Genomic DNA, 111,813 nt, shown 5'->3' on the forward strand with positions numbered 1-111,813 from the left:
AGCGACGCCGGCGGCGAACTGCTCCAGTCGCTGGTGCACCAGCGCTACAAGCTTAAGCGCAGCATCGTGGTGACCTCCAACCGGGTGGTGCAGGACTGGGGGAAGTACCTCGGCGACAACACCATGGCGACCACCATCCTGGACCGTCTGATGCACCGCGCGCACCTGCTGGAGTTCGAGGGGAAGAGCTACCGCTTGAAGGAGGCCGCCAGCCGTCTGACCGGCTTGGTCAAGCAGGGCGAGTCAAAAAATGACCCGGCTGCGGTCGATTAAACTACAATCCGACTGTCCTGCCTGGGGGAATTTGACCCGGCCAAGGGTGGGGGAATTTGAAGTGGCCAACGGGGGACCGGCAAATTCTTGCTACCGACTTACAAGATTTTCCAGGTCAATACGACCTGGTCGACGGCTGCTTGCTGAATATCATGCAACGTGGTCATCGGCTTTTTATGCAGTTGGAAAATCAACCAGAAGCCGAGATTGTGGCGATCGGCGCTGCGGCATTCGTGGCTAAATCTGGGCAAGTAAGACTTGAATTCGCTCAGTACCCAAATGGAAACGTGTCAGCTGTGCGCGTGATTGATACCGCAGCTAAAGGGCAGCGTAGTTGCCAACGTCCTGCTCGGGACTTACGCAATGATTCTCACTTTGTACCGAATACCGTATCGGGTCCAAACGGAGTGTCTCCATCCAGAATTCAATAATGCCGTCCAGATCTGACTGGACTTTTGCTCATGCATTGGAAAGTCCGGTATTGGCAGCCGAAGCCGGTCAGACTCTCGGCTTTTTTGTGACGACGACAGCGAACGTAAATGCGGTCGCAATGCCTATTCCGATGCCGAGCGCAAATCCCAAAGTCGAACTGTGCAGGGCAACTGCGAGTGCCGTTCCTGCTCCCGCTCCAACCCCAGTACCAAGTAATAAGGGTAGTATCATTTTCGCCCCTGATTTAGAAATCATTGCGACTACAACTGCGGCTTTTGACCGTTAAACGTCAAGACAAGTAATCGACCTTGTCGTCAAGCTCAGCGTCCCTGAGACGTCATGGTGATAGGCTGCTTCTGGCCGAACTCCGTCAAATTCCGCCCAAATAGGCGGCAAGCAGACCATCTGAACTTTCAATTCCGAGAACGTCCATTATCGACTCCAGTTCGGTACCAAAATGTTCACGCGCTTCTGTATCCTCTTTCTCAACCAAGGCTAAAGACAGCTGAAACTCCGCCAGAACCCAAAGCTTTGTGGGGTTGGCTTGAACTCCACTTATCAATCGAAGTAGTAAGTCATTGAGAATCGTTGACAGACGTTTTTTTTCTTCTGCTGTGTTTTCGCCAGGCAGCGAGCCAAATTTTTCTACCGCTTTAAGGATGTGTAACTTCATGACTGTTGTGTCATCAACCTCGATTGGCTCATCAATAACTTCGGATAGTGGGTCATATTTCATATAGCAATTTCATTCTAGTTTTGGTGAGCCGCCGCTCTAGGCTGTGGATTCAATCATTCAACGCAGACAAGCATAGCATTTTTGCCATAGTGAAATTTCACATTTTGTCACAACAAGCGCTTTCCGAGATGAAGATCGGCAGATAAGGTGAAGTTATCCGGCGCAGCACGACGCTCACCGCTGAATCAAACATCTGCGGTGCGATAGTATAAAAAGGGAGGATTTTTGAATGCGCAAAAAAACAAAAAGCCGCTCATGGCGGCTTGATCATTACGCTTTGGCGTCCCCACGGGGATTCGAACCCCGGTACTCACCGTGAAAGGGTGATGTCCTAGGCCTCTAGACGATGGGGACCAAGGAACTTCTCAAGATGCATTCTACGCTGTTGGTGGAGGTAAGCGGGATCGAACCGCTGACCTCTTGCATGCCATGCAAGCGCTCTCCCAGCTGAGCTATACCCCCCGGGCGCAGAAAACATTTACTACTACCGACCAGCTCTGGCAAAGCTGGCGTCCCCACGGGGATTCGAACCCCGGTACTCACCGTGAAAGGGTGATGTCCTAGGCCTCTAGACGATGGGGACCTTGGAACTACCGTACTACTTTCTCTGCAAACTTGGTGGAGGTAAGCGGGATCGAACCGCTGACCTCTTGCATGCCATGCAAGCGCTCTCCCAGCTGAGCTATACCCCCGTTTGCGCGAGAGACAAGAGTATAGCAGAGGCGTCGTATTATGCAAATACCCTTTTGCAACTTTGCCCCTGCTTCAACGATTAAATCACAGGAACTTTGCCAGGCGCGCCACAACGGTGTCGCGGCCGAAGATTTCCAGCACCGCGTCAATCGCCGGTGTTTGCAGCTGGCCCGTAATGAACAGGCGCAGCGGCATGGCGATCTGCGGCATCTTCAAGCCATGTGCGGCCAGCACTTCTTTAATCATGGCGGCCAGCGCCGCCTTGTTCCACTCCACCGTTTTGCAACGCTCGGCAAAGTCGGCCAGCGCCGGCTTGACGGCATCGGTGACGTGCTGGGTCAGCAGCGCCGCGTCCGGTTGCGGCTCGCGGTAGAACAGCATGGCGGCGTCGGCCAGTTCGTTAACAGTATTGGTACGCTCTTTCAGCAGACCCAGTACGACTGGCAGCGCCGGTGCGCCTTCGAACACGGCGCCGCCGGCCAGCATGCGCGGCTTGGCCAGTTCAGCCAGACGCTCATTGTCGGCCTGCTTAATATAGTGGTTGTTCAGCCAGTTCAGTTTTTCGATGTTGAACTGTGCTGCCGAATTCGACAGGTGGGTGCCGTCGAACCACGCGCACACCTGCTCCATCGAGAACACTTCATCATCGCCGTGGCTCCAGCCCAGGCGCGCCAGGTAGTTCAGGATGGCTTCCGGCAGATAGCCTTCGGCCGGATATTGCATGACGTTGACGGCATCCTTGCGCTTGGACATTTTGGCGCCGTCCGAACCCAGGATCATCGGCAGGTGGCCGTACAGCGGCAGCGGTGCGCCAATCGCGCGCAGGATATTGATCTGGCGCGGCGTGTTGTTGACGTGGTCGTCGCCGCGCAGCACGTGGCTGATTTCCATATCCAGGTCGTCGATCGCCACGCAGAAGTTATAAGTTGGCGTGCCGTCCGGGCGCGCGATCACCAGATCGTCCAGCTCTTTATTACCGATGGTGATGGTGCCTTTGACGAAGTCGTCCCAGCTCACTTCGCCATCCAGTGGGTTCTTGAAGCGCACTACCGGCTTGCGGCCTTCCGGAATCGCCGGCAGTACCTTGCCTGGTTCTGGGCGCCAGGTGCCGTCGTAGCGTGGCTTTTCGCCAGCGGCCGTTGCGCGGTCGCGCATGGCTTGCACTTCTTCCTGCGACGAGTAGCAGTGGTAAGCAGTGCCCGCTTCCAGCATCTGGCCCACCACTTCACGGTAGCGGTCCATGCGCTGCATCTGATAGAACGGACCTTCGTCGTGGTTCAGGCCCAGCCATTCCATGCCTTCGATAATCGCCTGCACGGCTTCCGGCGTCGAACGTTCCAGGTCGGTATCTTCGATCCGCAGCACGAAGGTGCCGCCGAAGTGACGGGCGAAGGCCCACGAATACAGCGCCGTGCGGGCGCCGCCGAGGTGGAGGTAGCCGGTCGGGCTAGGGGCAAAACGGGTGCGGACTGGCTTGGCTGGTGCCGGTGTTGGTACGTTCGTCATCGAAGTAAAAAGCTGAGATATAAAAGCGCTATTTTACCGCGTCAGCGTGGGCTTGGCGCCAACAACCGCCGGATCACGCACCTTACCAGCCGCTAAAGCGCGGCCAGACCGGCCAGTCGCCGCCGTTTTGCGGGATCACGTGATACTGGCCGTGTTGCGCCGCCGTGGCGCAAGCGTGGTTCGGCAGGACGCGCAGGCTGCTGCCGACCGGGAAGCGCTGGGTGATGTCCGCACCCGTCTCGCCACGCCATTGCAGCACGCCGTGTTCCTGGTTGGCCTTGCCAAAACCAGCTCCTGCACCGGCCTCCCCTCGCTATCGCACACCAGGCCGTAGCCGTGATGGTTGTGGCCAAGGTCGCGGCTCATCGCCATCCAGCCACCGTCGGTGATGACCCAGCCTTGCGCGGGCTGGTGGCCGATCACGGTGCACAGCACGCTGATGGCAACATCGTCGGTGCTGCATACACCCACATCGACCATCACCATATCAAAGAACACGTAGACGCCCGCCCTCACCTCCGTCACGCCTTCCAGATGACGCGCGCTGAGCGCGGTCGGCGTCGAGCCGACGCTGACCACTTCGCAAGCATGGCCGCCATGACGCAGCAACTGCGCCGCCGCGACGCAGCGCGAACGCTCCTGCTCGGCCATGGCCGCCAGCGCTTCCGGCGTATTCAGGTCGTAGGATGCACCTGCATGGGTCATCACGCCCTTGAGCCGCGCTCCGCCCTGCAGCGCGGCGGCGATCGCCAGCAGCACAGGGTCGTCTGGTTTGACGCCGGAGCGATGGCCGTCCGTGTCTATCTCGATCATCACGTCGTAGCAAACGCCATGTTCCGTACCGTGCCGGGCCACCTGCTGCGCCATCGCCACAGACTCCAGCAGCAACGTCAGACGCAAGCCTTCGCGGATCAGCCTGAGGGCATGATCCAGCTTGTTGGGCACAATCGCCACCGCATACAGAATGTCGTTCACACCGGCGCGGAAAAATTCTTCCGCCTCTTTCAGCGTCGATACCGTGATCCCGCGCGCGCCCTCCGCCAGCTGGCGACGCGCCACCTCCAGGCACTTGCTGGTCTTTACGTGCGGACGAAACGCGACGCCCAACTGATCCATGCGCTGCTGCATGCGTTGAATATTGCGCTGCATGCGCGCCTCATCCAGCAACAACGCCGGCGTTTCCAGAACAGTTTGCATCCGTGACTCCTTAAAATTAAACATTTCATCCAATTTTAGATGAAATTCATAACCCTTGCTCGAGGTAGGCGCAGAACATATCTGCGATGGCGTCGCCATAGGTCCGGGCCTCGGCTGGCGTGCGCGCAGTATTGGACACATGCTTGCCCATGGTGCTGAGCGTGGTGAGGATCATGTCTCCCGCCATCGTACGCGCATCGGCGTTGGCCTTCGGCCAGACCTCCAGCATGAACTTGTCGATCGTCTCCTGTACCGCAGCGCGCGCTTCTTGCGCTTCCGGCGCATTGCGGTACAGCGGCGCCGCATCGTCCAGCGCACCGCGCATTTCCACTTCCTCGCACTCGGACTGCACAAAAACATGCACCAGATTGCGCAAGCGCTCAAGCGGCGGCTTGCCCGGCGCCTCCAGCGCGCCACGCATCATGTCCGTGGTCTGTTTCCACTCATCGGTTTGCAGCCGGAACAGGATAGACGCCTTGTTTGGAAAGTATTGATACACCGATCCAACGCTCACGCCAGCCTTCTCCGCCACCCTCGCGGTGGTGAAACGCTGTGCGCCCTCTTTGGCCAAAACCTGAATAGCGGCCTGCAATATGGCCGCCACCAGTTCGGCGGAACGGGCCTGTTTCGGCTGTTTTCTCGAGGAGATCTGCGGGCGCGGGCGGTCTGTCATGGCAGCGAAAAAGTGGGTTGAGGAATGCGAATAGAAAATGTGACGAATTCGTCGCATACTTCGATGTGACGAATTAGTCGCATTTTACGCCAGCGCGGCATCGCGCTCAACCTACAGGACACCATCATGACCACTATCGCCACACCACAATTCAATGCCTTGATTGACCAGCTGTTTGCCGAATCCAAGGCCGCCATGCCGGACCGCAGCCATCCGTTCTTCCAGCTCAGCGAAGCGGAACAGGACAAGCTGATGGCCAGCAAAACTGAATACCTCGACTTCTACCGCAGCCTGAAAGACATGCCGCTGGCCGTCTCGCGCGAGAGCGGCATGCTGCTGTATATGCTGGTGCGCGCCAACCAGGCGCTGTCGATCGTCGAATTCGGCACCTCATTCGGCGTGTCCGCCCTGTACCTGGCCGCCGCGCTGAAGGATAACGGTGGCGGCCACCTGCTCACCACCGAGTTTGAGCCATCCAAGGTGGAACGCGCCCGCGCCAACCTGGCCTCGGCTGGCCTGCTCGACCTGGTCGAAATCCGCCAGGGCGACGCCCTGCAAACCCTGGCCACCGACCTGCCAGACCGCATCGACCTACTGTTGCTGGACGGCGCCAAGGGCCTGTATCCAGAAGTGCTGCAGCTGGTCGAGCACCGTCTGGCGCGCGGCGCCCTCATCATTGCCGACGACGCGGCCTACAGCCCGGAATACCTGGACTACATCCGTTCGTCCACGCACAGCTATCTGTCGATGCCACTGGATGGCGGCATCGAACTTTCCCTCCGTCTCAAGTGAGCAAATCATGCAATCTACTTCTCCGGCGCCAGGCGGCGCCAATGTATTCCTGACGCTGGCGCCTATCACGCTGGCAGTATTTATCGCTTTTCTGACTATCGGCATCCAGCTGCCCGTGCTGCCGCTGCACCTGCACGACACACTGGGCATGGGGCCAGGTGTGGTGGGCCTGGTGGTCGGCGCGCAGTTTGCCGCCGCCCTGCTGTCGCGCGCCTGGGCCGGCAACTTTGCCGATATGCGCGGCGCCAAGCGTGCCGTCATCACCGGCGCACTGACGGCTTCCGCCTCCGGCCTGATCTACCTGGCCTCGCTGGCTTTTGTTGATGCTCCCGTGTCGTCGGTGTGGGTGCTGGTTGCAGGCCGCGTGCTGCTGGCATTGGGCGAAAGCCTGATCGTCACCGGCACCATGGGCTGGGGCATCGGCCTGGTCGGACCGCAGAACGGCGGCAAGGTCATGGCCTGGCTGGGCATTGCCATGTATGCCGCTTACGCACTCGGTGCGCCGGTAGGCGTGGCGTTCAACAGCGTTGCAGGCTTTAACGGCATCGCGATTGCCACCATCGTGACGCCACTGCTGGCCGCCATCATCGTACTGGGCGTACGCGCCACGCCGCCCAGCGCCACGCGCCGCACGCCGTTCTACAAGGTGCTGGGCGCAGTGTGGGCGCCGGGTGTGGGACTGGCTTTGTCCAGCGTCGGCTTTGGTGTCATCACGGCGTTCATTGCGCTGCTGTTTGCCGCCAAATCCTGGGGCAACTCGGCACTGGCCTTCTCCGCGTTTGGCGCAGCCTTCATCGGCGCCCGCCTGCTGTTCGGCCACCTGCCGGACAAACTGGGCGGCGCCCGCGTGGCGCTGGTGTGCGTGGTGATCGAAGCGATTGGCCAGTTGCTGATCTGGGGTGCGGATACAGCGCCGCTGGCGTATATGGGCGCCGCGCTGACCGGTTTCGGCTACTCGCTGGCCTTCCCTGGCTTTGGTGTGGAAGCCATGCGCCGCGCGCCGCCGCAAACGCGTGCACTCGCCATGGGCGCATATGTGGCTTTCCTCGACATCTCGCTCGGCATCACCAGCCCACTGGCCGGCATGCTGGCCGCGAACTGCGGCATCAGCGCGGTATATCTGGCGGGTGCGGCGTCGGTATCGCTGTCCTTCGTGGTCGCATTGATGCTGCTGGGACGCCAGTCGCAAGGAGTCCGCCATGCTTGAATTTCTGCGCCCCAAACGCCTGCAAGTCCACGCGCAGGTGCTGGCGACACGTCTGACGTCGCCGCACCTGCAGCGGATTACCTTCGGCGGGCCGGAACTGGCGGCCTTCCTGCAAACGGATGGCATCGACACGCCAGCCGCCTGGGTCAAGATCTTTCTGCGATCGGGTGAAAGCCGTGCCTACACCATCCGCAGTGTCGATCACAGCGCAGGCACGATGGACATTGAATTCGTGCTGCATACGGCGCATGGCGCATCCGGTCCCGCCGCAACCTGGGCTGCACAAGCCCAACCCGGCGAACAGGTCGTCATCGCCGGTCCGCGCGACGGCGGCTACGCGCTGCCGGATGGCGCAAACTGGTTGCTGCTGGCCGGCGACCTGACCGCGATGCCGGCCATCCAGCGCATCGCGGCGACGCTACCGCCAGGCCTGCCGGCCGAGATCCACGTCGAACTGGCATCGCCAGACGACCGCCAGGTCATCGACAGCACGGCCTCGCTGAATGTGCACTGGCTGCCCGCTGGCGCCATGCCAGGCAGCGCACTGTGCCTGTCGCTGCTGAATCGCCCGTTGCCGCCCGGTCCCGGCTATATCTGGATCGCCGGCGAATCGGCCAGCATCCGCAGCCTGCGCAACCGCTACCTGCAAACGCCGTGGCTGGACGCCAAACGCGTCAGCGCCAAAGGTTACTGGAAAGTCGGCGAAGCAGCGCACCGCGACGCAGCCTAAATTGTTGTTGACATCAGGATAATCCCCAAGCAGTATACTCTGCATTACAGAGTACTCTATGGATCATCATGAATCAGCAAATGGCGCGCGACATGCTCGCGGAGATTGAGCAAACCCAGCAACGTAGCGCGCAGTATCTCGGCTATTGGCGTCAAGGCCCCACGGTTCAGCTGTGGGGCCTGGTATGGATCATCGCCCATATCGCCGGCTACTTCCTGCCCGCCAGCGCCGGCCCGATCTGGCTGGTCTGCGACGCCATCGGCTTCGCCGGCACCGCCCTGCTCCGCCTGCGCCATAGCGCAGATGACAGCAGCCAGCGGCAGACCGACCGCCGCCTGATGTGGGCCGGCTGCATCCTGCTGGCGTTTGGCGCCATCGCGTCCATGCTGATCGGCCCTCGCGGCCGCGCGATTGAAGTATTCTGGACTTGCCTGTTCATGAGCGCGTACATGCTGCATGGCCTGTGGTTTGGCTTGCGCTGGACCGTGCTGGGCGCGCTGGTGATCGCCGTCAGCCTGCTGGCCTACTTCTCGCACAGCTCATGGTATGAACTCATCATGGCCGCTGCGGCCGGCGGCGGCCTGCTGCTGGGTGGCACCTGGATGCGCCACGCACGCTGAGGCCATCCACATGAACGGCCTCGATGAAGTGATCCACCAAAGCACACGCCTGCGCATGATGACGGCGCTGCACGCGCTCAAGAAAGATGAGTGGATAGAGTTCGTGCGCCTCAAATCGCTCATCAACGCCAGCGACGGCAACCTGGGCGCGCACCTGGAAACGCTGGCGCGCGCCGGCTATGTGGAAATCGACAAACAAATCGTCGGCAAAAAACCGCTGACCCGCATCCGCACCACCACCGCCGGCCGCGCCGCCTACCGCCACCACGTGGCGCAACTACGCTCGCTGCTGGACATGTAATCCGACCTGAAAGGAATACCATGCATCTGACTTTGATTGGCTGGCTGCACACGCTGGCTTGCTGTTACTCGCTCATCATCGGCGCCAAACTGCTGTGGGCAGCCAAGGGCGGCACGGCGCACCAGCGCGATGGCCGGCGCTACATTTATGCGATGGTGTTTGTGAATCTGAGCGCGCTGGGCATCTACCAGATCGGCGGCTTCAACATCTTCCACGTACTGGCGCTGTGCACGCTGGCCAGCCTGGCGATTGCGTTTGCCAGCGCGCGCTGGCAAACGCCGGGACGGCAGTGGCTGCGCGTCCACCTGACCGCCATCGTCTTCAGCTACTACCAGCTGATCGGCGGCCTGATTAACGAACTGTTCTCGCGCGTGCCATCACTGATTGGCCAGCAGGCCATGCTCGGCCTGTCGCAGGGTCTGACCATCGTGGTGTTCCTGATGATCCTCTCCTACTTCTGGGGCCGGACGGCGCGCGGCGCGGCGGCGGCCATCGCGCTGGCCGCATTGGCCACCACGGCGCAAGCCAGCACACTGACATTGGATCTCAAAGGCGTCATCCCTGGCAAAGGCAGTGTGGCCATTGTGGTGTACGACAGCAGCGAGAGTTTCCTGCACAAGGGCATGAAGAAAAAGATCGTCCCCGCCGGCGAGGCTGCCATGCAGGTAAAGCTGGAAGATCTGGCGCCTGGCGACTACGCTGTCGCGCTGTTTCAGGACGTGAACAACAACGGCAAGCTGGACACCATGATCTTCGGCATTCCCTCCGAACCCACGGGCTTCAGCAATGACGCAGAAGGCAGCTTCGGCCCGCCCAAATACGAAGCGGCCCGCTTCTCGCTGCCCGCCGATGGCAAGACCATCGGCATCACGCTGCACAAGTGATTACTTGACGGTGATTTTGATTTCCTTGTTCATGCCCGGGCCGTAGGCCTGGTGCAGGCCGTTGGCAAACTGCATGGTCAAGGTGTAGCTCCCCGGCGGCAGGGTCAGTTCCGTTTCGGTCTGGCCCTTGCCGAAGTGGATGTGCTTCTCGTCGGCAGGAATCACCTCGCCGGCCTTGACCGGCATGGCGTTGACCAGCAAATGATGGTGGCCGGTATTGGAGGTCATGTCGCCGGCCGGCTTGATGTCCATGCCGGCCACCGCAAACTTGACCTTGAACGGGCTGGTCACCGTCGCGCCGTTGGCCGGCTCGACAAACCATACCGATTGCTGCGCAAACGCGCCCGCGCTCAGGGTCAGCAGCGCTGCCGCCAATACCGCTTTCATCATGATGCTCTCCTGTTAGTCGTTCTTGACGACGATGGTAGGGAACTTGCTGGTCATGTCCTTGGCTTTTTCTGCCACCTGCACCGCTACTTTACGCGCGATTTCCTTATAGATGGAAGCAACTTTGCCATCCGGGTCCGCGACCACGGTCGGCTTGCCGGCATCCGCCTGCTCGCGGATCGCCATGGTCAGCGGCAGCGCGCCAAGGAAGTCCACGCCGAAGTCCTTGCACATCTTCTCGCCACCGCCGTGGCCGAAGATCTCTTCCGCGTGGCCGCAGTTGGTGCAGATGTGCACGCTCATGTTTTCCACCACGCCCAGGATCGGGATGCCGACTTTCTCGAACATCTTCAGGCCCTTGCGCGCGTCCAGCAGCGCGATGTCCTGCGGCGTGGTAACGATGACTGCGCCGGTGACCGGCACTTTTTGCGACAGCGTCAGCTGGATGTCGCCGGTACCTGGCGGCATGTCGACAATCAGATAGTCCAGGTCGCGCCAGTTGGTCTGTTCCAGCAGCTGCTGCAGCGCCTGCGTGACCATCGGGCCGCGCCACACCATCGGCTCATCCGGATCGATCAGGAAGCCGATTGACGACACTTGCACGCCATAATTCTCCAGCGGCTCCATCGACTTGCCATCCTTGGTCTGCGGACGGCCCGATACGCCCAGCATCATCGGCTGCGACGGGCCGTAGATGTCGGCATCCAGCAGGCCAACCGAAGCGCCTTCCGCGGCCAGCGCCAGCGCCAGGTTGACGGCGGTGGTCGACTTGCCCACGCCACCCTTGCCCGAGGCCACGGCAATGATGTTTTTCACATTAACCATCGGCTTCAGACCGCGCTGCACGGTGTGCGCAAGGATCTTGCTGGACACGCTCACGCTGATATTGCCCACGCCCGGCAGTGCCTTCAAACCGGCAATCACACTGCTGCGGATGGCGTCGATCTGGCTGTTGGCTGGATAGCCCAGTTCGATGTCGAGCGAAATATCGCTGCCATCGACCTTCAAATTCTTCACGGACTTGCCGCTGACGTAATCTTTCGTTGTATTTGGATCAACAATTTGGGACAGGGCGGCCTTGACGTCTTCTACTGCAATGCTCATGTAACTCTCCGTTAAATATGCTGCCATTCTAGCGCAACCTGCGCAAGCGCCGCATCCGCTGTTAAAATGCTCCTTTTCCACCCAAAAAGTGCATTAACCATGACTCGTAAGCTGTTTGTCACCACTGCCCTGCCCTACGCGAACGCCGCTTTCCATATTGGCCACATGATGGAGTACATCCAGGCTGACATCTGGGTCCGGTTCCAGCGAATGCAGCGTGACGGCGATGCACCGCGCGAGGTGCACTTTGTCGGCGCCGACGACACCCACGGCACGCCGATCATGATTGCGGCGGAAAAGGAAGGCATCACTCCCCAGGAGTTCGTTGCCAAGATCGCGGCTGGCCGCGCCCAGTACCTGGACGGCTTCCATATCGCGTTTGATAACTGGTACTCGACCGACTCACCGGAAAACGTCGAACTGTCGCAAGGCATCTACCGCAAGCTGCGCGATGCGGGCCTGATCCAGACCAAAACCGTGGACCGCTTCTTTGACCCGGTCAAAGGCATGTTCCTGGCCGACCGCAACATCAAGGGCGAATGCCCGAAATGCGGCGCCAAAGATCAATACGGCGACAACTGCGAAGTATGCGGCGCGGCTTACCAGCCGACCGACCTGGTGAACCCGTTCTCCGTGTTCACCAACGCCACGCCGGTGCTGAAACCATCGGAACAGTACTTCTTCAAACTGTCCGACAAGCGCTGCTACGAATTCCTGCGCGACTGGCTGAACACCCCTGGCCGCCTGCAGCCGGAGATGGTCAACAAGGTGTCCGAATGGCTGGGCGAAGCCGGTGAAAAACTGGCCGACTGGGATATCTCGCGCGATGCGCCTTACTTCGGCATCCCGATTCCTGACGCACCGGGCAAATACTTCTACGTCTGGCTGGACGCGCCAGTGGGCTACCTGGCTTCGCTGAAAAACTACTTCGGCAAGAAAGGCATCGACTACGACGCCTTCCTGCAAGACCCGAACGCGGAACAGATCCACTTCATCGGCAAGGACATCGTCTCCTTCCACCTGCTGTTCTGGCCAGCGATGCTGAAGTTTGCCGACCACCCGACCATCGACCGCATGCGCGTCGCGGTGCACGGCCACCTGACCGTCAACAACGAAAAAATGTCCAAGTCGCGCGGCACCGGCATCTCGCCGCTGCGCTACCTGAACCTGGGCATGAACCCGGAATGGCTGCGCTACTACATCGCCTTCAAGCTGAACTCCAAGGTCGAAGACCTGGACTTCACCGGCGACGACTTCGTGGCCCGCGTGAACTCGGACCTGATCGGCAAATACGTCAACATCGCGTCGCGCTGCGCCGGCTTCATCGCCAAGAAATTTGACGGTAAGCTGGCCACCAGCCTGTCCGCCAACGCGCAGGAGTGGATCAAGCGCGCACTGGTGACGCCGGAAGGCGTGGAACGCCAGGCCAGCATCGCTGCCAACTTCGAATCGCGCGAGTTCGGCAAAGCGCTGCGCGAGATCATGGAGATCGCCGACTTCGCCAACCAGTACGTGGACGAGAACAAGCCGTGGATCCTGGCCAAGGATGAAAGCAAGCTCGCCGAACTGCACGACGTCTGCACCACCGCGCTGATCCTGTTCCGCCAGCTGTCCATCCTGCTGTCGCCAGTGCTGCCAGGTGTGGCCGCCAATGTCGCCAAGTTCCTCAACGACGAGCAGTTCGACTGGACGCAAACCAATGTGGCCAGCGGCGTGGTCGCCAATGCCATGCTGGGCCGTACCATCGGCGCCTACACGCACCTGATGACCCGCGTTGATCCGAAGATGATCGAAGACCTGTTCGATGCGCCAGCCGCTGGCGCCGCACCAGCGGCCGCACCTGCCGCCAAGGCTGAGAAGCCAGCCAAAGCGAAGGCCGCCCCAGCGGTGGCCGTGACCGAGACTGGCATTGAAGTGATCGCACCGGAAATCTCGGTAGACGACTTCTTCAAGGTCGACCTGCGCATCGCCAGGATCGTCAACTGCGAACACGTGGAAGGCTCCGACAAGCTGCTGCGCCTGACGCTGGACGCTGGCGAAGGCCGTCACCGCAACGTCTTCTCCGGAATCAAATCGATGTACCAGCCGGAAGACCTGATCGGCAAGCTGACCGTGCTGGTGGCCAACCTGGCGCCGCGCAAGATGAAGTTTGGCGTGTCGGAAGGCATGGTCATGGCGGCATCGGCAGTCGACGAGAAAGCCAACCCAGGCATCTACATCCTGAACCCATGGCCGGGCGCTGAACCGGGCATGCGCATCAGCTAAGGAAGCCGGCATGAACCTTGTGGTGCGCGAAGCGACAAAGGAAGATGCCAAACTGATCGCCGAGCTCACGCGTGCAGCGTGGGCCGGCAAGGTCAGTGTTACCTCCAGCGGCCACCGCGAAACCGCCGTCCTCGTATCAGAACACCTGCGCGATGGCGGCGGTTTTGTTTTGGAGATCGATCAGCAACCGGTAGGCTCGGTACGCTGGCTGCCGCTGGATGCGGAGCAGGACGTGTGGGAAGTGTGCCGCATGGGCGTGCTACCGGAACATCGCGGCAGCAATCTGTCGCAGCATCTGCTGGAAGCCGTGATCCACCACGGCCTGGCCGTGGGCGTGGAAGAAGTACGCCTGGCGGTGCGCGCCGACCAGCCCAAACTCATCGACTTCTACACCGCGTATGAATTTGAGCTTGCGGAAGAGCTGGAATACTCGCACGCCAATCCACTGGAGCCCGCGCCGCTGGTGATGCGACGCTCGCTGCGGCACTGAATCGCTTGTCCGACGTAATCACGAGGGTGCGTCCTACCTGCTGTTGGGCGACAAGGTGAAAAAATAGCTGTTCACAGTTACCTCACCTGAGGACACATCATGAAGCTTGCCATCCCACTGCTGGCTATCTGCCTGAGTTCAGCAGCTTACGCCCAGCAAACCAATCCTGACCCGGCGGTTAAAACCGCCAACGGCAAGGCTGCGCATGCCAAATCGACCAGCCAATCGAAATGCGCCGGTATGCAAGGCGGCGTCGATGCCAGCGGAGGCGAAAGCGTCGAAATGCACGCCAAATCGGACAAAGCCACCGCCGCGAATAGCAAAGCATGCGGCAAAGATAATCGCAAAGCCGATTCTCCCAGCGCCGCGCCGACAACACCTAATCCAGAACAAAAAGATCCGGTACTTAAATAATTGCAGTACATGACAGGCGGCTTCCGCCCCAACGCAGACCTTCGAACTTATTATAGAAAATGATTCGAACTGCAGCCGAAGTTATAAAGCGAGTATTAAAATCGCGAGAAATGATTTACGCACTGTCGCATTCCTTCTCCCCTAACATCACTCTTTCGCCTGAGACTCAACATTTGGCAATACTGTAAAGCGAACCGCTTTTTTAAACCTCGCTGGCTCAAGAAAGAGTGCCTCGACGTTGGGCCCATGAATTTCAAAACTATCCTCATAACCGCAATCAGCAGCGACATTTGGCCTGTACGGCACATAATATTGTAAGTGTCGACTATCTTTAATATACAACCAACCCCAATGAAATAAAGCGCTATTTATACACTGGTCGGCATCAATGTTCAATTCGGGACAGGAGTAACCAGGATTTTTTTTATTTTTCATCAAACATGCTCTAGATTCCCGTTTAGCTTTTTCAAGCGTCTTACGGATAGAATCTGCCAGAAGATCACTTAATTTTTGCTCCGCCTCTCCAACGAACAGGTTCGCAATATTGATTTCTTTACCTGCTGCATAATCGTAGACAACACTATCAACGTTGATGAAATAGCCAACTCCTCGATATGTGCTCTGTGTTGTCAAAAAAAATAAAGTACCGAACCGCTTATCTAGACTGACAGTAGCAACTTCTGCGGCGATATCTTGCACTGCTTTGTCGGTTTTCAACATTGCAATCACTTGGCTGTCTTTGCTTTTTAGCACTTTCTCAGCAAGGACATCATCCTGTGGAAACAATCCGTGAATAGACGTTTCACGTAACCAAGAGTTGAATTGTTTTAGCCTCGACGATGTATTTCCAACAAAGTACGGGTATCGCCATTCTTTTTCCTCTCCTTGCTCCGTCGTAATTTTTGCTCCTGCTTCTTTCACAAAAATAGGCGTTAACTCTTTTTCAGCTAGAGTCAAATCATTCGATGGCGCGGCATAGCTCGCAATAGAAAACATTGCCGTTGACCAGACAAATACGCTTAGAATCTTCATGCTTCCCTTAGATTTTGGCAATCGAACGCAGGTTACAGAACGACTTGTCCGATCTTTAAAATGAGTGTCCGGAACTGGCCGAATCCGTACTATCTGCCGATTTGAGATTTAATAGCAGATTTCTTCCAGCGTGACATAAAAATAGCCGCTTCGCAATTTTTGAGTGAATAAAAATACCGCGTAGGGCTTAGCCCACCTTCCGGCCACTGGAAGACGATGCTGTAATGAATAGACACCTTGCCCAATTTCCGTGAGTATCGGAGAAGCCGACTGGGTGATTCCTATGCAGGTAGAAAGCCTCTGTCCCGCTGTAGCAGCACCAATGGAGCTTGCCAGCTTCTGCCGATTCCATTGTTTTCCTCTAGCATCTAGCCCGCCGAGCGCTGCGCCATAGTCGTTTTTTGCCAATGATTCGAAGAAATCTCTGGCAAATTCGATAAATGCCTTCGATGGGCTATAAGAAGTACCTGAAATCATAAAAGAAAATAATTCTGTATTTGAACGACTGCTGTTGGCCGTGGTCGGGCTATTCGTTTGGATAGAAAACAAGGATTCGAGAACTTCCCGAGGGCATCCTCACGCCGTTTACGACCAACGGGCCTCCGTCAGCAATCAGTGGCTGAAATTCTTGCTGCCCACTATCCCCGTAGATTGCCTCCTGCAGAAGTGACTTGGCAAAGTCATACATGGCCCTCCTGCTTGAAAAGTTCAAATTGATATCGCCATTATCGGCATCAATCTTTGCTACCAGGCGGTGACGGTCATCGCCTTGCACCTCGGCCGAACTAACATCATCTGCCGCAGCAATCGTAAAGTTACATTCCAAGTTTTCTCTCATAATTCTCTGTCTCTGCCCGTCGGCTCATGGCCGGATTAAGACATCTCAATGTTCATAGCGCGTCTCAACGCCACGCCAACCACACGCATCGAGAACAGCTCCGGCACAAGCCATCACTTCGCCCCAAGCCGGAGTAATCAAGAGTTTCTCCAGCGAGTCCGGCAGTGAAGCCACTCGCTCGTCGTAGAAGGCGTCAAACTTGACTAGCTGGACCATTTCATCGGCTGAGAACTCACGAGCAAACTGTGCATCAGTCGGATGATAAAAGTCATCGAACCACTGATTGACTAACTCGTTTGCCACGTTGACCGGAGCTGCCCTTTGGTACTCAATCTGGTCACAGCGAGAAGCAATCAAGTTCAGTAAATTAATGATGTTGACGCGATTTGGTTCCAAGAAGTCTCCGCTAATTCAACGATACATAGATGACCGTTTTTGGGCGTTATCGGCGAATCATGGTGCGTCGTTGAAGCCGTATCGAAGCTTTACCAGGACCATCAATCCAATCAGTATGGACGATACTGCTAACCCTACGAGCCCCCCACGTTGATAGTCTTCTTTGAGTAGCATGCCAAGCAGTTGCAATAAAAGTGCAAGCACCCTCAAGGTACAATAAAACTACAGTGGTTTTAACTAACGGTCCAGCGTAATCATATCCACAGCCCAGTTCTTTGCCACCTTGATTTATTGACGAACACCAATATGCCTCCGGAATACAGAGGCCGGCTATTAAAAGCAACAACGGCGCCCAAGCTAACACACTACGATACATGAACAAGTTCCATTCTTCTGAGCGACCGCAATTGGCCGATATCGGCGTGTCATGGTGCATCATTGAAGAAGTATCGAAGTTTTATTAGTACCATCAACTCAATCAGTATGGTCGATATAGCCAACCCGGTCAGACCCAATGCAGATAGCCTTCGTTGAGTAGCATGCCAAGCAGTTACAATGAAGGCGCAAGCACCGCAAAGCTGCAACAGAGCGAAAGTCGTTTTTACTTCAGTTCGGGCATAATCAAATCCGCACACTAGTTCCCGGCCTCCCTGATTAATCGAAGAGCACCAATATGACTCTGGGATACACAGGCCAGCAAATAACAGCACCAACGGTGCCCAAGCTAAAGCACTTCTATACATAATCAACTTCTCTTGTTCTCAGCGGCTGTTTCTGACTGGTAGCTGAATTTTTTCATTTAGTCCCACCACGCGCCGCAACTAAGTTCAACATCATCGGATTCGAACTTATCTGCGCCTAGTTGATGAAGGAACAAATTCCTGAGTTCGGAAATTAATGAATCACGGTCTTGCTCAGAAATACGAGTGCCACTGGGGCGAGATGGAGTGTCTTCAAGCTGATGCGTCCAATGTGCGAAGTCGACCATCAATAATGGTGAGCCCGCACGACCAAACCGCCAACCAGCGACGCGACCACGAAACTGATCAAGCGCACTGCAAATTGTCTTCGCATCAAATGCATCATGCGACGGAACAACCGAAATCACCAACTTAATCTCATCTGTCGTCAGTCGCTCGGTCAGAAAATCGAGTGAGCGAAATTTTGCATCATCATCTATTAAATCACCGTACCCAAGCCTAACGAATTGCTCCGCAACCTCTACACGGCCAATAATTGTTTTTTCCATTTTGATTTTTCACAACAGTTGCAAACACCAAACGGCTGCTATTGGCCGGTTGCAGTAGCGCCGACCTATCAATTAGCGCCGCTTGTCGTCCGTTATCTGGGCTAGTAACTCTGGGGGAATTTTTTGTCCATTTGAACTCAAATGACGTATCGTCTCATGCAGTAAGTTCATTCGGGTAGTTTTTACTACGGCCCAAGCAACAATTCCTACAATCGGCGTCAGAAGAGCAATTATCGGAATCAGCAGCGGCGATATATCGGTGAGAAAACTCATTTTTTTAATTATTAATAAATTTAATTTCAAAGATCGGTTTCACAGGAATGACGGTTCATGGCCGGTTGCGTCTAACTCTGCCCATACAAGCCCAGTCATTTTCCAAAAAATTTTCGAAGCCCCCACAACAAGACAGCAGAACAGATGATGCCAACCAAAGTGATACAAATGTAGCGTACGGTCAGCGAATCTATTCCATTGTCGGAAGCCCCAGAAACGTTTCCCGATAAACCAATGTTGGAAAAAGTTGAAGTGAAACAAACGGCCATTATTACGTACGCTGCGACCAAGCCTATCGAGGCAAACCACCATGGACTAGTTATCTTATCTCTCCAAAAGTACCAAAATCCTGCGACTTGAGCTACCGGGAGAAAGATACTTATGACCAATGCGTTGCCGAGTATAGAGCTCATCATATAAAACTTCTCCTTCTCAGTAACAGTCTAGCAACCAATGCCCGGAAAAGGCCGACCACTCCCTCCTAATCGGGTTCATCATTCCTTAACCACCTTTCCCAGCTTTAAGAAAACCCATGCAATCCCCAAAAGTGGCAATGTCATCGCCAGAGTAAGAAGTAATGCAGGAATCGGAGGCGCATGCATCCAAACTACCGCTCCGAAAAGGTAAACAACGGCGACGAGCGCAATCACCACGTTTAGCAAATGGCCGGCCAGCAACGATAGTTTTTTGGCGATTTTTTTCATAGTCCGTGGCTGCCTTGCCTACGCAAATAAGACCAATCAAAGGCGTGTGTCAGAGTCTGTTCTTGGCCGTTGGCAACCTAGAATAATTTCCAGCAAACTGGCCTGCTGCCGCCAATATTGGCGCCAGTCGAGGTAACGCGTGGCTCATGATCGACTAGAACCCCAACTAACGGCTTCTGCTGTTTAACGGACTCGCGTATGTCGCTCCATTCGATACCAGCAAGCGGTAACCTCAAGCGCTGAGCTAATGTTCCATCTCCTTCGGCCCACGAGAGGTATAAAAAACGCGCGGCAGGTGGGCCGTGAGCGAAAGAGCCGAGCAACACGGGCTCACCGGATTTCCCAGATTTTACTTGGAGAGATAGTTCAAATGTAGTTTCACCAGCGGCGCCAATAGTTCCGATTTGCAGGCGCCCGCCTTTGTCTTGCACACCGAAAGTTCCGGGTTTGCGCCCCCAAATTAACGGTCCTTTACCGTCATAGACTACTCTCAAGTGTACGAAATCCATTTTCGAAATCAATTCGTCATTTTTAGCCAACAGCCAGCCAATCACATTCAGGTACCCTCACAGTACACAAGACGATGGCAATTTACCATATAAGCCTTGCCGAAAATCTAGCGAAATGCCACTGAGGAAACTGCGATCGAAATAACTCTTTAAGGTAGATTGCCTTCCCTCGCTTTTCGACTAGGATGGAGCGGCACATCACCTAACTCGAAAGGACATGTCATGCAGATTGATCTGAAGGGTAAGACAGCTATCGTTACTGGTTCCACGCGTGGCATCGGTTACGCCATTGCACTGGGCCTGGCCGGCGCTGGAGCGACGGTTGTTATCACGGGCCGCAAGCAGACGGACGTAGATCAGGCGCTCAACAAGCTGCGCGATCAGGTGCAGGGAGCGCAGGTGCGCGGTGTGGCGGCGGATCTGGGGAATGCGGCAGGTTTCGCTATCCTGCAAAAGGCCGAGCCGGTGGCGGACATCCTGGTCAACAACCTCGGTATCTTCAATTTGCAGCCATTCGCCGAGATTCCCGATGAAGAGTGGATGCGCTTCTTTGAAATCAACATCATGTCGGGCGTGCGCGCCAGTCGCGCTTACCTGCCCGGCATGCAGCAGAAGAACTGGGGACGTATCGTGTTCATTTCGTCGGAATCGGGACTGAATATTCCAGCCGATATGATTCACTACGGGTTCACCAAGACCGGTTATCTGGCGATCTCGCGCGGCCTGGCCAAGAGTCTGGCCGGCACCGGCATCACGGTGAATGCGGTGCTGCCCGGACCTACGCTATCGGAGGGGGTGCAGCACCTGGTGGCGCCGGATGCCGACTATGCGGCTGCGGAGCGCGAGGCCAACGCCTTTGTGAAAGAGCATCGCAGCACCTCCATCATCCAGCGGGTGGCGACGCCGGAGGAAGTCGCCAACATGGTGGTCTATGTCTGCTCGCCACAGGCATCGGCCACCACCGGCGCGGCACTGCGCGTGGACGGCGGCGTGGTCGATACCATCAGCTGACGGCTATTTGTAGATACCGCAGCCGATCACCACATCGTCCACACGCTCAACGTAAGTGCGTTTGGCGTCAATGGTGCCAGTGCTCGGGTTAGGCCATTTGTAATCGACCCAGCCTTTGCCTTCTTTGCCCATGCCGACGGCGAGTATGTCCTTGATGAGGAACTTGCCGTCCGCATCCTTCATCTCCTTGACGTTTTTGCCGACCAGCTTCTGGTTGGCGCCATTGGACGTTTCGATGCCGTCGCCATTGGCGGAGAAGGTGAAAATATACAGGTCCTTCTGGATGAACTGTCCTTTCGGATTATTGAACTCGGCGTAGGCCTTTTCTTTGCCATTCTTCTTGAGGAAGTCGCCGGCTTTTTTCACCATGGCCACCGCTTCATCCGCCGTGCCCTTTTCTGCCGCGCCGGCGACACCCATCCACACCATCAACAGCACCATCAATATACGCTTGAACATAACCACTCCTTAAAAAATATGGCGGATGCCGAGGTTGAGCGCGCGGTTGCCGGTACCGCCTTCAATCGCGCTGCCGACCGTGTAGCCGGCGCCGTTCTTGTTGCGGATGTAACCGTACACGCCATATAGGTCGGTACGTTTGGACAGGTAGTAGCGATACCCCGCCGCAAACTGCTCCGCATCCTGATTGAAGCCGGTCTTGTCGTTCTTGCGAATGTAGGAGCCCAGCCAAGTGCCCAGGCCAGCAGGCACGGTCACGCCCAGCAGAATGACGTCGCTGTCGGTAGACGGTGTCGGCGCCACCGCCGCGCCAAACGGATTGGCCAGGTTGCGCGGCAAGGCGCTGTTGACGCCTTTGTCCACCCCATAGGCGAAATGCGCCTTGGCCACGCCGAAGTCGTACAGCGCTGTAATCACGGAGTTACGCGCACTGCTGACGTTCTTCACGGTGGCAGTTTCGTTGTTGCGATAGTGCGTGGAGAGCCGCAATGTCAACGGACCGCCGACGTATGCCAGGGTGCCGCCGAACTGGCGGCTGGCACTATTGTCACCAGCCACCTCGCCGGCGCCGTACACCACCTCCGTGCTGAAGCCATGCACCATCGGCGAGATGTATTTGACGGCATTGTCCATGCGGCTCGCACTATTGCCGGTCGATGCCATGAGGTTCTTGGTATCGCCCGCAGTACCGGAACCGAAGGGATCAACCGCCGCCACGGCCAGATACTGCGGCGTGTACTGGCGGCCTATCGCCACTGTACCGGCGCTGCCTTGCAGGCCGACGTAAGCCTGACGGCCGAACAGCAGACCGCCCTGCCCCATCGCGCCGGTATCGCCCTGGAAGCCGTTCTCCACCAGGAAGATCGCCGACATGCCGCCGCCCAGATCCTCCGTGCCTTTGAAACCGATGCGCGAGCCTGATTCCACACCGCTCGTCACCTTGGTGCTGGAAGCCGTGCCGCCACTCTCGTGCACCAGCGCCATGTCGAATATGCCGTACACGGTGACGTTGGACTGCGCCGCCGCCATGCCTGCCACTGCACTCAATGCGAGTGCCATCATTGTTTTTTTCATTGTCATCTCCCTTGTTTTAGTTAAGCGCCGAAGCCACCACCGCCCGGCGTTTCAATCGCAAACACATCGCCTGCCTGCATCTCCGCGGTATGGGTCGCACCAAATTCCTCGACCGTGCCATCGCCGCGCTCCACCCAGTTGCGTCCCAATGCGCCCGCCTCCGCGCCCTGCAGGCCAAACGGTGCGATGCGGCGGTGGCCGGCCAGGATGTTGGCGGTCATCGCTTCCAGGAAGCGGATGCGGCGCAGCGCACCATCACCGCCACGATGCAGCCCCGCGCCGCCGCTGCCGCGACGGATGGCATGCGTCTCTACCAGCACCGGGAAGCGCCACTCCAGCACTTCCGGATCGGTCATGCGCGAGTTGGTCATGTGGGTCTGCACAGCGGCTGTACCGTCAAATCCGGGACCGGCGCCAGAGCCGCCAGCAATCGTCTCGTAGTACTGGTGTTCGTCGTTACCGAAGGTGAAGTTGTTCATCGTGCCCTGCGAGGCGGACATCACGCCCAGCGCGCCATACAGGGCGTCCGTGACGTACTGCGATACTTCCACGTTCCCAGCGACCACCGCTGCCGGATAGCGCGGGTTCAGCATCGAGCCTTCCGGCACGATGAGGTGCAGTGGTTTGAGTACGCCTTCGTTCATCGGAATATCACTGTCGATCAACGTGCGGAATACGTACAGCACCGCCGCCTTGCACACCGACAGCGGCGCGTTGAAGTTGGTCGGACGCTGCTCGCTGGTGCCGGTGAAGTCAACGATGGCGCTGCCGCTATCACGGTCGATGGTCAGCTTCACCTGCAGCAGCGCGCCGTCATCCATTTCGTAAGCGAAGCTGGCATCGCGCAGCTGGCGGATGGCCTTGCGTACGGCCTGCTCGGCGTTGTCCTGCACGTGCTGCATGTAAGCCAGCACCACCTCGTCACCGTACGTCGCTACGGCCTTCAGCAATTCATTGGCGCCGGTTTCGCATGCTCCCAGTTGCGCGATGAGGTCAGCGATGTTCTGGTCGATGTTACGGCTCGGCCAGGGGCCGGCGGCAAACAGCGCCCGCACTTCCTGTTCGAGGAAGACACCACGGTCGACGATCTTCAGGTTATCCAGCAGGACACCCTCTTCCAGGATGCTGGTGCTATTCGGTGGCATGGAACCTGGCGTGATGCCGCCCACATCGCCATGGTGGCCGCGCGCGGCGACGTAGAACAGCGGCTGATCGGCATTGCCATACACCGGGCAAACCACGGTGATGTCCGGCAGGTGGGTGCCGCCGTTGTATGGCACGTTAAGCACATACGCATCGCCCGGCGCCATGGTGGCGGCATGCTGGCGGATGACGCACTGCACGCTGTCACTCATCGAGCCAAGGTGCACCGGAATGTGCGGCGCATTGGCGATCAGATTGCCATGGCGGTCGAACACGGCGCAGGAAAAGTCCAGGCGCTCCTTCATATTGACCGAATACGCGGTGTTCTCCAGGGTGGTGCCCATCTGGCGCGCGATCGCCATGAACAGGTTGTTGAAGATCTCCAGGTGAATCGGATGCACGGCAGTGGTCATCTTGTGCGCGGCGCCGGCGGCGACCACGCGCTCCAGCAGCAGCGTATGGTCCGGCAGCACGCGTGCGCTCCAGCCGGCATCCACCACCGTGGTGGCGATGGCTTCGCGGATCAACGCCGGGCCGGCGACGCGGCTACCCGCTGGCAGCTCGGCGCGTACATACAGCGGGATCGGCACCGTCTGGCCATCAACGTAGCTGTAGACGCGGCCATCCACCACATTCCCGCCGCCGGACGGCACGGAGATTTCAAAGTCGGCGCCATCGCCGGCGCCTATCGCCTCGGCGGACACGGACTCAATCACCAACGGCTGGCCTTCCATCACGAAGCCGAAGCGGCTGCGGTACAGCGTGGCGAAGGCTTCGGCCATGGCGACCTCGCTGTCCAACGCGACGACGAAAGCAGAGTCGCTGTCCTGATATTTCACCCGCGCGCACAGTTCAACGCTGATGTCGTCCAATGCGACCTGCTGCGCCAGCAGTTCGTCGGCCGCCTGCTGCGTCAACGTCGCCAGTTGCGGCGCCAGCGCGGCGAGCGTGGCGGCATTCAGCGGCTGCTCGACGGCGGCTTCGCGCATTGCACGAATGTCCGCCAGTCCCATGCCGAATGCCGACAACACGCCAGCAAACGGATGAATCGCGATCTTGCTCATGCCCAGGACATCGGCCACGCGGCAGGCGTGCTGACCACCGGCGCCGCCAAAGCAGCACATGGCGTAGCGGCTAACGTCATAGCCGCGCTCCACCGAAATCGATTTGATCGCCTGCGCCATATTGTCGACAGCGACCGCCAGGAAGCCATCCGCCACCGCCGATGGCGACAAGCGCGTACCGGTTTCGGCTTCGATCTGCTCGGCCAGTTTGCTGAAGCGGCGCACCACCACGTCACGGTCCAGCGGCTGGTCGCCGCTGGGGCCAAACACGTGCGGGAAGTGCTCGGGCTGAATCCGGCCCAGCATCACGTTGCAGTCGGTGACGGTCAGCGGCCCGCCTTTGCGGTAGCTGGCCGGCCCCGGATTGGCGCCCGCCGATTCCGGGCCAACCTTGAAGCGGCCATTCTCGAAGCTGCAAATCGAGCCGCCACCAGCTGCCACGGTGTGAATGTGCATCATCGGTGCGCGCACACGCACGCCAGCAACGACGGTCTCGAACACCCGCTCATAAGCGCCATCGTAATGCGCGACGTCGGTCGAGGTGCCGCCCATGTCAAAGCCGATCACCTGTTTCAGTCCGATCGCCTCACAGCTCTTGACCGCGCCGACGATGCCGCCAGCAGGCCCGGACAGAATCGCATCCTTGCCCTGGAAACGGCTGGCGTCCGTCAGGCCGCCATTGGATTGCATGAACATCAGGCGCACATCGCCGGTATCCGCCGAAACGCGCGACACATAATCGCGCAGCACAGGCGACAGGTAGGCATCCACCACCGTCGTATCGCCGCGGCCGACAATTTTCATCAGCGGGCTGACTTGATGGCTGACCGAGATTTGCCTGAAGCCTGCCTCTTCGGCCAGCACGCGCAGACGCCGTTCGTGCTGCGGGTAGCGGTATGCGTGCATGAGCACAATCGCAATCGCATCGATGCCGCGTTCGCGCAATGACTGGAACTGGCGCCGCAGCAGCGCTTCGTCCGGCGCTTGCAGCACTTCGCCACGTGCACCGATACGTTCATCAATCTCGATCACGTCTTCATAGAGCAGATCCGGCAGTGCGATGTGCATGGCGAAGATATCCGGACGGTCCTGGTAGCCGATGCGCAGCTGGTCGGCGAAGCCACGGGTAATCGCCAGTGCGGTACGCGCGCCTTTGCGCTCCAGCAGCGCATTGGTCGCCACCGTGGTGCCCATCTTGATGACCTCAATCTGCCCGGTTGGTAGTGGATCGCCAGCCTTCAGCCCCAGCATCTCGCGCATGCCCTGGGTAACGGCGTCGTCGTAGCGCTCCGGGCACTCCGACAGCAGCTTGTGCGTTACCAGCTTGCCGTCGGGACGGCGCGCGACGATGTCCGTGAAGGTGCCGCCACGGTCAACCCAGAATTGCCAGCGCAGTTGTTGAGCGGGGATGTCGTTTTTCATGATGATGCCTTTAAGTCTGTAATCAGGATTCGAGTTGTTTGCCGGCGGTTTCCGGCAGGGTCAGCGCCGCAAGGATCATGACGGCGTATGCCGTACCGGCGAAGATGCCGATGGCTTCACCCAGCGCCATCGACTGGCTGCTCATGCCGATCATGAGCGGAAACAGCGAACCGACTGCGCGGCCCATGTTGTAGCTGAAGCCCTGGCCCGAGCCACGGATGGCGGTCGGGAACAGCTCCGTCAAGAACGCGCCCATGCCGCTGAACACACCGGACACGCAGAAGCCCAGCGGGAAGCCGAGGAACAGCATCACGCCGTCGGTCACCGGCAAACGGGTGTAAGCCAGCGCGATGCACATTGAACCGGTAGCGAACAGGATGAAGTTCTTTTTGCGGCCCAGGTAATCGGTCAGGAAGGCGCTGACGATGTAGCCGACATAGGAGCCGACAATCACCATGGCCAGGTAGCCACCGGTGCCCAGCACCGTCAGATGACGCTCGGTCTTGAGGAAGGTGGGCAGCCAGGTGGTGATGGCGTAGTAGCCGCCCTGGGCGCCAGTGGTCAACAGCACGGCGCGCAGGGTTACACTCAACATCTTGGGCGAGAAGATCTGCCAGAACGATGGCTGGCCTTCGGCACGCGCCGCTTTCTTCTTCTCGGCCACAAACACTTCCGGCTCATCGACAAAGCGGCGAATGAAGATGACGAACAGCGCAGGCAAGATCCCCAGCAGGAATAGCGAGCGCCATGCCCATTCCGGCGGCAGCAGCGAGAACATCAGCGCATACAGCAGTGCGGATACGCCCCAGCCAATCGCCCATCCCGCCTGCACCATGCCGACCGCCTTGCCGCGATCCTTGGCGCGGATTACTTCGCCGATGAGAATGGCGCCTGCGGTCCATTCGCCGCCCATGCCAAAGCCCATCAGGCCGCGCGCCCACAACAGCTGCGTAAAGTTCTGTGCCAGGCCGCATAGCACGGTGAAGAAGGCAAACCACAGAATCGTGATTTGCAGCGCTTTCACGCGGCCGATGCGGTCCGACAGGATGCCGGCGATCCAGCCGCCCGCTGCGGACGTCAGCAGCGTCACCGTGCCGATCAAACCCGCGTCGCCCTTGGACAGGCCCCAGGTGGCGATCAGTGTTGGAATCACGAAGCTGAGGAACTGCGTGTCCATCGCATCCAGCGCGTAGCCGATTTTGCAGCTCCAGAAGGTACGCCGCTCCTTGCCCGTCAAGGCGAAGAACCAGGAAAAGAATCCTTCCCGCTGGTCCGTGCTGAGTGCTCGTGTATTCATGGTTGTCTCCCTTGTTGAAGGCGCAGCCGTCCCCGTTCGGGCCAGCGGTGCTGGCACGTTGTGGTACTGCGCGGTTTTTTTAGATTAAAAAGCTGCGAGTGAAGAATTGGGTATGTCGGTCACCAACATGTAGCCCGGCTGGTGGGTAATCACCAGCGGCAGGCGCGCGTGGCGTATGGCTTCCTGCGGCGTGACGCCGCAAGCCCAGAACACCGGGATTTCGTCAGGCATGATCTCGACCGCATCGCCGTAATCCGGCCGCATGATGTCGGCAATGCCGATCAAACCTGGGTCGCCCAGATGGACCGGCGCGCCGTGGACTGCGGGATAACGGCTGGTAATCTGAATCGCGCGGATGGCGTCGGCGGCTTTCATCGGCCGCATCGATACCACCATCTCGCCGCCAAACGGCCCGGCAGGCTGGTTACGGATATTGGTGCGGAACATGGCGACATTGCGGCGCTGCTCGACATGCCGCAGGCGAATGCCCGCTTCCTGCAGCATGTGCTCGAACGAGAACGAGCAGCCAATCGCAAACACCACCATGTCATTGCGCCAGACCTCGTGCAGCGTATAGGTTTGTTCGGCCAGTATGCCTTCGCGGTAGATGTTGTAACCCGGCGTGTCGCAGCGGATGTCGAGGTCCTCGCCCAGACGCGGCAGATGCCATTGACCCGGCTCCCCCACCGCCAGCAGCGGACATGCGCGCTGGTTGCGCTGGCTGAACAGCAGGAAGTCGTTGGCATGCTGCTGCGGCAGGATCACCAGGTTAGCCTGGGCGTATGGACCGCAATAACCTGCGGTGGGCTGGCGGAAGGCGCCACTACGGACCTGCTGGCGCAATTCAAGTGGTGTCATGGCTGGCTCGCTCAATCATATTAAAACTGCATGAGACAAGAATAATCTCGAATAACCACACAGGCTATCTAGTTATTGTTGATGTTGTTGTTTAGTTTTTCTTACCACTCTGCGCTATCCTGGTGCATGAGGTTAAGGTATTCTTGTTGCATGAATACCCGCTTTCTGGAGACTTTTGTCATCCTGGCCCAACTGCGCAGCTTTCGTGCTACCGCGCAGGCACTGCACGCCACGCCCGCTGCCATCTCCCTGCGTATCAAGACGCTGGAGGAGGAGCTGCAGACGGAACTCATCGACCGTAGCAGCAAGGACTTTCGCCTCACTGCCAATGCCGAATACCTGCTGGGCCACGCCAAGGCCGTGGTGGACGCGACACGGCGCCTGCAGGCTGCGGCGCACAAGGACAGCGCAGTGCGCGGCCGTTTGCGGGTCGGCGTGATTGAATCGGTGGTGCACAGCTGGCTGGCGCAGTACATCCGCGAACTGAATGCCGTGTATCCGGAGATGGAAGTCGATCTGGCGGTCGATATGAGCAATGTGCTGGAGCGCCGCCTGCGCGCGCGTGAGCTGGACCTGGTGATTCAGGTGGAAGGCGTGGAGAGCAGCGACATCGTTTCCGAAGCGCTGGCGGTCTATCCGCTGCACTGGATCGCCCGCAAAGGCCTGCTCGATCCGCGCAAGGAGGGCTTGAACCAGCGCCTGTTGCAACTGCCTATCCTCACCTTCGGGCGCGGCACGGCGCCGCACCGCATGCTGGAGGAAATCGTCAGCAAGATGGCGAATCTGGCCATGATGCCGCTGGAGCAGACGCGCATCACCTGCTCGCCGTCGGTGGCGGCGATTGTGCAGCTCATGAAAGACGGCTATGGCGTGGCGGCGATCCCCAGCCTGTTCGTCGCGGGTCTGCTCGACAGTGGCGAATTTGTCGAGCTGCCGGTGCAGCCCGAGCCGCCGTCGATTATCGTCTCCATGTGCTTCCACTCCAATGCCGAGATGCTGGTGCATGCGGCCGCCAACGCCGCGCGCCAGTCGTGCGCCAGCTATTGCGCGCAGGTCGATCCGCGCTACATCAAGTCACTGGGTTGACGTCCGACCGCCACGCAAGGCGTGCTCCTACGCGGCGCATGGACCGGTCATGAAAAAATGGCCCTACTTTAACCAGGAGACCGCCATGAATATCAAAGCCATTGCATGTATCGCAACGCTATGTCTGAGCAGCGCCGCCATCGCGCAGACGCAACCTTCCGGCACCAGCAATACCGGCACGCCAACCAAGGGCCAGAGTATGGCTAACAGCGGCGAGCAAAACGCCACCACCATGCAAAACAACAGCAATATGCAGAACACCGCGCCGGCCAAGAACGCGAAACACTCGAAGATGAAGAAGAGTGACCGCACCAAGATGGACTGCAACCAGGCCCATACCGATGGCAACTCGACCACGCCAGCCGACACGGTCCGGGCGGACTGCGATAACACCACCAAAACGCAGCGTTAAGCCTTACAGCGCCAGCGCAATCTCGCTGGCGCCTGCACGCGGGGCGGTAGAACACAGCAGTACCTGCCCTGCTGCCGGCTGAGAGCCGCAGGTGCGGGTGTAAGCCACATCGCCCGCTTCCAGTCCTACCGCGCACGAGCCGCACAAACCTGAGCGGCAGCCTGAGGGCGCGTCGACGCCATTGGCTTCGGCCAGTTCCAGCAGGCTGCCGTGCGAGCCATCCCATGTGGCCTCAATACCCGAACGCACGAAACGCACCGGCACCGGTCCGGTCGCCGTTGACACGGCCGGCGCATTGGCTGCACCGCTGCGGCGTACACTGGCCGGACCGAATGCTTCAAAGCGGATGCGCTCTTCGGCGACATTCAGCTGGCGTAGCCCCTGGTACATATCCTGCATGAATCCGGCCGGACCGCACAGGTAGAAATCGTAGTCATCAAATGGCAGCAGTTCCTTGAGCACCTTGATGTCGATGCGTTTCTGCTGCACGTGCACCGCCAGGTTGTTGTGCCCCGCCGCCAGCGTTTGCAGATGCACCGCAAACGGATGCGCAACCTCGCGCGCGCCGTGCACGAAATAGATCGGATGCTTGTGCCGCGTGCGGCTGCCGTTGACCAGCAAGCCGTTCAACATGGCGATCATGGGGGTGATGCCAATGCCGGCCGACAGCATCACCACGGGCCGTTGCGTGCCCTCCTCAAACGTAAAGTCACCGCCAGGTCCCATCAGTTCAATCTGCGCGCCAGGTTCGAGGTGTGCGTGCAGCCATGACGACACTACGCCCTGGCGCTTGACGCTGATGCGGTAACGGCGGCCATCAGGTGCATCGGAAATGGTATAGCTGCGTATCTGCGACGCCGCGCCATCGCCCGCCCAGTCGGGCACGCGCAGGGATACGAACTGTCCCGGCACATGGGCCGCAACGCCCAGTCCATCCGCTGGTTCAAAGTAGAAGGAGCGTACGTCGCTGCTTTCCTGAACCACGTCGACGACATTGAACGGCCGCCAGCTGGTGGTCAGGGAGGCGGCAGCCTGCGTGCGATCTGCTTCGCTCCAGTTGCCGGTGCGCGCCAGCTGCATGGCGGGTTGCGGATCGGTCCAGCGGAACGGCAACGCGCCGACATTGCGCACCACTTCGCGCACATGGAAGCGCAGCAGGCGCTCCGCACCGGCAAAGGCTTGCAGTTGTGGACCGTCCCAGATGATCTCGCCCTCCACGGCCAGATGCAGCATGTCGCCGCGTTTGAAGTCGATGAACAGCAGGCCCGCACGCGGATGCGCCAGCAGATTGCCCATGGTATTGAAGAAGAAGTTGCCGACAAATTCGGGCGCCGTCAACGTGTACTCGTCGTCCACGCGCACGAAGCCCGGACGGCCGCCGCGGTGCGATACATCCACGCCGCGCCCACGGCCCGCGTCGGCCGCCAGATTGGCGCTGGCGATGAAGAAGGTGTCGGCACGCGCGATCAGTTCGCGGTCCGCCGCCGTCAGCGATGCACTGCGCAATACCTGCACTGCATGCGTCCCCGGCGCAACCGGCGTGTGCTGGCGATGCTGGATGTACTGCGGACAGTTGCCGAAGCTCTGCGTAACGGCGATGTGCAGCTCACCGTCATGGGCCGCCACGATTTCACCGTTGACGCGGTTGCGACGGCGCGTGGTTGGGGCCAGTCCCAGGCCGCCCACGTGGTCGCCCGCATGCAGATGCCCCGTAAGCGGATCGCCCGGCAGCATACCGCTGCTGATGTACAGCGTGCGCGCATCTGGCGTCGAGACGAAGCCCGGATCGGCAGCCAGCATGGTCGCCCACGGCTGGCCCGACGCATCCAGCGCACCGAGGAAGAAGAACGGCAGCTCGGCGAAAAACTCGCGGTGCTGTTCCGGCATGTAATCCCGGATGAATGCCGCCGCACCCGCCATCTGTTCACGCACGCCTACGCGCTGCTGAATCTCCAGCTCCTGGGCATGGAATGGGGACACTACGGCGGCAGTCATGATTACACCTCTTCCGGTGCGAGTCCGGCCTGGCTGGCCGGCATGGCGACGAAGCCTGGCAGCGCGCGCACATGGTCCAGCCAGGCGCGGATGTTCGGGTACGGTTTCAGCGACACGCCACCTTCCGGTGCATGCGCGATGTAGCTATAGCCGGCGATATCGGCGATGCTGGCGTGATCGCCCACCAGCCAGCGGCGCCCTTGCAGCTCGCGCTCCATCACGTCGAACAGGTTGACGGCGATGGTCTTGGCAGCTTCATGGTCGCGCGGTGCGCCGAACACGGTCACCAGGCGCGCAGCGGCCGGGCCGTAGGCGACCTTGCCGGCGGCGATGGAGAGCCAGCGCTGCACATTGGCGGCAGCAACCGGATCACGCGGCAGCCAGCGGCCACTGTCATCGTATTTCGACGCCAGGTAGACCAGGATGGCGTTGGAATCGGCCAGCGTGACGTCGCCGTCCTGCAGCACCGGGATTTCGCCAAACGCGTTCATGTCCGTGAACGGTGCTTTTTTGTGTTCGCCATTGCGCAGGTCGACCGTCACGTAGTCATGTGGCAGGTTCAGCAGGTTCAGGAACAAATGGACGCGGTGGGTGTGGCCGGACAGTGGGATGCCATACAGTTTCATGATTACTCCTTGGTAAGTGAACGATGAAGCCAGTATAGGGAGCGCCGGTCGTGCTGATAAGCCGGACAAAACCGGAATCTCTGTCCACTATAAGTGTACAATCGCCGCATGATCGATCTCAGCACCATCAACCTCAACCGCCTGACCACCTTTGTTGCCGTGGTCGAGGCCGGCTCGCTGACCGCTGCCGCCGAGCGGCTGGGGCTCGCCAAATCCATGGTCAGCAAGCATATGCAGTTGCTGGAACAGGAAATTGGCGTGGGTCTGCTGGTGCGCTCCACGCGCAAGCTGAGCCTGACCGAAGCCGGCCGCAGCTTTTACGAATCCAGCCGCCAGCTATTGCAGGCAGCCGAGCAGGCCATCGAGCAGGCGCGCAGTGGCCGCGATACGCCGCAAGGCACGCTGCGCGTGGCCTCGCCCATCGACTACGGGATTATTGTGGTGTCGCCCGTGCTGGCGCAGCTGCGCGCGCGCTATCCGGCGCTGAAGATCGACCTGACCTGCCACGACCACATCATCGATCTGATCGCAGAAGGCATCGATGTTACCGTGCGGCTGGGCAAACTGGCGGACTCCGGCCATATGGCCACGCGGATCGACAAGCTCACGCGCTGGCTGGTGGCCAGCCCGGACTTCCTTGCGCGCCACGGCACGCCAGCCACACCGGACGATCTGCCGCAACTGCCTTATGTGTCGCTGTCCGTGCTGGCGCAGCCGAATCAGTTCACGCTGATCGGCAGCGACGGCAGCCAGACCGAGGTACGCATGCAGAACACCGTGTTCTCTTCCAACACGGCCTATGCCACGCGCGCAGCGGCGCTGGCAGGCGACGGCGTGCTGCGCGCGACCGTGTTCTCAGTCAGGGAGGATGTGGCGGCAGGACGGCTGGTGCGGGTATTGCCAGAGTGGACGCTGCCGGAAAGCGAGATTCACGCCGTCTATCCCGCCACCTCGCACCTGCCGCAGAAGGTGCGGGTCTTTATCGATGCGCTGAAAGCCGCGACCGGCGGCTAACCCCGGCGCGCGGATACCACGATTCCGCCCACAATCAGCGCAAATGCCGCCGCATGATAACCATGCGGCGCCTCGCCCAGAAACGCCGACGACAGCAGCGCAGTGAACAGCGGCGTCAGGTTCACAAAGAACGCGCCGACCGATGGCCCAGCCTCGCGCACGCCGGCGCCCCAGCAGCCGAAGGCGACAATCGCCGGGCCGGTGGCGACATACAGCAGCGCTGCGGCCAGCGGCCAACTCCATTGCACGGCAATCGCGCCCAGCGCCTGCTCACCGAGCGCAAAACCGCCCGACCAGACCACGCCAAACGCCACCTGCGCCAGCAGGAAACTGGCCCAGTTGGCGCGCACCGCCGCCGGCTCCTTCACGCGCAGCAGCAGCCAGCTGTACAGCGACCAGGCGATCGTCGCCAGTATCATGAACAGATCGCCCGCCACCAGCCGCAACTCCAGCACACGCTGCCATTCGCCGCGCGCCAGCACCAGCAGCACGCCGGCAATCGACAGCACGGCGCCCACCACCTGCTTGCGGCTGACGGGAACGTCAAAGAACAGCCAGCCGGTGAGCATCATCCACACCGGCATGCCAGAGGCGACCAGCGTGACGTTGATCGGCGTCGAGCTTTGCAGCGCCATGTATTGCAGCGCGTTGTACATGCCGATGCCCAGCAGGCCCAGCACGGCGTACGTCTTCCAATGGCGCCACAATCCAATTTCGCGCCGGAACACCGGCCCGGCCAGCGGCAGCAGAATGACAAAGGCGATCGACCAGCGTAGAAAATTCAGCAATACCGGCGGCAGCATGTCGTGCACCAGGCGGCCGACGATGGCATTCCCGGCCCACAGCAGCGGCGGCAAGGTCAGCAGGAAGATGGTCCGGGGAGTGAGGCGATGGTTCATTTTTAATATTCATGCAACATTATCCGCAAAAGCATACCCCATCCTTCCGCCCTACGAGCGATAGAAATAGCGTTGAAGCGCCGGGGCGCGGTAAAATAACCGCTGCTGATCCACCCTCTTAGATAATATGAAACTCTCTAAACAACATTCGATGTACGAATCCGACCACACCCTGTTCATCAAGGCGTTGAAGGAAAAGAATCCTGGCATCGAGGAAGGCCAGCAACAAGGCCGTGCTCTGCTGTGGGATCGTCCACCGGTCTCGCTGGATGAACAACAGCGTCAGCTGGAATCGGCCGTCAAGCAACAAGCTTACGTCTACCAGAACAAAGTTTAAGTACGCGGACGGCAAGGATGTTGCCAGACGAAACGGCTGACCAGCAGCCGCCGGTGCCGGAAGCCGAGCACGGCGCACCGGCAGCCGGTGCTGTGGTCACGACCGACGCGGTGGATGCGGTTGCCGCAGAAGCCGGCGAGGCAGCAAACGACGCCGCAGCGCAGGCTGCGGCGGACGAAGCCGCGGCGGTCACCGCCGAAGTCGGCTCCCTTGCCCGCCTGTACGGCGAGCCGCTGCTCAAGCTGCCGACTGACCTCTACATCCCGCCAGACGCGCTGGAAATCTTCCTCGATGCGTTTGAAGGTCCGCTGGACCTGCTGCTCTACCTGATCCGCAAGCAGAACTTCAACATCCTCGACATCCCGATGGCGCAGCTGACGCTGCAATACCTGAAGTATGTCGACCAGATCCGCCTGTCCAATCTGGAGCTGGCGGCCGAGTATCTGCTCATGGCGGCCATGCTGATCGAGATTAAATCACGCATGCTGCTGCCGCAGCGCCAGGTGGACCTGGATGTGGAAGCGGATGACCCGCGTGCCGAGCTGGTGCGCCGCCTGCTGGAATACGAGCAAATCAAGCTGGCCGCCTACGACCTCAACACGATCCCGCAACTGGACCGCGATTTCGTGCGTACCCAGATCTTCATCGAGCAAAGCCTGGTGCCAAGTTGGCCCGAGGTTGTCGCCAGCGACCTGCAGCAAGCCTGGCTGGACGTGATGAAGCGTGCCAAGCTGACCCAGCATCACAAAATCAGCCGCGAGGAGCTGTCGGTGCGCGAGCACATGACCGGCATCCTGCGCCGTCTGCAATCGACCCGCTTCGTGGAGTTTGCCGACCTGTTCGACGTCGCCGGCGGCGTGCCGGTAGTGGTCGTCAATTTTGTCGCGCTGCTGGAGCTGGCCAAAGAAACCCTGATTGAAATTACCCAGGCCGAGCCATTCGCACCTATTTACGTGCGGCTTGCCTACTCACCGGCGTAAGCCGGCAATAAGAATGAGCCTACACCATGAAAATCATCACCTCCATTGAAGAACTGCGCGACCAACTGAGCGGTCAGCTGCGTACCGCGTTTGTCCCGACCATGGGCAATCTGCACGAAGGCCACCTGTCGCTGATGCGCCTGGCGCGCAAGCATGGCGACCCGGTAGTGGCTTCGATCTTCGTCAACCGCCTGCAGTTCGGCCCCAACGAAGACTTCGACAAATATCCGCGCACCTTCCAGGCTGACGTCGAGAAGCTGGAAAAGGAAGGCGTCTACGTGCTGTTCGCGCCGACCGAGAAGGACCTGTATCCGGAACCGCAGGAATACCGCGTGCAGCCGCCTGACGGTTTGGGCAATACGCTGGAAGGCGAGTTCCGTCCGGGCTTCTTCAACGGCGTGTGCACCGTGGTGACCAAGCTGTTCTCGTGCGTGCAGCCGCGTGTGGCCGTGTTCGGCAAGAAGGATTACCAGCAGCTCATGATCATCCGTAACATGAGCCGCCAGTTTGCCATGCCGACCGAGATCATCGCAGCGGAAACCTGGCGTGCCGACGACGGCCTGGCGCTGTCGTCGCGCAATATGTATCTGTCGGCAAGCGAACGCGCGGAAGCGCCGGCGCTGTACCAGACGCTGAATGCCGTCGCCAATGAAGTGCGTTCCGGCCATCTGGATGTGTTCCAGCTCGAGCACAAGGCCATGGACGATCTGGCCCAGCGCGGCTGGAAGCCGGATTACATCTCCATCCGCAAACGCAACGATCTGCAACCACCGAACGCTGGCGATCTGGCGCAAGGCACGCCATTGGTCGTGCTGGCAGCCGCCAAGCTTGGCACTACCCGCCTGATCGACAATCTGGAAATTTAAGGTTTTCGTTCTCCCGCAGGCGCGGCCGGCAATACGGTCGCGCCTTGCGGTGTCAGCTGGATGATGACGGATGGCGTGCTGACGACTGGCACGGGCGCCACTGGTGCGGCCGCTGGCAGAGGCATCCGCAAAATAAGGTTCAGCGCAATGCTGACCAGTCCGACGGTAAGCGCAATCATCGTCACGAACAATCCGACAACCCACTTGATCACATCAGCAATGATTTTTGCCGCCATGGCTTCAAGCTTGGCGTCGGCCGCTTTGAAGCGCTCATCCATGGTGGTGCGCAAGGCGTCAAAGCGCTCGTTCATTGTGGTGCGCAAGTCGTCGAGGGAGGTGAGGATATCGCCCACCTTGTTGTCGATATACTCGCTGTCGGAATTCGCATTCATGCGGCCATGATGCGCCGCGCAATCGGGAGCGTCAACACGCACGCATATCGTGCTTGAGCAAGATCAAGCAGCGACGTTTTGTGCCCAGGCGAGTGCTGAGAGATGGGCCTGGTTGACTTCCAATGGCGTCAATTTCAGGCTCGCGGCCAGCGAGGCGACCAGGTCGGAATTCAGTTCGCAGGCCTCGGCCAGCGCCAGGTACGGTCCATATTTGCCGCTGCGGCTCAGCAGCGCAGCGACCACTTCTTCTGACAGCTGGATGTTGGCCAGCACCTCGGCCATCGGTATGCCCAGCAGGCGATCCAGCAGCGAGAACATGCCGGCCACGAACACATTCTCCGCCTCGCTCTTGCCCAGCGCCGATTGCCCCAGCAACTCGGCCAGGCGGCCACGTACTACGGCGGTCTCCAGCAGTACCGGCGAATAGCCCGACGTGCTGGCCGTGGCCAGCAGCAGGGTCAGCCAACGGTACAGCGGCGTGTAGCCCAGCAGCGTGAGCGCCTGGCGCAGTGACTGCACTTCCCTGCCCGCACCAAAGCCTGCCGAGTTGATGAAACGCAGCAGCTTGTATGACAGCGTCGCATCGCGCTTGAGCACGGCTTCCAGCTGGGCAATGTCGGCATTCTGCCGCACCATCTGCATCAGTTGCATGATGATGGTCTGGGCCGGATTGAGGCCCTTGCTATCGGTCGATGGGCGCGGCGTCAGGTGCAGCTTGCCGACGAAGGCATTCAGGCCCAGCGCCGCACAGGCGTCAAAATCGGCCCAGTTGCTGACCGGGCGCGCGATCATCCCTACCGTAGATTGTTTCAAGGCAGCGTAAGTGCGGGCCTGCGCGCCCACGTCGGCGCCGGAAAAACGCACTTCCACGTAAGAAGCCATGGTCGGCAAACGCGTGCCGATGCGGGTCAGGTCGGCTTCGCGCAACAGGACGCCGACGCCGCCTGCACGCAAGCCCTGAACCGCCCCCATGGTATCGGGATTGGCCAGCTCGGCAGCGCGGATCGACAGCACCGTGTGCTCCGGCGGCAGTTCGTGCAGCGCATCGGTCGACAGCATGGCGGGGACGGCTTCGAGGAAAAGGATCTTGTCGCGCAGGCGCCAGTCGCCGTCGTCATCAAGCACCTGGCCGGCGACAAAGCCGACCAGCGACTCCAGTGCGTCCAGCGTCGAGGTCGCGCCGCCGCTCTGCTGCTGCCAGCTCAGCTCGTAGCCGACCACCCGCTGCCTGGGGTCCAGCAAAGGCTCACGAACGAGATAATTAGTCTGGTGCATGGCTGTCGCATGAAAAAGGCCCGCACAAGCGGGCCGTAGGAATCAGAAACCCAGGCTGTCCAGCAAGTCGTCGACCTGCTCCTGGTCAGCCACCACGCCTTCGCGTCCGGCATCGATTTGCGGTCCGTTCAGCAAGCCGTTGTCACTGTCTTTCTTCAATTGTTCAGGCGCAAAATCAATCAGCATCTGTACCAGCTGCTGTTCCAGATTCTGGGCAATCGAGGTGACCCGTTTGATCACCTGGCCCGTCAGATCCTGGAAATCCTGCGCCATCATAATGTCCATCAGATGCGACTTGGTCTGCGAGGAACCGGCAGCGGCGCCATCCAGCGCGGCGACGGTTTGCTGCGCCAGGGCACGCCAGGACTCATCTGCGCCGCCTGCCGCCAACAGGCTGTTCCAGGAAGCACTGAGCTCCCGGGCGTCGCCGCTGATCTGGTCTTGCAAGGGACCGGCGGCGTCGGTGGCGTTTAACACTTTCTGGGCCGCGTCTTCGCTCAGACGCGCCACATAATCGAGGCGGTCGCGCGCGTCGGGGATGTCCGACGCGGCTTTTTCAATCAGTTTATCCAGGCCGAGACCGCGTAAGCTTTCATGCAAGGCCCGGGTCATGTGACCGATACGCGACAAAAACTCCTCACTCGGCTCCACCGCTGCTGCTGCGATGGCGCCGCTGTATTGCTCAGACATCATCAAGCTCCGAGTTTCTCGAAGATCTTGTTGAGTTTTTCATCCAGCGTGGCCGCGGTGAATGGCTTCACCACATAGCCGTTTGCGCCAGCCTGGGCTGCCGCAATGATGTTTTCCTTTTTCGCTTCAGCAGTGACCATCAACACTGGCAGTTTGGCCAGCGCCGGATCGGCACGGATGTTTTGCAGCATGGTCAGGCCGTCCATGTTCGGCATGTTCCAGTCGGACACGACGAAGTCGAACTGCTCAGCACGCAGCTTGGCCAGCGCCATCACGCCGTCTTCTGCCTCGTCGACATTGGCATAACCCAGTTCTTTTAACAGATTCCGGACGATGCGGCGCATCGTCGAAAAATCGTCAACAACTAAAAATTTCATCTTTGGATCAGCCATGAATTGCTCCGTTGTTTCTCTACGCGGTTGTTAATAGTGCCTACAATTGGCAGCAAGTTGTAGGATAGCATTTTCGTTGCTTTAAGGCGAACAAAGTCGCAGTAAAACGTCACAGTTGCACAATTAAACACGCAATGCGCGCATCCCGTGTTGCGCCAGATAACCCAGCACCATGCCCGGCAATGCCTGCAAGGCGCCCACTTCGTGCGCTGCCCCCACTGCGATCGCTTCACGCGGCATGCCGAATACCACGCAACTCGCCTCGTCCTGAGCAAAATTATACGCCCCGGCGTTGCGCATCTCCAGCATGCCCGCTGCACCATCTTTCCCCATGCCGGTCAGGATAACCCCAACCGCATTCTTACCCGCGCACTGTGCGGCGGAACGGAACAGCACATCGACCGACGGACGATGGCGGTTGACCGGCTCGGCCTGGTCAATGCGGGTCATGTAGTTGGCGCCGCTACGGGTCAGGTACAGGTGCGAGTGGCCAGGCGCGATGTAGGCGTGGCCCGGCAGTACACGTTCATTGCCCTGCGCTTCCTGCACCGAGATCTTGCACAGCGAGTCCAGGCGCTTGGCAAACGAGCGCGTGAAGCCTTCCGGCATGTGCTGGGTAATCAGGATGCCCGGGCAGTCGGACGGCATCTGCATCAGGAATTCGCGGATCGCTTCCGTGCCACCGGTGGAGGCGCCGACGATAATCAGTTTTTCCGACGACAGCAGCGGGTTGCGCAGCGCCGACAGCGGTGTTGCGGTGTGGCCCTCCGCGCCTGGCTGCGGCAGGCGGCGTGCCTGGATGCGGGCCTTGGAGGCGGCGCGGATCTTGTCGGTAATCAGCTCGGTATACTCGCGCATGCCGGCCTGGATCGAGATTTTCGGCTTGGTCACGAAATCGACCGCGCCCAGCTCCAGCGCGCGCATGGTGATTTCCGAACCGCGTTCGGTCAGCGAAGACACCATCACCACCGGCATCGGCCGCAGACGCATGAGTTTTTCCAGGAAGTCGAGGCCGTCCATTTTCGGCATCTCGACGTCCAGCGTCAGCACATCGGGATTGGTCTGCTTGATGAGTTCGCGCGCGACCAGCGGGTCGGGCGCCACGCCCACCACTTCCATATCCGGTTGGGAGTTGATGATCTCGCTCATGACGCTGCGGATCAGTGCGGAGTCGTCGCACACCAGGACTTTGATCTTCATATGTACTACCTTTTATTATTTAAAACAGGTCAATCTCACCACCCACCGGCGCCACTTTGAGGCGGCTGGCGTATTCGATTTCGCGTTTGACCAGTGTATCGTTATGGCTTTGCATCAGCTTCTTGACCAGCACCTTGCCGGTGCGCGGGAAGAAGTACACCTTGCGCGGATAAATGTCGTTGAGGTCTTCCGCCACCACGCGGATTTTTTCCACCTTGAGGAAATTCAGCACAAAAGCCGCATTGCGCTCGCCAACGTTGATGGCGGTGAAGCCCTTGAGCACGGCGCCGCCGCCAAACACCTTGGCCTCCATGTTCTCACGCTTGGCGCCCGCCTTGAGCAGATCGTTGATGAGAATTTCCATGGCATACGTGCCGTAGCGCGCCGAGGCCGAGACGGGGCTGCCGGCATCGCCGCCGCCGTCGGGCAGCATGAAGTGGTTCATGCCGCCCAGGCCGGTGGTCCGATCACGGATGCAGGCGGAGACGCAGGAGCCCAGCACCGTCACAATCAACATGTCCTTGTTGGTGTGGTAGTACTCGCCCGGCAGAATCTTGGCGGCCTGGCAGTCGAACGTCCTGTCGTAATACACGTTCGTGGCAAATTGTTCGAGGTCCATGTTTTATTCTCATGTGCGTTGCGGTGTTTTGCGGGCCGCAGCGTTGTCGTCCAATTCGTAGACGGTCTTGCCGCGCAGTTTCAACGACTCCGAGACATACAGGAAGTTCTCCGAATGGCCTGCAAACAGCAAGGCATCCGGTTTCATTAACGGCACAAAGCGCGCCAGGATCTTGCGCTGGGTCGCCTTGTCGAAGTAAATCATGACGTTCCGGCAAAAAATCGCGTCGAACTGGCCGCTGATCGGCCAACCGTCCGCCAGCAGATTCAACTGCTTGAACGTAATCATATTACGCAATTCCGGACGCACGCGCGCCATACCCTCGCGGTCGCCTTTACCTTTCAGGAAGAAGCGGCGCTGGCGTTCCGGCGCCATCTTGTCCAGCCGGTCCATGGTGTAGACGCCGTTGGCGGCATGGGCCAGCACATTGGTGTCAATGTCGGTGGCAACGATCTGGCAGTTCGGCGTCAGCGTGTTGAACGCTTCGCACACCGTCATGGCAATCGAATAGGGCTCCTCGCCGGTGGAACTGGCGGAACACCAGATGGTCAGCGGTTCGCGCTTGCCCTTGATGTGGTCGGCCAGCAGCGGGAAGTGGTGGGCTTCACGGAAGAAGGAGGTCAGGTTGGTGGTCAGCGCGTTGGTGAATGACTCCCACTCTTCCCCGAGCCGACCGGCTTCCAGGTCGTCGAGGTATTTGGCAAACGAGTCGATGCCGGTGGCGCGCAGGCGCCGTGCCAGGCGGCTGTAGACCATCTCCTGCTTGCTGTCGGCCAGCGAAATGCCGGCGCGCTTGTAAATCAGGCCGCGAACCCGCTCGAAATCGCGGGCGTTGAAGTCAAATTCTTTGACCGTATCTTTTGATTGCGGCATATGTTAAATCCTTTTTGGCTGTGCTAACTATGCCCCGTATCACGCCCGCTGGCGCGGGCGTGATACGCTAACTTAAAACTCTTCCCACTCGTCACCACCGGATGGCGCGGCAGGCGCCTTCTTCGGTGCGGCAGGCTTGGCGGCGGCCGGTTTCGGACGCGGTGCGGCAATTGCCGGCGCGCGTGCTGGCGCTGCGGCGGCCACCACGGGCGGCGGCGCCGGACGTGGCGCCGGACGGCGCACCGACTCGTCATGCGACAGCTTGAAGATGCTGACCGCCTGCGACAGCAGCTCGGCCTGCTCCTGCATGCTTTCCGCCGCTGCGGCGGCTTCTTCCACCAGCGCGGCATTCTGCTGCGTCATTTCGTCCATCTGCGAGATGGCCTGGTTGACTTCCTCGATGCCGTTGCTCTGTTCCTGGGTCGCGGCGGTGATCTCGCCCATGATGTCAGCCACCTGGCGGATCGAGGTCACGATCAGGTCCATGGTCTGGCCGGCTTCATCCACCAGCTTGCTGCCGGCGTCGACTTTTTCCACCGAGTCGCTGATGAGTTCCTTGATTTCCTTGGCGGCGCCAGCGGAACGCTGGGCCAGGTTACGCACTTCCGAGGCCACCACGGCAAAGCCGCGGCCCTGTTCACCGGCGCGCGCCGCTTCCACCGCCGCATTCAGCGCCAGGATGTTGGTCTGGAACGCGATGCCATCGATGACCGAAATAATGTCGGCAATCTTGCGCGAGGATTCGGTGATCGAGCCCATGGTCTGCACCACCTGCGACACCACGGTGCCGCCCTTCTCCGCCACCGACGACGCCGTCACTGCGAGCTGGTTCGCCTGGCGCGCGTTGTCGGCATTCTGCTTCACGGTGCTGGTCAGTTCTTCCATCGAGGACGCGGTTTCTTCCAGCGAGCTGGCCTGCGATTCGGTACGGGCCGACAGGTCGGCATTGCCGGAAGCGATTTCCTGCGACGCGGTCGAAATCAGCTCGGTACCGGTACGCACATCGCCCACGGTCTTGGCCAGGCTCTCGTTCATGTCCTTGAGCGCCTGCAGCAGTTCGCTGGTTTCGTCCTGGCCTTCCACATGCACATGCGAGGTCAGTTCGCCAGCAGCCACTTTCTGCGCCACGCCCACCGCGCCCGACAACGGACCGGTAATCGAACGGGTAATCACGGTGGCGCAGATCACGCCCAGCGCCACGGCGATACCGCCCAGCACGAACAGCACCACCATCAGGCCGCGGTCGGCGGTGACGGAACCGTCCATCACTTCCTTGGCGTTGGCCTGCTGCATGTCAACCAGCTTGTTGATCAGGGCCAGCGTCTGCGTGTTGAGCGGGTCGATGCGGCCCGAAATCACCTTGGCGCCGCCTTCGCTGTTAAACGCCAGGATCTGGCCGATGGCTTCCTTGAACGCCGCATCGGTGTCGGCATCCAGCGCGGCAAGCTCGCCCAGCACCTTCTTCTCGGCGTCATTCAGGCCCTGCGCCTTCAGTTCGTTGAGCGCCTTGTCATAGCGCGCACGCTGGTCCTTCACCTTCTGCTCTTCCTTCTGCATCAGGCTGACGTCGGACTGCAGGCCGATATTGCGCATGGCGATACCGGTTTCCAGCATCGCACTCTTCATGGTGCCGGCATCGAGATTCTTGGCCGTCGCGGTTTCCAACCCCTTGGTCAGCTTGCTCTTGTTGCTGTAATTAAGGTAATTGGTCATCAGGACGATCGCCACCAGGATCAGCAAAATAATGCCGAACCCGATCCGCAGCCGTGCGCCGATTTTGAAGTCGCGTAAATTCATTGTGATTCTCCCCTCATGTCTGTGCTCTATATGATGTGGCGGCGCGCTCTTCTTTTTGGAGTGCGTCCGTAGTCTTGCGTGGCCGGCGCGGGGCTGTGGCGCCGGCAGTCGGCCTGGATCAGGCCGCCAGTTGTTCCATCAAGCCCATTTCCGGGCTGGACATCAGCTTGTCGATGTTCACCAGGATCAGCATACGCTCATCAATGGTGCCCAGGCCGATCATGTAATCGCTGCTGAACGCGGTGCCCATTTCCGGCGCCGGTTTGACCTGCTCCGGACTCAGCGTGGTCACGTCCGATACCGAGTCCACCACCATGCCGACGATGCGGCCATTGATGTTGAGGATGATGACCACGGTGAACTGGTCGTACACCGGCTCGCCCAGGTTGAACTTGATGCGCATGTCCACCACCGGAATGATGATGCCGCGCAGATTGATCACGCCCTTGATGAACTCCGGTGCATTGGCAATCCGGGTCACGGCTTCGTAGCCACGGATTTCCTGCACTTTCAGAATGTCGATGCCGTACTCTTCCGAACCCAGCTTGAATGCCAGGTATTCGTGGCCGGCGATGTCGCTGGCATGTGCCGCGTTGGATTGAATCTCTGCCATGATGGCCCCCTATGAAGAAAAAATCGATTCGTCAGCAAGCTGACGCGACGAGCGTATCAGCGCGGCGACATCCAGAATCAGCGACACGCCGCCGTCGCCCAAAATCGTTGCGCCGGAAATGCCCGCCACCTTGCGGTAGTTGGACTCCAGGTTCTTGACCACCACCTGCTGCTGGCCCACCAGATCATCGACAAACAGGCCGGCCTTGCGGCCATCGGTTTCGACAATGATCACGATGCCCTTGCACGGGTCATTGAAGCGCGGCGTGATGTCGAACATCTGGTACAGCGGCACCAGCGGCAGGTACTCGCCGCGCACCTTGATGACGCGGCCCTTGCCACTGATTTCCTTGACGTCTTCCGGCACCGGCTGCAGCGACTCGATCACAAAGCCCAGCGGCAGGATGTAGATTTCCTCGCCGACGCGGATCGACATGCCATCCAGGATCGCCAGCGTCAGCGGCAGCGAAATCGAGATGGTGGTGCCAAAACCCTTGGCCGAACGGATGTCCACCACGCCGCCCATGGCCGTGATGTTACGCTTGACCACGTCCATGCCGACGCCGCGGCCGGACACGTCCGTCACGGTTTCGGCGGTGGAGAAGCCCGGCGCAAAGATCAGTTGCCAGACGTCCGCATCGCTCATGTTGTCGCTCAGCGGCAAGCCGTTCTGCTGGGCCTTGGCAAGAATCTTCTCACGATTCAGGCCGCCGCCGTCGTCCGACACCTCGATGATGATGTTGCCGCCCTGGTGCGAGGCCGACAGGAACAGGCGGCCGGCGTCGCTCTTGCCGGCGGCGCGGCGCACGTCCGGCATTTCAATGCCGTGGTCGATCGAATTGCGCACCAGGTGGGTCAGCGGATCAACGATGCGTTCGATGAGGCCCTTGTCCAGCTCGGTGGCTGCGCCATTCGTGATAAAGTCGACCTTCTTGCCCAGCTTGGTGGCGAGATCGCGCACCATGCGCGGGAAGCGCGAGAACACGAAGTCCATCGGCATCATGCGGATCGACATGACCGCTTCCTGCAAGTCACGCGTGTTGCGGGTCAGCTGGCTGACGCTGTTGAGCAGGCGCTGGTGCACCATCGGGTCCAGCGTATCGACGCGCTGCTCGATCATCGCTTGCGTGATGACCAGCTCGCCGACCAGGTTAATCAGCTGGTCAACCTTCTCAATCGATACCCGGATCGAGGAAGACTCGGCGCCCGGCGCCGGCGATTTTTCCTTTTCCTTCTCTTCTTTTTTGACGACTTTCTTTTCTTCCTCGGGCGGCGTCTCGATCACGATGCCGGCCGCCGCGCGGATCTGCTCCACCGGCTGGAAGAAGCCGTAACCCTGCGCATCCTCGCTGCCGGCGGCCGCATTGGCGCGGATCTCGTCGAGCGGCTGGAAGAAGCCATAGCCCTCGCCCGCGGCGGCGGCCGGTTTCAGTTCGGTGGTGTCGAAGAAGCCGTAGCCGAGGTCGTTCTCGACCTGGTCGCGCTCGGCTTTTTCCTTTTGCGCCTGGGCGTCGTCCAGCCTGGGCAGCTCGGTGACTTGCATCTCGTCCGGGTTCAGCACGAACGAGCAGATTGCAATGATGTCGTCCAGGCTTTCATGCGTGGTCATCACCATCGCATTGCGGTCCTTGTCCAGCGGCGTGATCGAGACGTGGCCCATCAGGCCCAGCTCGTCGCCGAGCGCCTGCACTTCACGGTGCGCCATGGCCGGCAATTCCAGCCGGTAGCGGCGGCCGCCGCTGTGATCGACCACCTTGGCTTCCGGCGCATTGAAGGCCGGCGCCACGGGCGCCAGCGCCACCACGGGCACATCCTGCGCCAGCGATTGCAGCATCATGCGCACGTCGGCGACGGCGTCCTGGTCCACTTCGCTGCCGTTGCGGTGGCCATCCAGTTGCATCTTGAGGATGTCCTTGGCGGCCAGGAAGGCATCGACGTGCTCGGAAGTCAGCGCCATCTCGCCCTTGCGGATGCGGTCCAGCAGGGTTTCCAGCACGTGCGTGACTTCGCTCATGTCGGTCACGCCGAACGTGGACGCGCCGCCCTTGACCGAGTGGGCGGTGCGGAAGATCGCATTCAGGTCTTCCGCATCAGGCGACTCCACATTGACGGCCAGCAGCAGCCGTTCCATTTCAGCCAGCAGTTCCTCGGCCTCATCGAAAAAGACCTGGTAGAACTGGCTTATATCGATGGTCATGGTGATACTCCGTTACGTTCGCTCAGCATCATTGCACGCCTTATCAGCCGATGACCTTTTTGACTACCTCGATAAGCCGCTGTGGATCGAAAGGCTTGACCAGCCAGCCATTGGCGCCGGCGGCGCGGCCCTTGGCTTTCATCTCGTCGGACGATTCGGTGGTCAGCATCAGGATAGGGGTCTTGGCGTAGCTGGGCAGCTCACGCAGCAGTTTGATGAGTTGCAGGCCGTCCATGCGCGGCATGTTCTGGTCGGTCAGCACCAGATCGACGTTCTGCAGCTTGGCTTTTTCCAGGCCGTCCTGGCCGTCCACGGCTTCCACCACCTGGTAGCCAGCCGCTTTCAGGCTGAACGCCACCATCTGGCGCAGGGAACTGGAATCATCAACCGCAAGTATAGTCTTAGCCATCTTTTTATCTCACTCAGTAAATCATTTATTAGTCGTTAGAACAGCTCGATGTCGCCGCTCTCCAGGTGTTGCTGACTGACCGCCTTGCGCAGCACGCTGCGCAGTTCCAGGCTTTGAATTGCCAGCGCCATGCTGACCTTGCCCAGCAGCTCGACGATCTGCTCGTTGTCGCTTTCCGGCAGCATCTCTGCGCCATGCGCGCCCAGTGTGCCGAGGAACTCGCGCAAACCGGTCACGCGTTTCAGCGTGCGATCCAGCAGCTGGCTGGTCATGTCCTGGAATTGCAGGCTGGTGATGGCAGCATTGACATAGCTGCCCACCTGGCCTTGCAGCGCCTCCAGCTGGGCGCGCTGCTCGGGCGTCACCGTCCCGCCGTCCAGCAGCAACTGGATGGTGGCCTGTTCGGCCTCCACCGTTTGATGGATGGCCATGAAGTTGAAGGACAGCTTTTCTATCGCTTCCTCCAGCAGCAGGCCGGTCTGGATCAGGTCAGTCTCGACTTCGGTCAAATGACGGCGACCGTGGTCAGACACGCCGGACAACAGGCGCTTGACGTGGGAACCCAGAATTTTTTTTCTCGTCATAACAGTCTCGTTCTTTACATCTCTTATTTGCGTACCGGCGGCCCCGACTTCGCGGGCGCGGGCGCGGCGCCGGCAGCCGCAGCCACACCGGCCGCCTCTTCCACGTCGCCCACTTCCAGTTTGCGGCCGTCGCGCAGCACGCTCTCTTCGGCGCGCTTGTTCATCACGACGATGCTGATGCGGCGGTTGATCGGGTTGAACGGGTCAGCCCGGTCCAAATTCACGGCCGACGCCAGGCCCACCACGCGCAGCACCTTGGCATCGTTCATGCCGCCGGCAATCAGTTCGCGGCGCGACGCGTTGGCGCGGTCGGCCGACAACTCCCAGTTGCTGTAGCCGGTTTCGCTCATGTACGGCGTCGAATCGGTGTGGCCGGACAGGCCGATGCGGTTCGGCACGTCATTGAGCACAAAGCCGATTTCATGCAGGATGTCCTTGGTATAGGACTGCAGCTCGGCCTTGGCCAGCGCGAACATCGGACGGTTCTGCTCGTCCACGATCTGGATCCGCAAGCCATCATTGGTGATGTCCAGCAGCAGCTGTTCCTTGTACTTTTTCAGCAGCGGATTGGCGTCGATCTTGTTCTCGATCTTTTCCTTGAGCGCTTTCAGGCGCTGGTTTTCCTCGGCCTCGAGCGCGGCCTTGGCGGCGGTCAGGTTAAAGGTCTTTTTCACGGCCGGGTCATCGCTGGCCTTGACCTGGCCTTCACTGCGGGTCAGGTCCTTGCCGCCGCCCTTGAGGATGGACGAGCTGTCGCCACTGCCAGAACCGCCTTCCATCGCCACCTTCAGCGGCGTCTTGAAGTATTCGGAAATCCCGTTGAGGTCGCCCTTGGTGGTGGAGCCCAGCAGCCACATCAGCAGGAAGAAGGCCATCATCGCGGTCACGAAGTCGGCGTACGCAATCTTCCAGGCGCCGCCGTGGTGACCACCGCCGCCCTTCTTGACGCGCTTGACGATAATAGGCCGTAAGCCCTCTTCAGCCATGATTCTTCCTTAACATATAAACAGTGACCAGCATGGCTTACTTCGACTTCGATTTCTTGATGTGATCTTCCAGCTCGTTGAAGGTCGGACGCTCGGTCGAGTACAGCACCTTGCGGCCAAATTCCACTGCCAGCGCCGGCGCATAGCCATTCAGGCTGGCCAGCAGCGTGACTTTGACGCACTGATACATCTTGGTTGATTCTTCCAGCTTCTGCTCCAGCAGGCTGGACAGCGGGCCAACGAAACCATAGGCCAGCAAAATACCGAGGAAGGTACCGACCAGCGCGTGCGCGATCAGGATGCCCAGCTCGGCCGGCGGCAGGCCCACCGATTCCATGGTGTGCACCACGCCCATCACCGCCGCCACGATACCGAAGGCCGGCATGCCGTCGCCGAGCTTGGCGATCGCGTGGGCCGGTGCGGCACCCTCGTGGTGGTGGGTTTCAATTTCGATGTCCATCAGGTTTTCGATCTGGAACGCATCCATATTGCCCGACACCATGAGGCGCAGGTAATCGGTCATGAATTCCACGATGTGGTGATCTTCCAGCACCGTCGGATACTTGCTGAACAGCGGGCTCTGCTCCGGGCTGTCGATATCGCCTTCAATCGACATCAGGCCTTCCTTACGCACCTTGGACAGCACGTCGAACAGCAGCGACATCATTTCCATGTACAGGTCTTTGGTGTAGCGCGAGCCTTTGAACAGGGTCGGCAGTGCGGCGATCGTGGCTTTGAGCGTCTTGGCGTTGTTGCCAACCAGGAAAGCACCCATCGCGCCGCCGCCGATCATGACCACCTCCAGCGGCTGCATCAGCGCGGCCAGATGCCCGCCGTTCATGGCAAAACCGCCGAACACGCCGACACAGACCACTACATATCCAATGATGACTAACAAGTGTCCAGACTCCCCAGAGCGAAAACCGGTTGAAATATGTCAAATCAATAGCCGATTTTCTATAAATTTACATGTAGAACTACAATAGCCTGAGTAGGGGTAGACGGGCAAGAGAATAACGTCAAATGATGCTTAAAAGTACCAAATGTAGAGTGAAGATCCTAGCTCTGTGGCAGGAATGACCTCATCCGGCGATCTTTCCAAAATAACAAATTCGTAGCTTGCAAGCATGGATCCGGGGCGCATTTCCGCCGCCGCCTTGCGCCACAATCCGGACATGGCGGCCGGCGACAGGTAGGCAAAGACCACGTCAAACTGACTGAAATCAAGTTTTTCGTAGTCGCCGAGCAGAAAACGGGCGCGGCTGCCGCCCAGTTTGGCGCGCAGCCAGCTATATAAGAAGGGAAACGGCGCCAGTTCAATCCCCACCACCTCGGCATCCGCCCTGACCCGGCTCATATACAGTACAAAGCCGCCCAGGCCACTGCCGATATCGATAATGCGCGGCGCCTGGCGATCAGACAGCTGCTGCCGCACCGCATCCCACACGGCCGCGCCGGACGGGTAGTACGGCACCTGGGTGCGGAATGTCGACCAGTACCAGCCCAGCAGCAGCAAAAACACCAGGCCAAACAGCCAGGACGGCAGCTGCAGCGCCAGCGCCGTCAGCACCGCCAGCGGAAACAGCAGCTGGATCGCGCGCCACCAGGCTGCCAACGCCAGCTTCCAGGTAATGCCGGCCGCAATCAGCCCCTGCACCACGGCCACAGTCAGATAATCAACGGAGAAATGAAAACTGGCCATCACATAAATGAGGGCCAGTGTCAGCGGCAAGGCGCCGGCTTGGATCAGCATGGCCCGCACGGCGGGCGCGCGAGCGATACGGTGGAGATAAGAGAGGGTCACGCGGGCATTATGCCGCCAATACTTCCACTTCGCGAATTTTCTTGGTCTTGCCGGCACGCGAAGGCATGTGGCACAGGCCGCAGACATAGCTGCCGTTCAGATCCATGGCGTTGACCACGTATTTGCCCTGGCATTTGGTGCAAGGGGCCGTCTCCAGCATTCTGCTGCTAAAGAAGCGCACCAGCGTCCAGGCGCGGGTCAGCGACAGCAGCGGCTCTTCGCCTGGTTCCGGCGGCATTTGTTCGAGGTACAGCTTGTAAGCTTTCATCACCGCTTCCACCCCGGTGGCGCCGGCGTGGGTCACCAGGAAGCCGTGGATGTTGATGAACAGCGAGGAGTGAATGTTCGGCTGCCAGGTCAGGAACCAGTCGGTCGAGAACGGCAGCATGCCTTTCGGTGGCGACACGCCCTTGAGCTCCTTGTACAGCTTGAGCAGGCGCTCACGCGACAGCGACACTTCCGATTCCAGCAGCTGCAGGCGGGCGCCCAGCTGGATCAATTCGATTGCCAGCTGAATTTCCTGGGCTTCCGACACTACGCTTTTCTTGGCGGCCATGATCTCTACTCCAACGACGCTGGTAAATTAAGCAATCTCTTCGACTGGCTGGCCGGCCATCAGGATGGCGGCGTGCGACTGGGCCAGTACGCGGTCTTTGTTGTAGTTGGTCAGCATCGACAGGATGGCGCTGTCGTCGAAGCGGAAACGGGCCAGCATCATATTGCCGCCTGCCAGTTTCAGGATTTGCGCATTGCTCATGCCTTCGATCAGGTCGGCAATGTCGGCGGAGATGCCGAGGCGGAAGATCGCGGTGACTTTGTCGGCGCGGATCATCTGCTGAGCCAGCATCAGGTAGCTCAGGTTGGCGTCGCGAATTTCAGCCATCATATCGTTTGCGGTCATTTTTCCACTCCTTGCAGTTTTCTCTCTGTCAGAACGCATTTGCGTTTCCGTTGAGATACATTCTGCTCGAGCAACAAATGGCCGAGAAGAGGTGACACTCCGTATTTTAGGTCGGGAAATGGCGGGCAGGACCTGTCGGTGTTTGTCTTACAAACACACGCAGATCACTCTGGAACCCGCTGTGGATGCGGGCTTGGGGAGGTGATGAATCTTCAAAAATATCCTGCTTTGAATCGAAAAATAAGACGATAAAACGACTCTTTTTTGCGACATCTAAACTGGTAACGGCAGGGTTTTGGAGAACTTTAGGGTTTTGACGAAAAATTTTTAAAATATTTTTCGCTTCTTTCAAAAGTCATCCAGTAACGGATTCCTGCGCATCCAAGAACGGTAACGGCAGCGGTTTAAGGAACTTTAGGGTTTTTTTGAAAAAAACCGAAAAATTTTTAAAAAAGCGTCCAAGTCCAGCATTCATGCGGGTTAGCGGGTGATCCTGCCAGTGAAAAAACGGCGTCGCACGCAATTTTTCAGGTTAAACTTACTACTTTAGACCTCAAGCAACGATCAAAATGACAACTCGCAACCACTGTCTGGAGCGCGACGCGCAAGATCCGCTCGCCGCTTTCCGCAGCCAGTTTGACCTCCCAGACGGCGTTATTTATCTGGATGGCAACTCTTTGGGCGCCCGTCCGAAGGCCTCCCTCTCCCGCGCCCAGCACGTGATTACCCAGGAATGGGGCCACGACCTGATCCGCAGCTGGAATACCGCCGGCTGGTTTGACCTGCCCAAGCATCTTGGCAATCGCCTGGCGCCGCTGATCGGTGGCGTGGATGGCGAAGTGGTTGTCACTGACACAACTTCGGTCAACCTGTTCAAGGCCCTGGCCGCTGCCCTGCAGATGCAAAGCTGCGATGCCGCCCGCCGCGTGATCGTTACCGAACGCTCCAACTTCCCGACCGACATCTATATGGCGGAAGGCCTGAGCAAATGGCTGGACCGTGGTTACAGCATCAAACTCATCGACAGCCCGGATGAACTGCCGGCCGCGATCGGCGCCGACACCGCCGTCGTCATGCTGACCCACGTGAACTACCGCAGCGGTTACCAGTACGATATGCAGGCCACCAGCGCCCTCGCCCATGCCGCCGGCGCCCTGATCCTCTGGGACCTGGCCCACTCGGCGGGCGCGGTGCCGGTCGACCTGCACGCCAACGGCGCCGACCTGGCCGTAGGCTGCACCTATAAATACCTGAATGGCGGACCGGGCGCGCCCGCCTTCATCTGGGTGCCGAAAAAACACCAGGGCCAATTCCAGCAGCCGCTGTCCGGCTGGTGGGGCCACGCCACGCCATTTGCGATGGCGCCGCACTTTGCGCCCGCCGACGGCATCGGCCGCGCCCTGTGCGGCACCCAGCCCATCGTCTCGCTGGCCATGGTCGAATGCGGCCTGGACGTGTTCGCCCAGACCAGCATGGCCGCGATCCGCGAAAAATCGCTGGCGCTGACCGATCTGTTCATCGAACTGGTGGAAGCGCGCTGCGGCGCGCATCCGCTGGGCCTGGTGACGCCGCGCGAACACCCACACCGTGGCAGCCATGTCAGCTTCACCCATCCGCACGGCTACGCCGTGATGCAAGCGCTGATCGCGCGCGGCGTGATTGGCGACTACCGCGAGCCGGCCATCATGCGTTTCGGCTTCACGCCGCTGTACACGAGTTATGCTGAGGTATGGGACGCCGTGGAAATCCTGCGCGACATCCTGGACCGCCAAGACTACAACGTTGACGCCAAGCGCGACGCCGTCACCTGAAAACGAGATAAACAATATGAGCGATAACAAATGTCCCATGCACGGCGCCAGCGCCGACGCGGCCCAGTGGCACGGCGCGCAAATGGACTTCAGCAATGACATGAGCTATGGCGACTACCTGGGCTTGGAAAAAATCCTGCACGCCCAGCACCCGCTGTCGCCCAACCATAACGAAATGTTGTTCATCATCCAGCACCAGACCAGCGAACTGTGGATGAAGCTGATGCTGCATGAAATGCGCGCCGTCCGCACGCATCTGCAGGCCGACGACCTGCCGCCGGCGTTCAAGATGCTGGCCCGTGTGGCCCGCATCATGGACCAGCTGGTACACGCCTGGGACGTGCTGGCCACCATGACGCCACCTGAATACACCGCCATCCGTCCCTACCTGGGCGCATCGTCGGGCTTCCAGTCCTACCAGTACCGCGAAATCGAATTCATCCTCGGCAACAAGAACGCCGCCCTGCTCAACGTCCACGCCACCACGCCGGAATTCCCGCTGCTGGAAGAGTCGCTGCGCACGCCATCGATCTACGACGAAGCGATCAAGCTGCTGGCGCGTAACGGCCTGCCGATTTCCGCCGAACGCCTGAATGCCGATCCGAGCCAGCCCACCGTGGCCGACGACTCGGTGCAGCAAGCCTGGCTGGAAGTCTACCGCGACCCGACCCGTTACTGGGCGCTGTACGAGCTGGCCGAAAAGCTGGTGGACATGGAAACTGCGTTCCGCTTCTGGCGCTTCCGTCACGTGACCACGGTCGAACGCATCATCGGCTTCAAGACCGGCACCGGCGGCACGGCCGGCGTCAGCTACCTGCGCAAGATGCTGGACGTGGTGCTGTTCCCCGAACTGTTCGCCCTGCGCACCGCATTGTAAAGAAGCCGGGAACTCCGGCGCCGATGCCCCCTCTAACTTATACGTCATAACAAGGAGGGATCACATCATGAAGCATATCCGCAATGCGGTGGCAGCAGCAGGCCTGCTGTTTGCCACCGTGGCGTCCGCCGCCACCTACACCACCATCCTGACCGGCCCGCAGGAATCGCCGGCCAATACTTCAGGCGGCATCGGCGCCGCCCTCGTCAAATTTGACGCCACTACGCATGTGCTGGACATCGGCGTCGCCTTCAGCGGGCTGCTCGGCGAAAGCACCGCCGCGCACATCCACTGCTGCACCACGACGGCAGGCAGCGGCACAGCGGGCGTCGCCACCGAACTGCCCTCTTTCACCAACTTCCCATTGGACCTGCATACCGGCGCCTATCAGCACACGTTTGACACCGCACTGGCCAGCAGCTGGAATCCGGCCTTCCTGAGCGCCAATGGCGGCACTGCCGCCGGCGCCGAGGCCGCGTTCCTGACCGGGCTTAACTCCGGCAGCGCCTACCTCAACATCCATAGCAGCGTTTATCCGAACGGTGAAATCCGCGGCTTCCTGGTCAATGTCTCGCCGGTGCCCGAGCCTGGCACTTACGCCATGTTCGGGCTGGGCCTGCCCGCAGTGCTGATGCTGGCAAGGCGCCGCCGCAGGTCTACCTGACCGTAGCGCTCACCAGCGGCAGCTCGATATAGCTGTCGTGATAAATGCGCTGGGTCGCCTTCTTGTAATCCGCCGGCTGCGCGTAGAAGATATTCTGCACAAAGGTCTGCGGATTACGGTCGTATAGCGGGAACCAGCTGGACTGGATCTGCACCATGATGCGGTGCCCCGGCAGGAACACATGGTTCGCCGTCGGCATCGCAAAGCGGTACGGCAGCGGCGTATTGGCAGCGATCGGCTTGGCCGTGGCAGCGCTTTCGCGATAACGGCCACGGAAGATATCGGCGGAAATCATCAGCTGATAACCGCCCATCTCCGGCTGCGACGCCACCTGGTCCGGGTAGACATCAATCAGCTTCACCACCCAGTCCGCATCCGTGCCGCTGGTGGCGGCCAGCAGGTGCGCGACCGGCTCGCCGCTGATCTTGACGGGCGCGGACAGCACACCCGTGGTGTACGTCAGCACGTCGGTGCGGCCCGACGCCTCGCGCTGGTCATCCACCAGCCAGCGCGGCCAGGTCTGGCCCTTGGCTTCATCGTAGCCATAAGGTGCGATGGGACGCTGGCGGTAAGGCACCGGCTTGGCCGGGTCGGAGACGTATTCATCGTACGCGTCTTTCTGCGCGGGCCTGGCCGGCGGCACCGGCGCCGTATTGGTCAGGTTCAGCCGCGCGCCGGCGGCCAGACGCAGCGTGGCAGGAGCGATTACACAAGCACTGACGCAGCCGGCAGGCCAGCTGTCCAGCGCCCGCCATTTATTGGTCCCCGTCTCAAACGCCGTGACGGGTGCGATCTTCGCTGCCAGCGCTTCCGGCGACGGGTCATCCTTCAGATAACGGTCAAGGAAAGGGCGCAATATCTCCTGGCGGAAGTACAGACCCGTGTCACTGTTGAATTTAATCGGCCCCAGCTTGCTGCCGTCGCCATCCTGTCCGCCGTGATTCCACGGCCCCAGCACCATGAACACCTGATTATCCTTATCGTTGGGCTTGATCGCCTTATAGACCGCGACCGCGCCATAAATATCCTCCGCATCCCACAAGCTGTGGACCAGCAGCGTCGGCACCGTCACCGGCTGCCTGGCGAGTATCCTGTCGACCGCCTGACTTTGCCAGAACTCGTCATACGACGGATGGGCGGCGATCTTACGCCAGAAACCGCTCTGCTCCACGCCGCGCTGCCGCGCCAGCGCACCAGCCGAGCCGGCGCGGATAAAGGTATCGTAGTCATCGTAATGGCTGGTGAACCAGTGCGCATCATTGCGGCGCGTAACCACCTGCTCCAGGATGTACGACATATTAATCTGGCGGAAAGCGCCGTGATGGAACCAGTCATCGCCGCGCCAGCCATCCACCATCGGATTCATCGGCACCGCCACCTTCAGCGCCGGATGCGGATTCACCAGCGCGATCAGCGGCAGAAAACCATCATATGAGCCGCCGATGATGCCTACTTTACCGTTCGACTCCGGCACATTTTTGGACAGCCACTCGATGGTATCCCAGGCATCGGTGGAATGATCGATCACGGTCGGATTGAACGGCGTGCCGGCCATCGGCCGCGTCATCACATAATCGCCTTCCGAGCCATACTTGCCGCGCACATCCTGCACCACCCGGATATAGCCGCCCTGGGTGATGACATCCGCCATATTGTCATAGCCCGTCAACACCGACTCCATCTGCGAATTTTCCGCATGATTGACCATGTCCGCCGCGTTATACGGCGTACGCGTGAGCAGCATCGGCGCACTGCGCGCCTTGCGTGGAATGACAATCACCGTGTTGAGTTTGACGCCGTCGCGCATCGGTATCATGACCGCGCGCTTGATGTAGTCGAAGCTATCGACAGGGGCTTTGAATTCGTCCGGCGTTTCGCTCGGCAAAGGATTCTGCGCATGCGCAGACAGCAGCACGCTGGCCAGAACAGCCAGCGCAAGAACAGATTTCTTCATGAGAACTCCGGGGTCAGGTCCGCCAATTCTACACGGCCTCAGCACTAAACGCGTTAGCGCAGAGCTCGTGTAGAAATGACGGACCTGACCCCGGAAGGCGTTTATTTCGCCAGCAGCAGTTCGTTGAGGCGTTTGACGAAGGTGGCGGGGTCGCTCAGCGCGCCGCCTTCGGCCAGCAGGGCCTGGTCGAACAGGAGGTGCGACCAGTCGCTAAACGAGCTGGCCACATTTTCGGCCTTCAAGCGCTGCACCAGCGGGTGCTCCGGATTGATTTCCAGGATAGGCTTGGACTCGGGCGCGGCCTGGCCAGCCGCTTTCAACATGCGCAGCAGATTGCCCGACAGTTCGTTCTCGTCCGCCACCAGGCAGGCCGGCGAATCGGTCAGACGGAAGGTCACGCGCACATCCTTGGCTTTGTCGGTCAGCGCTTCTTTCATCTTCTCGACCAGATCCTTGTAGGCGGTTTCGGTCTCTTCGTGTTCCTTCTTCTCGGCTTCGTCTTCCAGCGCGCCTAGATCCAGGCCGCCTTTCGCCACCGAGACCAGTTCCTTGCCTTCGAACTCGGTCAGGAAGGACAGCATCCACTCGTCCACGCGGTCGGTCAGCAGCAGCACTTCCACGCCTTTTTTGCGGAAGATTTCCAGGTGCGGGCTGTTTTTCGCAGCGATGTAGTTATCGGCCGTGACGTAGTAGATCTTGTCCTGACCTTCCTTGGCGCGTGCGATGTACTGCTCCAGCGACGTAATCTGTTCGTGGTTGTCGTTGGCGGTCGAGGCAAAACGCAGCAGCTTGGCCAGGCGGTCCTTGTTGGCCGCGTCTTCGCCGATGCCTTCTTTCAGCACCTGACCGAATTCGGTCCAGAAGGTCTGGTACTTGTCTTTCTTTTCCTGTTCGTCCGCATTCGCCAGCTCTTCGAGCATGCCGATCACGCGCTTGGTCGAACCGTCGCGGATCACTTTCACATCGCGCGACTCTTGCAGGATTTCGCGCGAGACGTTCAGCGGCAGGTCCGCCGAATCGATCACGCCTTTGACGAAGCGCAGATAGGTCGGCATCAGCTGTTCGGCATCGTCCATGATGAATACGCGCTTGACGTACAGCTTGATGCCGCCACGCTTGTTGCGGTCCCACAGGTCGAACGGCGCCTTGGCCGGGATGTACAGCAGCTGGGTGTATTCGCTGCGGCCTTCCACGCGGTTGTGGGTGTGGGTCAGCGGCGACTGGAAGTCGTGCGACACGTGCTTGTAGAATTCGTCGTACTGCTCCGGCGTGATGTCGGACTTGTTACGTGCCCACAGCGCGCTGGCCTGGTTGACGGTTTCCAGGTCGTCCTTGACGACGGTTTCCTTCTTCTCGTCGTCCCATTCCTCTTTCTGCATCACGATAGGCAGCGAGATATGGTCGGAGTATTTGCGGATGATGGATTTCAGCTTCCACGACGACAGTAGCTCGTCCTCGCCTTCGCGCAGATGCAGGATGATGTCGGTGCCGCGGCTGGTTTTCTCGATCTGCTCGACCGAGTAGTCGCCCTCGCCGCCCGATTCCCAGCGCACGCCTTCCGACGCCGGCAGGCCGGCACGGCGCGATTCCACGGTGATCTTGTCGGCGATGATGAAGCCCGAGTAGAAGCCCACGCCAAACTGGCCGATCAGCGCCGCGTCCTGCTGCTGGTCGCCCGACAGTTTGCCGAAGAATTCCTTGGTGCCCGATTTGGCGATGGTGCCGAGGTGCGAGATCGCCTCGTCACGGCTCATGCCGATGCCGTTGTCGGAAATGGTGATGGTGCGCGCCGCCTTGTCGAACGAGACCTTGATCTTGAGTTCGTGGTCGTTGCCGTACAGGGCGTCGTTGTTGATGGCTTCAAACCGCAGCTTGTCCGAGGCATCGGACGCGTTGGAGATCAGCTCGCGCAGGAAGATTTCTTTGTTCGAGTACAGGGAGTGAATCATCAGCTGCAGCAGCTGTTTCACTTCGGCCTGGAATCCAAGGGTCTGTTTTTCAGTAGTATCAGCCATTTTTGAATAGTCTTTTGGTTAAGATTTCCGGAAGGTGGGGATTATAAAAGGCTTTTCAAGAGCCGCCTAACTCTCGTTCAAGAAAACGCCACACGGCCGGCTCCTGCATCGCCGCCACGTTCAGGCGCATACGCGTGGAAGGCAGCTGCTTGGGCGAGAACAGGCTGCCCGGCGCCAGCAGCAGGTTGTGGGCCATAGCGCGCTCGGTCAGGGCATTGGTGTCGCAGCCGGCGTCGGCCCACACAAACATGCCGGCCAGCGGCGAACTTTCCACGCGCAGGCCGATGCGCTCCATCTGGCGCAGCGCCTTGGCGCGCACGCTGTCCAGCCGTCCGCGCAAACGGTCGGCATGCTTGCGGTAGGAGCCTTCGGACAGCACTTTGTAGACCACCCGCTCGCCGATATCGCTGGTGGTCAGCGTCGATAGCATTTTGCGATCCGCGAGCCGTTCGGCGCGTTCCATCGAAGTGGCGATAAAGCCCACGCGCAGGTTCGCCGCCATGGTCTTCGAAAAGCCGCCCAGATAAATCACCCGCTGCAGCTGGTCCAGTGCGGCCAGCCGGGTGGCCGGTTGCACCGCGCTGCCCGGATGCAGGTCGCAGTAGATGTCGTCTTCCACGATGAGGAAGCCATGCTCCTCCGACAGCCGCAGCACCTGAAACGCCTTGGCCGCCGACAGCGAGGTGGAACTCGGGTTGTGCAGCACGGAGTTGATGATGTACAGCTTGGGCTTGTGGATGGCCGCCAGCTCCGTGAGGCGGGCGATATCCGGGCCGTCGGCCAGGCGCGGAATGCCGATCACCTGCGCGCCCAGCGCCGCAAACGAACCAAACATCAGGAACCAGGCCGGATCATCGACAAAAATCACATCGCCGGGGCGCGTGAACTCGCGCGCCACCAGATCCAGCGCCTGCGTTACGCCTGCCGTGGTGACGAATTGTTCCGGCTCGGCGGCGATCTCCAGCTCGGCCAGTTTGTGCTGCAGCTGCTGGCGCAGCGGCAGGAAGCCTTGTGGCACGCCATAACTGAGCAGCAAATTGGGATTCTGGCGGCTGACGGCGCGCAGCGCATTGGCGATGGCCGGACCGTCCAGCCATTCGGACGGCAGCACGCCGGTGCCCGGCATCTGCTGGTGCGGCATCTGGCGGAACATATTCCGCACCAGCCAGACAATGTCGATCGGCTTGGATTCAAAGCCGGCGTGCTGACTGCGGACTGGCGAGAGCAATGGCGCGCTGTCGCCCGCGTGCACCGCCATGGCCGGCCGTTCGCGCACAAAGAAGCCGGCGCCGCGGCGCGATTCCAGATAACCGGTCGCCACCAGCTTGTCATACGCGGCCACCACGGTAAACGCCGATACGCCGTGCGAGGCCGCAAAGGCGCGGATGGACGGCATGCGGGCGCCGCCCCGCAGCAGGCGGTCATCAATGCGCGCCGCCACCGACCGCACGATCTGGTCGATCAGCGTCTCACCGGACTCGCGCGACAGCAAGCCCACCATCGGCCCGCTAGCGCCCCGCCCCGGCAGGCGGGTCGGCCGCCGCTGTGCGGCCGCGGTGGCCGACACCTGCACCGGCACCGACGTCACCGACGGTCCGGGCGCCGGCGCCGTCATGGCGCGGGCCTGCGCTGCGGCCAGCGCTTCGTTGACTGCCTGCGCCGCGGCAGCTGCGGCGGCGCCTAACATCGAAGTGCGTGATCGTGTATTGGTCATTTTACCGTCACAGTATGAGGAATTATGTTATCAAGTGTACTGGCACTGTACTGGTTTTGTCACGTAGCATAAACCCATGACAGAAAATACATCGCCCATTACACCGACCCTGCCCACACACAGCCGCCTGAGCGAAGAAACCACCGGCATGCTGCTGGGTTTGATCGGCGTTGCCATTTTCAGCCTGACACTGCCCTTCACGCGCCTGGCAGTCAGCGGCGGTGCAGATGGCGGTGGCTTGTCGCCGATGTTCGTCGCCCTCGCCCGTGCGCTGGCGGCGGCTGTACTGGCCGGCAGTTGGCTGTACTGGAAACGCGTGCCACTGCCGCCCAAATCCGCCCTGCCCGCACTTGCCATGGTCTCCATCGGCTGCGTGATCGGCTTCCCGTGGCTGACCTCCGTCGCCATGCGCAGCCTGCCTGCTGCCCATGGTGCTGTACTGGTCGGCATCCTGCCGCTGGCCACCGCCGTGTTTGCGGCCTTGCTGGGAGGTGAAAAGCCGTCCAGAGGCTTCTGGATCATGGCGATCTTAGGCTCGGTGCTGGTGGTCGGCTTTGCGCTGCGCCAGAGCGGCGGCAGTCTGCATCTGGCGGACCTGGCCATTTTCCTGGCCGTGGTGCTGGCCGCCATGGGCTATGCCGCCGGGGGCCGCCTGTCGCAGACGCTGGGCGGACAGCAGACCATTTGCTGGGCGCTGGTGCTGTCGGCGCCACTGCTGCTGCCCCTCGTCGGCTGGCAGTCCTGGCAGGAACAGGCGCAAATCGCCAGCGCCAGCACGGCCGCCTGGACCGGTTTCGCCTATGTTTCCGTGTTCTCCATGTTCATCGGCTTCGTGTTCTGGTACCGCGGCATGGCCCTGGGCGGGGTGGCGCGGGTCGGACAAGTACAGCTGGTGCAGCCGTTTCTGTCTGTACTGGGCGCCACCGTGGTGCTCGGGGAAACGCTGGAATGGCAAACCCTGATCTTCGCAATTGCCGTGATCGCCGTGGTGGGTGCGGGCCGCAAAATGCAGGTAAAACGCAGCTGATGCCATACAGGATTCTGATTTTGCCTCAATTGTGAGCATCCCCGGCGGCAAGGGTACAATAACGGTCTTGATACACATAACACTTGGATAACCACATGTCTGTTTACGAAAAACTGAAAGCGCTTGATATCACCCTGGCTGCACCGGCCACTCCAGCAGCCGCCTACGTCATGTACGCCCAAACCGGCAATCTGGTATTCCTGTCCGGTCACATCGCCAAGCGCGCCGACGGCAGCGTATGGGTAGGCCAACTGGGCAAGAACATCGACACCGCAGAAGGCAAGGCAGCCGCGCGCGCCATCGCCATCGACCTGATCGGCACCCTGCAAGCGGCAGTGGGCGGCGACCTGACCCGCGTCAAGCGCATCGTCAAAGTCATGAGCCTCGTGAATTCGACCCCTGACTTTACTGAACAGCACCTGGTCACCAACGGCGCCTCCGAGCTGCTGGGCGAAGTCTTCGGCGACGCCGGCAAGCACGCCCGCTCGGCCTTTGGTGTCGCACAAATCCCGCTTGGCGCCTGCGTCGAAATCGAACTGATCGCGGAAGTCGCGTAAGCGGGCGGCAGCTTACCCGCTGCCGTTCCTTTGATAAGAGCACGCCACAAGCGCGCTGAATGAATGACCGGCCACGCCGGTTCCTCTAGTGAGACATGTATGAAAATCGAAAACCAGAATCCGATCGAATGGCGCTTCGCTGAACGCGCCGAGCAGCTGCAGGCATCCTTCATCCGCGAGATCCTGAAGATCACGCAGCAGCCGGAGATCATTTCCTTCGCCGGCGGCCTGCCATCGCCAGCCACCTTCCCGGTCGAAGAAATGCAGGCCGCGTTTGACAAAGTCCTGCGCGACAACGGCAAGGTAGCGCTGCAATACGGCCCGACCGACGGCTACACCCCGCTGCGCCAATGGATCGCCGACTCGCTGTCGACCGGTGGCGCCAAGATCCTGCCGGAACAAGTCCTGATGACCTCCGGTTCGCAGCAAGCGCTGGACCTGCTGGGCAAAGTGCTCATCGACGAAGGCAGCCGCGTGCTGGTCGAAACCCCGTCCTATCTGGGCGCACTGCAAGCGTTCTCGGTCTACCGTCCGGAATTCAAATCGGTGGCGACCGACGACCATGGCCTGGTGCCATCGTCGATCGACAAAGTGGCAGAAGGCGCGCGCCTGCTGTACTCCCTGCCAAACTTCCAGAACCCGACCGGCCGTTCGCTGTCGGTTGAGCGCCGCCTGGAACTGGTAGAAACCTGCGCCCGCCTTGGCTTGCCGCTGATCGAAGATGATCCATACGGCGCCCTGAGCTACAAAGGCGACCCGGCACCGAAGATGGTGGCGATGAACCCGGACGGCGTGATCTACATGGGCTCCTTCTCGAAGGTGCTGACCCCTGGCATCCGCCTGGGCTATGTTGTCGCCCCACTGCCACTGGCGCGCCGCCTGGAACTGGCCAAGCAGGCGGCCGACCTGCATACTTCGCAGCTGACCCAGATGGTCGTGCACGAAGTGATCAAGGACGGTTTCCTGGAGCAGCACATTCCAAAAATCCGCACCCTGTACGGCAACCAGTGCCAAGTCATGCTGGACGCCATGGCGCAGCACTTCCCGGCCGGTGTCGAGTGGACCAAGCCGGAAGGCGGCATGTTCATCTGGGTGACGCTGCCAAAGCACATCAACGCCATGCAGTTGCTGGACGAAGCCATCGCACAGAAAGTGGCGTTCGTACCAGGTTCGCCGTTCTACGCCAACGAGCCAGAGACCAATACCCTGCGTCTGTCGTTCGTGACCGTGTCGCCAGAGCGCATCCGCACCGGCATTGAGATCCTGGGTAAGCTGATCGCCTCCAAGATCTAAGTCGTCGCAAGTCAGACCTCCGTGGGCGGCGCTCGCCGCCCGCAAAAATACAACACCAGCCGCGCAATCTTTATCACTAAAAGTCACCAAAAAGCGCTAAACCAATAGCAAGCCGCCAACATTACTTATACCATTTGGCGCTAGTCTGGCTGCGGTATCATGCTTTCGAGGACATCCTCCAAAATCATCGGTTTTTTTTCACCAGCAATCGTTGCAAAGCGGTATGATTTGAACGGATAGTCACTTTCAAATCAGGCCAGCCTTTGTTGAAACGCGCACCAATCACCCCCGCTTTCCCCCACCGTTGCCCATCCGCGCAACCGCACTGCCACGCCAATGCAACCCACCAGGTTAAAGGCGAATCCCGATGAGTTCTGGAAGTCTGAGTTTTGCAACGCGGCGGGATGCCGCGATACTGATTGTTGATGATGCGCCCGAAAATCTGGGCGCGCTGCGCAAGCTGATGGTCGAACAAGGCTATCAAACCTTCGTCGCCACCTCCGGCGAACGCGCGCTGAAAATCGCCCGCCGCGTGCATCCGGACCTGATCCTGCTCGACATCATGATGCCCGGGATGGACGGCTACGAAACCTGCCGCCAGCTCAAGAGCCATGCCGCGACCCAGCGCATTCCCGTCATCTTCATGAGCGCACGCACCGGCACCGACGATGTGGTGGCCGGCTTTGATATCGGCGCCGTCGACTACATCAGCAAGCCGCTGCGCATGCCCGAAGTGTGTGCGCGCGTGCGTACGCAGCTGCAAATCCGCAGCAGGAGCGAAACACACGAAGAACAGGCCGAACGCCTGCGCACCATTGTCAACAACATGGCCGAGGGCCTGCTGATTATTGAAGCGGATGGCCGCATCCAGTTCACCAATCCCGCCTGCGACAAGTACCTGGGCTACCAGGTGGAGGAGCTGGCGGGGCGCAGCATCACCGACCTGCTGAACCCACTGGTGGCGCAGGAATACCTGGACTACTTCGCGCGCTACGCCGCCGCGCCGCAGACCGCGCACAACCACGGCACGCGCGAAGTCATCATCCGCCACCGCAACGGCAGCTCCGTGTGCATGGACCTGACGCTGACGCCGATGTATTTGCGCCAGCCGCTGTTTATCGGCCTGCTGCACGACATCACGCACCACAAACAATCGGAAGACGCCTTGCAGCGCGCCGCCATGGTCGATCCGCTGACCAAAATCGCCAACCGCCGCCACTTCGACACCTTCCTGGAAAAAGAATGGCAGCGCGCGATGCGCAGCGGCCAGCCCTTGTCACTGGTGGTGCTGGACGTCGACCACTTCAAACTGTACAACGACACCCTGGGGCATGCGGCGGGCGACGCCTGCCTGCAGCAGGTGGCGCAGGCGATCGCCTCGCACGCGCTACGGCCGACCGACCTGGCGGCGCGCTACGGCGGCGAAGAATTCGTGCTGCTGTTTGCGGAGACCGATGGCGACGCAGCCTATCTGCTGGGCGAATCGATCCGCAACCACATCGAATCGCTGCAGATCCCGCACCCGCGCTCGACGACATCGGCATGGCTGACCGTCAGCATCGGCGTAGCCACCATCCACCCGCACCAGCTGGACAACACCGAATCCCTGTTCGTGGCCGCCGACCGCGCCATGTACGTGGCCAAGGAGGGTGGCCGCAACCAGGTCCAGGCCACCAAAACCGGCGGCGCCTCGCTGGCCGCCGTCAAGGCCATGGTCATGCGCTAATTCCGGGTTATAACTGCTCGGGGTAGCCGGTGATGTCGGCGATTTGCTGGTACATCGGCTGCAACTGCCTGTACATATTGAGGTACACGCGGCGGTAAAGCTGGTCGTAGATTTTCTGGTTGGCGGCGATGGGGTGGAACACGCGCCCCGGGCGCGTCATCGCACGCGTGGCGGTGTCAAAGTCTTTGTGCAGCCCCAGGCCGGCCGCAATCGCTATCGCGGCGCCAAGTCCGGAAGTTTCGTAGACGTGTGCCCGCGCTGCGGGCAGGCCGAAGATGTCGGCGGTGAGCTGCATGGCGGCGTCGCTTTGCGAACCGCCGCCGGCGATGCGCAGTTCTGTCACCGGCACGCCGCTGCGCTTTTCGATGCGTTCCTTGCCCTCGCGTAGCGCATAGGCCAGGCCTTCGAGGATGGCGCGGTACATATGGGCCCGCGTGTGGACGTCGCCAAAGCCGATCATCGCGCCCTTGGCTTCCGGCCCCGGAATCCGGATGCCGGGACTCCAGTACGGCTGCAGCATCAGTCCCATGGAACCCGGCGGCACCTCGTTTACCAGCTGATCGAACATGGCTTCCGGCGCCATGCCCTGCTCCGCTCCCGCGATCTGCTCCAGATGCCCGAACTGCTCCTTGAACCAGTTGACCATCCAGTAACCGCGGAATATCTGCACCTCGGTGCTATATGCGCCCGGTACCGCCGCCGGATACGGTGGAATGAATGGCGTCACTTCCACGTATTTTTTGCTGGTGGTGTTGATGGTGGCAGTGGTGCCGTAACTCAGGCAGGCGATGTGCGGCTCCAGGCTGCCGGCGCCGATCACTTCGCAGGCTTTGTCGGCCGCCGCCGCCACCAGCGGTGTGCCTTCCGGGATGCCGGTGACCGCTGCTGCTTCCGCCGTGATGGCGCCGATGATGGCGCCTGGCTTCACCAGCTCGGGCAGCATCCCGGGCTTCACGCGCAAGGCTTCCCACTTCCAGTCGCGCGGCCCGGCCCATTTGTGGCGTTTGTAATCGAACGGCAGATAGGCGACCTGCGAACCGATCGAATCGACATGGCGTCCGCACAGGCGGTAGTTGAGGAAGCCTGACAGCAGCAGATATTTGTGGGTCCGTTCCCAGATTTCCGGCTGCTGCTCGGCGATCCAGTTGATCTCCGCTTCGCGCCGGAAGTATTCGATGGTGTCTTCCACGCGCGCCAGCTTGAAGGCGGTGCGCCACAGCAGGCTCAATGGCTTTTGCTTGCCTACGCGGCGCTGGTCCAGCCAGGTAATCGCCGGCCGCAGGACTTTACCGTCGCGGTCCACGTTGACGACGGTACCGCGCTGGGTGGTCACCGCCACGCCTTTGACGGCGCTGCGTGGAATGTCGGTGGTGCGCCACAGTTGCTGGCACGCGGCTGCCACGGCATCCCAGTAACCATCCGCGTCATGCTCGGCCCAGCCGGGATGCTCGGAGAAATATGCCTGCAAGTGGATTTGCGATTTGGCGGCGAGGTTGCCGTTTAAATCAAACAGCAACGCGCGTACGCTCTGCGTGCCATTGTCGATGGAGAGCAGGTATTGGTCTGCCATGGTGTCTCGTTATGGTTTTAGTTTTGGTAGATTGTAATGCCTGGACCACAGCGTCAGATAATCGGCTTGCTCGCTTTCCCAGCGCTGGTCACCCCAGCCAAGCTCCGGCTGGCAGATGGTGCGGATGCGCGGCAGGATATCCACGCCGCCGCCGCGCAACTGGATGCCGATGCGGCTACGGCGCAGCATCAGGTCTTCCAGCTTGCAGACGTCTTCGCGGCGCGCGGCCCAGCGCAGCTGCGCCCAGATGGTTTCCGTGCCGGGGATGCATGCCAGTTCGCCAGGCTGCGCGGCATCGAGCAGCGCCTGTGCCGAGGCGCCGTAGCGTCCCTGCAGACGCTGCGCCTGCCCTGGCGGCAGGTCCGGCATGTAGCGCAGCAGTGGCGATGGCGCAAACACGGGCTGCGGCGTCAGCTTGCCTTGTAGTTGGGGCAGGCGCGCGGCGGCCAGCTTGAGCACATCCAGCGCGATGACACGGAAGGTGGTCAGCTTGCCGCCGGTGACGGTCAACAGGCCATTCTCCAGCCACAGCGCATGGTCGCGTGTCTCTTTGGACGGATCGGCTTTGCCGCTGTCGATCACGGGCCGAACGCCTGCATAGGTGGCGATGATATCTTCGTCGGTCAGCTCCAGTTGCGGGAACTGGGCATGCAGCGCAGCCATGAGGTAGTCGCACTCCTCGCGCGTGATGGCCGCTTCTATCGACAAATCCTGTTTATGATCGACGTCGGTGGTGCCGACCAACGTCACGCCTTCCCACGGATAGGCAAATACCGGGCGGCCATCTGCCGGATGCATCAGGCTAATCGCCTGCGCCAGCGGCAGGCGCCAGGCCGGCAGCACCAGATGGCTGCCGCGCAAAGGCCGTAGCCTGTGCCCCGCGCCGCCGTCACCGGCCAAGGGAGGCTGGCGCAAGCGATCTGCCCAAGCACCTGTCGCACTGATAACCAGCCGTGCGCGCACTTCGTGCTGTTCGCCACTCAAGCCGTCCCGCAGCCATACGCCGGCTGCTTCGCCATCGTCATTGCGCACGAGGGATTCAACCGCCATGTAGTTGAGCGCCACACCACCGTGCTGGCGCGCTTCCTGCAACACGCGCAGCACCAGCCGCGCATCGTCGGTCTTGGCATCGGTGTAGACCATGCCGCCTTGCAGACCGTCCGTTGCCACGTTTGGCGCCAGCGCGGCAAACTCGGCACGGTCAAAATAATGACGTCCGCTTTGTCCTGCCATGCGGTCGTAGATCGCCAGTCCGACCAGGAACGCGCGCTTGCCCGGCTTGCGCCCGGCATAGTCGCCGAACGCAAAGCTTTGCGGCTCGACCAGGCCTGCGGCCTGTTGCAGCAGGTGTTCGCGCTCGTGCACGGATTCACGCGTGAGTCCAAACTGCCCCTCTTTAAGATACCGTAGGCCGCCGTGCACCAGCTTGGAGGAACGGCTGGACGTGCCCCACGCGAAATCGCGCTGCTCGACCAGCAGGACCTTCAAGCCACGTCGCGAAGCCTCCAACAGTATGCCGGCGCCTGTGATGCCGCCACCGATGACGACGGCATCCCACGCTCCCGCCAACGCATTTTGCCTGCTCATGGCAACAGCTTCCCTGGATTCATGATCTGCTGCGGGTCCAGATGGTCAAACATCGCCCGCAGCGACGACATCCCCAGGCGCCCCTTCTCCGCCGCCAGATACGGCGCGTGGTCCGTACCCACGCCATGCTGGTGGCTGATGGTGCCGCCATTCTCCACAATCGCCATGCTGACGGCCTTCTTCAGCGACTTCCAGCGCGCCAGATCCGACTCATAATCGCCCGCCAGACGGTACACAAAGGTCGTGTACACACTGGCGCCCTGCGCATACAGGTGCGACAGGTGGGTATAGGTATGCACCTGTTCGCCGTGCTGTTCCAGCGCCGCCGTCGCCGCCGTTTCTATCGCGCGCATCATGACTTCCACGCGTGGCCAGTCGACCGCCGTCTCCACGGTATCGATGGCAAAGCCGTGCTGCCATGCTGCGTTGCGCAGGTAGACGTTGCGGAAGCGGTTCTGCTTCCACTTGTCGCCCATATAGCGCCCCATGTGCACACCGCCGTGCGGAGTGGTCAGCGACAATGCCTCACGCAGGGCCGCGCGCGCCAGGGATTTACGGCCACTGACGCCGATCATCAGCATGCACTTGCCTTCCTTGCAGCCGCGCAGCGACAGATACCCTTCGAGCAGCGAGATCAGCTTCTTGTGGCCCGCCAGCGCCAGCATGGTCACCGTCTCCAGCGCATTTGACAGCCGCAGCATGGAGAGCGACAACCCCGCCTGCACGATCTGACGCACCGCCGTCTCGGCTGCCGACCAGCTGGGGAAGAACACCGCATGGAAGGACTCATATGCTGGCGCAGCCGTCACGCGCACCGTCGCCTCGGTCAGGATACCCATACGGCCTTCGGAGCCCAGCACCATCTCGCGCAAGTCTGGCCCCGCTGCGGATGCGGGGAATGTCGGCAGATGCAGCGTGCCGGATGGCGTCTCCATCGAGCCGCCACGGAACATCTGCTCGATCCGCCCATAGCGCAAGGACTGCTGCCCCGACGAACGCGTCGCAACCCAGCCGCCCAGCGTCGAATACTCGAACGATTGCGGAAAATGTCCCAGCGTATAGCCACGCGCACGCAGCTGCGCCTCCAGGTCCGGCCCGAACACGCCGGCGCCAAAGGTCGCCAGCTGCGACTCCGTATCCAGGTACAGCAGCTGCCGCATACGCGTCATGTTCACCGCCAGCGCCGGCATTTCAGCGGGCGCCGTCAGATGGCCGGCCACGCTGGTGCCACCGCCCTGCGGTATCAGCGCCACGCCATGCTGCTGCGCATAGTCCAGCAGGTCGCGTACGTCCTGCGCGCTTTCCGGATAGGCCACGCCATCCGGCGTCGTGCCGATCACGCCATAGCGTAGCCGCAGCCAGTCCGGCAGGCTCTGGCCCAGCGCATTGCGCAGCCTGACCTCCGGTGCGGCATCAATCAGGCGATGCGGCGGCAGGCGCGATTCACGCACCTGCGCGCATGCCTGCTCAAACGCCGCATCCTTCACCGGCTTGCCAGCGCCCACGCGCTGCACGAGAAAGGCCAAGGCCTCCTCATTGAGCGCAAATTCAACTGCATCATCACCCCAACCGTTCCAGCGTCTCATTGTTTTTCTGTCTCCCTGGCGGAGCGCTTGCTATACTGACGCGCACCGATTATTCACCAAATAAGGTTAAAACAATGCCTTCTGCCGGTATTGCGCATTCATGACATCCGCCTTGTTCGATCATGCCAAGCGCGTCGCTGGCTCTTATCTGCAACCGCTGCTGGAGGCTGCCGCCCAGCGCGGCGTCGACGCGCAGGCGCTGGAAAACGCGGCCGGTCTGGCGCCTGGCGCCCTCGATCCGCTGCCGGAGTCGCTGCCGGCCGATGTCTACGTGCGCCTGCTGGATATCGGCGCCGGGCTGGCCAACGATCCGCATTTCGGCCTGCATGTGGGCCAGTGCGTCAAACTGGGCACCTACACTGTCTACGGCCTGATACTTCTGAGCTGCCGCGATTTCGGCCAGGTCTTCGAACAGACCATGCGTTACGAGCAGCTGGCCCATGATCTGGGCCGTTCCTCCATGACGATCGACGACGAGATGGCCCGCTACACCTGGCATAGCAACTATGGCAGCGCTCACCGCCATCTGGCCGACAGCGTGTTTTCGGGCATACGCGTCTTCAGCAACTGGCTGGCCGGGATGAAGCTGCCCGCCAACCAACTGACCTTGACGCATGACGGCGGCCCGGCCGAACTGCGCGAGGAATACGTGCGGGTGCTGGGCGAGATGCCCGTCTTCGGCGCGCAAACCAATACCGCCAGCTTCACCTCCGCCATGCTGTCCTGGCCTGTGCCGAACGCGGACGTCAGTCTCTATCCGGTGCTGCAGCAGCACGCCGAGCAGCTGCTGCAACAGCGCACCACCTTGCAGCCCTCGATTACGCAGCAGGTCCATGCCGCCATCGTCGCCAATCTCTCGCATGGGCAGGTGCGGCTGGCATCGATTGCGCAGGAGCTGAAACTGTCGCCGCGTACCCTGCAGCGCAAACTCAGCGATGCGGGAAGCAGCTTCCAGCAGGTGCTGGACCAGGCGCGCTTCGCCCTGGCCCGGGATTATTTGCGGCGGCCGGAATTAAGCCTGGTGGATATTGCCTTCCTGCTTGGATATCAGGAGCAAAGCGCTTTCAATCACGCTTTCAAGGAGTGGGCCGGCGTCAATCCCGGCGCGTACCGCAGCAGTTAAATGGTATCGCCGCGCACCCGGACGAACGGGCCGATGCAGCGCTCCAGGTCACGCTCGACGCACATTACAAACAGGTTGCCGTTGGGGTGAAATTGCAAGTAGCTGGTAACGGCCTTGCCTGGTTTGGTGACCTCGCCACTGCAATCGCGCTTGCCGTTGTCTTTGAAGATGGTATCGGTTTCTTTGTAAAAGCCCTCTTTGTCGGGCTGGTCGCTGATGGTGAAGGTGGATTCGGCCACCTCCTCATTGCTGAACACCAGCGTGGTGCCGTCCGCGCGGATACGATAGGTCTCGGTGCAGGAACCATCGGGCAGCGTGATGCGCCAGGTGCCGACGACGGGATGATCCGCGCGCAATGGCGCACCAGACTTGGCGCCGGCAGCGGCCGATGCCACCGCAGGCAGCAGCGCCAGTGCCATCAACATCCAAACTCGCATCCGCATCGCACACCTCCGTTTATTTTTCCGCCACCTTCTTCATTTGCGACAGGCCGCTTTCAAACGCCGGACCGATCATGCTGTCCATGCTGACGAAGATCGTCATCAGCTTGGCCATAAAATCCGTCTTGCCTGACATGGTCCAGCTGACGACAGTGGTATCGCCTTTTGGCTCCAGCACAAAATCCGTCACGGCGCTTGACGCCATCGGCTGGAAGAAGTCCAGCTTGATGTTAACCTTGGCCGGTGGCGTCAGGCCAACGATTTCCATGCGGCCGCTGCCCACGTTTTTATTCCCTTCCCAAGCATAGACCGCGCCGAGATCCTTGGGCGCACCACTGAAGGTGCGTGTCATCCCGGGGTCCAGCTTCTCCCACGGCGACCACTGCGGCCACTGATGGAAGTCGCTAATGAGCGGCTGGATTTTTTCCGGCGGCGCCTTGATGGCGATGGAGCGCGTCACGCTGTAGGTGCCCGGCTGCAGGGCAGCCACGGCCAGCACAATCAGGATCAGCACCGACAGGCCAATGACAATCTTCTTGAACATGGTTTCCCCTTTTCTGGATTAATTATGCACCAGCCGGACCGGCAACACATCCGGCGTCATGGTGAAGGTAAAGCACTCGCGCGCCGACGGCGCACCGGGCACGCGCGCCAGCGCAAAATTCCGCGTCAACATGGACATCACCATCTTGATTTCCGCCATGGCGAGGTAACGCCCCGGGCAGAAACGCGGCCCGCCGCCAAACGGAAACAGCTTGCGGCCAGGATCGTCGCCCTGCCCGATGGCGCCGTCCAGCCAGCGTTCCGGCATGAAGCGCTCGGGCTCGGACAACTCGCATTCGCGCTCCGATGCATGGCGCAGCAGCAGGAAAATCACGGTACCCGCCGGCACGGCCAGATCGCCCAGCACCACATCCTGATTCGGCTCCGCCGCCATAAACGGCGCCACCGGCTTGAGGCGCATGGCTTCGCGCGTTGCGGCGTCGATGTATTTGAGCTTGTCCAGCAAATGGTAATCATCGAGCACGGTGCGCGCGCCCAGCACCTGCTGCGATTCCGCCGCCATGTGCGCCGCAGCCTGCGGGTGATCGGCCAGGAACTCCAGCAGCCACGCGGCAGTGTTCGACGTTGTGTCTTCGCCCGCAAACACCATGGTGATGGCGTTGCCCACCACGCCCTCATCGGTAAAGCCGGAATCCGGCTCGTCGCGCGCCACAATCAGGGCCTCCAGCATATTCGCGGGTTTCTGGCGCAATGCCGGATTCTCCACCAACCGCTTGCGCGCGCCGGCGATGAAACCGAAGATGGCCTGTTGAATGCGCGCTGCGGCGGCAATCGCTTCATGATCCTGCTCGCGCTTGAGCATCGGCACGCGCCAGTAGGCAAACGGCGTGGTCAGGCGCTTGGCCACCAGTTTGAACAGGAACTCGATATCGCGCTGCAGCGGATGCTCCTCCAGTTCCAGCGTGTTGATGTCCTGCCCCATGGCCAGGCCAATGGTCACATCCAGCGTGTACGCCTTCAGGTCGCGCAGCAAATCAACGGGGCGGCCATCGGCAATGGCGCGCTCCCAGCGCAGCCGCAGGCGTTCCGTCATCGCCGACAAGGTCGGGAAAAAGTTATGGATCACTTCCGGCGTCAGCGCGCGCATCACCAGCTTGCGCTGGCGGCGCCATTCCTCGCCTTCGGCCGTGAACAGGCCACGCGTGCCCACCTCATTGAGCATTTCCGCCGTGCGGCTGGAACGGCGCATCACGTCCGGCCGGTCGCGCAGCAGCGAGGCGATCAGATCGCGGTCGGCCGTGGCCAGCATCTGCTTGCGCATGATGCGGAAGCGGTAGAGCGGACCATGTTCGCGTGCCCAGCCCTCCAGAACACGGTGGAAAGGCTGGGCGCGAATCTCGCGTATATTGCCCATCAGCGGCCGCGCCCTTGGCCCTGGCAGATCGGTAATCTGGCGCTGCGGCGCCATGCCCCGTGTAAGTTCCATGATGTTTTTTCCCATTCCCGTCCGTCTCCGCGTACACTTGGGTCTCCAAATGTTGACGATATACTCACTCGCCGGAGGAAGCAAATGCTGTCGCACGTTTATGTGGGAATTAACAACTTTGAACCGGCGCTGACGTTTTACAGCGCGGTGATGGAGGCATTGGGCGCCAAGCTGCGCTTCGCCGATGCCAGCAAGCCGTGGGCGGCATGGCAACCGGCGGAAGGCGGGCGGCCGTTGTTTGTCATCGGCGCGCCCAACAATGGCCAGCCGGCTGTCGCCGGCAATGGCCAGATGGTTGCCTTGCTGGCAAATTCACGGGAGATCGTGGATCGCGTCTATGCAGCCGCGCGTGAGCATGGCGGCACTTGCGAAGGTGCGCCGGGTCTGCGTCCGCAGTATCACGCCAACTACTATGGCGCCTACTTCCGCGACCCGGAGGGGAATAAATGTGGCGTCGCCTGTCACGACGCCGTGCCGGATTAAGACTTAGGCCAGGGCTTCCTTGGCCGCTTCCTCAGGCGTCAAGCCTTCGTAGAACTGGTCGGTGAACCATTCCACCTGCTCTTCAATATGTTCCTGCGCCTGCTCCTGCGTGGCGCCGCCCTTGACCAGGAAGCCCTCCACTTCAATACACCAGTTAATCAGTTCCAGGGTTTCCGGGTCCAGCTCTTCTTTTTTCTTTGCCATGATTGCTCCTTACTTCTCGGGGTACAGCACTACTTGCAGATAGTTGTCGGTATCGAAGTAGCGTTGCGCGGCCTCTTTCAAGTCCGCAGCCGTCAGCGCGTTCACGCGTGACTCATAGGCCAGTATATCCTCTGGATTGTTATTGTTGAAGAAGGCATTTTGCAGGGACGCCATCCAGTAGCCGTTTTCACGCATGCCTTTGCGGTAATTCTTGATCCACGAGGCCTTGACCTTGTTCAGGTCCGCCTCTTCCGCGCCGCCCTGCTTGATCTTGTCGATTTCAGCAAAGGTCGCGGCCAGTACCTTGTCCACGTTCTCCGGCGCGCATGGCAGGCTGGCGTTGATGGTGTAGTTACCGTACGGGATACGGCTCATGGAGCCGTTCATGCCGCCGCTGTACATGGCGCCCATCTTCTCGCGCAGCGTTTCAATCAGCTTGAGATTCATGACTTCCACCAGCGCCTGCAGGCGCATGCGTTCGGCGCGCGAGTAAACCACTTCGCCGGTGAAGGACAGCGAGATCGTGCTCTTCGGCTCAGAGCCGGCATGCACCTCCTTCTTCACCACGCCCTTGATCGGACGGACGCCTTCGTCCTTGAACGCCACAGGAATCTCGCCCACCGGCAGACTGGCCAGGTAAGTCGCGATCAGCGGCTTGATCTTCGCCACATCGAAGCTGCCGACAATGAAGAAGGTGAAGCCGCGCGCGCTGGACATGCGGCTGTTATAGATATCCAGCACGCGGTCCAGCGCCAGCTGGTCAAAGTCGGCCGGCTTGGCGGCGCGCAGCACACGCGGGTTGTTGTTATACAGGGTGGACGTCACCGTGTCGTAGAACACCGACTCCGGCCGCGCCAGATTGTTCTGTGCCAGTTCGCGCTGGCGATCCACGTAGGCGGTGTAGATTGCAGCGTCCTTGCGTGGCTGCGTCATTTGCAGATACACCAGCTGCAGCATGGCCTCCACATCCGAACTGCCCGAGCTGCCGCCCACCGATTCATTGAGCGAGCTGACATTGGCACTGGAGCTCACGCTCTTCCCTGCCAGGACTTTCACCAGATCGTTGGGCGTGTAATTCAGCACGCCCATCTGGCCGACGATGCTGCTGGCGTAGTGCGCGGCAAAGACATCGCTGTCCGGCAGCAGCGACCAGCCGCCGTAGCGCAAGCCGCCCAGAATCACCTGGTCGTTATTGAAATCCGTCGGCTTGAGCACGACCTTGACGCCGTTGCTCAGCGTGAGTTCCGTGGTGCCGATGTTGGCGTTGACCTTTTCGCTGACAATGCTGCCGGCTTTCGGCAGCGCCGGCATCAGCTGGCTGGCGTAGACCTTCTCTTCCAGCGGCTTGACGGCATTCTTTTCCGCTGCGCTCGCAGTCGCCACCAGTTCATCGGCTTTCGGCTGCACCACGCCCGGCTTGTCGACGCCGGAATAGATCACCAGTTTGCTCTGATTGAGCGGAATCGCGGCACGCACGGCAGCATTCACCTCCTGCACCGTGATACCGGGGATCAGCTCCGTCGCGTAACGGTACTCCGCAGCGGTGCCAGGAATCGTCTCCTGCTCCAGGAAGTTACGGATGTATTCCGCCGCGTAGCCACCCGAGTCGGACTTGTCACGCTCGTTGTACATGCGCTCGTAATTCCGCAGCAGTCCTTTCTTGGCACGCTCCACTTCAGAAGCGGTAAAGCCGTACTGGCGCGCGCGCTGATCTTCCTCCACCAGCGCATTGATGGCCGGCGTCGCACCGCCCTTGCCCAGCACCGCGCCCGCGCCAAACGAGCGGTAACCGCGCACGATCTTGTTCATGCCGCTGCCGCCTTGCAGGAATGGCGGATTCGCTTGCTGCGTCAACTCGTACATGCGCTGGCTGAGGATGAAGCTGTACATGCTGTCGATCAGCTTCTGGCGGTAATCGGCAATCGTCTCGCCGGCCGGCCAGGACTGGATCGGATAACGGATGTAGACGGTGTTGGCGCTGACTTCCTTGTCGGTGAAGACGATGCCTTCGGAATCCTGGCGCTCAGGGATTTTGGCATATTCGCGTGGACGCGGCGTGGCGGGATTTTTCAGCTTGCCGAAATGCTGTTCAATCAGACGCTGCGCCTCGGCAGGATCAATGTCGCCAACAGCCACCACCGCCATCAGGTCCGGACGATACCAGTCGCGGTAAAAGCGCTTGATCGCGTCGTACTTGAAGCTCTTGAGGATGTCCTCCTTACCGATCGGCATACGCTGCGCATAGCGTGAGCCGTTCAGCACCTTGGGCAGCACGATCTTGTTCATGCGGTCGTCCACACCTTTACCGAGGCGCAGTTCTTCCAGCACGATGCCACGCTCGCTATCGATATCGGCATCGTTGAACGACAGGCCATGCGCCCAGTCTTCCAGCACCTGGAAGCCCTTCTCCACAACTTCCTTATTGTCCGTCGGGATAGGCAGGATATAAACCGTCTCGTCGAAGCTGGTGTAGGCGTTGAGGTCCGCACCGAACTTCACGCCAATCGACTGCAGATACGATACCAGCTCGTTGCGCTTGAAGTGCGTCGAACCGTTGAACGCCATGTGCTCCGTAAAGTGCGCCAGGCCTTGCTGGTCTTCGTCTTCCAGGATGGAGCCGGCCTTCACCACCAGCCGCAGCTCCAGCTTCTTCTCCGGGCGGCTGTTTTTTTGAATGTAGTAAGTCAGGCCATTGGCAAGTTTGCCAACCTTGACCTGCGGTCCAACTGGAATCTTGTCACTTAGCTTAAGTGGTGGGAGATCGTCGGCTTGCGCCAGAAAAGTACACGCCACCAGTGCAGCGCCGGACAGGATACGCAGGTTATTCAGCTTCATTCCGCAGTGCTTGAAAATTTTAGAGAACAGCTACCATACACCGAAATTCTTAATTTAGGCTAGAATCCTCGCTTGCCTGCCACCCGGCGGGTAACAACAACGACGTCTTCGGGGCGGGGTGCAATTCCCCACCGGCGGTAAAGCCCGCGAGCGCTTCGGCGCAGATCTGGTGTAACTCCAGGGCCGACGGTTAAAGTCCGGATGAAAGAAGATGTGCGCTTATTACGTATCCTGCTGCCCGAGCGATCGGCGTAGCTGGCTGCGCGTATTCGCTTGCCCTGTCGCGTTCCTGATTTTTACAAGGAGCGTTTCACCTATGCTGGACCAAACCGCAGTATCCCCTTACTCCCTCGTATCCGATGACCTGGAAGGCCGCATCCACGCGGCGCTGGAAGCCATGCGCGCCGGTGTGCCTGTCATTTTGCTCGATGATTTCGACCGCGAGAACGAAGCGGACCTGATCGTCTCCGCCGAAAAGATGACCGTGGAAACCATGGCCATGATGATCCGCGAATGCAGTGGCATCGTTTGCCTGTGCCTGAGCGCCGACAAGGTGCGCGAACTGGAACTGCCGATGATGGCGGCCAATAACGGCAGCCGTTACGGCACGCCGTTCACGGTATCGATCGAAGCGCGCGAAGGCGTGACCACCGGCGTCTCCGCTGCCGACCGCGTCACCACCATCCGCGCGGCGACGGCGGCAAACGCCAGGCCATCCGACCTGGTACATCCAGGCCACGTCTTCCCGCTGCGCGCCACCCCAGGCGGTGTGCTGGCCCGCAAAGGCCATACCGAAGGCTCGGTCGACCTGTCCACCATGGCGGGCCTGAATCCATCGGCCGTGCTGTGCGAGTTGATGAACCCGGACGGCACCATGATGCGCGGCGCCGACATCGAACGTTTCGCCGAACTGCACCAGATGCCCATTCTGACCATCGCCGAGATGATCGAATGGCGCACCAGACACGGTATTTAAACCGGTTTTCCCGGCTTGACGTAGCGGTAGACCAGGCATAGCGCGCCTGCGTATGCCGCTGCGATCAGCGTGAACGCCAGCGGCAGGCGCAGCGACCAGTTCTGCGCCATGTGCATCACCGTGCCCATCATCGCCACGCCCACCAGCGCGCCGATCTGCCGGTTGGCGTTGAGTGCGGCGGCGGCGCTGTTGGCGTGCGCCTTGCCGGCCACCAGCATCACGGTGGCAGTCATGCCAGGGATCGCAATACCGATCGCAACGTTCATCACCACCGCCGCCGCTACCAGCAGCGAGTAAGGCGTTTCGGGACGCAGGCCAAGCAGCATCAGTACCGCCATGAGCAGGCCAACCATCAGGCCATACAGCATCGGCGGCCGCGTACCTGTGCGGGCGGTAATGCGGCCCGAGGTCAGATTGCCGATGGCGAAAGCTGTCATCATGGGAATCAGTTTCAGGCCCGTTTGCAGCGCGTCCGCCCCGCCCTGCTGGATAAAGAGGCTAAGCAGGAACAGCTGGCCAAACACTGCAAAATTAATCATGAAGCCGACGCCGTTGGCCGCCGCGAATGCCGGCGTTTCAAATAGCGCCTTGGGCAGCAGCGGATGGGCGCCATTGCGTTCGCGCCGCACTAGCAGCGTCGCCACGGCCATCGCTGCAGCCGCCGCTGACAACACCGCAGCGGACGTCCAGCCCAGCACCGCGCCTTCAATCAGCACAAAGCTCAGCGCCGCCAGCATCGCCACGCCCAGCGCGTGGCTCAGCATCGACAGATCACGCTCGTGGCGCGGCGTGGCAGGCGCCAGCACCTGCGTCAGCGCGATGCCCAGCAGGCCGATAGGCACGTTCACCCAAAACACGCTACGCCAGCCAAATTCGTGCACCAGCAGGCCGCCCACCAGCGGGCCGGCGGCCGACGAGCAGCCAACAATGGCCGACCATGTGCCCAGCATGCGGGCACGCGTGGCCTGGTCTTCATAGGCATGCGTCAGCAGGCTCAGGGAACTGGGCATGAACAGCGCGGCGCCGGCGCCTTGCAGCAGGCGCGCGGCGATCAGCGCGTTGCCACTCGGCGCGATCGCGCATAGTACCGAGCCAAGGATAAACACGCTCAACCCGCCCTGATACACGGCTTTGGGGCCGTAGCGGTCGGCCAGCGCGCCGCCCGCCATCAGCAACGCGGCAAAAGTCAGCGTGTAGCCATCCACCACCCACACCAGGCCCGTGAGCGGCACCGACAGGCTGGCCGAGATATCGGACAACGCCGTATTGACGGCGGTGACATCGATCATCGCCATCACAAAGCCGATGGCAAGCGTCATCAGCATCAGCAGCGGGGGAATCTGGCGGGCTGGCGCCGCCGTTGTGGTTGTCGTGTTCATGCGCGCATGGTAGGCCGCTTGCGCGATGCAGTAAATACGCATAACATCAGCACTCCGATGCAAAAATGCATCATGTGAAATGGCTGCCATGGACTGGGACAACGCCCGCATCTTCCTCGCGATTTACCGCAAAGGCACGCTGCGCTCTGCCGCCGCCATGCTGGATATCGACCAGGCCACCGTCGGCCGGCGCCTCAACGCGCTGGAAAGTTCGCTGAACGCGCGGCTGTTCTTACGCACGCCATCGGGCTATATGGCCACGCCGGCCGGCGAACTGGCGCTCAGCGCCGCCGAGAAGATGGAGCAGGCGGCCCTGCAGTTCCAACGCGAGATGCAGGGCATCGACAACCGCCTGTCGGGCAGTGTGCGCGTGACCACGTCCGACACCATGGCCATCCACTTTGTCATCAACGCCATGCAGCGGCTGCACGTGCAGCATCCCGATATCCGCATTGTGCTGAGCACCAGCACCGATATCACCAGCCTGACGCGGCGCGAGGCCGACCTTGCGGTACGTACCCTCAAACCCACCAGTCCCGACCTGATCTCGCGCCACCTGGTCAGGCGCAGCATGGGCCTGTACGCTACGCCAGGCTACCTGAAGGCGCGCGGCATGCCGGTCCAGGGCAATGGGCTGGCCGGCCACGACATCGTGATCTATCAGGCCACAGTGGCTCCCCGCCATCGCGAGAAAATATGCCTGGAGCCCGTGCACAACGCACGCGTCGCCATGGAGGTCAACAGCGGCCTGGCGCTGATCGAAGCGGCGCGCCAGGGCATGGGCGTCACCGAACTGCCCTGCCACATGGCCGACGGCGACAAGCGGCTGGTTCGCATCTGGCCGGAACGCGTCGATCACTATGACGTCTGGCTGGTGATGCACAGCGATTTGAGCCGCAGCGCGCGCGTACGCGCAGCAGCGGACGCCATCATCGCCAGCTTCCCGGAAAAGTAGCGGACGCCTGTCTGGGCGCCTGCGGTGCTAATATGCCAATATGAGCACACAAGCATCGATCCCTACCGTCCTGCAACGGCTGCATCAAGGCACAGTCGACTGGCTGCATAGCTGGTGGCGGCTGCTGCACTTTGCGGTGGTGATGTTCACGCTGGCCCTGCTGCCGTCCACCTATGGACACGACAAGCGTCCCCTGCTCGCCCGTCACCTGGTTGCCGATACGGCGCCCAACCTGGCCTGGTATGGCGTGCTGTCCGCGCTGGTCAGTCTGGTGCTGATACGGATTGTGGTGGTGACCTCGCAAAGCTACGGCCTGTCGCGCTTTGCGCTGGAGATGGTGGTGCGGGTACTGGTGCTGGAACTGGTCCCGCTGACGGCGGCAGCCTTCGTTGCCTTGCGCACCACACTGCCGGCAGGGTTGGAATTCGCCCAGCGCCGCAGCGCCGGCACGGTGACGCTGGCCGAGCTGCACACCGAGTTCTTCCCGCGCGTGGCGGCAGGCATCTTCGCCGTGTGGATGCTGGCGGCGGTCAGCTGCGTACTCACGCTGATACTGGCCTACCTGTCGCTGTATGGCTTTACGCCGTGGGCAATGGCTGGCTACACGCGCGTGGTGGGACAGGTGTTCAACCCGGCCGTGACACTGATCCTGGTGCTGAAAATCGTGTTCTTCAGCTTTGCCGTCGGACTGATTCCGATGGCCTCCTCCTTTTATTTTGGCGCCAGCTACCGCAACAAGGTCACGCACGGCCTGTCGGACATGGTGCGCCTGTTTGCCGTGATGCTCTTCATCGAAATCGCGTCGCTCATGGGGAACTACTACTGATATGACAGAACAAACCAACGAAACCGCCCCGGTGCGGAATGCCGAATTCAAGGCCGCCATGCTGCTGGTGCTGATGGTGGTGCTGGTACTTGGATCCGCCCTCTACCTCATGTACGCGCGCGGCGCCTTCGAGTCCACCCAGACGCTGGTGCTACAGGCCGATGATTCCGAAGGCGTAGTGGTCGGCATGGACGTCACCTTTGCCGGCTTCCCCATCGGTCGCGTGCGGCGCATTGAATTAAGCAAAGAAGGCAAAGCCCACGTGCTGGTCGACGTCCCGCGCAAGGACGCGCACTGGCTGCGCAGCTCCAGCATCTTCACGCTTGAACGGGCGATCGTCGGCGGCGCCAAGCTGCGCGCGTTCAGCGGCATCCCCACCGACCCGCCATTGGAAGACGGCGCCACACGTTCGCTGCTGGTTGGCGATGCAGCCGCCGAAATCCCTCGCCTGCTGGCGTCGGCACGGGGACTGCTGCAAAACCTGAACGACCTCACAGCGGAAAATTCCGCACTGGCCGCCAGCCTCGCCAATGTGCAGGGCGTTACCGGCAAGCTCAATGGCCCGTACGGCGCCATGGGCGTGATCGCCGGCGACGACAAAAACGCACAGCAGCTTGTGGAACGCGCCAACAAGCTGCTGGTCACCGTCAATGCGCTGGCGGTAAAGGCAGATAGCCTGATCGGCCACGCCGACGAACGCGTCTTCGGCCAGCAAGGCGTGATGACGGATGCGCAAGCCACCATCGTCCAGTTGAATGGATTGCTGGCGGATGCGCGCAACAGCCTGAAAAAAATGGATGCCGTGCTGGTTGAAGCGCAGGCCGTCGCCTCCAACACCAAGGAAGCCACGGCAGATCTGGGCACCTTGCGCGGTGAAGTGGAAAGCAGCTTGCGCCGCGTCGAACAGCTGGTCAACGAAATCAACCGCAAATGGCCATTCAAGCGCGATACGGAGATCAAGCTGCCATGAAAAAAATCATCGCGATGTCCGCCCTGCTGCTCGCTGGCTGCGGCAACAATCCTCCTGTGCCAGACTGGCAGATGAACGCGCAAAACGGCATCGAACGCGCCACGGCAGCCTACATGGAAGGCAACGCCCGCGTTGAAGCAGCAGAACGCCAGCGCGCCCACAGCGCGCTGGCCAGTACCGGCAAAGTGGATTTGATGATACGTGCGGAACTGATCCAATGTGCGGCCCGGGTCGCGTCGCTGGTCTTCGAAGATTGCGCCGGCTATCAAAAACTCGCACAGGACGCCAGCCCGGCGGACCGCGCCTACGCCGCCTATCTGGCCGGCCAGGCCACCGTCGCCGACGCAGCCCTGCTACCTGCGCAGCACCAGGCGGTGGCAGCCGCCGCAAGCGACCAGGCAGCAGCAAGCGCCGTCCAGGCCATCGCCGATCCTTTGTCCCGGCTGGTGGCCAGCGGTGTCCTGCTGCGCACCAGCCGCGCCAGCCCACAAGTGCTGTCCAACGCCGTGGACACCGCCTCCGCCCAAGGCTGGCGCCGGCCACTGCTTGCCTGGCTTGGCGTGCAGGCCATGCGCGCCGAGCAGGCTGGCGACACGGCCGAAGCCCAGCGCATCAAACGCCGCATCGCCCTCATCACGCGCTAAACCAGGAACCGCCATGACCGTTCTCGAAACCGCCATCCCGCAGCAGAGCGAAATCGCCCAGCGCCTGCCCGACGCCTATTTTCACGACTGCTTTAGCGTGGATACCACGCCAAACACGCCGTCCGCGCTGGAGACCTATCTGAAGGTGATCGCCACCACGCCACGCTGGATCAACACCGCCATGGGGCTCCGCAACCGCATCGTCCAGCTGGTCGGCCTGCAAGACCTTGGCCTGCTGACCGACATCGATCCAGACAAACCTGCCAGTGCTTACAAGGTGGGCGACCGTATCGGCATCTTCCGCATCCGCTACCTCAGCGAGCGGGAAGTCATCCTCGGCGACAACGACAAGCACCTCAAAGTCGAACTCTCCGTCTGCAAGACGCAGCAGCAGGTTTCGGTCAGCACCGTGGTCCACATCAACAATACGCTGGGACGCATCTATATGTTCTTTGTGGCGCCGGCCCATCGCCGCATCGTTCCCGCCACGTTGAGGAAAGCCCGCTTGCTGTAAAATCCTGCTTCCAACGCATCAGGGATTTACATGGCCTCCACCCTCGCCCGCACTGTACGCGGGCTGTTTTCCGTACTTGCACTGTCCTGCGCGATGCTGGCGCAGGCCGCACCGCAGAAAGTCATCGTCGACATGGACATCGGCGACGACATCGATGACGCCTTCGCATTGGGCCTGCTGCTGCAAAGCCCCGAGATCGAGATTGTCGGCATCACTACCGCCTGGGGCGACACCGCACTGCGCGCGCAACTGCTGGAGCGCATGCTGCGTGAAACCGGCCACGGTCAAATTCCGATAGCCCAGGGTATCCGTACCACCGGCAACCCGCAGCCATTTACGCAAGCCCGCTATGCCCAGCGCGGCAAACTGCCGCCAAAGATCGACGCGGTCGGTTTCATGCTGGACCAGATCAGGCGCCAGCCCGACCAGATTACCTTGCTGGCCCTTGGTCCGCTGACCAATATCGGCGCCGCCATCGAGCGCGATGCCGCCACCTTCGGCAAGCTCAGACAGGTCGCAATGATGGGTGGCTCGGTACGCAGCGGTTACCGCAAATCGCACTACGTGCCAGCGCGTCCGGCTGACAGGGAGTACAACATCGTCTCCGACATCGCCAGCGCACAAAAGCTGTTCACCTCCGGCGTGCCGATTGTGATGATGCCCGTCGATTCCACGCAAATCCGACTCGACGAAGTGGAACGCAACGCCCTGCTCGGCCACGGATCGGCCGTCACCGACGCATTGGCCCTGCTCTACCACCAGTGGATAAACGCCTATCAGCCATGGTCCAGCAATATGCCGTCGCTGTTTGACGTGGTGCCGGTCGCATGGGTGATCGATCCATCGGTTTGCCCCACCATCCCGTTGCGCATCGCGGTCGATCACGAAGGCTACACGCGCGAACAGGCTGGCACCCCCAACGCCCAGGTATGCCTGGCCTCTGACCAGAAGCGCTTCTTTGAGATTCTGATGCCGCGTTTATTGAAGGACTAAACCATGGCCCTCGTCTACTCCACCGAAACCGGGCGTATCTGCCCGGACTGCCGCAAGCCGCTCAGCGACTGCACATGCAAAGCCGCCGCCAAGGCCAGGCCGATTGGCGACGGCAACGTCAAAGTCTCGCGTGAATCCAAAGGACGCGGCGGCAAAACCGTCACGCTGGTGCGTGGCCTGCCGCTGGATGCCGACGCACTGGCAGCGCTGGGCAAGCAATTGCGCAGCGCCTGCGGTTCCGGCGGTACCGTCAAGGATGGCGTCCTCGAAATCCAGGGTGACCATTGCGAACGCGTGATGGCCGAGCTGACACAACTCGGCCACAAGCCCAAGCGCGTGGGCGGCTAAGCCTTATTTACGGGTGCGCTGGTAGGACTGATAGATGTTGTCACGCTCCAGCGCACGCCCGTCACGTACGGCCGCAATCCATTCATCGGTGTTGGCCACGGCCGCAAAGCTCGAATGGAACACCGTGCTGAAAACCCGGTGTATCTCTTCCGCACTCGCTTTGCCGGCCGCATTTTCATACGATGGCGAGCCGCCGGCATCCGCCAGAAACTCCACCGTCAGCCCCTTGTGCGCCGCTTCGAAGATCGTTGAAGCATTGCAGTTGTGCGTCATATAGCCGACCACCGTCAGCGTATCGATGCTGTTGGCGGCGATCCATTTGTCCAGATCCGTATCCGTGAACACGCTGGCGTAAGCCTTGTTGATCTGGTGGCTGGCCTGGCGCCTGGCCACTTCCGGGTGCAGTTTCCAGCCCTCCGAACCTTGGGCAAAGATAGGCGACTGTTCCGGGGCGTCGTGCTGCACGACGACGACCGGAATTTCAGCCACGCGCGCAGCATCCATGGCGCGGGTGATATTCGGCAGGGAGACAGCCACTGGTGGGTATTCAATCGGCAATTGACCGCTGAAGTATTCGTTTTGTACATCAATGACAAGCAGGGCACGACGCATTTTAGTTCTCCTTGGTGGGTTGCGATGAGAGACATTGTGCGCGTTCAGCGGCTGCCAAAACAGTGGCCCGTAGGCATACATACGATACAATCGGGCCATGCGCGCCCAATATAAAATTGCCGTCGTCGCCTTCGACGACATCACGCCCTTCCATCTGTCCGTTCCAGGCATGGTATTCCGGCATGTGGAGGCGTTCGACATCAGGATCTGTTCGCCCGATCCTTCGCCATTGCGCACCACCGGCGGTTTCGACATCTCCGTTCCTTACGGCTTGCAGACAATGAGCCGCGCCGATATCGTCATCGTACCGACCTGGCATGATGACTGCCGGCCAGCGCCTGCGACGCTGCTGGATGCGCTGCGCCGCGCCCACCGCCGTGGCGCCCGGATTGTCGGCCTGTGTCTGGGCGCGTTTCCGCTGGCGGAAGCGGGGCTGCTGAATGGCCGCACCGCCACCACCCACTGGTCGTTTGCGCACATCTTGGCCGAGCGCTTCCCGGCCGTCACCGTGGACCGTGAAGTGCTTTACGTGGATGATGAGATTCTGACGTCAGCCGGCGTGGCGGCGGGACTGGATTGCTGCCTGCACCTGCTGCGCGAACTATGCGGCGCCGAAGTGGCCAACCGCGTGGCGCGCCAACTGGTGGTGGCGCCGCATCGTCAGGGCGGACAGGCCCAGTTCATCGAGCGTCCGATTCCCGTCAGCGGCAGCGATGACCGCTTTACGCAAGTATTGGAATGGGTGAACCAGCATCTGGCCCACGATCACAGCATCGACGCACTGGCCGGCCGCGCGGCCATGAGCCGCCGCAATTTTACGCGCCACTTCCGTGACGCCACCGGCACCTCGTTCAAGCAATGGCTGCTGAACCAGCGCGTAGCGCACGCCCAGGGCTTGCTGGAGACCAGTGATGTATCGATAGAAGTGGTGGCGCAGGAAGCCGGCTTCGGTTCGGCGCTATCGCTGCGCCAGCACTTCCGCGCCACGCTGCATACATCGCCGTCCGAATACCGGCGTCAGTTCCGCGATACTGCGGCCTGATTATTTTCCGGCCGCTTCAAGCGCAGCGGCTTCGCGCAGCTTGTCCTTCTTGCTCTTGCGCTTGCCCTTGATGCCACCGTTGACGATGTCAGTCACACCATTGGCCGGCGCCGGCGCCACCTCGGTCGGTTCAAAGCCGGCAATCACTTCACGCTCGACGCGGCCGCCCTGGCGGCTCTCGATCAGGCGGAAATGCTGTTCCGTTTCGGCGGTCACAAAGCTGATCGCCACGCCGCTCAAACCGGCGCGGCCGGTGCGGCCTATGCGGTGGGTGTAGTCGACCGCGGAGCGCGGCAGATCGTAATTGACCACAGCGGGCAAGCGCGCCACATCAATGCCGCGTGCCGCCACGTCAGTCGCCACCAGCACTTGCAGGCGGCCCTCTTTAAAGTCCTTCAGCGCGTCGGTACGCGCACCCTGGCTCAATTCGCCATGGAAGGACGCGGCGCGGATGCCATTGCGGTTCAACTTCTCGGCCACATGGTCGGACGCATATTTGGTAGCGACAAACACCATCACACCGCGCCATTGATTTTCCAGGATCAGATGCTTGAGCAGCATGGTACGGCGCGGCACATCCACCGTGATCGCGCGCTGCTGGATGTCCGGCTGGCTCTCCGGCTCCGCCAGGACTTCAATCCGCGACGGCTGATGCAGCATGCTGTCCGCCAGCGCCTGTACAGCAGGCGGGAACGTCGCGGAAAAGAACAGGCTCTGACGCTGCTTGGGCAGCAGCTCCAGGATGCGGTTCAGTTCTTCGCTAAAGCCCAGATCCAGCAAGCGGTCTGCCTCGTCCAGCACCAGCATGCGGGTATGCGAGATATCCAGTGCGTTGTGGTCAATCAGATCCAGCAGACGGCCCGGCGTCGCCACCACAATGTCCGCGCTACCCCGCAGCGCCATCATCTGTGGGTTAATCGACACACCACCGAATACCACCGCCAGCTTGACCGGTTCATTCAGATGCTCCGCCAGCTTGCTGATGGACTCCCCTACCTGCGCCGCCAGCTCGCGCGTCGGCACCAGCACCAGGCCATGCAGCTTGCGTGGCCATTTACGCTTCTCCACCATCGATTGCAGCAGCGGCAGCGCAAATGCGGCAGTCTTGCCGGAACCGGTTTGCGCAGCGCCCAGCACATCCTCTCCGCGCAGGATGGCGGGAATGGCGGCGCGCTGGATGGCGGTCGGTTCCTGAAAGCCGATTTCGGTAACGGCGTTAAGCAATGAGGGTGCAAGGCCCAGCGTAGAGAAAGACATGTCGGCCTTTGGGTAGGTGAATACGGTGAAAAGCCAACAGTATAAAGCATGCGGCAAATTTGCCCTTCCCGGCCATTCGTGGGAATATAGCCTTTTTGACCACGCAAAAGATCATGATTAACTGGGACGCCCACGCTTGTCTGCCGCAACATCCACTGGCCGACTTCACGCCGGTGCGCAAGCTGCACGCCGCAGGCGTGAATTATGTCTCGCTGAACGTGGGCGCGGACATGAACCCTGTGTCGCAGGTAATGTCCGTGATCGCGGGCTACCGCGCCACCATCGCCGCCGACCCAGAGCGTTATGTGCTGGTGTCCAGCGTGGACGACATCATTCAGGCCGCAGCCGACGGCCGCATGGCCATCACCTTCGATCTGGAAGGCGCCATGCCATTGATGGAGCAGCCGGAAATGGTTGCGCTGTATGCGCAACTGGGCGTGCGCCAGATTCACTTCGCCTACAACCGCAACAACAGTGTCGCGGATGGCTGCCATGATGTGCCACGCGGCCTGACGTCCCTGGGCCACCGCATGGTGGAAGCCGTCAACGAAAATGGCATCCTGATGGACTGCTCGCATACGGGCCGTCTGTGCAGCCTGGATATCATGAACACCTCATCCCGGCCAGTCATCTTCAGCCACGCCAATCCGTACACGCTGGTGCAGCATGGCCGCAACGTGACGGACGAACAGATTCGCGCCTGCGCGGCGACTGGCGGCGTGGTGTGCGTCTCCGGCCTCTCCTTCTTTATCGGCAGCGCGCAGCCAACCGCCGACGACGTGGCACGCCACGCGGCCTACGTGGCCGACCTGGTGGGCGTACGCCACGCCGGCATAGGGCTGGACATCTGCTTCACCGAGCCTGGACTGGATGACACGCCACCGGGCGCATTCGATCCATCGCACTGGTGGCCTGCCTCCGCCGGCTACAGCATGGAGCAGCCGCCCACCTTCACGCCGCCGGAAGTATGGCGCGAGCTGCCGCTCGCGCTGCGCAGGGTTGGCATGAGCGACAGCGAAGCGGAACTGGTCCTGGGCCGCAATATGATGCGCGTGGCACAACAAGTCTGGAACGCGCCACAGCCACTCGCCAAAGCCGCCTGATTATCTGTGCAACCGGCTTCTCAGGTACGCCGTCAGTGCCAGCTTGAATTCCGCCACCAGCTCACGGCGCTCAGCCGCCGTCGCCTGCGCATACAAGGGATTAAGTCCCTTCACGATCTGTAGCGCCACGGTGGCAGTGCGCTGCGCTTCTTCCACAGGCATTTCCGGCCGCTTTTCCCGGAGCGCGGCGCCAAACTGCGCTCTTAGTCGCTGGCGTGCATCGGCACTGCGCTGATAACCGAGCGTGGCATTCAATAATGTGAAATAAGCTGGCCGCTCGTCAAAGAAGCCGATCATCAGATCAAATATCCGGTCCGCCAGCGCAGATACGCCAAGCTGCGCCGCTTCGGCGATCAGGCCACTCCAGCGCAGCGCCATCTCCTCGCCATATTGCTCCCGCAAGGCGCGGGCCAGCGTCAACTTGTTCGGAAAATACTGATAAAGCGCGCCAATCGATGAACCGGATCGTTCAGCGATTGCCGTCATCGTGGCCGCATCAAAACCGGATTCGGCAAACACGGCGCCAGCCGCATCCAGCATGGCAGCCATGCGTAATTCGCCCCGCAACTGCTGCGGCTTGCGTCTTGGTGTTTTCATGGTATCTGAGGACATCCTCATATTATAGAGTACAATACATGAGGACAACCTCACATTTAGGACGGCACCATGGAATTCACAAGTACTGCACTGGTATTGATCGATCTTCAACACAGCAATGTGGCGCGCTCGCTGGCACCGTATTCATCGCAGCAGGTGGTGGACAATTGCAGCCGTCTGGCAAACACAATACGCAGCAAGGGCGGCACAGTCGTCTACGTCCGCGTGCTGGTCAACGAGATGTTGCAACTCCCTGCCGATATTTCTCTGGCACGCGATCCATCCGCGCCGCCTCCACCACCACAGGCGTCAGAACTGGTGCCACAGGCAGGTTTCCAGCCGGACGACATCGTTATCGAGAAACGACAATGGGGTGCGTTCCATAGGACTGCACTGGACCAGCAGTTGCGACGCCGTGGCATCCGCACCGTCATCATGGGTGGCATTGCCACTAACTTTGGTGTTGAATCGACCGCGCGTGCAGCTTTCGATCATGGCTATGCGCTGGTATTTGCGCATGACGCCATGTCCAGCATCAAAAAGGAAATGCACGAGTTTGCGGTGCAAAGCATATTCCCCTTCATCGGTCAGGTCCGCAGCACAGCAGACCTGTTAAATACGCAGTAATCAAGCACTGAGATCCTGCATTTCGCTGTACAGATTAGCCTTGCCTTCAAAGCCGATGCCCACCAGGTCCGGCATGGTGATGTAGCCGTTATCGACCTGCACGCCATCCGGGAAGCCGCCGAAGGGCTGGAACAGGTCTGGGTAGGATTCATTGCCCCCCAGGCCCAGGCCAGCGGCGATGTTCAGCGACATCTGGTGGCCTCCGTGCGGGATGCAGCGGTTGCGCGACCAGCCATGCTGGTGCAGCATATCCAGCGTGCGCAAATACTCCACCAGACCATAGCTCAGGGCACAGTCGAACTGCAGCCAGTCGCGGTCCGCGCGCATCCCACCGTAGCGGATCAGGTTACGCGCATCCTGCATGGAGAACAGGTTCTCGCCTGTCGCCATGGGTTTGTCGTAATAGTTGCGCAGCGTGGCTTGCAGTTCGAAGTCCAGCGGGTCGCCTGCCTCTTCGTACCAGAACAGATCATATTGCGACAGCGCTTTGGCGTATTTGACGGCCGTGTCCAGATCAAAGCGGCCGTTGGCGTCGACCGCCAGCTTCTGGCCATCCCCCAGCACGCTGAGGATGGAGTCGATGCGGCGCAGGTCCTCGTCCAACGAAGCGCCACCGATTTTTTTCTTGACCACGTTGTAGCCACGGTCGATATAGCTGCGCATTTCGTCTTTCAGCGCCTCGTGACTCTGGCCCGGATAGTAGTAGCCGCCGGCAGCATAGACGAATACCTTGCGGTCCGGGGCGCCGGCGCCGTAGCGCTCCGCCAGCAGCTGGAATAGCGGCTTGCGTTCGATCTTGGCGACGGCGTCCCAGATCGCCATGTCGATGGTGCCGATGGCAACCGAACGCTCGCCATGGCCGCCCGGCTTCTCGTTCTTGAACATGCAGTCCCACACCTTGTGCGCGTCCAGATTGGTGCCCTCATCGTTCAGCAGCGATAGCGGATCGGCTTCCAGTATGCGGGGGATGAAACGCTCGCGCATCAACTTGCCCTGGCCATAGCGGCCGTTGGAGTTGAACCCGTAACCCACGACCGGCTTGCCATCGCGGATCACATCGGTAATGACCGCCACCAGGCTCAAGGTCATTTTGCTGAAATCGATGTAGGCGTTGCGGATTGGGGAGCTGATCGGGATGGTCTTTTCGCGTATCTCGACAATTTTCATGTTGTGGTCTCCGTGGAAGAATGGTGACAGCTTACTCTTGAAAGATAGTCGTATAATTTACTGACATTGATTCCTTTATTAACTTCAAGTGAATAACGACATCGTCTCGGAAATGGCATTCTTTGTGCAGCTGGCCAGGCTGGGCAGCCTGGCCGCCACTGCCCGCGAGCTGGGTCTGACGCCGCCAGCCATCACCAAACGACTGCTGCAGATGGAGCAGCGTCTTGGCGTCCGCTTGCTGAACCGCACCACGCGGCGCGTCAGCCTGACCAGCGAGGGGGAGACTTATCTGACACAAGCTGCACGCATCCTGGCGGACATCCGCGACATGGAGGAATCCGTATCCAGCAGCCGCGCCGCACCCAAAGGCCTGTTGCGCGTGAATGCGACGCTGGGATTCGGGCGCACGACGATTGCCCCGCTGGTGTCGGCGTTCGCCAAGCGCTATCCCGACATTGAAGTGCAGCTCCAGCTCACCGACCGCGCCATCAATCTGGTGGAAGACGCGTACGACCTGGGCATCCGCTTTGGCGAGCTGCCGGATACGCGCCTGGGCGCGCGCAAAATCCTCTCCAACCAGCGCTACCTGTGCGCCTCGCCGGCCTACCTGAAACGCAATGGCATACCGCAGACACCACAGGAGCTGACGCAGCACCGCTGCATCCTGCACCGCCAGAACGACGATACCTACAGCACCTGGAAACTGCAAAAGGGCCGCAAGCACGAAACCGTGAAAGTCCACGGCAGCCTGTCCAGCAATGACGGTGATGTGGTGCTGGGCTGGGCGCTCGACGGCCATGGCATCCTGCTGCGCTCCGAATGGGATGCGGCCAAGTATCTGGACAGCGGCCGCCTGCAAGTCATCCTGCCCGACTACACCCTGCCCTCGGCGGACTTGTACGCCTATTACCCCAGCCGTCAGCAGCAACCCGCCCGGGCGCGGGCCTTTATCGACTTCCTGGTAGAGAGCGTGCCGGCAGCCACTGGGCCACGCCCCAGGACAACTCCGGGACGATAAATAGCCACAACAGCGGTGCACCGGTGACGTTCAGCGCCCACATCATCCAGGTGGTGAACAGCAGCCGGGCGACACCGTCGAAGCGGCCGTAGCGTACTTGTGGATCGCTGATGCGCAAGGCGGCCCACACCAGCACCACGCTGCCCAGCAGGCACGCGAACAGCACGTGAAATGGCGTGAACTCGGGCAGCGCCGTACCACCCAGCTGCTGGTTGATGGCATTCAGTTGCGTGTGCGCGGCGGCGAAGGTCCACGGCGTGGCAAACGGCGCGGTGACAATCAGATCGTAGATGGCGCTGCCCAGGACGATTTTGCGGAAGGTTGCGGCTGCAAGCATGTGATCTCCTCAAAGTGATGAGGCATGCTAAAGGCTGGAGTACACTCCAGGGTCAAGCATAATCTGGAGACCTGTATGCAAATCGGAGAGATGGCCGACGCCACTGGCCTAAGCCGCGACACCCTGCGTTTTTACGAAAAGCGCGGCTTGCTGCGCGCTCGCCGCAGCGCCAATGGCTATCGCGACTATCCGCCGGAAGCCGTGGACTGGCTACGCTACATTCGCCTGGCGCAGACACTCGGCTTCACACTGAATGAAATCGAAGCCGACCTGCCGCTGCTGGCCGAACCGGATGCCGCCGCACCTCAGTTGCGCGCCGCGCTGCAACGCAAACTCGCTGACATCGACCAGCGCATCTCCGGTCTGCAAATGCTGCGCGGGGAACTGGCGCGGCGCATAGGCGACAATATGCAGAACTGCCCATTGCAACCCATCCCTGAATAGCAATTCATTCACCCGGCGATGAAGTCCCTGCTATTGCAGCTTGTTGCAATCCAGATCCAGTTCATACGCCTGGTCCAGTTGCACCTGCCGGCCGCCGACATTTAACTCCTTGTAGCGCGGCGCCTCCAGCGTGTACTCTCCCTTGCGCAGCTTTTCCATGAGCGGTTTGCAGGTGATGTGGCGGTAGCTGATGGAGGCGACCACCGTCCACTGGCCGTCACGTCCCTCTGCAAACAGTTGCCCGCCCCCGGGACTATGCTGCTCCACCAACAACACCTCCGGTTTGCCATCGCCATCGGCGTCAATCAGGATCGCATCGCACTTCCCCTCTTTCGTGCTCAGGCAATCGGGCTTTTGATTATCCGGAATGGCATCCCATTTCTGCGCCAGGAAGCTGGCTGGCAGCGTGGCTTTGGCCGGCCAGACAGTCAGGTTGTCCGCCACGGCGACTGGCGTCGTAGAAAGTGACGCCGCCTTCCAGCGGTCCGTATCTGTCCACGCCAATGCTTCGGCAGCGCCGCGTTGCAATGCGGCGGCGTCCGGCCCTGTGCTGCGCAGCTTTAACGCCTCCAGCGCGGCGCGGCCATAGCGCCCGCCCTCAAACCGCAGATAGCGGAAATCGAAATCGGCGGCCTTGGTCTTGCCCTTGGCCAGACGCGCCATCTGGCTGTCGACGCCGATGCGTGCGGGATCGGCTATCGGCGTAAATAAAGCCAGCAGCACGGCCAGCACCAGAAACGCCGCCAGCACATTCACGATGGTGACGGGATTGAGCCAGGTCTCGTACTGATATGCCGCCCACAGGTAGCCCGCCGCGTAGAACGCCGCCACCAGCAGACACGCCGCAGCCACCACGCGATCCGACGTCCATCCGTATTGATGAACGCGCAGGCCCAGCGCATAGACGCCGACCATGACCACCGGCAGTATCAGTATCGCCGCCGTGCGCGCGCTGACGCGCAGCGCCAGCGTTACCTTGGCATCGCCATTCTGGAACGCCGCATTAATCAGCACCAGCAGCACAGCAGCTACGCCCAGCAATACCGACGTCGCATGGCGCGTTTCCCACAGGGCTTTCAGGCCCGTGAATGGCAGGGAGCACAGGAAGCCGGTGACCAGCACCACGGCCACCGGCAAGATCCATGACATCAGCACCAGCAGCAAGGTACGGATGCCGCGCACGATCGACGGCCGTACATCGGTCACGTGCATGCCGCAAGAGAAGGCCGTGCAAATCACCGGCACATTGAACCACGACTCTTGTAGCATCTGGTGCAGGAACTTCAGCTTGACGAGCATGAACAGTTCCGCGCCCAGATACAGCACAAAGAACAGCGCTCCTACAAAAAAGCCCGAGAACAGCAATTGGATCGCATGCTTCCACGCGGTCTCGAAATAGGTGCCGTAGCGCGCGATGCGCCGTCCATCATGTGCGCCTGCCCGCACCAGGGTGTGCGCAATGAAGAAAAACACCACGCTGAAAAACATCATCAGGAACGACGGCGTATGCGAAGGCCTGTGGTCCCAGCCCATCATGAACGGATGCGAATTCAGGCCACGCCACACATCATGCGCCGAAAACGCCAGCAGCACGGCCAGCACCGCCAGCAGCCAGATGACGATTTGGCGCGGCTGCAGATGGCCCAGGCTGGAGATCAGCAGTACCGGCATAATCACCAGCGCCGTCAGCAGCGGCACCATCAGATACGGCTCCGTGGCAGGCCAGACGCCATCGCGGCCAGCGGCGTATAACCAGTACAACAGTAATCCCTGCACCAGCCCTGTACCCAGCCGTGCCAGCATGACCTTGCGGCTGACCTGCGTCTCCAATGCAATCTCGTGTTGCTCCATTGTCTCCGTCCGTGATTGGTAATTCGTATATTTTAATAATTTAGCATGGATGACCCGACAGGCGCTGAGGCGCTATAATCAAAGACTATGAACCCACTTCTCGACAAGCTGCATCCCTACCCGTTCGAAAAACTTCGTTTGCTGTTTGAGCAAGTCACCGCCAATCCGCAGTACAAGGCGATCAGTCTGGGCATGGGTGAACCCAAGCATCCTACGCCCAAATTCATCCAGCAGGCGCTGATCGACAATGTCGACGGCCTGGCCGTCTATCCCACCACCATTGGCACGCCCGACATGCGCGCTGCGATTGCCACGTGGCTGGAGCGCCGCTACAACCTGCCCAAGCTGAATCCCGCCACGCAGGTGCTGCCGGTGAACGGCTCGCGCGAGGCGCTGTTTGCGCTGGCCCAGGCGGTCATCGACAAGGATGCCAAGTCGATTGTGGTCAGTCCGAATCCGTTCTACCAGATTTACGAAGGCGCGGCCTACCTGGCCGGCGCCGAGCCTTACTTCGTCAACTCCGACCCGGCCCGCAACTTCGGCTGCGACTATGACAGCATTCCGGTCGAAGTGTGGCAGCGCGTGGCATTGCTGTTCGTCTGCTCGCCGGGCAACCCAACCGGCGCCGTACTCTCGCTGACCGACTGGGAACACCTGTTCGCTCTGTCGGAGCGCTACAACTTTGTCATCGCCGCCGACGAGTGCTACTCGGAGATCTACCACGGCGAGCAGGCGCCGCTGGGCGCGATGGAAGCCGCCCATCAACTGGGCCTGGCCACCATCGACAAGCCATACGCGCGCCTGGTGGTGTTCAGCAGCCTGTCCAAGCGCTCCAACGTGCCGGGCATGCGCTCCGGCTTTGTGGCCGGCGACGCCGATGTCCTCAAAAAATTCCTGCTGTACCGCACCTATCACGGCGGCGCCATGAGCACCGCCGTGCAAGCTGCGTCCATCGCGGCCTGGAACGACGAAACCCACGTCGAACAGAATCGCGAACAATACCGCGCCAAGTTCAACGCCATCACGCCGCTGCTCAAGGACGTGCTGGATGTCGAACTGCCGGACGCCGGCTTCTACCTGTGGGCTGACGTCAGCCGCACCGGCCTGTCGGACACCGAATTCGCCCAGCGCCTGTACGCCGAATATAATGTCACTGTACTGCCGGGTAGCTACCTGGCGCGCGAAGCGCATGGCGTCAATCCGGGCCGCAACCGCATCCGCATGGCGCTGGTCGCCGAAACGGCGGAAGGCCTGGAAGCCGCGCAGCGCATCGTCCAATTCTGCAAGTCCCTTAACAAATAAGTTGAATATCATGACCCAACAACTCCAGAACATCATCGACCAGGCATGGGAAGACCGCGCCAACATCAACCCAGCCAACGGTTCCGCCGAACTGCGTGACGCCGTCAACCACGTGCTGGCCGGCCTGGACGCAGGCACCATCCGCGTGGCCGACAAAGCCACCGGCACCTGGGTAGTGAACCAGTGGGTCAAGAAAGCCGTGCTGCTGTCGTTCCGCCTGGAGAACAACGTGGTCCTGCCATCGGATGGCACCATGCAGTTCTACGACAAGGTACCAACCAAGTTCGCCAACTACACCGCCGACGATTTCGCCAAGGGCGGCTTCCGCGTGGTGCCGCCAGCAGTGGCGCGCCGTGGTTCCTTCATCGCCAAGAACGTGGTGCTGATGCCTTCCTACGTCAACATCGGCGCCTACGTCGATGAAGGCGCAATGGTAGACACCTGGGCCACCGTGGGTTCGTGCGCGCAGATCGGCAAGAACGTCCACCTGTCGGGCGGCGTCGGCATCGGCGGCGTGCTGGAACCGATGCAAGCCAATCCAACCATCATCGAAGACAACTGCTTCATCGGCGCCCGTTCGGAAATCGTTGAAGGCGTGATCGTGGAAGAGAACTCGGTGATCTCGATGGGCGTGTACATTGGCCAGTCGACCAAGATCTACGACCGCACCACCGGCGAAATCACCTACGGCCGCGTACCTTCGGGCTCGGTGGTGGTATCGGGCTCGCTGCCATCGGATGACGGCAAGTACTCGCTGTACTGCGCGGTGATCGTCAAGCGCGTCGATGCACAGACCCGATCGAAAACCGGCATCAACGAACTGCTGCGCGGTATCTAAGCTGTATAAGCTGTAAACCAACCGGGGAGATCATCATGGCCATGGATCGTTTGTTCCAGCTAATGAAGGAAAAGAACGCGTCGGACATGTTCTTTGCCGTGAACTCCCCGGTGCACATCAAAATCAACGGCAACCTGATTCCCATCAACCAGCAAAAGCTGGAGCCTGAAAACATCCATGCCCTGCTGGCGGAAATCGCCTCGCCGGAGCAGATGGAGGAACTGGCAGCCACCAATGAATTGAACATGGGCGTGTCCGTGCCCAACCTGGGGCGCTTCCGCCTGTCCGCGTTCAAGCAGCGCGGCACCATCTCCGCCGTATTCCGCTTTGTGCCGGCCACCATCCCCGTGCTGGCAGATTTGCAGCTGCCGCCCGTGCTGGCGGACCTCATCATGGAAAAGCGCGGCCTGCTGCTGCTGGTGGGCTCCACCGGTTCGGGCAAATCGACCACCATCGCGTCCATGCTGGATCACCGCAACGAACTGCGCTCCGGCCATATCCTGACGCTGGAAGATCCGATCGAGTACCTGTTCCGGAACAAGAAATCCATCGTCAACCAGCGCGAGATCGGCAGCGATGCCAAGGACTTCTACACCGCCCTGCGCAACTCCATGCGCCAAGCGCCGGACTGCATCCTGATCGGCGAAATCCGCGACAAGGAAACCATGGCTGCAGCGCTGGCCTACGCGCAGTCAGGCCACCTGGTACTGGCGACGCTGCATGCGAATAACAGCTACAACGCGCTAAACCGCATCATCAGCTTCTACCCGATCGAAAACCGCGCAGCGCTGCTGCAGGATTTGTCGAGCACCGTCAAGGCCATCGTCTCGCAGCGCTTGATCCGCTCCCTCAACGGCGGCACACGTTCGGCAGCGGTGGAAGTGATGGTCAACACCCGCTACATCTCGGACCTGATTGAGAAAGGCGAAATCGGCCAGATCAAGGAAGCGATGGAAAAGAGCATGTCGCCTGGCTCGCAATCATTCGAGCAGTCCTTGCTCAAGCTGGTGCACGATGGCCTGGTCAGCCAGGACGAAGCCCTGGCCAACGCCGATTCCGCCACCAACCTGCTGTGGCTCCTGAACAATGGCCCGGACAGCGCGGCCACCAAGGAAGAAGAAACCAAGGCCCCAGCCAGCGAAGCCTCCTTCACCGAGTTCACCCTCAATACCTGACGCCCTACTTCACCTCACGTGCCAGCTTCAGCATCTGATAGCTGAGTGTGAGTCCGCGCCGCCTGGCCTCCGTCTGATTAATGCGGAAGGCCAGGCCATTCGGCTCGATCACCAGGCCGATACTGGCGCCGCTGCGGAAGGCATCGGCGCTGTCCCCAATCACCAGTACGGGATCATCCGCCAGCACCTCATGCCAGCGCCGCAGATCGCCGCGCGCACCGGTTCCGAGCACCAGCAACTGGCACTGCGGCACGCGCTGCGGTTCGTTCAGCAGCAACGTGTGTGTTGAAGCATTGGATGACGTGGTCTGCATCAGCGCGCGCAAGGCTTCCTGCAACCGGGCATCGCCGGCTACGCAGTACGTGAATTCACGCGCCGGTGGTGGTGGCCATTCTGTCAGCTGCGCGAAGCGGTAGATGAAAGCTGCTTTCAGCTGCAACTGGTCCTGTGCCAGGCACGCCTGCGGCAATGGCAGTATCGCCAACAACATCCAGGCAAGCAATCGGCGCAAGGCACTCATGGTCCGAACTGCCGCGTTAAACTCAGGCGCACTACGCGACTTGGCTGCCGTAATGGCGCGCCGACGGCAATGGGCTGGTCGTAGTAGCGCACATCCCCGACGTTGTACAAAGACAGCGCCACATCGGTGTCGTTGGCCGGACGCCATAACAAGGTCGTGTTCAAGAGCGCGTAGCCTGGCAGCGCCTGCGGGCCGCTGGTGCGGCGGCTTTCACCCAGCACTTGCCACGACAGCCGCAGGCGATCACCTTGCAGCGGCTGCGTGTACAGCAGCTTGACCAGCGCGCGCGGAGAATTATCGAGCCGGCGGCCTGTGTCGTCGGTGGTGCGCTGCAACGACACTGAGGCCTGCAATTGCTGGCCGCCAGTCCAGCGCTGCTCCAGTCCCAGTTCCGCGCCCAGGTTGCGTATCGGGCCGCTGTTCTCAAATACCGGATAGTCCATCCTCAGGCTGATCAGATCCCGTATCCGCGACAGGTACACCGATGCGCGATACTGGAAATTACGCCCCAGCGCGTGATCCCACGCCAGCTCCAGCGTGCGTATGCGCTCGGGCCTGGGCAGCGGCGCGTCTATCGGCGCGTTGGCGCGGTACTCGTACAGATTGGCTTCGCGGAAGGCGCTGCCGTACATCAGCTTCAGCGATGCATCCGGCACGCCGCTCCAGATCCAGGCGAAACGCGGATTGACCGTGGAGCCGCCTATCATCGCGCTGTCATGGCGCAGGCCGAGCGTCAGGCGGTGATGATCGCTGACCTGCCACGTATCCTGCACGAACAGGCCGCGCCGCCGGTTTTCGCCAAAGAAGTAGTCATCCGGCTCTTCGCCCGCCGGGCCCTCGATGATTTGCTGCGTGCGGTCATACTGGTACTCAAAGCCCGCCATCACTTCATGGTCATGCCAGCGCCGCGTGCCGATGCGCAGGTCCAGGTTATACCAGCGTCCCAGCGAGTGATTATCGAAGACCATCGGTGTCAGGTCTTCGCGCAGAAAGGCGTAGGCGCCCAGGTAGTCGCTGCGCTTCGAAGAGACCGCACCATACAGGTTCCAGTCGCCCAGGTCGCGCTGATATTCAGCCGAGATGAAGTTGTTGTTGAAGACACGGCGGTCCTGCAGGAAGCGGATCGGCGCATCCGGCCCCATATACGCCGGGATACCATGTTCGCGATGGCTGGCGCCTGCGCGCAGCGTGAGACCGCCATACCTGGCCATGGCCAGCAGGCGCCGCCCACGGTCCCAGCTGAGCGGTTTGACAGCCTCGGCATCCTGTGGCCGTAAGTCATAGGGTGGGTCGATATCGCTCTGTTCAAAGGCGCTTAGTCCGAGCGTGGCTTCCCAGCCTTGCTCCGAGCGATGGCCGACGCTGGCGCGCACTTCGCGCGTACGGTCCGAATCCGCGCTGGCCCGCACCTGCAAGCCATGCAGCTTGTCGGTACCCTTGGTGATGATGTTGACCACGCCGAAGAAGGCATTGTTACCGTACAGCGCAGAGCCGGGACCAGGCGCGTATTCGACATGGTCGATCAAATCGACGTCGACAAAGAACTCGCTGCCCAGCAGACCCGCATCGTAAATGTTCTCGTTGACGCGCATGCCGTCGATCAGGAACAGCAGGCGCGCATTGAAATCGCCAGGGCGTCCCAGGCCGCGGGCGCCCACGTAAGTGAAGTTGCCGTCGGCAGTGACATACAGCCCCGGCATGCTACGCAGGATATCGGCCATATTGCGCATGCCATAGCGTGCGATATCCGTATCCGTGACCACATAGGTGACGGACGGCGCCTGCGAACTGCTCTGCGCAAAGCGCGACGAGGTGGACTCTTCGACGTCACGCGTGACATCGGTCGGCGTCTGCCGCAGCAGGTCCTCCAGGCTGGCCGGCTGCTGCTGCGCCAGCGCTGCCGTCGACAGGCAGGCAGCCCATAGCAGCAAGGCGCTACGCGGCCGCACGCAGCGCCCTCCGGTAGCAGTTCTTGCCAGCCCGCTTGGCCTCGTACATGGCCTGGTCCGAGGCATTGAGCAGCGCGGCCGGATCATTAGCATCGACAGGCGCAAACGCCAGTCCCACCGTGGCGCCGATCGGCATGATTTGGCCGCGTATGGTCATGGTGACGCGTACCGCATCGATGAGGCGTTGCGCCATTTGCTCGGCGGCTGCTTCATCTGGCAGTTCCGGCAGGATCAGCGCAAACTCATCGCCGCCCAGGCGGCACAGCACATCACGCGAGCGGACCACGCTGGTCATGCGGCGCGCAACTTCGCACAGCACCTCGTCGCCAGCGTCGTGGCCATGTTTATCGTTGACGGTCTTGAAGTTATCCAGATCGATGAACATCAGCGCCATGAGCTCATGCCGCTCAACGCTGGCGCCAATGTAGCGCTGCAACGCGCCCTGGAAGTACAGGCGGTTGGGCAGGCCAGTCAGGCTGTCCTTGTGCGCCAGTTGCTGGAACTGCTGGCCGGCCTCTTGCTCCTGTTCGAGTTTCTGGTGCAGGTCTGCCTGCCAGACTTCGATCCGCTTGAGCATATCGTTGAAACGCTCGGTCAGGCGCCCTACCTCGTCGGGACGGTAGACGTTGGCACGCTTGCTGTAATCCCGTTCGCGGGCAATGTGTTCGGCCAGGTTGGACAGTTCGACCAGCGGCGCCAGTGCGCGGCGCTGCACCAGAAGCAGCCCGCGCCAGGCCACCAGGATGGCCACTGTAATCAAGGCCATTGCCACTGCGCTCAGCACCAGTACAGACGTGCGCAAGCCATCCAGGCTTTCGCGCAGCACCAGTACACCGACTGTCTCGCCTTTCAACTGTATCGGTGTCCACACTTCCAGGCCGCGCAGGGTCGCTGACGCCGCACCCACCTGCTGGCTGGCAGCAGCCGGTGGCATCACACGCGGCAGCGGCGTGTTATCAACGGCCTGCCACTGCGCAAACACCTCACCGGCCGGTGTCTGCACCTGCACCAGCAGCAGGTCGCTGCGGCGGGAGAAGGCTTCCAGCTCGCCGCGCGCGGCAGCACGGTCGGCAAACACCATCATCGGCGACACGCTGTTGGCCAGCTGGCGCGCGCTGAGCTCGGCAGCATGCAGCTGGTGAGCGCGCGCGACATACCAGGTCGCGGTGGCCAACAAGACAAACGTCAGCAGCATGGTGATGGTCAGCAGCTGCAGGTTCATGCGCGTTAGCCGCTGGACCAGAGAATCAGCGGGAGCGGGCGAAATAACTCCGGAATTGCTCATGTAGGGGCCAAAATGGTATTTCCGACAAGAATCTTTTTTGGAATTGTAAGCTTAAAGTCTCCTGTTGTGGAGCAAAAGCTCAGTGGCCGTGGCGGCTAAACCACCCCGGCCCCTATCTGGCCCCCGCCAGCAAAAACTCAGCCTAAAAATCTGGCCGGACTGGCGTCGAAAATCTTCTGGTGAGAAGCCATGCAAAAGTAGTAGGTCCGGCCTTGATAGACCGACGACGGCGCGGTCGCCTTATCGACATCCATTTCGCAGACAGGACACAGCGGGTGCTGCGCAGTCGATTTCCGGCGCTTGGCATACACCATATTGGAGGCGGGATCCAGCCAGCCCTGCCCCTGGTATTCCAGGGTGTTCGCCGTATTGAGCGCCACAGCGCGCCCAAAGTAGCGTTCCACAACGCGCAGCGTCAGATCGATACCGGACGACAGGCCGCCGGAGCTGGCGAAACGGCCTGATTCGACAAAACGCGCGCCACGTTTGAGCGCTATATCAGGGAACGCCATCACGAATTGCGCATAGGCGCTGTGGTGTGTGGTTGCGGCTTTGCCGGACAACAGGCTCGTTTTGGCCAGTACAAAGGCGCCGGTGCAGACCGACATGGTCAGGTCCGCAGTGCGCGCCGCCTCGCGTATCCAGGCCAGCATGGCTTCAGTGGGTTCGCCTTGGGCGGGGATAACAATGATCTTGGGCGCAGGCGCTGTGGCAAAGGTGTATTCCGGCACGATGGTCATGCTGCCGCCAGCCTTGACCGGCGCGGTGGTTTCCGCCACCGTATAAAGCTGGAACACCGGCTCCGTGGCGCGTCCGGGGACGCTGACGTTCTGGAATACTTCCCACGGCCCCGCGAAATCGATGACGACCGCGCCATCCGACAGCAGGACGGCCACGGGGATGCTGCCTTCCGCTGGCGGCTGCAGCGGGTTAGACAACGCCTGCTGCGGCCTGGCGTTCCCGATATTGGGAATTGCCGCTGCCAGCCCCATGGCCGCCGGCAAACGGAAAAGATCGCGTCGATTCATTATTTATCCTCCGAGTTAGAAGCTGTGGAGTGTCCCATCGCGAGCACGGCGACACGAGGCGCTTGCCTGCACGCTTTCGTGAATTCGCTGCAAAACGTCGCTGCCGGGCTTCTTTTCCCCTATGATTGCGCCATGAAATCAAGCTCCCATTCTTTGGTCAGTTCATGGCGCTATGTGGCTGGCGCCTGGCTGGCGATCGCCCTGTTCGACGCCATCCAGACGGTGGTCTCAATGCGCGCGATGGGCATGCACCACGCCTGGCTTACCTTATTTATCGTAACCGCCGCCTCCTGGGCGCCGTGGGCGGTGCTGACTCCCGCCATACTGGCGCTGCTGCAGCGTTTCCACCTTCCGTCCCGCGACGCCGCGCCATGGGGAGCGCATATCGCAGCCTGCCTGGCAATTGGTTGGGTGTGGGCGACATGGGCGGCGATGCTGGAGCACCAGACCAATCCGTTTGCCTATGCGGCCGGTCCTGGCTCTTTCGAGCTACTCTGGAAGTCAAAGTTCCTCGGCACCCTGGTGATTGATGTTCTGCTGTATGGCGCCGTCGTCACGCTGGCATTGATGCTGGATGCGCATAACCGCCTTTTGCACCAGCGAACGGCGAGCGCGCAGCTTGCCGAACTGCTCGCGCAGGCGCAGCTCTCTGCGCTCAAACTACAAATCGAACCGCATTTCATTTTCAATTCACTCAATGCCGTCACCGGGTTGATACGCGAGAAAAAGGATAACGAGGCGATTGCGATGATCGCGGCGCTGGGAGACTTGCTGCGCCGTGTCACCGACCAATCGGAGCGTCAATTCGTGAGCATGGAAGAAGAGATCGAATTTCTGCATAAATATCTGGCGATACAGCAGATGCGCTTTGCCGAACGGCTGCGCTACCAGATCGATATTCCCGATGACCTCATGAAGGCGCAGGTACCGGACTTCGTCGTACAGGCGCTGGTGGAAAACGCGATCAAGCACGGTATCGCCAAACGCGCCAGGGGTGGGGAACTGAAGGTAGCCGCCAGCCGCGATGGCGACACGCTCGCACTGTGTGTTTCCAATGACGGCCCGCCGCTGCCAGAGCGTCTTGAGGAACGGGTAGGCATCAGCAATACGCGTCAGCGCCTGCTTGCCTTGTACGGTAACGCTTCGGACCTGACGCTGCAAAACCACGCCAGTACCGGTGTGATGGCCACCATCACCCTGCCCTACCGCGAGCATTAATGGACAACAGCAGGAATTTATTACGCGCCCTGATCGTCGACGACGAGCCTCTGGCACGCAGCAATGTCGCCGCACTGCTGGCGCGCGACGCGGGAGTCGTCATTGCAGGTCAATGCGGTTCGGCCGAGGAAGCCGTCGAAGCGATAGCAAACCTGACGCCCGACCTGGTATTTCTCGACATAGAAATGCCGGAGTGCGACGGTTTCGAGCTGCTTGAGCGCATCGGCCCGGCGCCGGCGTTCGCGATTGTGTTCGTCACCGCTCACCACCAGTTCGCACTGCGCGCGTTTGAAGTGGGCGCGCTGGACTACCTGCTGAAGCCCTTCGACGACCAGCGCTTTGCACGTGTGCTGACGCGCGCAAAGGAGCGCCTGCAGACCAGCAGCGACACCAGGCGCTTCATCATCAAGAACGGCAGCGCACTGGACGTAGTGAAATTCACCGACATCGACTGGATTGAAGCCAGCGACTACTACTCGACACTGCATGCCGGCAGCAAGACCTTTATGCTACGCCGCAGCCTGTCGGATCTGGACGCGCTGCTGGCAACGCATGGCTTCTCGCGCATCCACCGCTCTGCCATCGTCAATCTCGACCGCGTCAGCGCGTTGGAGATCCGCGAGGACGGCGAATACGAGGTCGTACTGCACGATGCCAAACGCCTGCGAATGAGCCGACGCTATCGCAAGCCTATCCTGGAACGGCTCGGCGCCACGCAGTAGCGAATTGGCAAACGGTTCTTGTATAATTTTCAGCCATGAACAAGAATAAATTGGAAAGTACCAGCAAGTTCCTGTCGCTGATTCTGCGGCACGCGCCCAAAACTTGAGGAAGTGGTCGCCACCAGCGATAAAAAGCGCTTCGCCTTGAGCGAAGACGGCCTGTCGATACGCGCTAATCAAGGCCATTCGGTTGCGAGTGTCGATCTGGCGCTGCCACCTGGGACACTGGCCACCATCCTGTCCGGGCGCAGGCCATGCATCAGCAAGGCCACCAGTTCTACGTGTCTGAGAACGGCGTCTGGCTGACGGAGGCCGTGCCCGCGTCGTTTATCGGCTTCCCTACCGCTTAGGCCTTGCGGCGGCGCGCCACCACACCCAACGCAGCCAGGCCCGCGATCAGCATGGCGTAGGTTTCTGGCTCAGGGACGGGCGCCATGCTGTAGGTGATGTTGTCGATGCCGACGTTGTAGGCGTTGTCTTCCCACTCGATACGGATGCCGCTCGCACCAGTCCAGCTGCCATTAAAGCTACTTGGGCCATTAGGATGGTCGTTGCCCACGGTGCCGGCATAGTTCATCAGCACATGGCCGCTCAGGTCCGAAATGGTGATCTTGGTGTTGCGGGTCGTGTTGGAATAGGCGCCCAGATCGAAATGCGACAGCGTGACAGCCTGGCCGTTCAGCGACACCAGATCAATACGCGCTTTCGAGTTGTCATTGCCACCTGGCGCAAACACGCTGCCATGCAGCGTGTTGTAGCTGGTAGACCACCACTGCAGCGAGCTGCCTGGAATACGCGGCGCCGAGTACTGCACGTCGACCACGCCGGCCACATCGCCGTAGGCCTGCGAGATGGCGCTCCAGTCGCCGCAGGCAACGACGCTACCACTGCCATTGGAAGCGCTACTGCAAGCACCCAAAGTGTCGAAGTCCAGCACCGTTGCCTGGGCGGCGGATGCGCCCATCGCCAAGGCGGCGATCGTCGCGAAGATGATTGGTTTGATTTTCATGCCGTTCCCTCATTGTTATCAAAATAATCTCGCAAGTATAGCTATCATCATGGTAAATAACGATTTGATAATTGGTGAAACCAGTTTTTACCGCATGGACCGCCGCTATGAGCGGGCCTGCATGGCGTGGTATCCTACCGGGTCCAACTTTCCCGAACGATCATGACCATTACCGTCTACGGCATCCCTAACTGCGATACCGTCAAAAAAGCACGCACCTGGCTGGCCGACCAGCAGCAGGATTTTGTTTTCCACGATTTCAAAAAACAGGGCCTGACCCGCGACATCGTCGCCGGCTGGCTCAAACACCTGTCGCGCGATGTGCTGGTGAACCGCAAGGGCACCACCTGGCGCGCGCTGTCCGATGAACGCAAGGCGTCCATCGTTGACGATGAAGCAGCCATCGCGCTGATGCTGGAAAATCCATCCGTCATCAAGCGCCCGGTGCTGGACAAGAATGGCACTTTCTCCGTCGGCTTCTCCGACGCGCAGTATCAACAAATCTTCAATAGCTGATATGACTCCATCCAAGACCCTGGCGCTGACCGAAAAGCTGATCTCCCTGTCCTCCGTCACGCCGGACGACAAGGGCTGCCAGCAGCACCTGATCGACCTGCTGACCCCACTGGGCTTCGTCTGCGAAACCATCGAATCGAATGGCGTGACCAATCTGTGGGCGCGCCGTGGCACAACCTCGCCAGTGATGGTATTCGCCGGTCACACCGACGTGGTGCCTACCGGCCCGGTCGAGCAATGGCGCTCGCAGCCTTTCACCCCGACCCATCGCGACGGCAAGCTGTATGGCCGTGGCGCAGCGGACATGAAGACCTCCATCGCCGCCTTCGTCGTCGCCTGTGAAGAGTTCATCGCCAAGCACGCCGATCACAAAGGCTCGATTGCCTTCCTGATTACCAGCGATGAAGAAGGCCCGGCCACCGACGGCACCGTCATCGTCTGTAACATCTTGAAAGAGCGCGGCGAAACGCTGGACTACTGCATCGTCGGCGAGCCAACCTCGGACGAAACCCTGGGCGACATGATCAAGAACGGCCGCCGTGGCTCGCTGTCCGGCAAGCTGACGGTCAAGGGCGTGCAAGGCCACATCGCCTACCCGCAGCTGGCAAAGAACCCGATTCACCTGGGCGCACCTGCGCTGGCCGAACTGGCGGCCGAAGTCTGGGACCACGGTAATGAGTACTACCTGCCGACCTCCTGGCAGATGTCCAACATTAACGCCGGCACGGGCGCCAACAACGTGATCCCCGGCGAAATGATCATCGACTTCAACTTCCGCTTCTCGACCGCCAGCACGCACGAGGAACTGAAACGCCGCGTTCACGCCATCCTGGACAAGCACAATCTGCACTACGACATCAAGTGGGCGCTGAGCGGCCTGCCGTTCCTGACCCCGCGCGGCACCCTGAGCGATGCGCTGTCATCGGCGATCAAGTCGGAAACCGGCGTGGACACCGAACTGTCGACCACCGGTGGCACGTCGGACGGCCGCTTTATCGCTCAGATCTGCCCTCAGGTGATAGAATTCGGTCCTCCCAACGCAAGTATCCACAAGATCGATGAGCATATCGAGCTGCGATTTGTCGATCCGCTGAAGAATATCTATCGCCGCACGCTGGAAAACCTGCTGACGTAACAGCAGTGCGGCGTGGGCTCCGATGACCGTTTTACCGAGATAGCCATGAACACGACTCCATTCACCACGCCGCGCGACCTGCTGCGCTATGCCGTCACCCGCTTCAATACCGCCCAGCTGTTCTTCGGCCATGGCAGCACGGAAGCGTATGACGAAGCAGCCTATCTGATCCTGCACACGCTGAAGCTGCCGCTGGACCTGCTCGATCCATTCCTGGACGCCAAGCTGCTGCCGGAAGAAATCGCGGCGGTGATGGCCGTGATCGACCGCCGCGTCAACGATCGCGTGCCGGCGGCCTACATCACCAACGAAGCCTTCCTGGGTACTTACAAGTTCTATGTTGACGAGCGCACCATCGTGCCGCGCTCCTTCATCGCCGAGCTGATTCCAGAATACTTTGCACCATGGGTCAACGAGCCTGAGAATGTGTCCAACATCCTGGAACTGTGCACGGGCTCCGGCTGCCTGGCCATCATGATGGCCGATGCCTTCCCCGACGCGCACGTGGATGCCGTCGACATTTCGGCCGATGCACTGGAAGTCGCTAAACGCAACGTGGCGACCTATGAGCTGGAAGACCGCCTGACGCTGATCCAGTCCGACCTGTACGCCAATGTACCGGCCAAGAAGTATGACCTGATCATCACCAATCCACCGTATGTGAACTCGTCCTCGATGAGCAAGCTGCCGATGGAATACCGCGCGGAGCCTGAACTGGCGCTGGATGGCGGCAAGGACGGCATGGACATCGTGCGCCGCATTGTCGCCGGCGCCGCCGAACGTCTGACCGATGATGGCCTGCTGATCGTTGAAATCGGCAATGAAAAGGAATTCGCTGAAGCCGCATTCGGTGAGCTGGGCCTGACCTGGCTCACCACCAGCAATGGCGACGACATGGTCTTCCTGCTGACGGCAGACCAACTGAAACTCTAAGAAGAACCACGAATGATTCGCTTCAATCAAGTAAGCCTGATGCGCGGCGTAAAGCCGCTGCTGGAACAAGTAGACGTCACCCTCAATCCGGGCGACAAGATCGGTTTGATCGGCGCGAATGGCGCCGGTAAATCCAGCCTGTTCGCGATGATGCGCGGCGAGCTGCACCCGGACCAGGGCGACATCGACTTCCCGGCCAAATGGCGCGTCGCTTACGTGGCGCAGGAAACCCCGCCGCTGGAACGCGCCGCACTGGACTACGCCATCGACGGCGACGTCAACCTGCGCAAACTGCAAGCGGAACTGGAGCGTCTGGAAACCGAACCTGAGTCCACCGAAAACGGCATCGCCATGGGCGAGATCTACAGCGCCCTGGCCGACGCCGACGCCTACACCGTGCAGTCGCGCGGCGAACAGCTGCTGCTGGGCCTTGGCTTCTCGCTCGACCAGATGCAGCGCCCCGTGGCCAGCTTCTCGGGTGGCTGGCGTATGCGCCTGAATCTGGCGCAAGCGCTGATGTGCCCTTCCGACCTGCTGCTGCTGGATGAACCAACCAATCACCTGGATCTGGATGCCATCATCTGGCTGGAAGACTGGCTCAAACGCTATACCGGCACGCTGCTCATCATCTCCCACGATCGCGACTTCCTCGACGAAATCGTCAACGTCATCGTGCACATCGACGAACGCAAGCTGAAACGCTACTCGGGCAACTACTCGGCCTTCGAGCGCCAGCGCGCAGCGCAGATGGCGCTGGCCGCCGGTGCGCTCGAGAAGCAGCAGCGCAAACGCGCGCACCTGGAGTCGTTCATCGAACGCTTCAAGGCCAAGGCTTCCAAGGCCCGCCAGGCGCAGAGCCGCATGAAGGCGCTGGCCAAGATGGAAGAACTGGCGCCATTGCGTGCCGCCGCCGAATTCTCGTTTGAATTCCGCGAGCCGCTGAACGCGCCGAATCCGCTGCTGGTGATGGAAGACGTCGACGCCGGCTACCGCAGCGAAGACCAGAAGACCGGCGAGATCTCCGAAAAAACCATCGTTCACGGCATCAACTTCTCGCTGCAGATCGGCCAGCGTATCGGTCTGCTGGGTGTGAACGGCGCAGGTAAATCCACGCTGATCAAAACCATCGCAGGCGAACTGGCGCCGCTGACCGGCGAATCCACCACCGGCAAGGGCCTGAACATCGGCTACTTCGCCCAGCACCAGGTGGAGATGCTGCGTCACGACGAATCGCCGCTGTGGCATTTGGCGAAGATTGCGCCGACCACGCGCGAGCAGGAGCTGCGTAACTTCCTGGGCGGCTTCAACTTCCCGGGCACCATGGTCACCAGCTCGATCGCGCCTTTCTCTGGCGGCGAAAAGGCGCGTCTCGCGCTGGCACTGATCGTATGGCAGCGCCCTAACCTGCTGCTGCTGGATGAACCAACCAATCACCTGGACCTGGAAACCCGCGAAGCGCTGACCGAAGCGCTGGCGCAGTTTGAAGGCACGCTGGTAGTGGTATCGCACGATCGCCACCTGCTGCGCGCCACCACCGACCAGTTCATCATCGTCGCCGACGGCAAGCTGCAACCGTTCGACGGCGACCTGGATGATTACAAGGACTGGCTGTTCCAGACCAAGCTGGGTAAAGGCACCGATGTGCTGCCGGCTGCGGGCAAGGACAACAAGACTGCCTTCCCGGTGCAGTCGCCAGTGGCGCCGTCAAAAGCCGAAGCTGAAGCGCCGGTCGTCAACACCAAGGAACAGAAGCGCAAGGAGGCGGAAGACCGCCAGCGCCTGTCCGCGCTGCGCAAGCCGATCGAGCAGAAGGTCAAGCGTCTGGACGAGCAGATCGCCAAACGCACGGCACAGAAAGCAGAAGTCGATGCCCAACTGGGCGAGGAGTCAATCTACGACGCGGCCAACAAGGCCAAGCTGAAGCAGTTGTTGGCCGATCAGGCGTTCTTCACCAAGGACCTGGGCGAACTGGAAGAACAGTGGCTGGCCTTGAATGAGCAGCTGGAGGCCCTGGCTTAAAGGCTCACGGCCGCTAAGCCGCCTGCCGGGCGCCGAACTGCACTTTGCGGATGGACATGAGCTTGTCGATGTCCACCACAATCAGCCGGCGCCCTTCCGCTTCCCCCAGACCGACCAGATAATCAACCGCGCCGGCACCGGCAATCGGCTGGATCTGGGCCGGTTTCAAGGCGACGATATCCGTCACGCCATCCACCACCATCCCCATCACGCAGCTGGACAGCTTGAGGATAATCACATCCGTCAACGGATCATGCTGCGGTGGACGCGGGCCGAAGGCAATCCGCATATCCACAATCGGCATGATGACGCCGCGCGATACCACCACGCCACTGACGATTTCACCATCCGAGGAAAAGCGCTCCAGCGCCTTTAAGGGACGCAGCTCCTGGACTTTACTGAAGTCGAGCGCGTAATCGAGTCCGCCGAGCCGGAAAACCAGGTACTGGCATGACTCATTTGTCTGCGTGGTCGAGGAAGACATGATGATCCTTTCGTTCGGAGAACAGCAAGTATCATCCTAACCGTGACCCCACTGTCAGGCGTTGACTAGCGTCAACCTGCTCCGGCAGCTATGCACGTTTGCTACAATCCGCGCATGAACATCGATCCGAACGAAGTGGAATTCAGCGCCATCCGCGCCCAGGGGCCGGGCGGGCAGAATGTGAACAAGGTGTCCAACGCCGTGCATGCGCGCTTCGACATCACGGCTTCGTCGCTGCCCGAACATATCAAGGAACGCCTGTTGGCATTGCGCGACACCCGTATCACGCGGGAGGGCGTGGTGGTGCTGAAAGCGCAGCAGTCGCGCAGCCTGGAAGCAAACAAGGAAGATGCGCTGCGCCGCCTGCAGGAGGTGGTCGATAGCGTCGCCGTCCTGCCGACCGTACGCCGGCCGACCAAACCGACCCGCAGCTCACAGCGCCGCCGCCTGGACGGCAAAGCCAAGGACGGCGAACGCAAACAGCTGCGCGGCAAAGTTATCCTGTAACGAGACGCGCCAGCTGATGTACGCCCAGCGCCAGCAACGCAACGAAGAAGCAGCGGCGGAACACGGCGGGTTGCATGCGGTCACGCAGCCATTGGCCCAGCATCATGCCGATGCCGGATGGGACCAGCGCCAGCAAAGAACTCCCCGCCGCCGTGACATGCCACTGGCCGCGCAACGACAGCATCACGGCCAGTGCCAGCGTACCGACGGTAAATGCCATGCCCAGCGCCTGCACCAGGTCATCCTTGTCGAGGTTGAGCGCTTGCAGATAAGGCGCTACCGGCATCACGAATACACCAGTAACGCCAGCCATGACGCCGGTGGCGGCCCCGGCCAGCGGCCCGGCCCAGCGCTCGTTGTGCGGCGCCACGTGCAGGCGCCAGCCCGTCAGGCCCAGCAAGCCATAGCCGGCCAGCGCCAGCCCGAGCACCGCGCCACTCCACGATGCGGCGCCTAGCAGGAAGGCCAGCGTGACGCCGGCGCACACCGCCAGCATCACCCACTTGAAACGCTGCCATAGCGGATATAGCGCAGGCCCGGCAGCCAGCTGCCATACATTCGTAACAGCCGAAGGCACAATCAGCAACGCAGCGGCTTCCAGCGGCGGCATGCGCAGGGAAAGCAGCGCGATTGCCACCGTCGGCAAGCCCATGCCCGTCACGCCTTTAACCATGCCAGCCAGGATGAAAACCAGGGTAATGAAGAAGATGTCCATGCCAGCCATTCTGCGCGCTGGCGCGGCACTTGAAAATCTGGAATATACTGAGCCAGACTTCGGAATTTCCATAGGCACAAAGCGATGCGCTTCGACCTGACTGACTTGCAGCTATTTATCCATGTCGCCGAAAGCGGCAGCATCACGGCTGGTGCGCAGCTGTCGCATCTGGCGCTGCCATCGGCCAGCGCGCGCATACGCGGCATGGAAGAAGCGCTCAACGTGCCGCTGCTGGAACGCGGCCGCCGCGGCGCCGAGCCCACCGAAGCGGGCCGCACGCTGTTGCAGCATGCCCGTAACATCCTGCGCCAGGTCAGCGATATGCAGGCCGATCTCGCGCAGTTTGCCACCGGCCTCAAAGGC

Annotated in this window: 113 protein-coding genes, 4 tRNA genes, 1 pseudogene and 1 riboswitch (1 of these 119 only partly in view); of the genes and pseudogenes, 50 read left to right on the forward strand and 68 right to left on the reverse strand. The window is 60.7% G+C overall.

Annotated elements, in window-relative coordinates; translation table 11 throughout:
* Nucleotides 1–273: ATP-binding protein (locus tag BUA36_RS00005; protein ID WP_167544236.1), on the forward strand; the 273-nt coding region annotated here is incomplete at its 5' end.
* A gap of 802 nt (nt 274–1,075) precedes the next feature.
* On the opposite strand, the gene BUA36_RS00010 is transcribed toward BUA36_RS00005, so the two are convergent.
* The 8 genes and pseudogenes from BUA36_RS00010 to BUA36_RS00045 form a co-directional block, all read right to left on the reverse strand.
* The gene (locus BUA36_RS00010) at nt 1,076–1,441 is read right to left on the reverse strand and encodes a DUF4844 domain-containing protein (protein ID WP_072780363.1); all 366 of its coding nucleotides are present in this window, start codon (nt 1,439–1,441) and stop codon (nt 1,076–1,078) included.
* A 278-nt stretch (nt 1,442–1,719) separates the two neighbouring features.
* A tRNA-Glu gene (locus BUA36_RS00015) sits at nt 1,720–1,795 on the reverse strand.
* A 32-nt stretch (nt 1,796–1,827) separates the two neighbouring features.
* Nucleotides 1,828–1,903 (reverse strand) — tRNA-Ala (locus BUA36_RS00020).
* A 45-nt stretch (nt 1,904–1,948) separates the two neighbouring features.
* Nucleotides 1,949–2,024: transfer RNA gene (locus BUA36_RS00025), tRNA-Glu, on the reverse strand.
* 33 nt (nt 2,025–2,057) lie between these two features.
* Nucleotides 2,058–2,133 (reverse strand) — tRNA-Ala (locus tag BUA36_RS00030).
* 85 nt (nt 2,134–2,218) lie between these two features.
* The gene (gene gltX, locus BUA36_RS00035; RefSeq protein WP_072780364.1) at nt 2,219–3,640 is read right to left on the reverse strand and encodes a glutamate--tRNA ligase; all 1,422 of its coding nucleotides are present in this window, start codon (nt 3,638–3,640) and stop codon (nt 2,219–2,221) included.
* A gap of 82 nt (nt 3,641–3,722) precedes the next feature.
* A pseudogene (locus BUA36_RS00040) lies at nt 3,723–4,837 on the reverse strand (alanine racemase).
* A gap of 46 nt (nt 4,838–4,883) precedes the next feature.
* Nucleotides 4,884–5,510, reverse strand: a complete 627-nt coding sequence (locus tag BUA36_RS00045; RefSeq protein ID WP_072780365.1) for a TetR/AcrR family transcriptional regulator — start codon at nt 5,508–5,510, stop codon at nt 4,884–4,886.
* Between the two features lie 126 nt (nt 5,511–5,636).
* Here BUA36_RS00045 and BUA36_RS00050 point away from each other — a divergent pair, with 126 nt between their 5' ends.
* The 6 genes from BUA36_RS00050 (at nt 5,637) to BUA36_RS29850 (ending at nt 10,044) form a co-directional block, all read left to right on the forward strand.
* Nucleotides 5,637–6,302 carry an O-methyltransferase gene (locus tag BUA36_RS00050; protein WP_072780366.1) on the forward strand — a complete coding sequence of 222 codons (666 nt, stop codon included), beginning with the start codon at nt 5,637–5,639 and terminating at the stop codon, nt 6,300–6,302.
* A 7-nt stretch (nt 6,303–6,309) separates the two neighbouring features.
* Entirely contained in the window at nt 6,310–7,509 is a 1,200-nt protein-coding gene (locus BUA36_RS00055; protein ID WP_072780367.1) for an arabinose transporter, read from the forward strand.
* Nucleotides 7,502–8,239 carry a siderophore-interacting protein gene (locus tag BUA36_RS00060; protein ID WP_072780368.1) on the forward strand — a complete coding sequence of 246 codons (738 nt, stop codon included), beginning with the start codon at nt 7,502–7,504 and terminating at the stop codon, nt 8,237–8,239. Before BUA36_RS00055 ends, BUA36_RS00060 begins: the two co-directional genes overlap by 8 nt.
* Before the next feature lie 68 nt (nt 8,240–8,307).
* Entirely contained in the window at nt 8,308–8,859 is a 552-nt protein-coding gene (locus BUA36_RS00065) for a hypothetical protein (RefSeq protein ID WP_072780369.1), read from the forward strand.
* A gap of 10 nt (nt 8,860–8,869) precedes the next feature.
* Nucleotides 8,870–9,160 (forward strand): transcriptional regulator, encoded by a 291-nt coding sequence (locus BUA36_RS00070; RefSeq protein WP_072780370.1) that lies wholly within the window; start codon nt 8,870–8,872, stop codon nt 9,158–9,160.
* Between the two features lie 20 nt (nt 9,161–9,180).
* Nucleotides 9,181–10,044: a DUF2141 domain-containing protein gene (locus BUA36_RS29850; protein WP_084559925.1), complete on the forward strand. Its 864-nt coding sequence runs from the start codon at nt 9,181–9,183 to the stop codon at nt 10,042–10,044.
* Here BUA36_RS29850 and BUA36_RS00080 read toward each other — a convergent pair whose 3' ends face one another.
* Both BUA36_RS00080 and apbC read right to left on the reverse strand, forming a co-directional pair.
* Nucleotides 10,045–10,434 carry a DUF4399 domain-containing protein gene (locus tag BUA36_RS00080; protein WP_072780372.1) on the reverse strand — a complete coding sequence of 130 codons (390 nt, stop codon included), beginning with the start codon at nt 10,432–10,434 and terminating at the stop codon, nt 10,045–10,047.
* A 12-nt stretch (nt 10,435–10,446) separates the two neighbouring features.
* Entirely contained in the window at nt 10,447–11,535 is a 1,089-nt protein-coding gene (gene apbC / locus BUA36_RS00085) for an iron-sulfur cluster carrier protein ApbC (RefSeq protein ID WP_072780373.1), read from the reverse strand.
* A 99-nt stretch (nt 11,536–11,634) separates the two neighbouring features.
* Here apbC and metG point away from each other — a divergent pair, with 99 nt between their 5' ends.
* From metG to BUA36_RS00100, 3 genes are all read left to right on the forward strand, one after another.
* Nucleotides 11,635–13,800: a methionine--tRNA ligase gene (gene metG, locus BUA36_RS00090; protein ID WP_072780375.1), complete on the forward strand. Its 2,166-nt coding sequence runs from the start codon at nt 11,635–11,637 to the stop codon at nt 13,798–13,800.
* A 10-nt stretch (nt 13,801–13,810) separates the two neighbouring features.
* Nucleotides 13,811–14,290 (forward strand): GNAT family N-acetyltransferase, encoded by a 480-nt coding sequence (locus tag BUA36_RS00095; RefSeq protein ID WP_072780377.1) that lies wholly within the window; start codon nt 13,811–13,813, stop codon nt 14,288–14,290.
* Nucleotides 14,291–14,389: 99 nt separating this feature from the next.
* Nucleotides 14,390–14,704 carry a hypothetical protein gene (locus tag BUA36_RS00100; protein ID WP_072780378.1) on the forward strand — a complete coding sequence of 105 codons (315 nt, stop codon included), beginning with the start codon at nt 14,390–14,392 and terminating at the stop codon, nt 14,702–14,704.
* A 147-nt stretch (nt 14,705–14,851) separates the two neighbouring features.
* Here the strand turns inward: BUA36_RS00100 and BUA36_RS00105 are convergent, their stop codons facing one another.
* From BUA36_RS00105 to BUA36_RS30095, 7 genes are all read right to left on the reverse strand, one after another.
* Nucleotides 14,852–15,736, reverse strand: a complete 885-nt coding sequence (locus BUA36_RS00105) for a hypothetical protein (protein ID WP_139260306.1) — start codon at nt 15,734–15,736, stop codon at nt 14,852–14,854.
* A gap of 108 nt (nt 15,737–15,844) precedes the next feature.
* Nucleotides 15,845–16,285: a hypothetical protein gene (locus BUA36_RS30085; protein ID WP_139260307.1), complete on the reverse strand. Its 441-nt coding sequence runs from the start codon at nt 16,283–16,285 to the stop codon at nt 15,845–15,847.
* Nucleotides 16,263–16,574: a hypothetical protein gene (locus tag BUA36_RS30870; RefSeq protein ID WP_072780381.1), complete on the reverse strand. Its 312-nt coding sequence runs from the start codon at nt 16,572–16,574 to the stop codon at nt 16,263–16,265. Before BUA36_RS30870 ends, BUA36_RS30085 begins: the two co-directional genes overlap by 23 nt.
* A 45-nt stretch (nt 16,575–16,619) precedes the next feature.
* A complete protein-coding gene (locus BUA36_RS00115) occupies nt 16,620–16,970 on the reverse strand; it encodes a hypothetical protein (protein ID WP_139260308.1) in 351 nt (116 codons plus the stop codon).
* Nucleotides 16,971–17,769: 799 nt separating this feature from the next.
* Nucleotides 17,770–18,219 (reverse strand): hypothetical protein, encoded by a 450-nt coding sequence (locus tag BUA36_RS30090; RefSeq protein WP_139260309.1) that lies wholly within the window; start codon nt 18,217–18,219, stop codon nt 17,770–17,772.
* A 767-nt stretch (nt 18,220–18,986) separates the two neighbouring features.
* Nucleotides 18,987–19,196 (reverse strand): hypothetical protein, encoded by a 210-nt coding sequence (locus tag BUA36_RS00120; RefSeq protein WP_072780385.1) that lies wholly within the window; start codon nt 19,194–19,196, stop codon nt 18,987–18,989.
* A 77-nt stretch (nt 19,197–19,273) separates the two neighbouring features.
* Entirely contained in the window at nt 19,274–19,750 is a 477-nt protein-coding gene (locus BUA36_RS30095; protein WP_139260310.1) for a DUF5990 family protein, read from the reverse strand.
* A gap of 177 nt (nt 19,751–19,927) precedes the next feature.
* Between BUA36_RS30095 and BUA36_RS00125 the strand changes: the two genes are divergently transcribed.
* Entirely contained in the window at nt 19,928–20,716 is a 789-nt protein-coding gene (locus BUA36_RS00125; RefSeq protein WP_072780387.1) for an SDR family NAD(P)-dependent oxidoreductase, read from the forward strand.
* 3 nt (nt 20,717–20,719) lie between these two features.
* Here BUA36_RS00125 and BUA36_RS00130 read toward each other — a convergent pair whose 3' ends face one another.
* From BUA36_RS00130 to BUA36_RS00150, 5 genes are all read right to left on the reverse strand, one after another.
* Complete coding sequence (locus BUA36_RS00130; RefSeq protein ID WP_139260311.1) at nt 20,720–21,175, reverse strand: cache domain-containing protein; 456 nt, start codon at nt 21,173–21,175, stop codon at nt 20,720–20,722.
* A gap of 9 nt (nt 21,176–21,184) precedes the next feature.
* Nucleotides 21,185–22,249 carry a porin gene (locus BUA36_RS00135; RefSeq protein ID WP_072780388.1) on the reverse strand — a complete coding sequence of 355 codons (1,065 nt, stop codon included), beginning with the start codon at nt 22,247–22,249 and terminating at the stop codon, nt 21,185–21,187.
* A gap of 20 nt (nt 22,250–22,269) precedes the next feature.
* Nucleotides 22,270–25,878 carry a hydantoinase B/oxoprolinase family protein gene (locus BUA36_RS00140; RefSeq protein WP_072780390.1) on the reverse strand — a complete coding sequence of 1,203 codons (3,609 nt, stop codon included), beginning with the start codon at nt 25,876–25,878 and terminating at the stop codon, nt 22,270–22,272.
* A gap of 22 nt (nt 25,879–25,900) precedes the next feature.
* The gene (locus tag BUA36_RS00145) at nt 25,901–27,175 is read right to left on the reverse strand and encodes an MFS transporter (protein WP_072780391.1); all 1,275 of its coding nucleotides are present in this window, start codon (nt 27,173–27,175) and stop codon (nt 25,901–25,903) included.
* An 84-nt stretch (nt 27,176–27,259) separates the two neighbouring features.
* Complete coding sequence (locus BUA36_RS00150; RefSeq protein ID WP_072780393.1) at nt 27,260–28,033, reverse strand: putative hydro-lyase; 774 nt, start codon at nt 28,031–28,033, stop codon at nt 27,260–27,262.
* 150 nt (nt 28,034–28,183) lie between these two features.
* Between BUA36_RS00150 and BUA36_RS00155 the strand changes: the two genes are divergently transcribed.
* Complete coding sequence (locus tag BUA36_RS00155) at nt 28,184–29,119, forward strand: LysR family transcriptional regulator (RefSeq protein WP_072780395.1); 936 nt, start codon at nt 28,184–28,186, stop codon at nt 29,117–29,119.
* Between the two features lie 85 nt (nt 29,120–29,204).
* Complete coding sequence (locus BUA36_RS00160) at nt 29,205–29,531, forward strand: hypothetical protein (RefSeq protein ID WP_139260312.1); 327 nt, start codon at nt 29,205–29,207, stop codon at nt 29,529–29,531.
* Between the two features lie 3 nt (nt 29,532–29,534).
* Here BUA36_RS00160 and BUA36_RS00165 read toward each other — a convergent pair whose 3' ends face one another.
* Both BUA36_RS00165 and BUA36_RS00170 read right to left on the reverse strand, forming a co-directional pair.
* Nucleotides 29,535–31,526: a 2Fe-2S iron-sulfur cluster-binding protein gene (locus BUA36_RS00165; RefSeq protein WP_072780398.1), complete on the reverse strand. Its 1,992-nt coding sequence runs from the start codon at nt 31,524–31,526 to the stop codon at nt 29,535–29,537.
* Nucleotides 31,527–31,528: 2 nt separating this feature from the next.
* On the reverse strand, nt 31,529–32,152 hold the full coding sequence (locus BUA36_RS00170; protein WP_072780400.1) for a glutathione S-transferase family protein: 624 nt from the start codon (nt 32,150–32,152) through the stop codon (nt 31,529–31,531).
* A gap of 108 nt (nt 32,153–32,260) precedes the next feature.
* Here BUA36_RS00170 and BUA36_RS00175 point away from each other — a divergent pair, with 108 nt between their 5' ends.
* Complete coding sequence (locus BUA36_RS00175; protein ID WP_072780401.1) at nt 32,261–33,166, forward strand: LysR family transcriptional regulator; 906 nt, start codon at nt 32,261–32,263, stop codon at nt 33,164–33,166.
* On the opposite strand, the gene BUA36_RS00180 is transcribed toward BUA36_RS00175, so the two are convergent.
* Nucleotides 33,163–34,065, reverse strand: a complete 903-nt coding sequence (locus BUA36_RS00180) for a DMT family transporter (protein WP_072780403.1) — start codon at nt 34,063–34,065, stop codon at nt 33,163–33,165. The genes BUA36_RS00175 and BUA36_RS00180 overlap by 4 nt on opposite strands.
* 127 nt (nt 34,066–34,192) lie before the next feature.
* On the opposite strand from BUA36_RS00180, the gene BUA36_RS00185 reads away from it, so the two are divergent.
* The 3 genes from BUA36_RS00185 to panC are packed head-to-tail and all read left to right on the forward strand — an operon-like array spanning nt 34,193 to nt 36,248.
* Nucleotides 34,193–34,402, forward strand: coding sequence for a DUF3460 family protein (locus BUA36_RS00185; protein ID WP_072780405.1), 210 nt, complete (start codon nt 34,193–34,195; stop codon nt 34,400–34,402).
* A 17-nt stretch (nt 34,403–34,419) separates the two neighbouring features.
* Nucleotides 34,420–35,382, forward strand: a complete 963-nt coding sequence (locus BUA36_RS00190) for a segregation and condensation protein A (protein ID WP_072780406.1) — start codon at nt 34,420–34,422, stop codon at nt 35,380–35,382.
* Between the two features lie 26 nt (nt 35,383–35,408).
* Nucleotides 35,409–36,248 (forward strand): pantoate--beta-alanine ligase, encoded by an 840-nt coding sequence (panC, locus tag BUA36_RS00195; RefSeq protein ID WP_072780408.1) that lies wholly within the window; start codon nt 35,409–35,411, stop codon nt 36,246–36,248.
* Here the strand turns inward: panC and BUA36_RS00200 are convergent.
* The 18 genes from BUA36_RS00200 to BUA36_RS30100 all read right to left on the reverse strand — a co-directional run bounded on the left by BUA36_RS00200 (nt 36,245) and on the right by BUA36_RS30100 (nt 51,331).
* The gene (locus tag BUA36_RS00200) at nt 36,245–36,640 is read right to left on the reverse strand and encodes a hypothetical protein (RefSeq protein ID WP_072780409.1); all 396 of its coding nucleotides are present in this window, start codon (nt 36,638–36,640) and stop codon (nt 36,245–36,247) included. The two genes, panC and BUA36_RS00200, sit on opposite strands and share 4 nt — an antisense overlap.
* Nucleotides 36,641–36,703: 63 nt before the next feature.
* Nucleotides 36,704–37,915, reverse strand: coding sequence for an EAL and HDOD domain-containing protein (locus BUA36_RS00205; protein WP_072780411.1), 1,212 nt, complete (start codon nt 37,913–37,915; stop codon nt 36,704–36,706).
* A 42-nt stretch (nt 37,916–37,957) separates the two neighbouring features.
* Nucleotides 37,958–38,605, reverse strand: coding sequence for a protein phosphatase CheZ (gene cheZ, locus BUA36_RS00210; protein ID WP_072781511.1), 648 nt, complete (start codon nt 38,603–38,605; stop codon nt 37,958–37,960).
* A gap of 2 nt (nt 38,606–38,607) precedes the next feature.
* Nucleotides 38,608–38,997: a chemotaxis response regulator CheY gene (gene cheY / locus BUA36_RS00215; protein ID WP_028104141.1), complete on the reverse strand. Its 390-nt coding sequence runs from the start codon at nt 38,995–38,997 to the stop codon at nt 38,608–38,610.
* A gap of 123 nt (nt 38,998–39,120) precedes the next feature.
* Entirely contained in the window at nt 39,121–40,197 is a 1,077-nt protein-coding gene (locus tag BUA36_RS00220) for a protein-glutamate methylesterase/protein-glutamine glutaminase (RefSeq protein ID WP_072780412.1), read from the reverse strand.
* A 19-nt stretch (nt 40,198–40,216) separates the two neighbouring features.
* Nucleotides 40,217–40,816, reverse strand: a complete 600-nt coding sequence (gene cheD, locus BUA36_RS00225; RefSeq protein ID WP_072780414.1) for a chemoreceptor glutamine deamidase CheD — start codon at nt 40,814–40,816, stop codon at nt 40,217–40,219.
* A 9-nt stretch (nt 40,817–40,825) separates the two neighbouring features.
* The gene (locus BUA36_RS00230; protein WP_072780415.1) at nt 40,826–41,689 is read right to left on the reverse strand and encodes a CheR family methyltransferase; all 864 of its coding nucleotides are present in this window, start codon (nt 41,687–41,689) and stop codon (nt 40,826–40,828) included.
* A gap of 72 nt (nt 41,690–41,761) precedes the next feature.
* Nucleotides 41,762–43,486 (reverse strand): methyl-accepting chemotaxis protein, encoded by a 1,725-nt coding sequence (locus BUA36_RS00235; RefSeq protein ID WP_072780417.1) that lies wholly within the window; start codon nt 43,484–43,486, stop codon nt 41,762–41,764.
* A 118-nt stretch (nt 43,487–43,604) separates the two neighbouring features.
* Entirely contained in the window at nt 43,605–44,099 is a 495-nt protein-coding gene (locus tag BUA36_RS00240) for a chemotaxis protein CheW (protein ID WP_072780419.1), read from the reverse strand.
* Nucleotides 44,100–44,108: 9 nt separating this feature from the next.
* A complete protein-coding gene (cheA, locus tag BUA36_RS00245; RefSeq protein ID WP_072780420.1) occupies nt 44,109–46,295 on the reverse strand; it encodes a chemotaxis protein CheA in 2,187 nt (728 codons plus the stop codon).
* 43 nt (nt 46,296–46,338) lie between these two features.
* Nucleotides 46,339–46,704, reverse strand: coding sequence for a response regulator (locus BUA36_RS00250; protein WP_072780422.1), 366 nt, complete (start codon nt 46,702–46,704; stop codon nt 46,339–46,341).
* Nucleotides 46,705–46,739: 35 nt separating this feature from the next.
* Nucleotides 46,740–47,288, reverse strand: coding sequence for a chemotaxis protein (locus tag BUA36_RS00255; RefSeq protein WP_072780424.1), 549 nt, complete (start codon nt 47,286–47,288; stop codon nt 46,740–46,742).
* A gap of 23 nt (nt 47,289–47,311) precedes the next feature.
* Nucleotides 47,312–48,274 carry a flagellar motor protein MotB gene (gene motB / locus BUA36_RS00260; RefSeq protein WP_072780425.1) on the reverse strand — a complete coding sequence of 321 codons (963 nt, stop codon included), beginning with the start codon at nt 48,272–48,274 and terminating at the stop codon, nt 47,312–47,314.
* Between the two features lie 37 nt (nt 48,275–48,311).
* Complete coding sequence (gene motA / locus BUA36_RS00265) at nt 48,312–49,172, reverse strand: flagellar motor stator protein MotA (protein WP_072780427.1); 861 nt, start codon at nt 49,170–49,172, stop codon at nt 48,312–48,314.
* 132 nt (nt 49,173–49,304) lie between these two features.
* A complete protein-coding gene (locus BUA36_RS00270; RefSeq protein WP_072780428.1) occupies nt 49,305–50,027 on the reverse strand; it encodes a class I SAM-dependent methyltransferase in 723 nt (240 codons plus the stop codon).
* 58 nt (nt 50,028–50,085) lie between these two features.
* Nucleotides 50,086–50,634: a flagellar transcriptional regulator FlhC gene (gene flhC, locus BUA36_RS00275; protein ID WP_072780430.1), complete on the reverse strand. Its 549-nt coding sequence runs from the start codon at nt 50,632–50,634 to the stop codon at nt 50,086–50,088.
* A gap of 27 nt (nt 50,635–50,661) precedes the next feature.
* A complete protein-coding gene (flhD, locus tag BUA36_RS00280) occupies nt 50,662–50,979 on the reverse strand; it encodes a flagellar transcriptional regulator FlhD (RefSeq protein WP_072780431.1) in 318 nt (105 codons plus the stop codon).
* A 106-nt stretch (nt 50,980–51,085) separates the two neighbouring features.
* Nucleotides 51,086–51,331, reverse strand: coding sequence for a hypothetical protein (locus tag BUA36_RS30100; protein WP_139260313.1), 246 nt, complete (start codon nt 51,329–51,331; stop codon nt 51,086–51,088).
* 217 nt (nt 51,332–51,548) lie between these two features.
* Between BUA36_RS30100 and kynU the strand changes: the two genes are divergently transcribed.
* The 3 genes from kynU (at nt 51,549) to BUA36_RS00295 (ending at nt 54,331) form a co-directional block, all read left to right on the forward strand.
* Nucleotides 51,549–52,790 (forward strand): kynureninase, encoded by a 1,242-nt coding sequence (gene kynU / locus BUA36_RS00285; protein WP_072780433.1) that lies wholly within the window; start codon nt 51,549–51,551, stop codon nt 52,788–52,790.
* A gap of 16 nt (nt 52,791–52,806) precedes the next feature.
* Nucleotides 52,807–53,667: a tryptophan 2,3-dioxygenase gene (gene kynA / locus BUA36_RS00290; protein ID WP_072780435.1), complete on the forward strand. Its 861-nt coding sequence runs from the start codon at nt 52,807–52,809 to the stop codon at nt 53,665–53,667.
* Between the two features lie 67 nt (nt 53,668–53,734).
* Nucleotides 53,735–54,331, forward strand: a complete 597-nt coding sequence (locus BUA36_RS00295) for a CHRD domain-containing protein (protein ID WP_072780436.1) — start codon at nt 53,735–53,737, stop codon at nt 54,329–54,331.
* On the opposite strand, the gene BUA36_RS00300 is transcribed toward BUA36_RS00295, so the two are convergent.
* The 3 genes from BUA36_RS00300 to BUA36_RS00310 all read right to left on the reverse strand — a co-directional run bounded on the left by BUA36_RS00300 (nt 54,324) and on the right by BUA36_RS00310 (nt 60,014).
* Entirely contained in the window at nt 54,324–56,285 is a 1,962-nt protein-coding gene (locus tag BUA36_RS00300; RefSeq protein WP_072780438.1) for a CocE/NonD family hydrolase, read from the reverse strand. The genes BUA36_RS00295 and BUA36_RS00300 overlap by 8 nt on opposite strands.
* Before the next feature lie 101 nt (nt 56,286–56,386).
* The gene (gene htpG / locus BUA36_RS00305; RefSeq protein WP_072780440.1) at nt 56,387–58,300 is read right to left on the reverse strand and encodes a molecular chaperone HtpG; all 1,914 of its coding nucleotides are present in this window, start codon (nt 58,298–58,300) and stop codon (nt 56,387–56,389) included.
* A 55-nt stretch (nt 58,301–58,355) separates the two neighbouring features.
* Complete coding sequence (locus tag BUA36_RS00310) at nt 58,356–60,014, reverse strand: aminotransferase-like domain-containing protein (protein ID WP_072780441.1); 1,659 nt, start codon at nt 60,012–60,014, stop codon at nt 58,356–58,358.
* A 76-nt stretch (nt 60,015–60,090) separates the two neighbouring features.
* Between BUA36_RS00310 and BUA36_RS00315 the strand changes: the two genes are divergently transcribed.
* The 4 genes from BUA36_RS00315 (at nt 60,091) to BUA36_RS00330 (ending at nt 64,617) form a co-directional block, all read left to right on the forward strand.
* Nucleotides 60,091–61,041 (forward strand): DMT family transporter, encoded by a 951-nt coding sequence (locus BUA36_RS00315; protein WP_072780443.1) that lies wholly within the window; start codon nt 60,091–60,093, stop codon nt 61,039–61,041.
* Nucleotides 61,042–61,136: 95 nt separating this feature from the next.
* The gene (locus BUA36_RS00320) at nt 61,137–61,598 is read left to right on the forward strand and encodes a RidA family protein (protein WP_072780445.1); all 462 of its coding nucleotides are present in this window, start codon (nt 61,137–61,139) and stop codon (nt 61,596–61,598) included.
* A 99-nt stretch (nt 61,599–61,697) separates the two neighbouring features.
* Nucleotides 61,698–62,891: an aminotransferase-like domain-containing protein gene (locus BUA36_RS00325; RefSeq protein WP_072780446.1), complete on the forward strand. Its 1,194-nt coding sequence runs from the start codon at nt 61,698–61,700 to the stop codon at nt 62,889–62,891.
* A gap of 367 nt (nt 62,892–63,258) precedes the next feature.
* Complete coding sequence (locus tag BUA36_RS00330) at nt 63,259–64,617, forward strand: diguanylate cyclase domain-containing protein (RefSeq protein WP_072780448.1); 1,359 nt, start codon at nt 63,259–63,261, stop codon at nt 64,615–64,617.
* A gap of 7 nt (nt 64,618–64,624) precedes the next feature.
* On the opposite strand, the gene BUA36_RS00335 is transcribed toward BUA36_RS00330, so the two are convergent.
* Genes BUA36_RS00335 through BUA36_RS00345 form a run of 3 tightly spaced genes read right to left on the reverse strand, consistent with a single transcriptional unit; the run spans nt 64,625 to nt 69,360 of the window.
* On the reverse strand, nt 64,625–66,187 hold the full coding sequence (locus BUA36_RS00335) for an FGGY-family carbohydrate kinase (protein ID WP_072780450.1): 1,563 nt from the start codon (nt 66,185–66,187) through the stop codon (nt 64,625–64,627).
* Nucleotides 66,188–66,196: 9 nt separating this feature from the next.
* Nucleotides 66,197–67,774: a glycerol-3-phosphate dehydrogenase/oxidase gene (locus BUA36_RS00340; protein WP_072780451.1), complete on the reverse strand. Its 1,578-nt coding sequence runs from the start codon at nt 67,772–67,774 to the stop codon at nt 66,197–66,199.
* Nucleotides 67,771–69,360: an FAD-binding oxidoreductase gene (locus BUA36_RS00345; protein ID WP_072780453.1), complete on the reverse strand. Its 1,590-nt coding sequence runs from the start codon at nt 69,358–69,360 to the stop codon at nt 67,771–67,773. Before BUA36_RS00345 ends, BUA36_RS00340 begins: the two co-directional genes overlap by 4 nt.
* A 100-nt stretch (nt 69,361–69,460) precedes the next feature.
* Here BUA36_RS00345 and BUA36_RS00350 point away from each other — a divergent pair, with 100 nt between their 5' ends.
* The gene (locus tag BUA36_RS00350) at nt 69,461–70,483 is read left to right on the forward strand and encodes a helix-turn-helix domain-containing protein (RefSeq protein WP_072780455.1); all 1,023 of its coding nucleotides are present in this window, start codon (nt 69,461–69,463) and stop codon (nt 70,481–70,483) included.
* Here BUA36_RS00350 and BUA36_RS00355 read toward each other — a convergent pair.
* The 3 genes from BUA36_RS00355 to BUA36_RS00365 are packed head-to-tail and all read right to left on the reverse strand — an operon-like array spanning nt 70,480 to nt 72,913.
* Entirely contained in the window at nt 70,480–70,926 is a 447-nt protein-coding gene (locus tag BUA36_RS00355) for a hypothetical protein (protein ID WP_072780456.1), read from the reverse strand. The genes BUA36_RS00350 and BUA36_RS00355 overlap by 4 nt on opposite strands.
* A 13-nt stretch (nt 70,927–70,939) precedes the next feature.
* Nucleotides 70,940–71,467 carry an SRPBCC family protein gene (locus BUA36_RS00360; protein ID WP_072780458.1) on the reverse strand — a complete coding sequence of 176 codons (528 nt, stop codon included), beginning with the start codon at nt 71,465–71,467 and terminating at the stop codon, nt 70,940–70,942.
* 18 nt (nt 71,468–71,485) lie between these two features.
* Complete coding sequence (locus BUA36_RS00365) at nt 71,486–72,913, reverse strand: cytochrome P450 (RefSeq protein ID WP_072781513.1); 1,428 nt, start codon at nt 72,911–72,913, stop codon at nt 71,486–71,488.
* Between the two features lie 84 nt (nt 72,914–72,997).
* Between BUA36_RS00365 and BUA36_RS00370 the strand changes: the two genes are divergently transcribed.
* Nucleotides 72,998–73,396, forward strand: coding sequence for a VOC family protein (locus tag BUA36_RS00370; RefSeq protein WP_072780460.1), 399 nt, complete (start codon nt 72,998–73,000; stop codon nt 73,394–73,396).
* Between the two features lie 3 nt (nt 73,397–73,399).
* Here the strand turns inward: BUA36_RS00370 and BUA36_RS00375 are convergent, their stop codons facing one another.
* Together BUA36_RS00375 and BUA36_RS00380 are read right to left on the reverse strand one after the other, a co-directional pair.
* Entirely contained in the window at nt 73,400–73,600 is a 201-nt protein-coding gene (locus BUA36_RS00375) for a hypothetical protein (RefSeq protein WP_072780462.1), read from the reverse strand.
* Nucleotides 73,601–73,609: 9 nt separating this feature from the next.
* Complete coding sequence (locus tag BUA36_RS00380; protein ID WP_072780464.1) at nt 73,610–76,435, reverse strand: M16 family metallopeptidase; 2,826 nt, start codon at nt 76,433–76,435, stop codon at nt 73,610–73,612.
* A gap of 100 nt (nt 76,436–76,535) precedes the next feature.
* A riboswitch (FMN riboswitch) is annotated at nt 76,536–76,652 on the forward strand.
* Nucleotides 76,653–76,751: 99 nt separating this feature from the next.
* Between BUA36_RS00380 and ribB the strand changes: the two genes are divergently transcribed.
* Entirely contained in the window at nt 76,752–77,411 is a 660-nt protein-coding gene (gene ribB, locus BUA36_RS00385; protein WP_072780466.1) for a 3,4-dihydroxy-2-butanone-4-phosphate synthase, read from the forward strand.
* On the opposite strand, the gene BUA36_RS00390 is transcribed toward ribB, so the two are convergent.
* Complete coding sequence (locus tag BUA36_RS00390; RefSeq protein ID WP_072781514.1) at nt 77,408–78,790, reverse strand: MFS transporter; 1,383 nt, start codon at nt 78,788–78,790, stop codon at nt 77,408–77,410. The genes ribB and BUA36_RS00390 overlap by 4 nt on opposite strands.
* A gap of 88 nt (nt 78,791–78,878) precedes the next feature.
* Here BUA36_RS00390 and BUA36_RS00395 point away from each other — a divergent pair, with 88 nt between their 5' ends.
* From BUA36_RS00395 to BUA36_RS00425, 7 genes are read left to right on the forward strand one after another with little or no spacing between them, the layout of a single operon-like run.
* Nucleotides 78,879–79,745: a LysR family transcriptional regulator gene (locus tag BUA36_RS00395; RefSeq protein ID WP_072781515.1), complete on the forward strand. Its 867-nt coding sequence runs from the start codon at nt 78,879–78,881 to the stop codon at nt 79,743–79,745.
* A gap of 40 nt (nt 79,746–79,785) precedes the next feature.
* Nucleotides 79,786–80,571, forward strand: coding sequence for an ABC transporter permease (locus BUA36_RS00400; RefSeq protein ID WP_072780467.1), 786 nt, complete (start codon nt 79,786–79,788; stop codon nt 80,569–80,571).
* 1 nt (nt 80,572) lies between these two features.
* Complete coding sequence (locus BUA36_RS00405; RefSeq protein WP_072780469.1) at nt 80,573–81,541, forward strand: MlaD family protein; 969 nt, start codon at nt 80,573–80,575, stop codon at nt 81,539–81,541.
* Entirely contained in the window at nt 81,538–82,185 is a 648-nt protein-coding gene (locus BUA36_RS00410; RefSeq protein WP_084559927.1) for a hypothetical protein, read from the forward strand. Before BUA36_RS00405 ends, BUA36_RS00410 begins: the two co-directional genes overlap by 4 nt.
* Before the next feature lie 13 nt (nt 82,186–82,198).
* Nucleotides 82,199–82,699 carry a DUF2867 domain-containing protein gene (locus tag BUA36_RS00415; RefSeq protein WP_072780473.1) on the forward strand — a complete coding sequence of 167 codons (501 nt, stop codon included), beginning with the start codon at nt 82,199–82,201 and terminating at the stop codon, nt 82,697–82,699.
* Between the two features lie 30 nt (nt 82,700–82,729).
* Nucleotides 82,730–83,692, forward strand: coding sequence for a nucleoside hydrolase (locus tag BUA36_RS00420; protein WP_072780474.1), 963 nt, complete (start codon nt 82,730–82,732; stop codon nt 83,690–83,692).
* Nucleotides 83,693–83,695: 3 nt separating this feature from the next.
* Nucleotides 83,696–84,040, forward strand: a complete 345-nt coding sequence (locus tag BUA36_RS00425) for a translation initiation factor Sui1 (protein WP_072780476.1) — start codon at nt 83,696–83,698, stop codon at nt 84,038–84,040.
* 3 nt (nt 84,041–84,043) lie between these two features.
* Here BUA36_RS00425 and BUA36_RS00430 read toward each other — a convergent pair whose 3' ends face one another.
* On the reverse strand, nt 84,044–84,652 hold the full coding sequence (locus BUA36_RS00430; RefSeq protein ID WP_072780477.1) for a cysteine hydrolase family protein: 609 nt from the start codon (nt 84,650–84,652) through the stop codon (nt 84,044–84,046).
* Nucleotides 84,653–84,749: 97 nt separating this feature from the next.
* On the opposite strand from BUA36_RS00430, the gene BUA36_RS00435 reads away from it, so the two are divergent.
* Nucleotides 84,750–85,694 carry a GlxA family transcriptional regulator gene (locus BUA36_RS00435; RefSeq protein WP_072780479.1) on the forward strand — a complete coding sequence of 315 codons (945 nt, stop codon included), beginning with the start codon at nt 84,750–84,752 and terminating at the stop codon, nt 85,692–85,694.
* On the opposite strand, the gene BUA36_RS00440 is transcribed toward BUA36_RS00435, so the two are convergent.
* Complete coding sequence (locus BUA36_RS00440) at nt 85,695–86,951, reverse strand: DEAD/DEAH box helicase (protein ID WP_072780481.1); 1,257 nt, start codon at nt 86,949–86,951, stop codon at nt 85,695–85,697.
* Nucleotides 86,952–87,064: 113 nt separating this feature from the next.
* On the opposite strand from BUA36_RS00440, the gene BUA36_RS00445 reads away from it, so the two are divergent.
* Nucleotides 87,065–88,054: a dipeptidase gene (locus BUA36_RS00445; RefSeq protein ID WP_072781516.1), complete on the forward strand. Its 990-nt coding sequence runs from the start codon at nt 87,065–87,067 to the stop codon at nt 88,052–88,054.
* On the opposite strand, the gene BUA36_RS00450 is transcribed toward BUA36_RS00445, so the two are convergent.
* Nucleotides 88,055–88,666 (reverse strand): TetR/AcrR family transcriptional regulator, encoded by a 612-nt coding sequence (locus tag BUA36_RS00450; RefSeq protein WP_229255574.1) that lies wholly within the window; start codon nt 88,664–88,666, stop codon nt 88,055–88,057.
* Between the two features lie 54 nt (nt 88,667–88,720).
* On the opposite strand from BUA36_RS00450, the gene BUA36_RS00455 reads away from it, so the two are divergent.
* A complete protein-coding gene (locus BUA36_RS00455; protein WP_072780484.1) occupies nt 88,721–89,278 on the forward strand; it encodes an isochorismatase family protein in 558 nt (185 codons plus the stop codon).
* On the opposite strand, the gene BUA36_RS00460 is transcribed toward BUA36_RS00455, so the two are convergent.
* Complete coding sequence (locus BUA36_RS00460) at nt 89,279–90,445, reverse strand: mandelate racemase/muconate lactonizing enzyme family protein (RefSeq protein ID WP_072780485.1); 1,167 nt, start codon at nt 90,443–90,445, stop codon at nt 89,279–89,281.
* Nucleotides 90,446–90,533: 88 nt separating this feature from the next.
* Between BUA36_RS00460 and BUA36_RS00465 the strand changes: the two genes are divergently transcribed.
* Entirely contained in the window at nt 90,534–91,463 is a 930-nt protein-coding gene (locus BUA36_RS00465; RefSeq protein ID WP_072780487.1) for a LysR family transcriptional regulator, read from the forward strand.
* Here BUA36_RS00465 and BUA36_RS00470 read toward each other — a convergent pair.
* Nucleotides 91,393–91,800, reverse strand: coding sequence for a hypothetical protein (locus BUA36_RS00470; protein ID WP_072780489.1), 408 nt, complete (start codon nt 91,798–91,800; stop codon nt 91,393–91,395). The genes BUA36_RS00465 and BUA36_RS00470 overlap by 71 nt on opposite strands.
* Before the next feature lie 75 nt (nt 91,801–91,875).
* On the opposite strand from BUA36_RS00470, the gene BUA36_RS00475 reads away from it, so the two are divergent.
* Nucleotides 91,876–92,244 (forward strand): MerR family transcriptional regulator, encoded by a 369-nt coding sequence (locus tag BUA36_RS00475; protein ID WP_072780491.1) that lies wholly within the window; start codon nt 91,876–91,878, stop codon nt 92,242–92,244.
* 30 nt (nt 92,245–92,274) lie between these two features.
* Here BUA36_RS00475 and BUA36_RS00480 read toward each other — a convergent pair whose 3' ends face one another.
* A complete protein-coding gene (locus BUA36_RS00480) occupies nt 92,275–94,095 on the reverse strand; it encodes a DUF4153 domain-containing protein (protein ID WP_072780492.1) in 1,821 nt (606 codons plus the stop codon).
* Between the two features lie 87 nt (nt 94,096–94,182).
* On the opposite strand from BUA36_RS00480, the gene dapC reads away from it, so the two are divergent.
* From dapC to BUA36_RS00495, 3 genes are read left to right on the forward strand one after another with little or no spacing between them, the layout of a single operon-like run.
* Entirely contained in the window at nt 94,183–95,397 is a 1,215-nt protein-coding gene (gene dapC / locus BUA36_RS00485; protein WP_072780494.1) for a succinyldiaminopimelate transaminase, read from the forward strand.
* A 10-nt stretch (nt 95,398–95,407) separates the two neighbouring features.
* A complete protein-coding gene (gene dapD, locus BUA36_RS00490; RefSeq protein ID WP_072781517.1) occupies nt 95,408–96,235 on the forward strand; it encodes a 2,3,4,5-tetrahydropyridine-2,6-dicarboxylate N-succinyltransferase in 828 nt (275 codons plus the stop codon).
* Between the two features lie 35 nt (nt 96,236–96,270).
* The gene (locus tag BUA36_RS00495; protein WP_072780496.1) at nt 96,271–97,410 is read left to right on the forward strand and encodes a PilT/PilU family type 4a pilus ATPase; all 1,140 of its coding nucleotides are present in this window, start codon (nt 96,271–96,273) and stop codon (nt 97,408–97,410) included.
* Nucleotides 97,411–97,414: 4 nt separating this feature from the next.
* Here the strand turns inward: BUA36_RS00495 and BUA36_RS00500 are convergent, their stop codons facing one another.
* The 4 genes from BUA36_RS00500 to BUA36_RS00515 form a co-directional block, all read right to left on the reverse strand.
* Complete coding sequence (locus BUA36_RS00500; protein WP_072780497.1) at nt 97,415–97,930, reverse strand: YfiR family protein; 516 nt, start codon at nt 97,928–97,930, stop codon at nt 97,415–97,417.
* Nucleotides 97,927–99,879: a TonB-dependent receptor plug domain-containing protein gene (locus BUA36_RS00505; protein ID WP_229255575.1), complete on the reverse strand. Its 1,953-nt coding sequence runs from the start codon at nt 99,877–99,879 to the stop codon at nt 97,927–97,929. The genes BUA36_RS00500 and BUA36_RS00505 overlap by 4 nt, the downstream gene beginning before the upstream one ends.
* Nucleotides 99,866–101,101 carry a sensor domain-containing diguanylate cyclase gene (locus tag BUA36_RS00510; RefSeq protein ID WP_072780498.1) on the reverse strand — a complete coding sequence of 412 codons (1,236 nt, stop codon included), beginning with the start codon at nt 101,099–101,101 and terminating at the stop codon, nt 99,866–99,868. Before BUA36_RS00510 ends, BUA36_RS00505 begins: the two co-directional genes overlap by 14 nt.
* 200 nt (nt 101,102–101,301) lie before the next feature.
* On the reverse strand, nt 101,302–102,192 hold the full coding sequence (locus tag BUA36_RS00515) for a DJ-1/PfpI family protein (protein ID WP_084559929.1): 891 nt from the start codon (nt 102,190–102,192) through the stop codon (nt 101,302–101,304).
* 78 nt (nt 102,193–102,270) lie between these two features.
* Here BUA36_RS00515 and BUA36_RS00520 point away from each other — a divergent pair, with 78 nt between their 5' ends.
* Both BUA36_RS00520 and BUA36_RS00525 read left to right on the forward strand, forming a co-directional pair.
* A complete protein-coding gene (locus BUA36_RS00520) occupies nt 102,271–103,410 on the forward strand; it encodes a sensor histidine kinase (protein WP_139260315.1) in 1,140 nt (379 codons plus the stop codon).
* Entirely contained in the window at nt 103,410–104,132 is a 723-nt protein-coding gene (locus BUA36_RS00525) for a LytR/AlgR family response regulator transcription factor (protein WP_072780503.1), read from the forward strand. Before BUA36_RS00520 ends, BUA36_RS00525 begins: the two co-directional genes overlap by 1 nt.
* Before the next feature lie 346 nt (nt 104,133–104,478).
* Here BUA36_RS00525 and BUA36_RS31050 read toward each other — a convergent pair whose 3' ends face one another.
* On the reverse strand, nt 104,479–105,141 hold the full coding sequence (locus tag BUA36_RS31050) for a PEP-CTERM sorting domain-containing protein (protein WP_072780506.1): 663 nt from the start codon (nt 105,139–105,141) through the stop codon (nt 104,479–104,481).
* A 162-nt stretch (nt 105,142–105,303) separates the two neighbouring features.
* On the opposite strand from BUA36_RS31050, the gene BUA36_RS00540 reads away from it, so the two are divergent.
* Genes BUA36_RS00540 through BUA36_RS00555 form a run of 4 tightly spaced genes read left to right on the forward strand, consistent with a single transcriptional unit; the run spans nt 105,304 to nt 109,744 of the window.
* Nucleotides 105,304–105,657 carry an ArsC family reductase gene (locus BUA36_RS00540; RefSeq protein WP_072780508.1) on the forward strand — a complete coding sequence of 118 codons (354 nt, stop codon included), beginning with the start codon at nt 105,304–105,306 and terminating at the stop codon, nt 105,655–105,657.
* 1 nt (nt 105,658) lies between these two features.
* Nucleotides 105,659–106,792 (forward strand): succinyl-diaminopimelate desuccinylase, encoded by a 1,134-nt coding sequence (dapE, locus tag BUA36_RS00545; RefSeq protein ID WP_072780509.1) that lies wholly within the window; start codon nt 105,659–105,661, stop codon nt 106,790–106,792.
* A gap of 45 nt (nt 106,793–106,837) precedes the next feature.
* On the forward strand, nt 106,838–107,725 hold the full coding sequence (gene prmB, locus BUA36_RS00550) for a 50S ribosomal protein L3 N(5)-glutamine methyltransferase (RefSeq protein ID WP_072781519.1): 888 nt from the start codon (nt 106,838–106,840) through the stop codon (nt 107,723–107,725).
* 12 nt (nt 107,726–107,737) lie between these two features.
* The gene (locus BUA36_RS00555; RefSeq protein WP_072780511.1) at nt 107,738–109,744 is read left to right on the forward strand and encodes an ATP-binding cassette domain-containing protein; all 2,007 of its coding nucleotides are present in this window, start codon (nt 107,738–107,740) and stop codon (nt 109,742–109,744) included.
* A gap of 13 nt (nt 109,745–109,757) precedes the next feature.
* Here BUA36_RS00555 and BUA36_RS00560 read toward each other — a convergent pair whose 3' ends face one another.
* Entirely contained in the window at nt 109,758–110,228 is a 471-nt protein-coding gene (locus BUA36_RS00560) for a chemotaxis protein CheW (protein ID WP_072780513.1), read from the reverse strand.
* Nucleotides 110,229–110,318: 90 nt separating this feature from the next.
* On the opposite strand from BUA36_RS00560, the gene arfB reads away from it, so the two are divergent.
* Nucleotides 110,319–110,735, forward strand: a complete 417-nt coding sequence (gene arfB, locus BUA36_RS00565; RefSeq protein WP_072780514.1) for an alternative ribosome rescue aminoacyl-tRNA hydrolase ArfB — start codon at nt 110,319–110,321, stop codon at nt 110,733–110,735.
* Here the strand turns inward: arfB and BUA36_RS00570 are convergent.
* Nucleotides 110,725–111,450, reverse strand: coding sequence for a sulfite exporter TauE/SafE family protein (locus BUA36_RS00570; RefSeq protein WP_139260317.1), 726 nt, complete (start codon nt 111,448–111,450; stop codon nt 110,725–110,727). The two genes, arfB and BUA36_RS00570, sit on opposite strands and share 11 nt — an antisense overlap.
* Before the next feature lie 84 nt (nt 111,451–111,534).
* On the opposite strand from BUA36_RS00570, the gene BUA36_RS00575 reads away from it, so the two are divergent.
* On the forward strand, nt 111,535–111,813 hold the beginning of the coding sequence (locus BUA36_RS00575; protein ID WP_072780518.1) for a LysR family transcriptional regulator. The gene runs 618 nt beyond the window's last position; the window shows 279 of its 897 coding nt (coding positions 1–279); its start codon is at nt 111,535–111,537; its stop codon lies beyond the right edge, outside the window.

The sequence above is a fragment of the Duganella sacchari genome, from assembly GCF_900143065.1.
Classification (GTDB): domain Bacteria; phylum Pseudomonadota; class Gammaproteobacteria; order Burkholderiales; family Burkholderiaceae_D; genus Rugamonas; species Rugamonas sacchari.

Excerpts from the sequence above, each read along its gene's own strand:
- dapD (WP_072781517.1), top strand. The coding sequence starts at position 95,408 with ATGACCCAACAACTCCAGAACATCATCGACCAGGCATGGGAAGACCGC.
- BUA36_RS00250 (WP_072780422.1), bottom strand. The coding sequence starts at position 46,704 with ATGGCTAAGACTATACTTGCGGTTGATGATTCCAGTTCCCTGCGCCAG.
- BUA36_RS00190 (WP_072780406.1), top strand. The coding sequence starts at position 34,420 with ATGTTGCCAGACGAAACGGCTGACCAGCAGCCGCCGGTGCCGGAAGCC.
- cheY (WP_028104141.1), bottom strand. The coding sequence starts at position 38,997 with ATGGCTGATCCAAAGATGAAATTTTTAGTTGTTGACGATTTTTCGACG.
- arfB (WP_072780514.1), top strand. The coding sequence starts at position 110,319 with ATGCACGTTTGCTACAATCCGCGCATGAACATCGATCCGAACGAAGTG.
- motB (WP_072780425.1), bottom strand. The coding sequence starts at position 48,274 with ATGGCTGAAGAGGGCTTACGGCCTATTATCGTCAAGCGCGTCAAGAAG.
- BUA36_RS30090 (WP_139260309.1), bottom strand. The coding sequence starts at position 18,219 with ATGGAAAAAACAATTATTGGCCGTGTAGAGGTTGCGGAGCAATTCGTT.
- BUA36_RS00125 (WP_072780387.1), top strand. The coding sequence starts at position 19,928 with ATGCAGATTGATCTGAAGGGTAAGACAGCTATCGTTACTGGTTCCACG.
- BUA36_RS00525 (WP_072780503.1), top strand. The coding sequence starts at position 103,410 with ATGGACAACAGCAGGAATTTATTACGCGCCCTGATCGTCGACGACGAG.
- BUA36_RS00295 (WP_072780436.1), top strand. The coding sequence starts at position 53,735 with ATGAAGCATATCCGCAATGCGGTGGCAGCAGCAGGCCTGCTGTTTGCC.
- BUA36_RS00420 (WP_072780474.1), top strand. The coding sequence starts at position 82,730 with ATGGCCTCCACCCTCGCCCGCACTGTACGCGGGCTGTTTTCCGTACTT.
- BUA36_RS00340 (WP_072780451.1), bottom strand. The coding sequence starts at position 67,774 with ATGAGCAGGCAAAATGCGTTGGCGGGAGCGTGGGATGCCGTCGTCATC.
- BUA36_RS00315 (WP_072780443.1), top strand. The coding sequence starts at position 60,091 with ATGACAGAAAATACATCGCCCATTACACCGACCCTGCCCACACACAGC.
- BUA36_RS30870 (WP_072780381.1), bottom strand. The coding sequence starts at position 16,574 with ATGAGAGAAAACTTGGAATGTAACTTTACGATTGCTGCGGCAGATGAT.
- cheA (WP_072780420.1), bottom strand. The coding sequence starts at position 46,295 with ATGACCATCGATATAAGCCAGTTCTACCAGGTCTTTTTCGATGAGGCC.
- BUA36_RS00050 (WP_072780366.1), top strand. The coding sequence starts at position 5,637 with ATGACCACTATCGCCACACCACAATTCAATGCCTTGATTGACCAGCTG.
- BUA36_RS00345 (WP_072780453.1), bottom strand. The coding sequence starts at position 69,360 with ATGAGACGCTGGAACGGTTGGGGTGATGATGCAGTTGAATTTGCGCTC.
- BUA36_RS00185 (WP_072780405.1), top strand. The coding sequence starts at position 34,193 with ATGAAACTCTCTAAACAACATTCGATGTACGAATCCGACCACACCCTG.
- BUA36_RS00425 (WP_072780476.1), top strand. The coding sequence starts at position 83,696 with ATGGCCCTCGTCTACTCCACCGAAACCGGGCGTATCTGCCCGGACTGC.
- BUA36_RS00060 (WP_072780368.1), top strand. The coding sequence starts at position 7,502 with ATGCTTGAATTTCTGCGCCCCAAACGCCTGCAAGTCCACGCGCAGGTG.
- BUA36_RS00220 (WP_072780412.1), bottom strand. The coding sequence starts at position 40,197 with ATGAAGATCAAAGTCCTGGTGTGCGACGACTCCGCACTGATCCGCAGC.
- BUA36_RS00400 (WP_072780467.1), top strand. The coding sequence starts at position 79,786 with ATGAGCACACAAGCATCGATCCCTACCGTCCTGCAACGGCTGCATCAA.
- BUA36_RS00470 (WP_072780489.1), bottom strand. The coding sequence starts at position 91,800 with ATGCTTGCAGCCGCAACCTTCCGCAAAATCGTCCTGGGCAGCGCCATC.
- metG (WP_072780375.1), top strand. The coding sequence starts at position 11,635 with ATGACTCGTAAGCTGTTTGTCACCACTGCCCTGCCCTACGCGAACGCC.
- BUA36_RS00145 (WP_072780391.1), bottom strand. The coding sequence starts at position 27,175 with ATGAATACACGAGCACTCAGCACGGACCAGCGGGAAGGATTCTTTTCC.
- panC (WP_072780408.1), top strand. The coding sequence starts at position 35,409 with ATGAAAATCATCACCTCCATTGAAGAACTGCGCGACCAACTGAGCGGT.
- htpG (WP_072780440.1), bottom strand. The coding sequence starts at position 58,300 with ATGGCTGATACTACTGAAAAACAGACCCTTGGATTCCAGGCCGAAGTG.
- BUA36_RS00455 (WP_072780484.1), top strand. The coding sequence starts at position 88,721 with ATGGAATTCACAAGTACTGCACTGGTATTGATCGATCTTCAACACAGC.
- apbC (WP_072780373.1), bottom strand. The coding sequence starts at position 11,535 with ATGAGCATTGCAGTAGAAGACGTCAAGGCCGCCCTGTCCCAAATTGTT.
- BUA36_RS00335 (WP_072780450.1), bottom strand. The coding sequence starts at position 66,187 with ATGGCAGACCAATACCTGCTCTCCATCGACAATGGCACGCAGAGCGTA.
- BUA36_RS00320 (WP_072780445.1), top strand. The coding sequence starts at position 61,137 with ATGTCTGTTTACGAAAAACTGAAAGCGCTTGATATCACCCTGGCTGCA.
- BUA36_RS00200 (WP_072780409.1), bottom strand. The coding sequence starts at position 36,640 with ATGAATGCGAATTCCGACAGCGAGTATATCGACAACAAGGTGGGCGAT.
- BUA36_RS00010 (WP_072780363.1), bottom strand. The coding sequence starts at position 1,441 with ATGAAATATGACCCACTATCCGAAGTTATTGATGAGCCAATCGAGGTT.
- flhC (WP_072780430.1), bottom strand. The coding sequence starts at position 50,634 with ATGGCCGCCAAGAAAAGCGTAGTGTCGGAAGCCCAGGAAATTCAGCTG.
- BUA36_RS00495 (WP_072780496.1), top strand. The coding sequence starts at position 96,271 with ATGGCCATGGATCGTTTGTTCCAGCTAATGAAGGAAAAGAACGCGTCG.
- BUA36_RS00105 (WP_139260306.1), bottom strand. The coding sequence starts at position 15,736 with ATGAAGATTCTAAGCGTATTTGTCTGGTCAACGGCAATGTTTTCTATT.
- BUA36_RS00430 (WP_072780477.1), bottom strand. The coding sequence starts at position 84,652 with ATGCGTCGTGCCCTGCTTGTCATTGATGTACAAAACGAATACTTCAGC.
- BUA36_RS00065 (WP_072780369.1), top strand. The coding sequence starts at position 8,308 with ATGAATCAGCAAATGGCGCGCGACATGCTCGCGGAGATTGAGCAAACC.
- BUA36_RS00175 (WP_072780401.1), top strand. The coding sequence starts at position 32,261 with ATGATCGATCTCAGCACCATCAACCTCAACCGCCTGACCACCTTTGTT.
- BUA36_RS00560 (WP_072780513.1), bottom strand. The coding sequence starts at position 110,228 with ATGTCTTCCTCGACCACGCAGACAAATGAGTCATGCCAGTACCTGGTT.
- BUA36_RS00120 (WP_072780385.1), bottom strand. The coding sequence starts at position 19,196 with ATGAAAAAAATCGCCAAAAAACTATCGTTGCTGGCCGGCCATTTGCTA.
- BUA36_RS00555 (WP_072780511.1), top strand. The coding sequence starts at position 107,738 with ATGATTCGCTTCAATCAAGTAAGCCTGATGCGCGGCGTAAAGCCGCTG.
- BUA36_RS00475 (WP_072780491.1), top strand. The coding sequence starts at position 91,876 with ATGCAAATCGGAGAGATGGCCGACGCCACTGGCCTAAGCCGCGACACC.
- BUA36_RS00310 (WP_072780441.1), bottom strand. The coding sequence starts at position 60,014 with ATGACCAATACACGATCACGCACTTCGATGTTAGGCGCCGCCGCAGCT.
- BUA36_RS00365 (WP_072781513.1), bottom strand. The coding sequence starts at position 72,913 with ATGGAACTTACACGGGGCATGGCGCCGCAGCGCCAGATTACCGATCTG.
- BUA36_RS00170 (WP_072780400.1), bottom strand. The coding sequence starts at position 32,152 with ATGAAACTGTATGGCATCCCACTGTCCGGCCACACCCACCGCGTCCAT.
- BUA36_RS00380 (WP_072780464.1), bottom strand. The coding sequence starts at position 76,435 with ATGAAGCTGAATAACCTGCGTATCCTGTCCGGCGCTGCACTGGTGGCG.
- BUA36_RS00350 (WP_072780455.1), top strand. The coding sequence starts at position 69,461 with ATGACATCCGCCTTGTTCGATCATGCCAAGCGCGTCGCTGGCTCTTAT.
- BUA36_RS00135 (WP_072780388.1), bottom strand. The coding sequence starts at position 22,249 with ATGAAAAAAACAATGATGGCACTCGCATTGAGTGCAGTGGCAGGCATG.
- BUA36_RS00480 (WP_072780492.1), bottom strand. The coding sequence starts at position 94,095 with ATGGAGCAACACGAGATTGCATTGGAGACGCAGGTCAGCCGCAAGGTC.
- BUA36_RS00055 (WP_072780367.1), top strand. The coding sequence starts at position 6,310 with ATGCAATCTACTTCTCCGGCGCCAGGCGGCGCCAATGTATTCCTGACG.
- BUA36_RS00100 (WP_072780378.1), top strand. The coding sequence starts at position 14,390 with ATGAAGCTTGCCATCCCACTGCTGGCTATCTGCCTGAGTTCAGCAGCT.
- BUA36_RS00570 (WP_139260317.1), bottom strand. The coding sequence starts at position 111,450 with ATGGACATCTTCTTCATTACCCTGGTTTTCATCCTGGCTGGCATGGTT.
- BUA36_RS00355 (WP_072780456.1), bottom strand. The coding sequence starts at position 70,926 with ATGCGGATGCGAGTTTGGATGTTGATGGCACTGGCGCTGCTGCCTGCG.
- BUA36_RS00095 (WP_072780377.1), top strand. The coding sequence starts at position 13,811 with ATGAACCTTGTGGTGCGCGAAGCGACAAAGGAAGATGCCAAACTGATC.
- cheZ (WP_072781511.1), bottom strand. The coding sequence starts at position 38,605 with ATGTCTGAGCAATACAGCGGCGCCATCGCAGCAGCAGCGGTGGAGCCG.
- BUA36_RS00325 (WP_072780446.1), top strand. The coding sequence starts at position 61,698 with ATGAAAATCGAAAACCAGAATCCGATCGAATGGCGCTTCGCTGAACGC.
- BUA36_RS00230 (WP_072780415.1), bottom strand. The coding sequence starts at position 41,689 with ATGCCGCAATCAAAAGATACGGTCAAAGAATTTGACTTCAACGCCCGC.
- dapE (WP_072780509.1), top strand. The coding sequence starts at position 105,659 with ATGACTCCATCCAAGACCCTGGCGCTGACCGAAAAGCTGATCTCCCTG.
- kynU (WP_072780433.1), top strand. The coding sequence starts at position 51,549 with ATGACAACTCGCAACCACTGTCTGGAGCGCGACGCGCAAGATCCGCTC.
- BUA36_RS00540 (WP_072780508.1), top strand. The coding sequence starts at position 105,304 with ATGACCATTACCGTCTACGGCATCCCTAACTGCGATACCGTCAAAAAA.
- BUA36_RS00410 (WP_084559927.1), top strand. The coding sequence starts at position 81,538 with ATGAAAAAAATCATCGCGATGTCCGCCCTGCTGCTCGCTGGCTGCGGC.
- prmB (WP_072781519.1), top strand. The coding sequence starts at position 106,838 with ATGAACACGACTCCATTCACCACGCCGCGCGACCTGCTGCGCTATGCC.
- BUA36_RS00240 (WP_072780419.1), bottom strand. The coding sequence starts at position 44,099 with ATGGCAGAGATTCAATCCAACGCGGCACATGCCAGCGACATCGCCGGC.
- BUA36_RS00445 (WP_072781516.1), top strand. The coding sequence starts at position 87,065 with ATGATTAACTGGGACGCCCACGCTTGTCTGCCGCAACATCCACTGGCC.
- BUA36_RS00045 (WP_072780365.1), bottom strand. The coding sequence starts at position 5,510 with ATGACAGACCGCCCGCGCCCGCAGATCTCCTCGAGAAAACAGCCGAAA.
- BUA36_RS00515 (WP_084559929.1), bottom strand. The coding sequence starts at position 102,192 with ATGAATCGACGCGATCTTTTCCGTTTGCCGGCGGCCATGGGGCTGGCA.
- BUA36_RS00405 (WP_072780469.1), top strand. The coding sequence starts at position 80,573 with ATGACAGAACAAACCAACGAAACCGCCCCGGTGCGGAATGCCGAATTC.
- dapC (WP_072780494.1), top strand. The coding sequence starts at position 94,183 with ATGAACCCACTTCTCGACAAGCTGCATCCCTACCCGTTCGAAAAACTT.
- BUA36_RS00500 (WP_072780497.1), bottom strand. The coding sequence starts at position 97,930 with ATGAGTGCCTTGCGCCGATTGCTTGCCTGGATGTTGTTGGCGATACTG.
- BUA36_RS31050 (WP_072780506.1), bottom strand. The coding sequence starts at position 105,141 with ATGAAAATCAAACCAATCATCTTCGCGACGATCGCCGCCTTGGCGATG.
- BUA36_RS00360 (WP_072780458.1), bottom strand. The coding sequence starts at position 71,467 with ATGTTCAAGAAGATTGTCATTGGCCTGTCGGTGCTGATCCTGATTGTG.
- BUA36_RS00130 (WP_139260311.1), bottom strand. The coding sequence starts at position 21,175 with ATGTTCAAGCGTATATTGATGGTGCTGTTGATGGTGTGGATGGGTGTC.
- flhD (WP_072780431.1), bottom strand. The coding sequence starts at position 50,979 with ATGACCGCAAACGATATGATGGCTGAAATTCGCGACGCCAACCTGAGC.
- BUA36_RS00370 (WP_072780460.1), top strand. The coding sequence starts at position 72,998 with ATGCTGTCGCACGTTTATGTGGGAATTAACAACTTTGAACCGGCGCTG.
- BUA36_RS00180 (WP_072780403.1), bottom strand. The coding sequence starts at position 34,065 with ATGAACCATCGCCTCACTCCCCGGACCATCTTCCTGCTGACCTTGCCG.
- BUA36_RS00150 (WP_072780393.1), bottom strand. The coding sequence starts at position 28,033 with ATGACACCACTTGAATTGCGCCAGCAGGTCCGTAGTGGCGCCTTCCGC.
- ribB (WP_072780466.1), top strand. The coding sequence starts at position 76,752 with ATGCTGGACCAAACCGCAGTATCCCCTTACTCCCTCGTATCCGATGAC.
- BUA36_RS00460 (WP_072780485.1), bottom strand. The coding sequence starts at position 90,445 with ATGAAAATTGTCGAGATACGCGAAAAGACCATCCCGATCAGCTCCCCA.
- BUA36_RS00270 (WP_072780428.1), bottom strand. The coding sequence starts at position 50,027 with ATGCTGATCCAAGCCGGCGCCTTGCCGCTGACACTGGCCCTCATTTAT.
- gltX (WP_072780364.1), bottom strand. The coding sequence starts at position 3,640 with ATGACGAACGTACCAACACCGGCACCAGCCAAGCCAGTCCGCACCCGT.
- BUA36_RS00390 (WP_072781514.1), bottom strand. The coding sequence starts at position 78,790 with ATGAACACGACAACCACAACGGCGGCGCCAGCCCGCCAGATTCCCCCG.
- BUA36_RS00235 (WP_072780417.1), bottom strand. The coding sequence starts at position 43,486 with ATGAATTTACGCGACTTCAAAATCGGCGCACGGCTGCGGATCGGGTTC.
- BUA36_RS00330 (WP_072780448.1), top strand. The coding sequence starts at position 63,259 with ATGAGTTCTGGAAGTCTGAGTTTTGCAACGCGGCGGGATGCCGCGATA.
- BUA36_RS00510 (WP_072780498.1), bottom strand. The coding sequence starts at position 101,101 with ATGAACCTGCAGCTGCTGACCATCACCATGCTGCTGACGTTTGTCTTG.
- BUA36_RS00070 (WP_072780370.1), top strand. The coding sequence starts at position 8,870 with ATGAACGGCCTCGATGAAGTGATCCACCAAAGCACACGCCTGCGCATG.
- cheD (WP_072780414.1), bottom strand. The coding sequence starts at position 40,816 with ATGGACCTCGAACAATTTGCCACGAACGTGTATTACGACAGGACGTTC.
- BUA36_RS29850 (WP_084559925.1), top strand. The coding sequence starts at position 9,181 with ATGCATCTGACTTTGATTGGCTGGCTGCACACGCTGGCTTGCTGTTAC.
- BUA36_RS00160 (WP_139260312.1), top strand. The coding sequence starts at position 29,205 with ATGAATATCAAAGCCATTGCATGTATCGCAACGCTATGTCTGAGCAGC.
- BUA36_RS00300 (WP_072780438.1), bottom strand. The coding sequence starts at position 56,285 with ATGAAGAAATCTGTTCTTGCGCTGGCTGTTCTGGCCAGCGTGCTGCTG.
- BUA36_RS00080 (WP_072780372.1), bottom strand. The coding sequence starts at position 10,434 with ATGATGAAAGCGGTATTGGCGGCAGCGCTGCTGACCCTGAGCGCGGGC.
- BUA36_RS00155 (WP_072780395.1), top strand. The coding sequence starts at position 28,184 with ATGAATACCCGCTTTCTGGAGACTTTTGTCATCCTGGCCCAACTGCGC.
- BUA36_RS00205 (WP_072780411.1), bottom strand. The coding sequence starts at position 37,915 with ATGCACCAGACTAATTATCTCGTTCGTGAGCCTTTGCTGGACCCCAGG.
- BUA36_RS00450 (WP_229255574.1), bottom strand. The coding sequence starts at position 88,666 with ATGTCCTCAGATACCATGAAAACACCAAGACGCAAGCCGCAGCAGTTG.
- BUA36_RS00255 (WP_072780424.1), bottom strand. The coding sequence starts at position 47,288 with ATGACGAGAAAAAAAATTCTGGGTTCCCACGTCAAGCGCCTGTTGTCC.
- BUA36_RS00375 (WP_072780462.1), bottom strand. The coding sequence starts at position 73,600 with ATGGCAAAGAAAAAAGAAGAGCTGGACCCGGAAACCCTGGAACTGATT.
- BUA36_RS00395 (WP_072781515.1), top strand. The coding sequence starts at position 78,879 with ATGGACTGGGACAACGCCCGCATCTTCCTCGCGATTTACCGCAAAGGC.
- BUA36_RS00140 (WP_072780390.1), bottom strand. The coding sequence starts at position 25,878 with ATGAAAAACGACATCCCCGCTCAACAACTGCGCTGGCAATTCTGGGTT.
- BUA36_RS00165 (WP_072780398.1), bottom strand. The coding sequence starts at position 31,526 with ATGACTGCCGCCGTAGTGTCCCCATTCCATGCCCAGGAGCTGGAGATT.
- BUA36_RS00415 (WP_072780473.1), top strand. The coding sequence starts at position 82,199 with ATGACCGTTCTCGAAACCGCCATCCCGCAGCAGAGCGAAATCGCCCAG.
- BUA36_RS00440 (WP_072780481.1), bottom strand. The coding sequence starts at position 86,951 with ATGTCTTTCTCTACGCTGGGCCTTGCACCCTCATTGCTTAACGCCGTT.
- BUA36_RS00435 (WP_072780479.1), top strand. The coding sequence starts at position 84,750 with ATGCGCGCCCAATATAAAATTGCCGTCGTCGCCTTCGACGACATCACG.
- kynA (WP_072780435.1), top strand. The coding sequence starts at position 52,807 with ATGAGCGATAACAAATGTCCCATGCACGGCGCCAGCGCCGACGCGGCC.